Source organism: Halonotius aquaticus (assembly GCF_003605575.1).
Taxonomy (GTDB): Archaea; Halobacteriota; Halobacteria; order Halobacteriales; family Haloferacaceae; genus Halonotius; species Halonotius aquaticus.
Map to the genome: position 1 here is coordinate 1 of NZ_QKNY01000003.1, position 111,725 is coordinate 111,725.

Here is a 111,725-nt window from a genome sequence, read left to right on the forward strand (position 1 = left end):
GAGCCACCCCTCAATGAGGCTCCGAATGAGCAGCCGGTGGCGTGGCACGTCCTGAGTGTCGGTGGTCGCCTCGCCGTCGGACTCCTGGTGGCTCATTGGTGGGTGCGGTGCAACGGCCAACGGTGGCCGTCGCTGTGTTGCTATCGGATCGTTGTTGGCCGCCGACTAAAATCTCTCCCTCGGAATCGACGGCGGCGGCGGTCAGCAACCTACCAGCACCCACAACAGGCGTTGGTCGATGAAATAATATTGTTTCTGATATAATCGCGTACTCCGAGACGACAGATAGTATCATAGAGGAAAATTTGTAGTCTGAACTTCTTCAAATAGTGTATTAGGTACTAAAATTAGGTTTGATTCGATCTGAGAGTATGCTCTTATTATTATTTTTGATAATTTTAGGCCTATGTTTAATGCCTTCCTGACTACAGTTACAGATATCGCTGCCCTTGTTCCGGGTGAGCGACGTCACACTATGTCCGAGGCAGCTCGCGGTCAGGTTGGGATCGGGACGCTCATCGTGTTCATAGCGATGGTGCTGGTCGCGGCGATCGCCGCCGGCGTCCTGATCAATACCGCGGGGTTGCTACAGGCTCAAGCCCAAGCTACCGGCGAGGAGACGACCGCAGAGGTCAGCAACGTCATCCAGATCAAACACGCCATCGGCGAGGAGACCACGAACAACGGCGACATCGACGTGCTGAATATTAGTATGCGCCTGACGCCGGGCTCAGACCCAATTAATCTCAGCGACGCCTCCTACACCGTGGAGGTCAACGGCAACGCGACCGTCGTCAACGGCAACGAGGATGTGAGCGACGGTGTGTCGTACCACTCGATACAGGGATTGGCTGACAACGGCACCAGCACCTTGTCAGATCAATCTGATCTCATAACCGCCCGGTTTAATCTAACCGCGATTCAGGGGGTAACCCAACTTGATGAGCGAACCAAGGTTCGTTTCATTGCGATCGCGCCTGATGGTGGAACGACATACAAGGAGTTCAGAGCCCCGAACATGATCGTCAATGGTGAATCGTACATCCTCTGAACTACTCAACAAACGCATTTGCCGAGGCAGCACGTAGCTTCGGCAGATGAACCACGTTCCTGATTCAGTGGTGACAGCGATCGACACGTTCGGCGAACAGCTGTTACTCGGGGACGCCAGCGCCGTGAGCGGCACGCTCAGAAACGACCTGCAGATTGAGATCAGTCCGCCTGACGGATCGACTGCTGTCTGTCGATACAAGGCAGTCCATACGCAATCACCGCCAACGCTCAGGGATCGAGGGTCGTTTGTGACGACTATCGTCGATGGGGTCGATAGTCGACTCCAGCAGTGGGGTATCGACCCACCAGCGGCATACCGTTACGTCGATACCGTCAACGACACACACCATTACGAGGGCACTCTACAACTGCCGTGAGACAGCCATCTCCCAACTGAGTGGGTCACTATTGTCGACGGTAGAATCACGATAACCAGACAAATCAGATCAACCAAGCATGGACAACGAGAATTCCTCGGAACGAATTGGCGTGTCTGTTGATGTACTATGGAAAAATGATGACGCTCGGATAAGAGAGAATTCTCATAAGAATCGGAAGAAAGACATCAATAAGATTGGATACAATTCCTATTCTACTGACTTCCATACCATTCTTTTCTAAGTTCCCTCTCAGGCCCACAGATCAAAATATAATTTACGTCGTAACTGACCTGACTGCCTTCCTCATTTTTCTTTTTTATAGGCCACATTAAACCCTGATATGGATATGATTCATCCCGTTTTGCTGCACGTACAGATTGAATGATATGGCTTCTACGACCCCAATTGTCCACAGAAGTATCTCCTTCAAATTGTATCCCATTCACCATACCAGAGACTTTGATATAGCTTTCACCATCCAATTCGCTCTCAAATGGGATCGTCATCACCTCACAAGAAAATTTGTACAATTGATCTAAATTAAGCTCTTTTTTCGGTAAATTTGATATTTTTGGTATATCGTCAGCAGACATAAGACTGTTAGCTAATTTCTTTGCTTTCCGCATATCATCGTCAAAGTTGATTTTTTTAATTTCTGATTCTGTTAATTCACCAGAGAACTCACCGGAAATTGTAGCCCACAGCTTTCCCAATTTGCCTGCCGCTGTCCCTGAAAAGCTGGAGCCGGATTCAATTCGCAACTCATCCACGTCTCCATACAATTCAGAGTAAACTTGTTCAACAGCTCCTTTTGACGCATACATAACGTGCTGATACTCAACCATCGATGTTCTGAGTAATATAACGTGTCAGAACGTAATATAATTTCCCAGAATCGGGTTTACGATTGAATCCACGCAAGTATTATTTGAATCGGCGATGGGATCTACATCACCGCACGACGGCTCGTTGGTGGAAACAATAGTATTCAAGTAGATCAGAAGTCCAATTTTGTGATTTAATGACTACTGTAGAGACTCACTGTTGGACGGTGAGTTCGATTCACGAAAGAGAGAAAGTGGGGACGGAGGGATTTGAACCCCCGATCGACTGATATCTCCGGTACGCGCCTCGGAACTCCAGAGGGTCGTCATTGCGAACCGATGATCAGTCGGTCGCTCGGTATATCAGTCTGGAGTGTCGTCCCGGGCGCGTGGCCTCTGGAGTCAGTCGCCATGCCTGGCTTGGCCACGTCCCCTCGCCAGCATCTTACCCGAACCACAGTAAAGGGGTTTCGGTCGCCACCGGCGACCCGCAGCCGGGACTAGCTACTCAGCCTCGCTGTCGTGCCAGTCGCAGTCCTGACATTTGTAGCCGGTAACAAACGACGTGACGCTCGGCATATACCCGACGGTCAACACGTTGCCGCCGCAGTCCGGACACTCACGGTCGGCGTCCTCGATCTCGGTCGCTTCCATCGGCGACTCCCCTTCGATCAACTCGGCCAGCGATTCGGCGGTGACCATGCGGCCCTCAACGACGCGGTTGCTCATACCGACTCGCTAACGGAGGCGACACCAAAGACCTGTCGTGCCGGGTGTGGCAAGCGAACCGGCTCACTGATCGGCAACGAGTTCGAGCCCATCGTCGCCCTCGACGACCGCGAGCCCATGATCGTGGATGAACGTCGCTGTGCGCTCGGGGACAATCCGTTCGGCCGAGATCCGGGCGCGCAGCTCTGGTACCAGCGTCCGAAGATCCGCGCCGGTTTCGACGACCGGCGAAGTACCCAAGAATGCGGTCGACAACTCGGCGTCGGCCGCCCGATCAGCAAGCCGTTGGAGCTCGATCGCGCCAAAAACATCGGCAAAGTCGATCGCTTCGGTAAAGCCAGCGTAGTAGACCCGTCCCTCACTCGCCGGGCCGACGACCACATCGTTGGTGCGGAGCTTCATCGCCGCCCCATCGATCATCGTCCGCGACAACAGCGGTGCCGTCCCGCGGATGACGGCCGCCGACGCCGCTTCCTCCTCGCGGAGGAGATGCGTCACCGTGTTGCCCGCCCGCGCCGAAAACGTCGAGCCGACTTGCGGTTCAAACCGCACATCCGAGGGATCATCAAGCGCGTCGGCAACGATAGCGCGGAGCTCAGCGACCGGCTCGGTGTCAGTCTGATGGGCGTCCGGCAACTGCTCAGAGTCCGGGTAGTTAACGAGCAGTTCCGCCCCCGAGCGGTCGATCGCGTGGAACGTATCGGCCAACATCGCTTCGTAGAGATCGGTTGCCGCGGCGGTCGACAGCGGGCTTGTCTCCGAAAGCGCGGGCAACACAAGCCCCTCACGGGGTGGCGACGCCAGCACGGCGATTACGGTCATACCCACGGGTCAGGGCGGCGGCGTCTTGAACACGGTGATCCCAGGTGGGCTGACTGCCCACCGCCGAGCCGCGATCGTCAGCGACTCTGGCGGCCCTTCGTCTGGCGATAATCCCGCGAAAACACGTTCTCGGTTATATGCTCGATAAAGGCCTCGCTGTCGGCGTCAGTCTGCCGGTCGAGTTCCAGCATCGGGACAAGCTCGAAGCCGCGGCCGCGAACTGTTGTCGCGTGAACCTCCTCGATATCGAAGGCGTCCGGCGACCGGGTTGTGTACTCCATCGCCAGCGATTCGATCACCCGTTGACCGATGGGGACGATGATCTGGGGGTTCATCATCCGGATCTCGGCGTTGAGATACGGCTCGCAGGTGTTGATCTCGGTTTCGCTCGGCTCACGATCCGGGTGTCGACAGCGGGTCAGATAGGTACAAAAGGCGTTCTGCATGTCCGGTTCCGCGGCCTCGGGATCGGATCGCACAAAGCCGAGTTCGCCGAGGATCCACTGGAGGCGGCGACCGGCGTCGTCGCCGGTAAACGGGATTCCTGTCGTGTCGGCACCCTCGTGGGGGCGTTCAGCGATGAAGATGAACTCGCCGCCGACATCGCCGTAGCCGTGAACGACGTTGCTGCGTGCCTCACAGAGCCCCGGACAGTTGGTACACTCCTCATCCATGCCGAAGGGGTTCTCTAACTGGGGCTGGTGGGCGTCCACACCGGAGCGTGGGGATCGGTAAGTAAAATACTGCGGGTGCGGCTACAGCCGGGGATAGGTAAGGCCTCCGTCACCGCAGCCGCGATGAGCAAACCACCGACCGCACCGAGTAGCCTAATCAGAGACCGAGAAGTACCGTTGCCTGATTCGCCAGCTCTGACAGCTCCTCGCTGGTCGTAAAAACATAGACAGCGAGGAGTTGCACCGAGTTTGTGAGCCCGTGAGCCAGCGCGACGACCGTTAGATTCTCCGTCCACTCATAAAGGGCCCCGTAGATGACCGAGCCGGCGAACAACGCCGCGAAGGCCGCAAGCACCTGCACCAGGCTGGCCCCACCAGCGCTGTAGGCCGTCAGGTGGATCGGCACGAAGATGAAACTCGCCAGCACGATCGCTGTCGGCCGGCTGAAGGAGTGTGTCAGCCGCGTTTGGATGATCCCTCGGTAGAGCAGTTCCTCAAACGGGCCAACGATGAAGATCATAAACGGAATCAACACCAGATAAAATGTCGGCTCGATCCCCTCGAAGTTCAACAGGCTGTGGGAGGCTGCCTGGACGCCGAGTGAAAAGGAGATGAGATTGACGATCCCGATACTAAACAGGACGACAAACGGCGCGACCGCGATCACCAACACCTGGCCCAGCGTCGGCTTGCGGATGCGCACAAAGGAGATCTCCTTCCCAGTGGCCCACAGATACGCGGCAGCAATCCCGCCCATCGCCAAGATCTGCCCAAACACAAAATTGATCGCAAGCTCCGCCAACGGCGACAACGGCTGCTCAATCGGGAACACCAGCGTCGCCGCGAGCAGTGGCAGTACCAACGCGGCCGGCAGTAAGATCGCACCGAAGCCAAGTCCAGCGGCGAGGACGATCGCCCACAGCTTTCCCAGCAGCCGCCGGCGCGAGCCGCCGGAGTTGCCGCCGACATCGCTGGTGACGATATGGCCGTCAGCGGTCACCGAGCCGACCGGCTGTTGATCTGTCGAATCAGTATTCGGCTCAGTCATCACCACCACCCACAGCGACCGTCATCGGCAACTGACTGCCACGGTGCTGACTGCCGTGTCGAGTGAGCGACCGCGGGCAGGCGTGGCGTCGATTCATCGCGGCAACACCGCGGCCGCGGCCGACAACGAACGCGAGGGGCGGAGGCTGACATTACTGGCCAGTCGGTGCCGGACAGCGAAAAACGCTGTCGTTCAGGCAGCCGACGTGGGTTGCGGACAGCCGGCCGGCCACGTCGATGGCAACGCCCGAACGCTTTTACTGCCACCGGCTAACCGGGGAGTATGGCGGATTTCGATCTCGACCTCCGCGAGGCGGAGGCGCAACTCGATGATATGCCGAGCGACGAGGTGGTGTTGGGCGTGCTCAACGGCGAGACCGAGGATACCGAATGGGTACAGTCGATCACCCAGGGCAACGTGCTCGTCCTTGCTGTCGAGGGCGACCTCAACGAGTTGGCCGCCGGCTTTGCACGCGAGATCAAAGACATGGGCGGCGAGCTCATGCATTTTCGAGATTTCCTCATTATTACGCCACCAGAAACCGCGATCAATACTGATCGGCTGTAGGCGGGCGAGTAAGCTGAACAGTCGAGAGGCCTGCGGCGGTGTCGACGACGGCGGCACACCACCACCCAACGTCGCGACAGCGATGTTATGCGTCCGTGTTGCGAGCCGCATCGCCGAGGGCCGCAAGATCGTCGTTGATGTCGGCTCCGGAACTCTCACCGGGTAGGATGTCACCCAGCGACGCGCCGAAGGAGGCGACCGTCCAGACAACGCTGATCCGCGCGAGGGCGACGACCGGATCGGCCCAACCGTTGACTCGACCCCACAGCGTCATCAACGCCGCCGCCGTCAGAAACGAGACGATAGCGATCCCGATCAGGCGGCGGGGGATGACGCCAAAGAGCGGCCGACGGATCCGCACATCCTGTGGCCCGGCCCAGTAGACTAAGGCGAGAATCATCACCAGGACAAAGGCCGAGTTGAGCAGGAACGCCACAGGGAGGCCAGCGAATCGAACAGAGAGAAAGTAGTCAGCGATCTCGAAGACACCATCCTCGACAAGAAACGGGATCGCAAAGAAGATGCTACCGACGAAGGCCTCGGCGATATCCCGGGAGGTGTATTTCTGAATCCGGTCGCCAAAGCCATGGTCAAGGGCGGCCTGTACCGTCTCCGCGCGGATGCGGGTGACCGCCTCGCGGTGGGAAGCACCAACAGCCGATTCGAGGTCGTCGAACTCCGCCTGAATCGCGTCGACGAGCGCGCTGTCGGTCAACGCTGCCGCTGTCGTGCGATCGGCTGTCGCCGCCGCGTCGGCCTCGCTGGCGTCGTTGCTTTCGGGTGTCGGCGGCGGTGCCGAGACGGCCGGCGCGCTGTCGTTGTCTGAGAGGATATCACCCAATGCGGCCCCGATCGAGCCGACCGTCCAGATCACGGTGATACGCGCGATCGCCGCAATCGGTGAGGTCCAGCCGTTGACCCGCCCCCAGACTGTCATCAACACTGTCGCGACAACAAAGGAGACGACAAGGATCATCACCACCCGGACGGGCAAGCTCCTGAGAAACACCGTTGTCTCCTGCTGATTTCGCCCTGTCCACTCCAACAGCGCGTAGGTCAACACGACGACAAACAGCGTGTTGGCGAGCAGATAGATCGGGACGCCGGCGACCGTCGATCCAAAGAGATGCGCCGCAATGTCGAAGACGCCGTCCTCGACGAGTAACGGCGAGGCGAAGATAACGCTGCCAACAAACGCTTCGGCGGCATCTCGGGGCTGAAGCTCCCGAACGCCGGAATCGAGGAGCCCGCGCTCGTAGGCCTCGACGAGGAGCTGTTTGATATCGTGCGCCGCGGCATCGGCACGCGGCGCTGTCGTCTCGACCGTCACCGTGTTGAGATCCGCAAAGAGGCTCTCGATGGTGGTCTCGGCGGGATCGATCGCATCATGGCTGCCGTGCTCCGTCGACGATCGGGACATGGCGACTGGCAGGCGGTTTGCGCCGCGCGATCATATAGCTACGCCAGCGAGACAGCCGCCACCGCGATACCACCATCCACGCGGCGACGTGCCTGTGTTTATGCCGCCACAGCCCCAACCGCAGGTATGCCGATGAAAGGAGACGGCCCGGCCGACTTGCAGGTGATCGATCGCTTCGACGGCGGCGTCGGCTGGCTGGCCTATCCCGACGAAACGATGCAACGGGCGAGCCACGCGCTCGCAACACCGGACGGCGTCTGGGTGATCGACCCCGTCGATGCTGCCGGCGTCGACGACCTGCTCGTCGAGGTCGGTGAAGCCGGGCCGGGAGTCAGCGAGGTTGCCGGCGTCGCCGTCTGTCTCGACCGCCACAAGCGTGATGCCGCCGCAATCGCTCGCCGTCACGATGTCGACGTATACGTTCCGACGTGGATGTCCGGCGTTGCCGACGAGATCGACGCCACGGTCAGCCGGTTTAGGAGCGACCTCGGCGACTCCGGCTTCGAGTCCTTTGTGATCCGGGATTCGTCGCTGCCGCCATGGCAGGAGGCCGGCCTCTACAATCCCGAAACCGGGACGATGGTTGTCCCCGAATCGGTCGGGACAGCCGCCTACTTTCTTGCGGGCGAGGAGCGACTCGGCGTCCACCCGATGCTCCGGCTGACACCACCCGAGGGGCTCCGATCCCACGGGCGACCGGAGCGGATTCTTGTCGGCCACGGTGCGGGGATTCACGAGGACGCCGGCGGAGCACTTGAGGGTGCACTCAGGTCGTCGCGGGCGAACACCCCCTCGCTGTACGCAAAAACGCTGAAAGGGTTTCTCACCGGGTAATCCGTGGTGCTCTATGCGACAGCCGGGCTGCTCGATGTGCTCGTCGAGTTCGCGACCGACCGTGAGCCACAAGAGGCGAACGTCCCGCTGGCAGCGACACCGGCCGGTGAGTTGACCGGGACTGACGACCGGCTCGCCGATATCGGCCCGGACACATCGGTGTTGACACACTTCTATCTGCCAGATGCCGGTGGTGCGGTGAGTTCAGTTTTCGGAGTCGATCTTGGCACCCCCTCCGGCGGCGCGCAAGCCCGTTTTGTCTCACATCCAACCGGCCCGCTTGCGGTGACAAAGGAGGACGATTTGGCTGGGGCCGTCCTCGTGGCGGTTCCGCCGTGGGACGCCGAGAAAATCCGTGCCTTCGACCGTCGCGGCACGGGCGTCGAGTTGGTCGGCCTTGATGCCGAACCGCCGGTCGAATCGATCGAGTAGCTAGTCCAGATAGCCGAGATCCCGAAGCTGATCGGTGACCTCAGCGAAATCCTCCTCGGTTACTGTGCCGTCTGGCTCCTGTTGAATGACGATACTCCGCAACAGGAATCGGACGAGATCGCTCGTCGAAGTGAAGCTTGTTCCTTCGATCGTCTCCTCAACACGGTTCCCGAGCTCTTTCGGGATCGACACCGTTGTGTAATCAGCCATAGTGACTGGTGTGGGAGCGACCTGAATAAGTCCTCTGTCGCGGGAGCCGATAGCGCGCTGTCGGGTGTGAGGCGACGGAGCCACCCCGGAGAGCCACACGCCTAAGCCCATCGCGGACGGTACCCTGGGTATGAGCCGAGAGCAAGCGACGACAGCCGACGGCGACACCGTCTATATCGACCGCGAGGAAGCAGAACGCGGCTCCGTTGATGTCTTTCATCCAGTGTACTGTGGGGCCGAAGGAACGGAGCGGTGGGGCTACTACTGCAACGCCTGCGGTGGCTTCGACAATGCGATGGATACGATGGGGCGAATCGTCTGCAACGGCTGTTCGAACATTCGCAAACCCGATGAGTGGGACGCAGCCCACGAGTAAGCCGGAGGCAACCTATCAGACAGGCCGTGGGAAGCTTTATCATGGATTACGCCTAACTCCGATGTGGATGGCCACTGTTACCATACCACCGGCTGAAGAGGCCCGAGACGTCTTCAAACGGCTCGGCTACGCGATCGAGGAGCGCGGTAGCGAGTTCGTCGCCGAGCGGAAATGGCGGCGTGTCCAGGTGACGCCGCTGCGTGCCGAGGACGCCAAATCGCCCGGCGAGATCCTTGAATATGGCTCCGAGGGCGGCCCGCGGCTCCGCTGTTTCGTCACCTGGATGGACTGTACCGAACCGCTGCAGTCGTCACTTCAGTCGGCGAAGCCACCCTATGATTGGGCGATCATCGGCATCGAGCCCGACGGCGAGTTTCAGGTTGTCCACCCTGATCCGGGCAGTGCCCCGATCTGAGCCATGGCCCACGGCTCTCTCGGCCAGCGAACAGGAGCGATATCTTCTTCATCGCCCGGCGGCGAACGGTGGCAATGACGCTGATCGTCGTCCCGGTTCGGTACCCACTCAGCGAGCACTCCGCAGCGACGCTTCGGGAGGCGATCAAGATCAGCACCGACCGCGACGCCGAGCTCTCGGTGCTTCACGTTGACCTCTATCAGAACAGCAAGAACGTCACCCGAACCGATCTCAAGCGGGCGGTCGAACGGGAGTTCGGCGAACTCGACAACGTCCGGTATGTCGTTCGCCGCGGCTTTTTGCTCGAAGAGACGATCTTAGAGGAGATCGTCGGCGAGAACGCCGATCTCGTCGTCATCGGCTCCCGACAGGCCGGCCGGTGGCAACGCATGCTCCGAAAGCTGCGGGCCGACCCTGATATCGGCGAGTTCCTCAAAGGCGAACTTGACTGTACGGTGATCACAGTCAACGCCGACGGCGTGACAAGCCGCTAACCAGATTGGCCGCAGATAGCCACCGTCCTGTCGAACGGCGGTTCGTCCCACGATATCGTGTCACCACGTCGACGCATAGTGGGCGCTGTAGCCGCAATGTTGTTTTATCCGTGGGTGCTACGACAAGCAGTGCCCACCACGTATCTGCAGTTCCATCTCGTTTTGACACTGCCACTGTTGGCCCTGCTGTGGTACCTGACGCCGGCATACGATCGGATTCGGCGGCGACGCGGCGCAGTCGGGCTGGCGATCCTCGTTGCCATCGCCGTCGCCTACACGACGCCGTGGGGGTCGTATATGATCCAACGCGGCGTCTGGTGGTACGGTGAGGGGGTCGTCGCCGCCAGACTGCTGTCGATTCCGGCCGGCGAATACCTGTTTTTCGGGATCCAGACACTGACCGTCGGCTTTTATCTCTACTGGCGCGGGTTCGATCCGAGCTACGAGACGGGCGATTTCGCGTGGGGGCCCCGGATCGCCGGCGTCGGTGTCGGCGTGCTGTTGTTCGGCGGTGGGCTCTGGATGGTGTTTCAGCAGCCGTCGTGGCTGTACCTCGGCGGACTACTCGCGTGGGTTGGCCCCGTCGTTGCTCTCCAGTGGGGCGTCGGCGGCGGCTATCTCGTTCGTCGGCCGCGGGCGTGGATCGAGGCGGCGTTGGTGCCGACGATCTATCTGTGGATTATCGACCGCTGGGCGATCGGTCAGGGACTATGGGTGCTCTCCGAGCAGTATACGACCGGGATCGCCCCCTTTGGCCTGCCGATCGAGGAGATCCTGTTTTTCCTCTCGGCTGGGGTGATGACCGTTACCGGGCTCGTGCTCTTCGAGTGGGTGCTGGACTGGAACGACACGCGGACGGCCGCGGCCAAACAGTAACAGCAGGTATCGTGGCAGGCAAAGGAGCCCCTTCGAAATCCTTTTACAGCTTTCGGGTGGAGTATCACCAACTAACCATGGACGTAACTATCGTCTCCGAGGAGGAGAACCCCATGTTGCATCGCACGGATATTCGGTTCGAGACGGTTCACGACGAGGCCACGCCATCGCGGCTCTCGGTGCGTGACAGTCTCGCGGCCAAACTCGACAAGGACGCCGAAGAGGTCGTCGTCCACGAGCTCGATACCACCTTCGGCATGCGAAAAACGGTCGGCTACGCGAAGGTCTACGACAGCCCCGACCACGCCGCTGAGGTCGAACAGGAACACATGTTGGAGCGCAACAAGATCGCCGACGACGCCCCCGACGCCGAGGAAGCCTAAGGCGACATGCGCGTGCTCGGCATCGAGGGCACCGCATGGGCCGCCAGCGCGGCCTGCTACGACGACTCCGACGACACCGTTTTCATCGAGTCGGATCCCTACCAACCGGATAGCGGCGGTATTCACCCGCGTGAGGCCGCCGAACATATGGGCGAGGCGATCCCCAAAGTCATCGACCGCGTGCTCGCGGACGCCGCTGCAACTGTCGACGACGCTGCCGACACAGCCGCCAGCGACGCTGACAGTCCAAACCGCTACGGGATCGACTGTGTTGCGTTTTCGCAGGGCCCGGGACTCGGCCCGTGTCTGCGCACGGTTGGCACCGCCGCCCGGGCGGCCGCACAGGCCCTCAACGTGCCGCTGGTCGGCGTCAACCACATGGTCGCCCATCTCGAAATCGGCCGCCATCAGTCGGGGTTCGACTCGCCGGTCTGTCTGAACGCCTCGGGCGCAAACGCCCACCTGCTGGGCTACCACAACGGTCGCTACCGGGTGCTCGGCGAGACGATGGACACCGGCGTCGGCAACGCCCTCGATAAGTTTACCCGACACATCGGCTGGGAGCACCCCGGCGGCCCGAAAGTCGAGGCGGCAGCCACGGACGGCGAGCTCATCGATCTCCCCTACGTCGTCAAGGGGATGGACTTCTCGTTTTCCGGCATCATGAGCGCGGCGAAAGACGCAGCCGACGAGGGCGAGGCAATCGAGGATATCTGCTTTTCGCTGCAGGAACACATCTTCGGGATGTTGACCGAGGTCGCCGAGCGCGCACTGTCGCTGACGGGCACCGACGAACTCGTCCTCGGCGGCGGGGTGGGCCAAAACGCCCGCCTGCAGTCGATGCTGGAAACGATGTGTGAAGAACGCGGTGCGAGGTTCTATGTTCCAGACAACCGGTTTCTCCGTGACAACGCGGGGATGATCGCCGTCTTGGGGGCCAAACAGTTCGCCGCCGGGCAGACAGTCGCCATCAAGGACTCAACGGTCGATCCGAACTTTCGGCCCGACGAGGTCGCTGTCGCGTGGCGGCAGGGTGAGCAGTCAGTCGCGCGTGGCCGTGGCGTCGAGGCGGCGGCGGCAGCAGACGAGGCGACAGCGACGCAGTCCGTCGGTGATCGGCATGGTCGCCAGCGCGGGGCGGAAGCAGTCGTCGACATCGTTGCGCCGACTGACTGCGAGTACGAACTGCCCGCTCGGTGTGTTCGGAAACGCCGACTCTCGAAGACCTATCGCCATCCCGCCCTCGATACGACACTCACCGGCGAACGCACGACGGCTGAGGCGCGACTGACCAGCGAGGCCCGCGCCGCTGGTGTCCCGACACCCCTTGTCTGGGATGTCGACCGCGAAACCGCGACACTCCACCTCCAGCACGTCGGCGAGGCTGATCTTGCTGAGCGACTGACCACCGACGCGGTCACGACGGTAGGGAACCATCTCGCCGCGATCCACAATGCAGGGCTGGTGCATGGCGATCCAACCACCCGAAACGTCCGCGTCGGCGACCGTGTCTGGCTGGTCGATTTCGGCCTCGGCTTCCACTCAGGCCACATCGAGGATTACGCGATGGATCTCCATGTGCTCCGGCAGAGTCTCGCGGCGACCGCTGACGACCCAGACCCACTACTCGATGCGGTGAGTGATGGCTACACTGCTGCCGGCAACCCCGCGGTCATCGATCGGCTGGCAACGGTCGAGGATCGCGGCCGGTATCAGTAACCGGCACCGCGGCGATCCCCAACCAATCAGCGCAGAAAGGCGAATTTTCATTACACTGAAGCAACTACCACCACCCATGGGAAAGAAATCCGAGTCCGGAACGCTGTTTGGCATCCCGTATAACTTCGAACGCCCCTCCATCGGCCGGCTGCTGTCGGCCCATTGGAAACCCGACGAGGGGATGCTCGTCGAGAAACCGTTCGGCATCGGCTACACGCTGAACCTCGCCAGCTGGCGGTCGTGGGTCGCCCTGGGTGTCACCGGCGCGCTGCTCTATCAGGAGCGCAGCGGCGGCAGCGATGACGGTGAGGACATCGATCTCGACGACGACGGCGACGACGAGCCGGTCGAAGTCATCGTCGAAGACTAACACCCCGTAAATCGACGCCTCTTTTCGCGCCGCGACGAACCACCAGCCATGCTGCAGTATGTGACGACCAACCCCGGCAAGCTCCGGGAGGCCAAAAGCTATCTCGGCGACGAGACGATCGACACCTACGACTACGACTATCCGGAGATCCAAGCCCCGACGCTGGAGCCGATCGCGGCCGCAGGGGCCCGCGATGCCTACCGCGAGGTCGGCGAGCCGGTCGTCGTCGACGACGCTGGGCTCTTCATTGACGCCTTTGATGGCTTTCCGGGGCCGTACTCCTCGTTTGTCGAAACCACCATGGGCGTCGACCGCGTCTGGGAGTTAGCCGAGCCACTGAGCGATCGCAGCGCTGCGTTCCGCTGTGTGTTAGCCTACTGTGATGGTGAGGCAGTCGACGACCCCGTCGACGATGGCGACCTCCCAGTACAGTGTTTCACCGGCGTTGTCGACGGCGAGATCGTCGCCCCGCGCGGTGACGGCGGCTTCGGGTACGATCCGATCTTCGAACACGACGGAGCGACGTTTGCGGAGCGCACCGCCGCGGAGAAAAACGAGCTGTCACATCGTGGCCGCGCGCTTGCGGCCTTCGCCGAGTGGTATCAGCAGCGGTAGCTACGCCGATCGTGGCTCCCGGTTCGGGCCGGGGTAGGAATCGTCGGCGACCGTGCCGTACAGTCGGTCTGGGTCGAACAGTTGGGCGAACGCCGCTGGTGCGCGCACGCTAACCGGGAACCGCCCGCTGAGTGTCGCCCCAGCCTGCGCGCCGGTGAGTCCCTCATCAAACGACAACAGGTGCATCGCGCCACCGCGGTAGGCCGAGGCGAGTGCCGGGTGGTCGCCGGGGTGGTGGACAACAGGCTCCCGCCACGAATCAATGGCTGCCCGCCAGTCGCTCGCCAGGTCGCTGTCGGCGACCGTTTCGATGACGGCTTCGGCGTCGGCGAGTAGGTCGTCGCTGGCGAGGAGCGTCGTCCAGGAGTGTTGCCACAGGGGTTCAAGCGCGGCTCTGGCGTCGCCGTCGCCACACAGGTCGGCTACAAGCACGTCGGCATCGGCGACAACGCGGACGGGCTGTGACTCTCGTGGGTCGGTGATCGCCGCAGCGTCGGCCTCAGAGGCCGCCTCAGTTGTGCGATCGCGGTGTGACGAGAGCGCAGTTTCGATGGCCTCGCGGTCGACCGTCGGCGCGCGAGCAAACAGCTCGGGCCAGTGCATACGCGGCATTGCAGGCCCGTTTATAAGAGCGTTCCCAGTCGGTTACTCGCCGAGAAGGATCGCGGTAACCTCGTCGACAGCGTCCTGTTCGACGACGAGTGCCAGTCGATCGCCAGCCTCAACGGTTGTCGTCGGCAGCGGGATCGTCATCGGGTCGCGCTTGTGGCCGTGGGCGTAGAGCCGCGCGGTCTCCGGCAGATCGATCTCCGAAACCCGCTGGCCGACGATCGGGGCGTCGTCATCGACAGTGACCGTCGTCAACTGGAGGGCCTCAGTCAAATCGCCGATCGCGTTGAGACTACCGCCGAGGAGCGCGGTTTTCGCGCCGGCTGCGCCGAGTCGCTGCGGGTAGATGACATCATCGGCGGCCGCGGCGTACTCCTCATATTTGTCGCTGCTCACGTCCTCGCTGATCCGCAGGACGGTGCGACAGCCGTACTCCTGGCCGAGCAGACAGATCTCGTGGTTGACCGCCACGTCGCCGGTGATCCCGCCGATGGCGTCGGCGTCCTCGATGCCAGCTTCCTGTAACACCGATTCGTCGGCCCCGTCGCCGTGGATCACGGTCAGGCCCGTCTCGCGGGCGCGGTCGACTTTCTCGCGATCGTTGTCAACAACGACGACATCGTAGCCTTCCTCGTCTAACACCCGGGCCGTGCGGGCTCCAACCCGGCCGTAGCCAACGACAATGATTCGCATACGGCTTCGTATGAGAGTCGGCGTCAAAAAGGTATGTTCCCGGCGGCGACAGTGGCCGCTCAGGCCGGTGGATCGGCCACCCACTTCTGGCTAAAGTCGGTGCCACAACTACAGTGGGCGTAGGCGTGGATCACATCGCCCTCGGCGTAGAGCCCGCCAACCTCCTCGTTTTCGGCCTCGGCAAACGCGAAGCCAAACTCGATGTGGTGATCGTCGGTGGTCACCTCGGCGTCGGTGTCGCCTGCGTCGGGACAGACGCCACCGGCGAGACGGTCGTCGATCTCGCCGGTGCGATCCATCGCCTGCTTGGCAAACGCCATCGGATCAAGCCCGGTGCTGTCAGCGAAGGCTTCTCGACCAGTCTCGCCGGCCACGACAACGACGACGCCACCATCGACAGCGATACCGGCCGTTGATAGTGGGTGGTCACCATCGAAGACAGTATCAGCGACGTAGATCGCTACATCATCCAGTCGGTCGCCGGCGAGAAACGCGGTGAGATCGTCCATACCCGGCGTGGTGACGCCACGCATTTAGGAATATCCACTCGGTCGGGTACTAGCCAGCGGCTCAGTTGTCGCCATCGAGCGATTCGGCGATCGACTGCAAGGAGTCCCGGGGTTCGTGTTTGACCGTGTAGACGGCGCGATCACCCGGCGCGCGCAGCCCGTATCGCTCGCTGGCGACGATCACATCACAGATAACGCTGTCGCCGATCTCGCGGTCGAGCCCGCGGAGCCACTCACCGAGTCGGTTGGTTCCCTCGCCGGTCGACCGGGCCTGTTTGCGGGTGTCATAGGCACCATACAACAGTCGCCCGCTGTCGTCGCCCGCAACGGTCGCAAAATAGTCCGCGCCGTCGATCACGATCGTGACACGGTCGTCGACGGCAACCGTCTCGGCGACAGCCGTCGGGAGTTCAAGACAGGGCGTGCGGCTGCCACCGCGGCGGACGATCGTCGCCCGATATGAGTCGACCGCGTCGCTGTCACTCGGAAGCCGCGTCGACATGGACGGTCTCCTTACGCGTCCGCTTTCTCGTCGTCGCTGTCAGCGTCGGCCGCCTCGTCAGCATCCGCCGCATCGGCGTCTGCGTCAGCATCTTCCGCAGCGTCTTCGGTATCTGCATCCTCAGCATCGTCGGCGTCCGCCACTTCATCATCGTCCGCGTCCTCAGCATCGGCGTCTTCCGCTTCTTCGTCTTCGTCTGGTTCCGGCTCTTCGAGGCCGAGGGCGACACGAACGTTGTCGTCGCTGTCGACAATCGTCGCGTTGACCTGTGCGGTCTCCTCGGAGACCTGGCGGCCGCGAACGGTGATGCGTTTGCGCTCGCCGTCACGGGTTGGGTTGAAGCCAACGCCGCCCTCAAGTAGGCGTTCGCGGATCTGTGCGCCCGGAACATCCTCCCGCATCGGACGGCCTGTCTCGTCGGAGCCACCGGTCAGTTTGAGCGTGTACTCATCAAGGCCGACCGCACCGCCGTCGACCTCCTCGCCGAGCTCTCGCCCGAGGAATCGGTTGGCGTCCTGTCCGTCGACCTCATGTTGATACGTCTGTCCGTCGGTCGGGTCAGCGACGGCGACTTGGAATTCTGCCATACCACTGTCTGTTCGGTCGCCGATAAAAAGCACGTCGAAACCGCCCTCACAGCCACCGGCGGTTAGTAATCGTTATACACCGGACGTACGTTGCCCGAAACATGCAACGACGCGCTGTGGCCGTGTACGTCGCGTTGTTCGTCCTCATCGGCGTTGCGTCGTACACGCTGATGGTAACCGCCGAACAACCACAAGTAGCGGTCGAGAATCCGAATTTCCAGCTCTCATCGGGTGATGGATTCACCGTCGACGGACAGTCCTACACCGCAGCGACGGTCGAAGAGGTCACCGAGGAGGGCGGCCACGGGAGTACAAGCACCCACAGAGAGGCAACGCTCGAATGGACGGTGGCGAATGTCGAAAACACCGACGACTGGGCAGTCGGCGACACGATCACCGTCGACGAACGCGAGTGGAATGTCGTCAGTACCTCAGCCTCGTCGGTGACCGTCGAGGAGGCCATCGACCGCACGGCGATCCTCGAAGCCGATCCGGCTGCTGACAACACAACCTACTCCGGTGACAACGGCGAGTTCGTCCTCGTCGACGACGAGCGCGTCCCTGTCTCGGAGTACTTCGATCCCGCAACAGTGACTTTCACCGAGGGTGAAACGATACCGTACGATGGCCAGCAGGCCACGATCGATACGGTCACCAACGAGAGTATCACCGTGTCGTGGACGGCTGATGAGTCCAACAGTCAAACGCTGAAAACCGGCGATACGATCACGCTTGCCGACAACACCACTTACACCGCCTACTTCACTGGGCCAAACACCGTTGAGCTGACCGACAACGCCGAGGGCTACCAGGCAGCCGTCAGCGAGCAGGAGACGTTCTCTCAGCGCGTCACCGGGCTGCGGTGGGTCACGTTCACCGCCGGCTTCATCGCGATGCTGTTGATCGCTTTCGCGTTCCTCCCCTCGCGGTACTGAACGCACACCGTTCCAAACGGATCTTTTTACCTCGGTCGCTGTCGACGGCAGGTGTCGGTGATGGTGACCGCCATGCGGCGTCGCGGAAGCGTCGTGACGATGTGTATGCAGGAAGTATTTATTCCGGCTTCGGTAACGGGAGCACATGGAACCGGGCGAGTACGTTGTTGACACCGAGGACGACGAACCTGATCTCGCGGTCGTTGTCTTGCAGCGAGACGCACCGATCAGCGAAGTCACCGTGTCGGATCCCGATTCGGATCGAACGGTCGCCGCTGATAACCCCGACTACGAGGCCTCCGACCCCGCCGTCAGCGTTGCCTTTGTCGAATCCGGGCTCAACCGACGGTGGCCAGACTGGACTGACGCCCCACCCAGCGAACTCTATGACGGGGCAACCGAGCACAACGTGAAGCTCTACACCTTTCCCGAGGGCAGACTCCGGACGCTCACCGGCCAACAAGCGGCGATTATGCTTGCCGAGGAGACGGTTGATCTCACCGCCCTCCAAGCACGGCTCGAAGACGCCGGCTGGACGGTCGACCCCGCCGACCATCTGATCACCGTCGAGAAACGCGACGAGCAGTATCGGATCTACAAAACGGGCGACGTTGACGGAACGGGCAAACTCCGAACGCCGCTGACAAATCTCGTCGAGGAGTACAGCGAGTAGCCCCGTTGCCGCTGTCTCCAGCGACATCGCCGCCTGTGGCGTCGATAGGTTCAAGAGACTGGCCGCGTCTTTTTCAGCAACTCAATGGAGATCCCCGAGCAACTCGCTTGTTTGTACACCGCAGAGCTCACCGAAACCGAGGACAGCTACACGCTCACCGTGCCAGCAACGGAGGTCGAAGAGGGGGCTGTCACGCCGGGAGAGACGCTCCGTGTCGCCATACTGGCCGACAGCGAGGGCAGCGATCGCAACGACAGTCCCGACGACAGCACCGAGGAAACACCGTCGACAGCGCGGTCTGAGACGCCGACGGCGTCGCAGCCCGAGCCGCCGGTGAGCGAGGATGAGACGCGCGTCGTCGAGATCGAAGATGTAGGCGACCAAGGCGATGGGATCACCCGCGTCGAACGCGGCTTTGTGGTGATCGTCCCCGAGACCGAGGAGGGCGAGACCGTCGAAATCCGGATCGAAACGGTTCGACCGAACGTTGCCTTCGGAACCGTCATCGATCGACTCGACCACGCCGAGTAGCCGCCGCCTGCTGTCGTATCGTGAGATGACTCAATCACCACTGTTCAGTTGCGGCTACTGAACGCTGCTCGGTAGTGATGACTACCCGCTACGTAGATAGGAAGTCAGTGTAAGGAAAGCCTAGGCCGGAATTTGAATCCGGGGTCTCGTCCTTACCAAGGACGCGCTTTACCGCTAAGCTACCCAGGCACGCACTCAGTCGTAGTCCGGGTTTGTCTTTAGGCGTTTCGATTCGGCGGTGCCGCCCCGCGGTTTGTGGCCGGTCAGCGATCACCAACAGATGACGCGACTGGGTCGTCGCTGCCGGCGGCCAGCTCGGTCAGTCGCTGCCGAACCGGCTCGGTGACGACGCTCGCCGCCGGCGGCAACGTCTCATAGTTGCGGGCGGCGTTGGCCGCAAACTCAAGTAACGCCTCGGTGGGATCAGTGCCGACAGCGGTGACGCCGGCTCGAACTGCCAACACGAAGATATCAGCCTCAAGATTGCGATCGAGCGTGGGGGCGTCAGCGTCGGGCTCCCGGCGGCGGGTCTGATCCCGACCGAACGCCCGGATGGTTTCGACAGCAGCATCCGAGACCTCGGTTCGGGCCAATAGATAAAATCCCCGCGAGACGAGGATGTCGGCCGCCAGAATCTCTAAGTCGGCGTCGATTTCGCTCTCCTCGGCGGTTGTCCATGGCTCCTCGTGGGCCAACGATCGCGTCAGTCGGAGCCCTTCGTAGATGAGTTGGACGCCAACACTTCGGTCGATAACGGCCTCCGGGGCAAGCGAGGGCTTTCGGCCAAGCGCGCTCTCATACACTAAGACACCGGGTGCCATCGACGCCCGCTCAAGGCGATCAAGCAGGACGGCTCGCAGCCGTGGTGGCTCAATATCTTCAACTGTGTCGCGGGCCGCAGTCCGCGCCCGCACGGCAGCATCCATTACAATACTGTAGGCAAGCGACAGGCAAAGACCTTTGGAACCACCCACTCACCGACGGCACGCGGCCGAAACACAGCGGGGCGACAACAGGTCGCTGATGCTGGCCAACACGGGATATCGCCATCAACGATGACGAATGTCTGACAGAAAGCTGACAGAAACGGCGAGACTTTGGCGTATCAAGGTTTCACGCGTTCGAAATACAGTATATTTTTAACATAGTATCACGATAATTAATTTCACGACAAACGTATCGCTCATGTCACGTGATCAACTCTCGGACGACGGAACGCCTGCGGTCGACACGGATGCACTCGGCGCGTGGGTCGCCGAAACCGCGGCGAAGAAAGGCGTCTCCGAGCGGGAGCTCCTCGATGAGATCCTCTCGTCGTACTGGGTGCTCGAAGAGCTCTCAGATGTCGTCCTCAACGGCGATCCGACCGCCGAGGGCAGCGAACACACGTCGAGTCGCCAAGAGGCTCCACCGGAGCCCACCCCTCGGACGGCATCGCCCGACCGACGGGAACAGCCCACCGACCGGCAGGAGCGATCTACCGACCGCCAAGAACGACCAACTAACGGCGGCGAGCAGCCGTCGACCAAGCGAAACTCGACGGCCGATCCGGAGCCGTCAGCCGAGTCGAATCGACCGACGGCGTCGACGGCAGACGAGGACTTAGAGCTCTCGGGGATCGAACAAGAGCTTGGCAAGCTTCGAACGGTCATCAATGAACTGGCGAGCGAACAGTCGCTGCCGACACCGGAGTCGGCGACCCCGAACGCTGAGCATGCTGACCCGGACGCGTCGTCGTCAACCGACAGCGACGATGAAGCCGGCGAGTTTGAGGAATTTACGCCGGCAGACACGGAATCGTGGGCGGAGAGTCGCGGCGTTGTCGCCGAGTTAGACGATGAGCTCATCGAGATCAGAAGCCGGCTCTCCGAGCTCGAAGCCGAGCTCACCGACCGGCTCGCCGAGGAGGCCGACGAACGGGCGGAACTCGAAGCGTGGATCGAAACTGAGTTCGATAATATCGAGGACGTCCTCCAACACCTGCTGTCGACGACCGACAACCTCGAATATCGGCTTGGGTCGGCGATCGAATCACAACGCGAACAGCTTGAACCGCTGCAGGCCGCTCATGCCGAACAGGAGCAGTTGCAGACGCTGAAAAACGAGGCGATCGAAAAGGGCGTCGACGCCGCTGACTGCGACGATTGCGGCGAGACGGTTGATCTCGGTCTGCTGCCGGAGCCGTACTGTCCGAACTGCGATCAGCAGTTCACCGGTGTCACCGCAAGCAGTTGGTGGCCCTTTGATACGGCGACGCTGCGAACCGCGACCGCACGACGATCACAGACAGAGAACGCATGGGGAAGCGCCCCAGCCGAGGAGTCACACGCGGCTGACCGACGATCGAACCAGAACGACCAACCACCAGCAGCCCCACGCAACGATCAACAGGAGCGGTCGGAACTCGACGGCCAACAGCGAACCGATGGTGGGTTCAATTGGGTTGATGACTGACGATACCCCGAAATCGTCGCCGACCAACTCACGACGGAAAGATGGACTTCGGTGTCATCGATGAATAACAACAGCCCACGCCAGGAACACGAGGTGGACGCCACCGCCGAACAGGTCGTCTCGGCGGCGACAATGGCCACCACCGGCGGAGCTACAGCGGCACCCGCGCAATCGGCTAATCGGCTGTGGGATGACTTCAGTGGTGACAACGACACCGACGCAGAGGCAGCGTCGACTGCTGACGAGGCCGTCGCCACGGAGTCGACATCGACACCCCAGCAGTCTCCAGAACCGGATCAAGCGTTCGACGGCGTGTTGGATACACTGTCCTCGTTTGGGCAATCAACCTCGCCGACACAGGTGCTCGTATTGAGCCCGACGAATCACGGCGTCACCAATGATATCTTCACGCAGATCTGTGCGACCGAGGGAACGGCCACCCAGAACGTCGTCTTCGTGACCGCGACGCGGTCGACCAGCGACCGGCTCCCGATGACCCGAAAGTTCCAGGCGTGGGTTGAGGGACACACAACGCTGATCGAGGTTGGCCAGCCGCGTTCAGACCCGGAGTCGACCCGCGGCACCAATACGCTGGGACGAAAAGTTGACTCACATAAGGAAGTGCCGAATCCACAGAATCTGGCGAAACTCGGGGTCGTCATCAGCCACGAGTTCAGCCGGATCGACAATCAGTATCCGACCGTGCTGGGATTCCATACGCTGTCATCGATGGTGCAGCATCTCGGTACTGAAACGGTGGTGCCATTCCTGTATACGCTCTGTTCGAAACTCGATGAGTCAGGCGTAATGGGCTACTGTCATCTCGATCCGGGCCGGCACAGCGACGATGATGTCGAGACGATCAAGTCGGTGTTTGATGTGTCAGTGCGGATTCAGCCGGATGGTAGCGTTGACATCGAATGAAAAGAAACGTTGGTGAAATCAACTAATCAGCGAGCGGTAGCACTGTGGCAGGCTATGTACACGAACAAAAGACACTGACGCTGAGTCGATTGAAAGGGGTTGTAGATCCCTGCTGGGCAGTAAAATAAAAATTAATCGCGCCGATTAGGCGTCTCGCCCGAATCGAACTTGGTCAAGCAGATCGACGGCTGTCTGTGTTGCCGAGCCGAAATCGAGAGCACCCGAAGTAGAGGCAAGATCGGCAAGATCGTTTGCGAGCTGGTCGTTGAAGTTCAGTCTAAAGTAGACTTCATTTGTCCCTCCACCCAGCGTCGCAGTGTTAGTCGTAGTGATCGGATCGCTGCCGTCGGCCTCACTGACATCCGGTGAAATTTTCGTCACGGTGTTGCCGTTATCGGCATCCTGAATGTGGAAAGAGAACACCCGGTTAAGAAGTTCCTGATTTGAGGAATCGGTACCGACAGCACTGCCTGGGACATATTCAGCCGAGATTTCGACCTGACCACCAGGATTCACAATCTGCAGTGGGGCGATTCCTTCGCCGTCACTGGGATCGTACGGAGTTGAGGACGGATATGGTCCGCCGGCTGCCGAAGTGCCATTACGGTTGTAAGGCGCGTTTGTACCGTTTGTGGTATTGGTGGCAAGGGCCATCTCCAGATCTCCGTTCGTCCCGTTATTAATCGTCATGTTCGGGAACTTACCGTTGTCATCAGCTGCCGTAGGCGCAAAGTCAGATGCGCTATTAGTGTCATCATTTAAGAAAGTTGAGTAGTTCCCGTTGCTGCTCATCGTTGAGTCACTTAGTTCCCCGTTCTTTTCGATCTGAAGCCTATCTTCAGCGACGACTTGGAAGTTCGCCTGCGGAGTAACCTGGTTCTGAATTGATGCACCCGTTACTGAGGCAGCCCCACTGAGTGTGGCCGCCGTCCCCAGCCCGATGATGAAGTTTCGTCGATTCATTGTACCGAACGATAGTAATCTCTATATTACATCTATATAATCATTACGAAATAGAACATCTGTATCAATCACGCTGCCAGTGAGCAGTTGTGCAGAGGTCTTCACGGACTATTTACTGCTAGGACTCTATTTGTAGTCTTTCTCAAATTGGGTTCGGAATCAAGAAGGGAATTTGGCCAACTGGCGATTCATTGATCAGACTGGGTCAAACTGAAATCGGTCGATATAGGCCTTGATACGTATCTATCACCACTACCTTCTCAAATAACAAAAATATTCAAATCCCAATATAGTAAACTATGTTTCTATTAGTGTCTATTTTTATTTTAAATCTGGTGTGATCTACCGCTCAACTAGTTTTCTCGACCAATAGCAAACTACCGAAGCCGGTAGAACATAACAACAATCAATGGATCGGAAGGTACATTCACATCGGCCGAATACATACTGAATGATTGCTAATCCACATCTACGTAATCAATATACAGACCTATGGATCTCAGATCAGCTGCAGGCACGAGTATAACCGTTCTGCTCGTTCTCATCGCGATTTTGATACTGGTAACGCAGGTATTCGGGTTTCCATCGCCGATTAGCTTCGTAGCCACCGATAGTATGGAACCACAGTTGGAACCGGGAGATGGATTTATTGGAATCCCAGAGCCACTGGCCGGTGAGATAGCTCCGGGAGATGTGATCACGTTTGAGGCACAGCGCCTTGGTGGCGGTGGCCTGACAACACATCGGGTTGTCGAAAAGACCGAGCAGGGCTATCTTACTAAAGGCGATGCGAACCCGTTCCGGGATCAGGCTGCTGGAGAACCACCGGTACAGCAAAGTCAAATCCGTCTCAAAGCTGTACAAATAAATGATAAAATAATTGTCATTCCGAATGTGGGCGATGTTTCGAATGCAGCCGAGGGCGTGATTGGAAGTGTCATCACTGGAATCGGACTCGGTGACATTTCACCCGACAATCCTGGGATCACCGTTGCCATACTCGGGCTGGTGATGGTACTCGGAGCCGGTGGATATGATTTCATCTCGGATGATACGGCTCGTCTGTCGAGGCGATCGCCGTCGCGGAACGTAATTGACAGTCGACTCCTCCTTGTTGCAGTGTTACTCGTTTTATCACTGCCATTGCTGTCAATAACAGCTCTTCCAAGCGGTACCAGCGAACTGTCGATTGAGAGTAGTACCGCTTCGACTGACAATCCAGCAGTTATTGAACCCGGAAATTACACAGAAACCAATACCACCGTAGAGAACTCACAAATTCTACCGATGGTGATTATCATTGAGCCAGCAAGCGAAGGGCTTGAAGTATCTAATTCCGTGCTGTCGGCCGGAAGCGACGAGACAGTAACAACAAAGATCAAAATCTGGGCACCGGAAGAACCTGGGCGGTACGTGCGGAGCCGGGCGGTGCATTTCTACATTCACGTGCTGCCAGCGAATACCATCGGATTTCTCCACAGAATTCATCCGTTCGTTGCGCTCACAGTGACAACCAGCGTCATGCTCCTACCAGTAGCGATTCTATTCCTCTTAATCGTCGGAAACCGAAAGATCCCACTACGAGAAGTGAGCCGCTAACAGCACATCTAAAATAATTAGTATGTCAACATACATTTATATTATCCTGGTCAGTTCTCGGCCTCATCAGTTTGTATAGTAATCGCATCAAGCATCTCGACAAGGTCTGTGGTTCCTGCAAAAGACGGAGTTTTATCAATTTGCGATTCGATACCTTTCCGTGGATCTATAGGGTTAGATAGAATTCGTAGATAGTTGCCAAGGTTGATTTTAAGATCCAACTGTACTGTTTCTCCCGGCCCTAAGGAAAAGTACCTGTTGGGATCGTCCATACCATCATCACTGTCACTATCATTGTACGCTGGTGATATTTTTGTGGGGCCGGTATCAGTAAATCTATCGGGCACTATAAAGCTGTACACCCACCGTACGTCGTGACCGGTGAGGTCGGAATTATCCACGCTCCCACCGAGCGTCACCTGTTCACCGTACTGACCGTTCGGATCGTATGTCGTATCAGTCCTATCGTAGGCGATGCCGATTTTTTGAGACTCACCGCCGTAGTTTTCGACCTCCAGTATGTTCTCAAACCTGAACGTGTCGGAGTCCCGTCTGAGGTCAAACGCGACTTGTAGTTTCACATTCTCGTTGACGTATTGATCTCGGCGGTTGACTGTTGCGACTGGTAGCTCCGATTTGTCTATATTATCGAGCGTGTCGCTGGTATCGTCGAAGAAGCTTGAGTTAGAATCGTACGGTAGGTAATGACTCTGATATCTAGATTTGACGCTACCGTCGTCGTTAAACGCCTTACCAGCTCTGACTTCAACTCGTGGTCTGACAACAATACCAAGTTCGGAAGTCGTTTCAATCGAATTGACAATAGATGCCGTCGTCGAAATTGCGCCGCTCCCGGTGGCAAGTGCGCCAAGCCCAAGTAATGCATTGCGACGTTTCATTAGTTGTCCTATTGTCAGATGAAAGTAATCGGCGGTATCCCAGCCGATTTGCATACCAAGTTGTTCAGTCAAGAAAGTATCAGAACAAGCTCCATAACTTGCGAAAACTTTGTACGCTAATAAGATTCACGAAGCACATACAATACGGCTGTCGTTGTATCACATCCGGTCAGTCGGTTGTCCTGTCACCAACCGCGCTCTCACCCACTGCCTCGTGACCCACAATCCGTTCCTGCCCACCCATGTACGGTCGCAACGCTTCCGGCACCGTCACGGTGGCATCCTCGTTTTGATAATACTCTAAGATCGCAACCATCACCCGCGGCACTGCCAGCCCCGAGCCGTTGAGCGTGTGGAGATACTCCGCGGATTCGTGCTGCTCGGGACGGTACTGAATCCCCGCTCGCCGGGCCTGAAACGCCCGAAAGTTCGACACTGAGGAGACTTCCAGCCACCGACCACCCTCCTCAGGGCCGTCTTCCATGTCGTCACCAGGGGCCCAAACCTCGATGTCGTACTTTTTCGCCTGCGTGAATCCGAGATCGCCGGTACACATCTCCAAGATCCGGTACGGCAGTCCGAGTTCCTGGAGCACCGATTCGGCCTCGCTAACAAGCCCTTCGAATCGATCATCGCTGTCCTCGGGGCGAACGAAGTTCACTAACTCAACCTTGTTGAACTGGTGGACACGGACGATCCCACGGGTTTCGGTGCCGTGTTCGCCGGCCTCCTGCCGGAAGTTCGGTGAGTAGGCCTGATATTTGAGGGGGAGGTCGTCATCCAGCAGGATCTCATCGCGGTGAAGGTTGGTGACGGGCACCTCGGCGGTCGGCAGCAGCCAGAGATCATCGTCGTCGTAGGGTTCGCTGTTGTCGCCCTCGATCCGGTAGGCATCCTCGGTGAACTTGGGGAACTGACCTGTCCCACGCATCGACGCGCTGTTGACCGGCAGCGGCGGGAAGATATCGGTGTACCCCTGCTCGCGGTGGAGTTCCAGCATGAACTGGATCAGCGCATGTTCGAGGCGCGCGCCGTCACCCTTCGCGAAGTAGAACCCACCACCGGAAACCTTCGCACCGCGGTCGAAATCCAGAATCTCAAGCTCCTCGCCGAGGTCATAGTGGGGTTCGATCTCGTCGGGAAGCTCTCGGTGGTCGTCGAAGCCTTCCCGGCGACGCTCGACGTTTTCGCTTTCGTCTGCGCCGACCGGCACGGAATCGTCGGGCAACTGCGGGAGGGTCAGCAGTGCGGCTTCGAGTTCGGCTTCCAGCTCGTCGGCGCGGGCTTCGATCGCCTGCAACTCGTCTTTGAGCTCCGAGGAGCGTTCGATGGCTTCCTCGGCCTCCTCCTCCTTCCCGTCGGCTTTGAGCTGGCCGATTGTGCTTGAGACCTCGTTGCGCTCATGTCGGAGGTCATCGCCCTCACTTTTGAGTGATCGCCACTCCTCGTCGATCTCCAGAATCCGATCCAGGTCGACGTCGACACCCTTCTGTTCGAGGGCAGCACGAACGGCCGCGGGGTTCTCGCGGACAAACTGTCTACGCAGCATTGCCGGAACGTTTTGCCGTCGGTGTGAAAACGGTATCTATTACCGCTGGGTTTCGGGCACCTGATGGACGGTCTCGCGTTCCTCCTCGTCCATCTCCGCAAAGTCGGCGTCGTCGACGACTTCGAGCCCGCGGTCGTTGATCGCGTGGCCTTCGAGGTGCAGTTCCTCCATATACTGCTTGTAGAGCCGTTCGACCGTTTCTCCATCTTTCTCCTTGTCGGAGGCCCGATCACAGAGCTCGATCAGATCCTCGGGCACGTCGTTTTCGGCGACGATCCAGTGGTTGATGAGATCCGACAGCCGCCGGATCGGACTCGTGAAGTGACCATAGATATCGAAGTTCAGCGCGTGATGGCCACCGAAGGGGTCGTTCATGTATTTCGCGCGCGGCATCACCTTGAGGACGGCGCGCTGAATTTTGTTGAGCTGTCGTCCCGGTGATTCCTCCAGTGCGGCGTTGACGGCTTTTCGTGGTTCATCCCACGAGCCCCCCGGGATCGAGACGCCGTCGAGATCCTGAATCTCCTTGAGGGCCTCGTTCCACTGGTCGGGCGTCGGCTGTGGATGGACGCGATACATGGCTTCGACGCCGCGATCCCACATCAGCTCGTGGGTGACCGCCTTGTTCGCTTTCAGCATGCACTCCTCGACGATGGTATGCGCGCGATCCCGTGAGGGGTTGAGCACGAGCGAGCCATCTTCCTTGCGCTGTTCGTGGAGCTGGTCGGCCAACTCGTAGACGAGGTTGCACTCCTCGTGGAGCGGCGCGCCCGCCTCTTCGATGCGGTTTTCGGCCTCAGTATAGGTCAGTCGCTCATCGCTGTGGATGACGGATTTGTAGATGTCGACCTCCTCAAAGGAGAGCGTCTCGCGGTCGATGGTCATCTCGACAGTATGCGCTAAGCGGTCTTCCTCGGGGACAAGCGAGCAGACGGTCTCGGCCAACACCGGCGGCAACATATGAACGGTGTAGGCGGGAAGATAGACCGTGTTGCAGCGTTCGACTGCCTCGGCCCACATCTCCGAACCCGGGTGAACGTAATGGCTGACATCGGCTATATGCACCCACAGCGTGTAGGTTTCCTCGTCGGCGTCGATGCTGATCGCGTCGTCGAAGTCCTGGGCGTCGGCGGGGTCGGTCGTCCACGCCGTGAGATCGCGGAGGTCGCGTCGCTCCTCGAGTTCATCCTCGATCTCGGCGTACACGTCCTCGGTTCGCTTGCGGGCCTCGACGAGCACGTCGCTGGGAAACTCGTCGTTGATCTCGAACTCCTCGAAGAGCTCGGCCCGTTTTTCAGCGAGGCGGTCGGCGACAGCCTCGGTGATTCGAACCGGGCCTTGGCCCTCGGCGGTGCCGGCGTCGGCCTGCGCATCTGACATGGCCGATCCAACGGGTGGCCGGTAGAAAGGCGTGTCGGGCGGCCATGATACTGGTGAAGTTTTATACTCCTGTCGCTCGGAACCAATATCGATGGCTGGAACAGACGACGAAACGCTTGACGACCTCCCACCGAGCGCGAAACTAGTTTTCAAAGTCCTCGAGTACAACGGCACCCTCACCCAGAAGGGGATCGTCGAGGAATCGATGCTCTCGGCACGTACTGTCCGGTATGCCCTCGAACGGCTCGAACGGATCGGCCTCGTCGAGGAGGATGTCTACTTTGCCGACGCAAGACAGAATATCTACGAACTCACGCCACAGGCCGCCGAGGCCATCGAAAACAGCGAAGCGATCGCCGACTAGCTCACACGTTCTTCGAGAGCCGCACCGCCCGGATCGCCGTCAACACGACGACAACGCCGAGTGCCGTCGCCGACGCAAATACGATCGCCAACAGCAGAAACCAGGCTTCGGGGCCGACGATCGGATACGTTCGTTCAAACCCGACAGGGCCAAGCAGCTCAAAGATACGGACAGCGTATGCAAGCGCGGCAACGCCGATCCCGACGCCGACACCGACCAGCGTGTTTCGTTTCACCGCCAACGCCTCAAGCAGGGCCGCTGTCGGCGGGCCATCCGTCTCCGCATCAGCGTCGGGCTCGCTCATATCTGCCGCTACGGGCGCGATGATAAAAGCGGCACCGACTGCCGGTCGCCCAGTCGATTGTAACTGCCGACCCCCAATCACTGGTAGGCGGTAAACTCCTCACCGGCGACGAGAAAGTAGCCGGTGCCAACGAGGCCGATCACGGTCGCAACAGCGAACGCCAGGGTGGGCGCACCGGCGATGAGTTGGCCCGCGCCGAAGGGGTTCGGCAACCCGCCGTAAAGCGCGCCACCGAGAGCTCCACTCGGGATGACGATCAGATTCCGAAGCAGGTAGTATGCACCGGTCACCCGCCCGCCTGCATCGGCCTCAGCGGGGCCGACGATCAACGCCTTATGCGCTGGAAGGCCAGCGAACCGAAGCCCGGAGAACGCAAAGAGAACCGTGAGCACAACGGGATCAGGTGGCGCGCTGATCAACAGCACCGGAAAGATCGCATACACCGCAAACCCGGTCGCAACGACCGGTTTGAGCCCGACCCGCTCGGCGAGGGCGGCGGCCGGCGCCATCACCACCAGCGCGACGACCATCTCGACGCCGAGCAGCAGGCCGAAAAATGTCGCCGGCGCGAGATCGACGCCGCCGACCCCCGGCAGTGAGAGCGACAGCCCGACATCAAGAAACTCGGTGACGACGATGATGAAAAAGACGTAGACCATGCCGTTGGCGAACCGAACCAAGGTGTCGCCGATGAGCAGCGGTCGGAGCGTCGACGGCAACGATCGGAGATCCGAGCGAAGCTGCGACAGCCCTTCGAGTGAATCGCCGAAGCTGTCGTCGCTGGCATCGTACAGGACGTGTTGGACAACGGTGGCAACGACACCGACGACAACGGCGACAGCGAGGACATAGCGGAAGCTCACGGTGAAATCGGGGTGCAACGCGAGCAAGGCGGCAGCAAGCACCGGCCCCAACAGAAACGCACTCCGGCGAAACGTCTCGGTGCTGGCAAAGCCGCGAGCCAGTCGCTCGGGTGGGACGCTCTGTTTGACAATCGCAAACGTCGCTCCGAGGCCGAATGACTTCCAAGCCTGTGCGAGGATGAGGCCGACAAATACCCAGAGCCACGGCTGGATCGTGAGCCCGCCGATCGCAAATGTCCCGAACGACGGCGCGATCGCCCACAATAGAAAGCCGAGCGTCGACGCCGCACCGAAGAGGGTCAGGGCGTATCGGGAGCCGATCCGATCTGAGACCGCCCCACCGGGGTACGGATACAGGGCGCTGAGAAGATTTCCAACCGTCCCAAAGAGCCCGATGACAAAGCCACTGGCACCGAGGACACGGAGATACTCCGGGAGAAACCGGGTTGTCATCTGGAAACCAAGGCTAAAGGCAAACATGGCAACCGAGAGAACGAACACGTCACCGGAGAGGGTGACAAACTGGCGGTAGCCATCGAGAGGACTGGCCTCCTCGTCCATTAGCAACCCCATCAGCCCAGCACGGCAAAATGATAGCGTGAGAGTCGATACCACGATCAGTGTGCTCACGTGGGATCGAACCGCTAAAGAACGGGGCGTCCCTCCGTTCGCCAATGACGATTACGCTCGGAACCGCCGCGGCCGATCCCGGAGCGATCGACACCGGCCGGCTGGCGGTCGGTGAGACCCGCGACGGCAGCCCGGCGCGGCTCCCGGTTGCGGTCATCAACGGAGCCGACGACGGCAAGCGGCTCTATCTGCAGGCGGTCAGCGACGGCAACGAGCTCAACGGGCTTGGTGTCATTCGAGAGGTGGTGCCACAGCTTGATCCGGCTGAAATCGCCGGCGAGATCATGATCGTCGGCATCGTCAACTACCACGGCTTTCAGGTCGCCGAACACCGCAATCCGATCGACGATCGCAAGCTCAACCGGACGTTCCCCGGCGATAGCGAGGGTACCGCCAGCGAGCGCATCGCCGACGCCGTTTTCGAGGTCGCCAAAACAGCGGATCTGATCTTGGATCTCCACCAGGGCTCGACCAGTCGCATGATCAACGAGGTGCGGGTGCGGTGTGGTCGGCGACACACGATGCACAGCGAGTGTCTCCGCTTGGCGAAGGTGTTCAACTGCGGCTACGTCCTCGATCAGAAGGGCCCAGAGGGGCAACTCGCCCGCGTCGCACCGGATGAGGGGATTCCGACTGTCGACCCCGAACTCGGCGGCTCGGTCGGCTTCGACCCCGAGAGCGTGCAAGCCGGCGTGGAGGGGGTCTACAATGTCCTCCGGCATTACGAGTTTCTTGACGGCGGGCCCTCGATGGAGCGACAGACCAGAGCCAAGCGGTTCGATCAGTACGGCGCGTCGGTCGGCGGGCTGGTCGAGTACCGTGCCGATCTCGGCGAGCGTATCGACGCCGGCGACACGCTGTTTGCGGTCACCGACACCTTCGGTCAGGTCAAAGCCGAAGCCACCGCCGACAACAGCGGCATTCTCTGGCGGTCACGACGACTCCCCCAGGTCGCCAGCGGCGAGTACGTCTGTTCGGTCGGTACCAACGTCGACAGCTACTGACCCCGTCGTCGTGGTGTCGATCAGCTGTGACCATCGACTCAGTCAGCGAAAAACAACCCACAGAGACGCAAAAATAAGTAGTCGGGACACATACAATCGCCAACGGAGTCTTCGGGCGATGATACATCACCAACACACAGGGCACGACAGCGGGCCGGGAACCCCCGAGGAGCCACAGGGATGACCGCACCCAAGGTACTGCTAGTCGAGGACAGCGAGTTCATGTCAATGCGGGTTGTCGACGCGCTGGAATCGAACCACGGCATGAATCTGACGGCGGTCGAAACAGCCAGCGAGGCACGAACCTGCCTCAAAACCAATAGCTTCGATGTGATCGTTGTCAACTACGAGCTCCCGGATGAAACCGGCATCGAGTTTGCTGGCTCGCTCAACAAATCGGGCACCGAGCCGTCCGTCCCGATCATCCTCCTAACAGGCAAGGAACTCGAACCGATCGCCAGCGACGCCGTCGACAACGGTGTCACCGAGTTTGTCTACAAGGGCGACCACGCCGCCGCCGATATGGATGTATTGGCCAACCGTATCGAGACGGTCATCGCCGCCTACGGCACCACGGCTGCGTAATCGAGTCCCGCTCACCCCCTATCGTTCTGGATGTGTCGGCGCGTCGAACCCGCCGCGAACGAGCGGTTTAGCGATGTGGCGACGTGCAGACGGCGGCACCTCATACCAGCCCTGCTCCAGTGCTCGATCGATCTGTCGGGTAACCTTCCCGGGGGCCGACGTGCCGCAGTCCCGGCACCGATATCCCTGTCCGCGGCCGGCTGACTTCATCCGTCGACCACAGCCATCACAGATCGGCGTCACCCGCTCGGTACGGTGGAGTGCCCGAACTGCGAACTTTTCGAGTTTGATCGTGCCGTCGCTGTACTCGCCACAGACCGTGAGCCGGTCGCCGGTTCGAAGCGAACGCACCCGGTCGCGGAACCGTTTCGTCGGCTCAAAGGCGACACAGTCGGCGGTCGCGTCACTGCTCGTGTCGTCAGCGTCGTCACCAGCTTCCGAGCCGAGTGTGAAGAAAACATGGCCCCCCTCTCGTGTTTCCGGTGGCTCGGTAACGACGCCGTCGACACGGGAGGCCACGCCGTCTTGCAGGGAGGCAAGTGTGCCTGCCTGGAGATGCAGGTCGGTTCCCTGATTCGTCACAAAACAGCGAGTTCGTTCGACTGACTCGCTGTCGATCGCGCCGGCAACACAGGCGACAGCATCGGGCTCGTCACCACGGATCCCATAGAGGATCGGGCCGGGGGCGTTTGGCACGCAGACTGCCTGGCCCGCCTCACGATCGACGGTATCCCAGACGGTCGGATAGCCGCGGTCGGCGGCCGCAAAGACAGAGTCGAGATCAACCTCACGGGGGGAGCCACAGCGATCAAACTCGCGGTAGGTGATGTGTTCGTACGTCCACTCATCGAAGGCCGCCCACGCACCGACGGCCGCCAGCGCGCCGATCCGGCCGCGGCCCGCCACGTCGCAGCCCTCACCTGTCCAGCCGCGATGCTCATAGCCCGCCGCGTCGGCGATATCGACCGCGGTGGCGAGGCTGAGTTGGTCGCCAATGGCGCGCGCGGCGAAATCGGCGACAGTGTCGGGTACCGCCTCGGGATCGTCATCGGCGACAACGAGCCCGGGGCTCGTTCGGGCGTCGGCGTCGACAGCGAAAGACGCGATGTGATCGACAGCAAGCTCGGTCGCGTCGGTGACCGGGAGATCGGTGTGGATCGCCAACGCGGCGTTGCCCCGCGTTTTGTGCTCGACGGCCGGGTTCAGTCGAACGAGCAGCGTGCGGGTGACCTGCCCGCCAGCGTCGACGATGGCCTCGGCTACTCGGGCGGCGAGGTAGGTCGTACACATCCCCCGCGTTCGGGAATCGGTGTCGTCGAGCCCGATGACGGTCATCGACGGCTGTACCGCCGCGGGGCGAAAATCGGTTTCGGGTCGGCCGAGCCAGTTTATATATAATCGTATCGGTGCTGTGAACACAGAAATCAACTGACGTGACGCCGACGGCTGGCTGACGGTGCCGCAACGTATATATGTGATAACTTACTAGCTTCGGCTATGTCACGGACAGCACTGGTCGGCAATATCACCGCGATGCTGGAGGACGCCGACTTCCTTGTCAGCGACCGGTGTTCCGTCCGACCGAAAAGCTTCGATCTCGCGGCCCGCCGCGGGGACGATCTCGTGCTGTTGAAAGTACTCGGCAATATCGACGCGTTCAACCCCGAAACCGGTGCTGAGCTCCGCCGACTCGGCGAATATCTGTCGGCGACGCCGATGGTGATCGGCCTGCGAACGCGCAACGAGGATCTCAAACCCGGCGTCGTCTACTTCCGCCACGGCGTCCCGGTGTTCAACCCCGATACCGCCTACGACCTGTTCGTCGAAGAAGTTCCGCCACTGATCTACGCCGCTCCCGGCGGCCTCTACGTCAGCATCGACGGCGACCTCTTGGCCGACGAACGCGAGGAACGCGGCTGGAGTCTGGGCCGACTGGCGACCGAGCTCGGCGTCTCTCGGCGAACCGTCTCAAAGTACGAAGATGGGATGAACGCCTCAATCGAGGTGGCGATCCACCTGGAGGAGCTGTTTGATCAGCCGTTCTCGAATCCGGTCTCCGTGCTTGATGGCGCGGAAGACGTCCACGACGCTGATCCTGTCCCGGATGAGCCCGACGCCGACCCCGACGACGAACACGTGTTGACGGTGCTTGCAGAGGCCGGTTTCGACGTGCATCCGACGACGCGCTCGCCGTTTAAGGCCGTCAGCAAGGCGACCGACCGGCGGGCCAGCGACGTGTTGACCGGCCACTCATCGTTTACCGAAAGCGCGGAAAAACGCGCCGAGCTCATGGGTTCGATCGGTCGTGTCACGAAAACGCGGTCGGTGTACTTCACGGCCGAACAGACGAAACGCGAGTCCGTCGGCGGGACAGCGATCGTCTCGTGTGAGGAACTGGCCGGCATGTCTGATCCGGAATCGATCCGCGAACTGATCCAAGACCGAGCGGCCGAACCTGAAGCTTAGGCGTAGTGTTCGTCGAGATGGGCGACGATATCGTCGCTTTCCGGCATCCCGTCGATATCGTGTTCCTCGTCGATCAACACCGGCACACCGGTTTGGCCGCTGACTTCCTTGACCTCGGTGCGCTCGCTGTGTGAGCGCGGCACCTCTCGGGACTCATACGCAAGCCCGAGTTCGTCGAGTTTTGAGATGACTTTCGCACAGTACGGACAGCCCGGCAGTTCATAGAGGATGAGGTCTGACATCGACCATCCTACGGTCGGGAGGCAAATGAAGCCACTGGTGTTGTGTGCGAAAGCGTCCCGAACGCGAGATCGCTGCTGGTTCGGCGGCGTCGGATCCACTGCGACGGTCGCAGTCAGGCGTCAGCTTGGCTGTACAACACGAGCGCGCTGCCCGCAAGTACCGCCTCGGCGACCTTGCTGATCACAGCAATCGGGTTGAGGCTTCCGCCCATGTAGAACGCCTCGATGCTCCAGCCCTGAAACGCAAACAGCGCGAGGATCGTGATGATCGAATACGCCGCGGCGACAAGAAACAGCGAGCGCCGCCAGTAGCGGGTGAGGTAGACCCCGATCCCACCCAGAAAGCCCAGCCCGTTGAGCGCAAACAGGATCGCAAGCGTCTGGCTGAACTGGATGGCTCTGGTGACGGCCAGCAGGTGGAGGACGCCGGTGATGATCGCGGCGAGGATTGCGACATATCCCAGCGTGTTGTCAGGCCACTGAATGCCCGCTGTGCTCGACGTTGCGGCGGTATTTGACATACCTGTGGCAACGAAACAATCGCGCAAAAGCGGTCTGGTGCATTCCTGCAACGCTGTGGTACGCCTGCTGACGGCGTCAGGTCACCGTCTCAGTACGGTGTCGCAGCGAGATCCAAGAGCGGGTTCCCCCGGCTACAGGAGCATCCCGCTGGTCTGAATGTAGAAGTAGACGATCAGTACCGCCGCCAAGAGCCACTGTCCAAGCCGGATATCATCGGCTTCACCCGAGGCGGCCTTCACGAGCGGGTAGCTGATGATTCCGGCGGCCAGCCCGTCGGCGATCGAGTACGTCAGCGGCATGATCGTGATCGTCAGGGCCGCCGAGATCGACCACGCCGGATCGCGCCAGTCGATGTCGACGACACCCTCGAACATGATGATGCCGACGATCACCAGCGCGATAAACGAGGCGTAACTCGGGATCGCCGAGGCGATAGCAACAAACGGGATCATCAACAGGAAGAGCGCGGCGACGACGAGCGTGGTGAGCCCGGTACGGCCGCCGGCTTCGACACCGGTCGAGGACTCGATGTAGGTCGTCACCGTTGAGGTGCCGAGCATCGCGCCGACGGTTGTCCCAACCGCGTCGGCCATCAGCGGCTTGTCCATCTCCGGAAGTTCGCCGTTTTCATCGAGGAAGTCACCGAACTGCGCGATCCCGATCAGCGTGCCGGCGGTATCGAAGAAGTCCACGAAGAAGAAGGTCAGTACGACGAAGCCGAACGTCAGCGGTTCGACCTGTGAGAGCCCATCGATGAACGCGCCGGCCAGCGGTGTGATGTCGTACTGGATCCCCGTGATGACGCCGATGACGCCCTGCTGTTCGACCGCCGACAGCACCGACTCGTCGACGAGGACGCCGCGGTCAACGACGCCACCGAGGGTGAGTGCCCAGCCGGCGATCGCGGTCGTGAGAATCCCGATGATGATCGAGCCGGTGATCCCGCGAGCCCACAGCAGCAGCGTCAGCGCGACACCGGAAAGCCCGAGGATCGCCACCGGGTTTGAGCCAACCGAGCCGAGGGTGACGAGGGTTGCCTCGTCGTTGACGATCACCTGAAACTCTTGGAGCCCGATAAACAGCAGGAAGACACCGATCCCTGCGCCGACAGCGAATTTGACGGGTTCGGGGAAGAGGTTGATAATGTACTCCCGCGCGCCGATGGCCGTCAACACGATGAAGATGATCCCTTCAACAAAGACAGCGGCGAGGGCCGTCTGCCACGGGATGCCTAAGCCGAGAACGACGGTGAACGCGAAGAAGGCGTTCAGCCCCAATCCCGGGGCAAGGCCGAAGGGCCGATTGGCGTACAGTGCCATCACCAGCATCGCGGCCACCGAGGCAAGGATCGTTGTGATGGCGATCATCTGGAAGACCTCTGGGTCGGTGTAGCCCTCGATGCTGATCGCGTTTGACAACACCGTCGGGTTGACGACGATGATGTAAGCCATCGCGAGGAACGTTGTCGCGCCGGCGATCACCTCTGAGTTGACATCGGTGTCGTGATCGTCGAGGTCGAAAAACGAGTTGAGTCCCATTTGTGGTATGTAGCGGTTGCTTGCGACACTGACTTAAAAATTCGCATAATTGTGTGGTGAACTACTAGATCGCTGTCGAATCTCGATGAAGGATCGTGATATCCTGTGAAACGAACTATCGAGCAGGCGACCGATCGCCGACCCACAATCTACTCAACGGTCGTCAACGCCGCCACTGGCGCGTCAGTGCGCTCGCGGGCGCGGGCCAGCCCCTCGTCGCCGACAGCGATCAACGTGAAGACACCGACGACATCGGCGTCAGCCTGGGCGGCGATATCCAACAGCAACTCCTGGGTTTCCCCCGAGCGGATCAGATCGTCGACGATGAGCACCGATTCACCCGCAGCGAGTCCGGCAGCCGGCAGATAGTAGGTGAGTTCAATCCCCGAGGAGAGTCGCTGGCGGGCTTCGATAAACTCCTCGACGGCAGTCTCCTTGGATTTCTTGGCGTAAGCCAGCCGAGCATCGAAGTATGATGCCATCGCCGCTCCAAGGGTGATGCCGTCGGTCGCGGCGGTCAACACCACGTCCGGGCGCTCGAAGCCGACGCTGGTCGCCGCCACGGGCGCGACGCGGTCGAGAAACGACTGATCGAAGACGACCGCCGAGTTGTCGACGTACCCCTCGTCGTCGACGCTGACCCGAGAGCGGAGTTCCCGTGCGACGGCCTCCCGGCCGATCTCGCCGACGATCGCTTCGGCGCGGTCGACCCCGGGGAGGACGTGGCCGTTGACGTATCGGTTGAGATCGCCTTCCGGTAGTCCAGTTTCCGCAGAAAGCTCCGCGTAGGTGCGATCAGTTTTCAACATCCGCAGGACAGCAACGGCCTGTAGCTGGAGGGCTGCCTTCTCAGCACGGTTCATACCACCGTTTCGAGATTGTGTAAGTATGAATACATCGGTACGGGAACAGCGACACGTATCCAGTGAAGTGGATACCAACAGGGCATTCTGGAGCGGACGAGGGATCGAGAACACCGACTTCACGACTGTCTGTGCTGTGAGAGTTCGCTACTTTTGCAAACAATAGTTTTTGAAATCGAAAAACGTATTTCTATATCCCAAATAGTTAAGTGGGTGGCAGCCGAACAAATAGTTGCTATGAGTACCCAACAGACAGTTCGCCAGCAGTACGACGAGATCGAAGAATCGGAGGCCCTCGGTCTCGACGCCGACAAAGCCGAGCAGATCGTCGACGCGCTGAACACGGATCTCGCCAACGCCTACGTGCTGTATCACCAACTCCACAAACACCACTGGAACGTCGAGGGGGCGGAGTTCCGTGACATCCACGTGTTCCTGCAAGAAGCCTACGAGAATATGGAAGCCGGCGCGGACATGATCGCCGAACGCGCCCAAGCCATCGGCGGTGTCCCAATCGCCGGCCCGGCCAACCAAGAGGAACACGCCACCATCGAGTTCGAAGGTGAGGATGTCCACGATATCCGCACCTCTCTACAGAACGATATGGAGGCGTACGCCACCATCATCGAGGGGATGCGCGACCACATCCAGCTGGCGGCGAACCTCGGCGATCCGACGACTGAGCACATCCTCAAGGAGATCCTCGTCGACATCGAGGAAGACGCCCACCACATCGAGCACTACCTCGAAGACGACACGCTCGTCGACTCAGCGAGCAACTAACGACCGCCGCGGCCACTCGTTTTTTGCCCGAACGCACAGCAACCACAGTCACAACGAAGGCGGACGCGACACACAGTCACGACTACCCGAAAACGCTCAGTCACAACAACCATCCAGTCACGACAACTGCTTACCCGGTCACAAGCTCGCAATACGCACTGACGACAGAAACAGACAGATTATCGCGGGATAGAGACGCTGTAGTCGGTGGCGATCCAGCCGTCAGCATTGCCATCCTCGGTAAACACAGTTCGCTCAGGCGTCGCGTTACAGACCGTCACACGCGGCGTGTCAGCGGCCGCGTCAGGGTCAGTTTCCGGCCCGGTCGTGTCGGTGGTTTCCATACACCGTCTTAGGTAGGCCTAAAGGCATATACGTTTTGGTCGACCTAACATCCCGCCGGCGAACAGCGATCGACAGCAGCGCCAGCGCACGATTGATCAATCCGCTATGGTGGTGGCGATGGAGCCGGGAGTCGAATCTCGATCGTCGTTCCCTGCTGTGTTTTTGGGACACTGATTTCGCCGTCGAGGGTCGTTATGATCCAGTAGGTAAGCCACAGACCGAGCCCCTGGCCGTGAACGAGCGGGTCTTCTTTCCCATCAGCCAACACCTGCCGTTCATCCTCCGGCAGCCCCGGGCCATCATCGGTGATCGTGATCTGAAGTTGGTCGTCGGTTTCGGCGACGGCAAGGTGGATCTCCGGTTGTTCGCCACCGTGGACAGCGGCGTTTTCGAGCAGTTCCCACAGCGGTGTCTCGATCCGTGGCAACGTTGTTGCGATCGCAGACGCTGGGATCTCGGTTGTCACCGACGCCTCGGGATACCGGGTGGTGAGTTGGTCGATCGCCTGCTCTAAGATCGGTGCGAGATCAACCGTTTCCAACTCCGGAGACAGTTCACGGTTGGCCTCAATACGGCGTGCGGACTCAGTAAGATCGAGCAGTCGGTCGGCGGTCTCGACGATCTGTTCGGCCTTCGATGCGTCGTCGCCGTCCAACTCCGTCGCCAACAACTCGGCGTAGCCGTTGATCACGGTGAGCTTGTTGCGGACGTTGTGTCGCAACACGCGGTTAATGACACTGATAAGCCCCTCCCGTTGGCGACGATCACTGGCATCCCGAACCATCACCTGGGCACCGACGATATGTTCCGGCGTTCGCGATTCCGGATCGATACCAGCCTCATAGATTGGGACGGCTCGGATATCAACATACACCGTCCGACCGGAACGCGTTGCGATCGGCAGATCACGCACTTGGATTGATTCGCCGTTTGTGACCTCTGTGAAGTAGTCCTCAGCTAATTCGATCGTCTCATCATCAGTCCCGAGTATCGACATCGGCTCGCCGGTGAGCTCAGCAGGCTCGTATCCAAGAAAGTCCTCGACCGAGGGAGAGACGAATTTGAATCGACCAGCAAGATCGATCCGAAACACGAACGCAAAGCTGGCGGCGATGACCGCCCGATACAACTCGGTTCGTTCATCGAGTTCGCGCTCTCGTTCGATGAGCGTACGTCGCTGTCGTTCGAGATCCGTGACATCAGTGAGGGCTAAGACCTCAACTGTCGAATCGCCGAGAGTCATCGATCGCGGGGAAACAAGATAGTATTCTGTCCCCTCACTGCTGTCACGGGCAACGATCTGTTCGTCGTCGCTTTCGCGGGTGGCGGCGACCGCCGGAAGTACGTCGGCAAGTGATTCGCCGGTCGAATCCGCTAGTTCAGGAAAGGCGGCTTCGGCAGCCGGCGAGTAGTCCTGAATCCGGTCGCGGGTATCGAGGATGATCGCCGCCTCATCGCCTTGGGCGGTTGTCCGAACAGCCAAGAACTGCTCGCCAAAGATGAACAGCGTGCCGATCGCGAAGGCGGCAACGCCGATCGGGGCATAGATGAAGTTGATCAACTGCGGGGTCGCAATCGCAACGAGATCAAGCGTGACAGGAAGAGCGAGCAGCCCCGTCAAGACCCCCAGCGGTTTGGTGTCGTACCCTGACTCGACATACAGTTCGAAGATCATGAACAGGCCGACGGCGGCAAGCACATACGCCAGACTTGTTGAGATCCAGTGGACGATCCCGTGATCGATCGCCAGATAACGGAACGGTGTCGTCACCGGCGTCGTCGTAAAGTAGAGGCCGTGAAGCGGGTTCGTGAGCTTGATTGAGACGATCGTAAGGAAGACAGCCATACCAAGCCGGCGGAGTATCGTATTTTTGTGGAGCGACCGACCGGTGTAGGCGGACGCAAAGTACAGCCACGCCCAGACGGTCGCAAACCCTGAGATGAGGCCGACAATGTAGGTTGCCTCTCGAAGGGGCGCGGGAACAACAAAAAACGCCGTTTTGAGGATCGCCCAGATACCGGTCGTCGCAAGCAGGCCGACCAGCCCATACCGCATCTCAGCATCGTTGAAACTGCGGGCGCGCGGAATCGAGGCAAAACAGGCGAGCCCGCTGAGGAAAAACAGCCCCATGTAGGCAACGCCGGCAGAAGTCGTCCACGGTGCGGTCATTAATACACCACTAATACGTGTCCGAGAAGCATAAAAACCGGGTCAGCGCACCGCCGCGCGACAGTGGCTCGGCGTCGTTCGAACTACCCAAAACTGCTGTATGAGATGGCTATAGTCAGCGATATTCCAGCCAGTCTGCGCATTGTCAACGGCGGCCGAGCGATTCATAGCTGACCAGACAACTTTTGTGAAGCAGATTGCCCACCCCCGGGAGAGAGTGCCACAGTCTTAACAGACCTGCGACCCAACAGGACGTTATGAGTCCACCCGCAGACAGCCCATCTGATCCGCCGGAGCGCGACGAGTTGGCGGCCCAACTTGACGACCTCGAGGCGACGCTCACAGACCTCCGAGGTGAGCTTCGCGACCAAGGTCGCCGCGGGCCACCACAGCCCCCACAACTGAGCGAGTTGCTTCGGTTTACCGAGCAGTATACCATCCCGACACTGATTGCGATCCTTGAGGCGACGATCCGCTCGCTTGAGTTGCTGCGGCGGACGCTCCGGTTGGCTGATCCCGAACGCGCTGCCCGCGAGGAGGGGGCTGCCGCCCGGGGCCGACTTGACGAGGTTGGCAGCGAGGCCGGACGACAGCTTGCCGACGCGTTGACGGAACTTCGCACCGCGCTGTCCGAAGCCGACCTCCCCGAGAACGCCGAGTCTCGTGATCTCATTACTGATGCCCGGGAGCTGACCGGCGAGATCGAACGCCGGCTCAGAGACGCCGAACAAACCGTCAGCGATCACCGCGACAAGGAACGACAGGACGGTCACCGCCAGCCGACCACCGACAGCGATACCGCCGGCGGTGGTGGCGTCCTCATCGACGTGAGTGACGATGGCGCGGACGCAACACGAGAGGAAGACAAGGGCGACGACGCGGACAGCCAACAGTCCACCAGCGACGACGGCCCTGAGGTGGATGTCGACGCCGAACTCGAATCGATCAAAGACGAACTCGATGCGGCCGAACAGGCGATCGACGACGCGGAACGTGAGGAGAAGCCGGACAGCTCGACGGAAGACGATGACACCGACGCGACTTAGTTACTCGATCGGGCGGAAGCGATAGCCGTCCCACGACTGGCTGGCCGGCTCGCGGATGCCAGCCTCGGGATCGCGGAGTTCTTCGGCGTAGACGGGCTCGACCGTGTCACCGATCTCGACGCCGTCGGTCGTCAACTGGCCGATAGCGCGCACCGACTCGCCATCAACGTCGAACTCGACGATAGCGAGGTGGTTCGGCTCGCGGACACCCGGCGGCGTCGCCGTCGAGGTCGTCCACGTGATAACGGTGGCTCGGTACTTGCTAAGGTCGACCGTTCCGACCGGCTCCGCGCCGTCGGGGCCGAGCGGATGCGCCGGATACAGGATCGACCCGTCTGGGTAGCGGGCGGCCTCCATCGGCGGCTGCTCGTCGCTCTCGGCGTCGTGTGGATCCTGGTGCTCGCTCATTGTCCGGCCTCCATGATCGTCGTTATGACACAGTTGCCAAAGCCACCGACGTTGCAGGCAAGCCCAGTCTCGGCCTCGACCTGTCGCGGCCCGGCGGTGCCGGTGAGTTGTTTGTAGATCTCATATACTTGGGCGACACCGCTGGCACCGAGGGGATGGCCCTTTGATTTCAGGCCGCCGGAGGTATTGATCGGCAGTTCGCCGTCACGGTCGGTGACACCCTCCTCGACGGCTTTCCAGCCCTCGCCCTGCTCGAAGAAGCCGAGCCCCTCCGATTGGAGAAACTCAAGAATGGTGAACATGTCGTGGAGTTCGGCCACATCGATATCGTCGGGGCTGAGGCCCGCTTGCTCGTAGGCGATCGCACTTGAGTCGACGACACCATTCATTACTGTTGGATCCTCGCGCTCGTGGACAACGTGGGTGTCGGTCGCGCCGCCGATGCCGGAGATGACGGCGTAGTCGTCGGTGTACTCGCTGGCGACCGACTCGGGACACAGCAGGAGGGCAGCCGAGCCATCAGTGATGGGACAGAAATCGTATAGCCGTAGCGGATCGGCGACGATCGGCGACTCCATGACCGTATCGAGGTCGACCTCCTTTTGGAACTGGGCGTGTGGGTTGTCGACGCCGTTTTTGTGATTTTTCACGGCGACCTTGGCGAGACTTTCGCGTGGGGCGTCGTACTCGTGGAGGTATCGCCGGGCGGTCAGCCCAGCAAAGGAGGGCAGCGTGACGCCGTGTTTGTACTCCGCGGGGTGGGTCAGCGAGGCGATCACGTCGGTCGCCTCGGCGGTGCTGCGGTGGGTCATCTTCTCGCCGCCGATCAGCAGCGTCAGGTCGCTGGCACCGGACGCAACGGACTGCCACGCGCTGTAGACGCCCGCGCCGCCGGAGGAGCTTGTCTGGTCGATTCGGGCCGTGTAGGCCGGCAGCGCGTCGAGATCGTGGGCGACGGCGTTGGCGATGCCGGTCTGGCCCTCGAACTCGCCGCTGGCCATATTCGATACGTAGAGATGCTCAAGGTCGTCGCCGTCGATTTCAGCGTTGGCCAAGCAGTCCTGGCCGGCCTCCGCGAGTAGCTCGCGGATCCAGCCCTCGCGTTGGCCAAACTGGGTCATCGACGCGCCGACGATCGCAACGCGATCCATACCACGTCTCTCACGGCGGGGTAGTTACCGATTTCCCTTCCAACCCATCTCGGGCGATTTAACAGGACGGCCGGCCGAGAACCCGGTATGGAGCCGGATCGCACGCTGCCGTATCTCGGAGCTGTGGCGTCGCTCGTCTTTACCGTGGTCGCCGCCGCGCCGTATGTGCTTATCACCGGACAGACGGAGCTGTTGGGTGCCTACTATGGGGCTGGCCCGTTCGGTCTCACCGGCGGGATCTTTCTGGCCATCCTGGGAGTTGTGATCTTCCTCTCAGGTGTCCGTGGGCAGGCTGATCCGACGCTTGTCGCCGGGATCATGCTCGCGGTTGGGCTGGCTATCTTTGGGCTGACAGCCGCCTGGACGCTGCTGCTTCCGTCGGGAGTCATCTACAGCTTCCCGCCACAGTACGATTGGCTGGAATTCCATCCCTGGGCAACCCTTGTTGCCAGCGGGCTCATCGGCGGGGCTGCGGCGGGATACGCGTTCGTCGTCAACTGAGTTTGGTACTATAGCCGCCCGCTCAGGGGGTGATAACGAGTTTGCCGAGGAAGCTCTCCGCCAGCACCGCACGCTGAGCCTCGGCTGCGCCGTCAAGATCGTACTGCTGAGCGATCTCAATATCCAGGTCGCCCGACGCCAACAGTTGCGCTACATTGCGAAGCGGGTCTCGCAGATCGGGCGTGTTGAACATGCTCATCAACGTCAACTGCAGATCCTTCCCACGGACGGCTGAAGACTGGCTGAAGCCGACCGATTGCTCCTTTTCGCCGATGCCGACGACGCGACAGCCGGTAGCGGCCACGTCGGCATCGAACTGGAGGTACTCGTGCATGCGGTGATCGAGAACCACGTCGACACCGCCGTCGCTGGCGTCAAGGACTGCGTCGGCGAGATCATCGCGGTGGTAGTCGAAGACGTGATCCGCGCCAAGATCGCTAAGCTCGTCGTGATACTGCGGGCTGGCGGTCGTGATCACCTGTGCGCCCGCGGCGGCCGCGATTTGGACGGCTGCATGGCCGACGCCGCCGCTCCCACCGTGGATCAGACACCTGTCGCCGAGCTGGAGGTCAGCGTGGTCGATCAGCGCGCGCCACGCCGTGACGGCGGCGACGCCCGCCGCACCGGCAGCGACGGTGTCGACGCCTTCGGGGAGGGTGACGACTCGGTCGTCGGGGATCGCCGCGTACTCGGCGTACCCGCCGTAGTGATCCTTGCCGATGCCTGTAGCCATGACCGCGTCGCCCTCGCTGAACCCGGTCACGTCGTCGCCGACGGCAACAACCTCGCCGGCGGCGTCGATGCCGGGGATCATCGGCAGGGTGAACGGCTCGTAAGAGCCCTCTCGAAAGTAGGTGTCGACGGGGTTGACTGCTGCACCGTCGACGGCGATCAGCACCTCATCGGCCGCCGGTTCGGGGCGGTCGAGTTCGTCTACCTGGAGTACGTCGGTGCCACCGTGGCTATGGAATCTGACGGCGCGCATATCTGGGTTGAGGAGTGGGAGTCGAATAAACGCCGCGGCGGGGTCGGGTCGTCAGCAACCTGCCGGATTAGTCGAGGAAGTCGGGTTCTTCGCGTTTTTCGTCGCGCTCGTCGTTGAGGTGGTCGATGAACGTCTCGAGTTCGACATCCTGCTGTTCGCGCTCCTTGCGATCCCGGACTGAGATGGTGCCGGCCTCGGCCTCATCGCTGCCGACGACGAGCATGTACGGAACCCGGTCGTCCTGGGCTTCCCGGATCTTCCGGCCGAGCGTCCAGGAGCGATCCTCGATGTCGACGCGGAAATCGGCGGCTTCGAGGTCGTTTTTCAGGCGGTGAGCGTAGCCGAGTTCGTCGTCGCTGATCGGGAGGATCCGCACCTGTTCGGGTGCGAGCCACAGCGGGAACTTCCCGTCGTAATGCTCGATGAGCACCATGAAGAACCGCTCGAAGCTGCCGTACAGCGCGCGGTGGATCATCACCGGGCGGTGTTCTTCGTTATCCTCGCCGGTGTAGGAGAGATCGAACCGCTCGGGCATGTTGAAATCGAGTTGAACGGTCGGCCCGTCCCACTTGCGCCCGAGCGCGTCGGTAAAGGCGAAATCGATCTTCGGGCCGTAGAACGCGCCGTCGCCGGCCTCCAGTTCGTAATTCATGTTCGCACTTTCGAGGACGCTTTCGAGTTGGGACTCGGCCTTTTCCCAGATCTCGTCGCCGCCGACGGATTTCTCCGGCCGCGTGGCGAGGGCGACCTCGTAGTCGAGGTCGAACGTCTCCAGCACGTCGTTGATCATCGCCATGATATCGTTGACCTCGCTCTCGATCTGTTCGGGCCGAACGAAGAGGTGGCCATCGTCGATGGTGAACGCCCACACGCGGGAGAGCCCCGAGAGTTCGCCGCGTTGCTCCTTGCGGTAGACCTTGCCGTTTTCGGCGTAGCGGACGGGCAGATCGCGGTACGACCAGGAGTTTTGCTCGAAGATCGTCGCGTGGCCCGGGCAGTTCATCGGCTTGAGGCCATACTCCTCGTCGTTCACATCGAGGAGGAACATGTCGTCGACGTAGTTGTCGTAATGCCCCGACTGCTTCCAGAGTTCGGTGCGGAAGAGGTGTGGCGTCTCGACGTACTCGTAGCCGTACTCCTCGTTCATCGACTCGCCGTACTCCTCAAGCTCTTTGAGGATGGTTTTGCCGTTGGGGTGATACAGCGGCAGGCCGGGGCCGGTGACGGTCGGAATCGAGAATAAATCGAGTTCTTGACCGAGTTTGCGGTGGTCGCGCTCTTTGGCCTCCTCGCGCATCGTGAGGAACTCTTCGAGATCGGATTCTTTCTCGAAGGCCGTGCCGTGAACGCGAGTCAGGGTGTCGTTTTCTTCGTCGCCGCGCCAATAGGACGACGAGATGTTGAGCAGTTTGAACGCACCGATCTCGCCGGTTGACTCAACGTGCGGGCCCTGACAGAGATCTTCAAATTCGGCCTGCTCGTAGAAGGAAACCTCCGCCTCGTCGGCTTCGCGGTCGAGGATATCGAGTTTGTACTCGTTGTCGCCCTCGTACTTTGCGACGGCCTCGTCGCGGTCGTAAACGACGCGTTCGATGTCGTAGTCGGCATCGATGATCTCCTGCATCTCATCTTCGATCTCTCGGAGGTCATCCTCGTCGAGGTCGACACCGGTGATATCGTAGTAGAAGCCCTCCTCAGTCCACGGGCCGATGGTGAGTTTGGCGTCGTCGTACAGTCGCAGCAGGGCCTGTGCGAAGACGTGGGCCGCCGAGTGTCGCAACACCGAGAGGTACTCGTCGCTTTGGTCGGTGACGATCTCAACCCGGTCGCCGTCGCTGACGGGGGTTGCTTTGTCGACTAATTCGCCTTCGATCTTGCCGGCGACAGTATCGTCGCCGAGGCCGGGGCCGATCTCGTAGGCCACATCCTCCAGCGTCGCCCCTTCGGGCACGCTCAGTTCGGAGCCGTCCGGCAGGACGACAGCGAGTTCGCTCATGGATTCTGGGAGTCGACAGCCGCGGATAAGTGTTGTTGGATGCGGTCGTGGGGGCACACAAACACGGCGATGTGTTCACACCCGCTGGTAGTGTGCGTCGTCAACCGGGGAGGTCGGGTGATGAAGAACTATTGCGGTTCGACCCATAGTCTGTGCAATGCCAACAATGACCGACCTCGCTGTCATCGGTGCCGGGCCGGGCGGCTACACCGCGGCGATTCGCGGCGCACAGAAGGGCCTCGATGTCGTCCTCGTCGAGCGCGAAACCGTCGGCGGCGTCTGTCTCAACCACGGCTGTATCCCCGCGAAGGCGTTGATCCACGCCGCCGGCTTCCAGAAGGATATCGACCACTGGAACGCCCTCGGCATCGAGACCGGCCCGGTCGATGTCGACTTCGACGCCATCCAAGATTGGAAGGACAGCGTGGTCGACACACTCGACCAGCAGGTGCTCGATAGCCTCGATCACCACGGCGTCGAAGTGATCGAAGGCACCGCTCGGTTCGCGGACTCGAATACACTTCACGTCGACAATGATAGCGGCACCAGCGACGACGAGCCGCAACCGATCACCTTCGAGACGGCGATCATCGCTACCGGCTCCGATCCCATCGAGATCCCCGGCCTCGAATACGACCAGAAAGGCGTCATCTCCTCCCGAGAGATCCTGCAGGTCGATGAGGTGCCCGACGAGATCGTCGTCGTTGGCGGCGGCTACATCGGGATGGAAGCAGTGACGAAATTCTCGAAGTTCGGCGCGCGCGTCAAGATCGTTGAAGCTCTCGACCGCGTGCTCACCCAGTTCGAGCCCGAAATCGTCGATTCGATTCAGGAGACCAGCGAGATGTACGACGACGAGATCTACACCTCGACGCTGGCCCAGGGCGTTGAGTACGACGACGGCCGGCCCGTCCTCGTCGCCGAGCAGGACGACGAGGAAATCCGGCTCTCCGGCGATTACATCGTCGTCGCTGCCGGCCGGGAGCCAACCGCCGCATACGACCGGCTGAGGCTCGATACCACCGACATCGAACACACTGACAACGGCGTCATCGATGTCGACGACCAGCTTCGGACGGCCGACGACAGCATCCTTGCGATCGGCGACGCTGCCGGCCCGCCGTATCTGGCACACGTCGCCGCCCACGAGGGGAAAGTCGCCGCCGCGGTCGCCGCTGGCGAAGAGCGCGCTGTCGACACCGAGTATATGCCGACAGTGATGTACACCGACCCGGAGGTCGCCACCGTCGGCCTATCTGAGGCTGCGGCTACCGAGCAGTACGACGACGTGCTGGTCGGTCGGGTGCCGATGGCAACCTCCGGTCGCGCGCTGACGACCGACAAAACGTCAGGGTATCTCAAGGTGATCGCCGACAGCGACGAACAACTGCTTGGTGTGCGGATCGTCGGGGCACGCGCCTCGGATACGATCGCCGAGGCGACGCTGGCCCTCGAACTGGAGGCCTCGCTCGGCGATATCGTGACCACGATGCACGCCCATCCGACATTCCCGGAGACACTCGTCGAGGCTGCCGAAGCCGCCCGGGATGAAGCAATCCACGCGTACTGAACGCCATACTGTTGGGCACGTTGCCGTGGATGGAAGATGTGTTCGGAACTGACCCACCTGATTACTCACCTGGCACCGAACCGCCGAAAAACACGTCGTATGTGAGCGTCCCACACGAATACGTCGACAGTCGAAACAGGCGGCCGATACCGGCTGCAGCATCAGTCATGATTGATCACATTGAACCGGGGAGACCAGCTCAGACCCCGAAAAACAGGCGTTTGTCTCGTTTGTGTGGGTTCGACGGACGACGTAGCCTACATTTATTATTGTCGAAGCCAAGGGTAAGATATGATCGCAGAGACGGCGTCGCAGATCGCACTTCCGGGCGAACTCGAATCACCCCGAGCAAAGCTTGTGTATCTGTTCCTGTCGATGAACGGCACCGTGACAATCAACGAACTGCAGAATGGCCTCGATATGAAGAAGATCTCCTTGTACAGCGTCCTCAAATGTCTTGAGAAGCAGAACCTGATCTCGAAAAACGGCGACAGCTACGCGTTGGCATAGGTCGTCAGTCGTCGTCGAACTGTCTCGAACAATTCTCGGCAGCTGCATAGATTTTCTTACCGGTGATACACGCCGTAATACCCACACTTAGCCCTGCCAGACTCGCACGTGGTCGGCGGTTCCAGCCCCGACAGCAGCACGGCCCTCGGTGAGTGAGACACCGGTTAGATTCGTCGTCAGCGGGCCATCGAGGTCGAACGACCATGCCGGCGTAATCCCGTCGTCAGTTCGCCGGAGTGCATCGATCGTCCAACGATCGGTCGTCGGCACAAGTAGTTCGGGCTGGCCGTCGCCGTCGAGATCGCCAGCCAGGCCGCCATCGAGATTCCGTGAGCCATAGGTGTGACTCGAATACCCCTCACGCGTGGCGACGACTGAAAGTTCGTCGTCGCGGAGGCGGTAGAACTCGACGGTTCGGTCGACGTGTGGTTTTCTGACGACAGCGAGTTCGCGGGTTCCGTCCGGGGCGAACGATGCAACACAGAGCTGGTGTCGCCAGCCGGAGCCATAGATCGGCCCTGTTGCCACCTCGGATCCACCGGTATCATACACCCGAATCCGCGCACCATCGGTCGAATCAGCGACGGTTGTGACGAGCTCAGTTTCACCGTCGCCATCGAGGTCAGCCACCAGCGGTGACACCCCCTCGAAAACGGTCGGCGCGTCGAGTTCCACAGTTGTTATGACGCCCTCGGCGGCAGTATCGATAACCGCCAGACTGCCAGCCTCGGTTTGATCGCCGAGCGCGCCGTGGCGGTATCGATCCGTCTTCGCCCCGTAGACCGCCAGCCGGCTGTCGTCGACGGCGACAAGCCGGGCGTCAACCGGTGCGGCCACGGCCAGTCGCGTCGGTGACGCATCGCGCCAGAGCACAACGTCGCCGTTGGTAGCGACATAACAGAGCCCGCCATCGATGGGAACTGGATGGGTGTGGTCGGCACAGTCCGCCGGTCGGGCGATGAGTTCGGGCGGCCCAGTCGTGCGGTAGCCAACTGGTGGGAGTTGAATGGTACCGTGGTCGACCACCAGTTCGCTGTCGCCGCCACTGAGACGGTGAGTTGTGGCGACACCGTCGGACGTGACGATCGTCCAATAGCTATCGGTTTTACCGGTAGCGAGTAGCCATGCCGGGCGGCCGTCGACATCGATTTCCACCGGAGACGCGTCAGCGACGTTGCCGGTTCCGGCGAGGAGGCGGTTCCCGCTGGCCTGTAGGTGGGTGTAGGCCGCTGTCGCCGTCGCCGGGCGCGCCGGTGGCGAGCCTGACGGCCCTGATGGAGCGGCTGACTCATCGGTTCCGAGACAGCCGGCTGTGGCTGTCGCTGCCGAGCCGAGTACGCACAGTAGCCGGCGACGTGAGAGCGGCATTGCTGGCTGTTGGTGTAGTAGTCGGAAAAAGCCGTGCCGATTGCTTACCAGCAGCGCAACGACGACTCACTTCGTTCGCAGAATTGAATGGGCTCGCCCGGATTCGAACCGGGGTCACGGGCACCCAAGGCCCGAAGTATGGCCAAGCTAACCCACGAGCCCGCAACCAACGATACCGGGGACGTGGTGTAAAGCGTTTCGTTTGGCTTACCCCACAGTGCAGTCATCACCGACGCCAGGCGCGCTGGCGGCAACCCCCTCGTCACGCAGTTCAGCAGCGAATCCCTCACAGTTGTCGCCGTGGTTGACGAGCACCGTCGCCTCCTCGTAGGCATCGAGAAATGATCGCAACCCATCGCGGTCGGCGTGAGCAGAGAAATCAAAGAGTGCAGTTTGGGCAGCGACCGGCCGAACCCCGCCGTTGAGCTCACATCGGCCCGTCTCAAGCAGTTCTCGCCCGGGCGTCCCCTCGACCTGATAGCCGGTCAGCGAGATCCGGTTGGTCGGGTCGGTTCTAATCTCGGGGATATAGGTCATCGCCGGCCCGCCGGCGAGCATCCCACTGGTGGTGACGATAACGGTATTTTGAGCGGCGATCCGTTTTCGTTGGCCGTCCCGGCCGGTGACTGTGCGCGCGTGGCGGGCGGCGCGATCGAGAGCGTCGGCATCGCGCAGAAAATCAGGGTACCCCCGAAGCATGTCAAGTACCTCGACGCCCATCCCGTCGACGTAGCAGTCGATATCGTGGGCGGCACAGACCATGAGCACCTCCTGTGTGCGCCCGATCCCGAAGGCCGGGACGACGACAGTGCCACCCTCCCACAGCGTCGTCCGCGTCGTCTCCGCGAAGCGAGCTTCGACCGACTCGCGGTTCTCGTGGGACACGTCTGCGTAGGTTGATTCACAGATAACGACATCCGCCGCGGGCCGCGCTGTCGATCCCGACAACAACCTGGTGTCGTCGGTGTGAAAATCCGCAGTGTACAGCAGCCGCGTGTCGCCGTCGTCGACGAGAACGTGCGCGCTGCCGGGGATGTGGCCGGCGTCGTAGAGGGTGATCTCGTGGCCTGCCGCCTCGAAGGACTCGCGGTAGCCGTGTCGACACTCGACTTCCCCGAGGCGGGCGACGTGAGTCTGCGTAAAGGGACACTGCATGGTGCCGCCATGGAGTTTCAGCGTATCGCGGGCAAGAATCCGGGTCAGTGCCGCGGTCGGCGGCGTCCAGTGGATCTCGGGGCGGCGGTCACCCGAGAGCAGCGTCGGCACCGCACCGGCGTGATCGAGGTGGCCGTGGGAGACAACAACGGCTTCGGGCTCGATGTCACCGACAGGGTACTGCATCGGCGTTGCTGTCTGAACCCCGTAATCAAGCAGCAGGCGATCGTTGACGAGGATTGCACTGCGACCAACCTCGCCAGCCCCGCCGAGAAACTGCACGTCCATTAGCAACTGATCGTCGCTGGCGACGCTTTCATCCGTCGATCCGCGGTCGCGTTAGGTGTCGAGTGCTGGATCGCCTGCTTTCGCTTGGACGGTGAAGTGTTGGTAGCCGCCGTAGGCGAGTTCGAGCGCGCCAAGCCACCAGTTCCAGCGGTCGACGAGATCCGCACCGTCGGGGGCATCCTGTAGATTATCGACAATGTCGTCAACGCTGAGCGCGACGCCGCGGTCGGCTTCGGGTTTGCCGACGGCGGCGAGATCGGTTGCCTGGCGGACGACGACGCGGCGGTCGGCCGCTGGGCTATCGAAGGCCTCTCGCAGGGCGTCGTCGAGATGAGTCGCGTCCACAGTTGGTTAACGGGCGCAGTGCATATGAGTCCAGCGGCCGCCCCACGGCTGGTGGAACGCGACCCCTCAGGCGCGGACGTTTTCGCCGTCGACGTCGCCAAACTGCTCATCATCATCGCTGCGGTCACGTCCATCGGCCGGCGTGCGCTCATAGACGACCTGGCCGCGAACCATCGTGAGTTCCGGGAAGACGCCTTGCCGACCTGCAAACGGCGTCCACCCGCATTTGCTGTGCGTGTCGTCGCCGCGGATCGCTCGGGGGTCGTCAGGGTCGACGAGCACGAGGTCGGCGTCGTAGCCGGGGGCGATCCGCCCCTTCGATTCCAGATCGAAGATCTCGGCCGGGTTGTGAGCCACGAGATCGACGACGCGCTCGTAGGTGAACTCTCCTTGGCGAGCCGATTCCAACAGCAGCGGCAGCATCGTCTCGACGCCGGGGACGCCGCTGGGGGCCTCCCACAGGCCAGCATCCTTCTCCTCGCGTGTGTGCGGCGCGTGATCGGTTGCAACGATGTCGACGGTGCCGTCGGCGACGCGTTCAAAGACGGCCTGGCGGCGATCCTCGCTCCGGAGCGGCGGGTTCATGCGGCCGTGGGTGCCGAGCTCGTCGAGATCCGCACGGGAGAGATAGAGATGATGTGGACAGACCTCACAGGTCGCGCCGCCGTCGACGGCGGCATCGATCCCCTCCGGCGTCGACGTATGGGCGATGTGGAGATCTGCACCCGTTTCCTGGCCGACATCGGTCGCATAGTCGACAGCCGCCGCCTCAGCCTCGGCTGTGCGGTAGGTGCTCCAGAGGTCGGCGTTGGCCGCCCGGCCCGGCCCGCCGGCGTCGGCGTCGCGGGCGGCAGTGTGGAAGAGGGTTTCGTCCTCGGCGTGGACGGTGACCGTTACCCCCTCGTCGACGGCGCGGTCGACGGCGTCGGCAAAATCATCGGGAGCGACACCCATGTCGCCGGTCGAATCCGCGAGGAAGACTTCACCGAGCGCGCAGAGTGGGCGGTCGAACAGCGAGTCAGGCTCCCAGTCGCCGGTGACGCCGCCGTTGATCCCATAATCGATACAGGCCTGCTCGGCGGCTGCAGCCTTAGTGTCGAAGCTCTCGCCGGTCGTCGTCGGTGGCGACGTGTTCGGCATGTCGATGACGGTGGTCACGCCACCAGCAGCCGCACTCCGGGTGCCGGTTGTCCACGTTTCCTTGTGTGCGTATCCAGGTTCGCGGAAGTGAACGTGGGCGTCGATTGCGCCCGGCAAAAGCAGGTTGCCGGCGGCGTCGATCACCGACTCGTCGGGAGCTGGATCAAGCTCAGGCTCGACCGCAGCGATCTGTTCGCCGTCGATGCGGCAGTCGACGGTGCGACCATCGACGAGTTCGGCGTTCGTGAGGAGCATGCTGTGGGCTGTGGGTGGCAGGCTCCTAAGTGTCGCGGATGGCGCGGTCGCAATACGGCCGCAGCCGGTAGGGATTTGTGTGCGGAGCCACTCGTTTGGTATACTGTGACACGACACGACGCACGGGCGACCGGCAGGCCGCCAGCCGGGACGGCGATTCGTGGGCGAACCCCCCGGGTAGCAACACACTTATCCGCCGACCGGACTGACGAGTTGGTAATTACTGAGAGACAATCATGAACGAAGTGCAACTTGAAGTGGCGAAGGCGTACCCGAACGATTCGGGTCGCGGGATCGCCCGTCTTGACCCCGATACACTGCTGCATCTCAAGCTCTCGCCGGGTGACATCATCGAGATCGAGGGCGCGGAAACGAGCGCCGCGAAGGTCTGGCGCGCCGACCGCCAAGACTGGAACACCGACACCGTCCGCATCGACGGCTTTACGCGGCAGAACGCGGATGTCGGCATCGGTGAACGCGTCTCGATCCGCAAGGCCGAGGCCGAAAAGGCCGAAAAGCTCGTCCTCGCTCCGCCCGAGGAGGCCAGCGTCCAGTTCGGCAGCGACGCCGCTGGGATGGTTAAACGACAGATCTTGAAGCGGCCGGTTGTCGAACGCGACATCGTCCCGGTGATGTCCTCAACGAACCACCCCTTTATGCGCTCGCCAGGACAGGCGATCCCGCTGATCGCCGTCGAAACCGAGCCCGAGGGCGTCTGTCTCATCACCGAGGATACCGACGTGGAACTTCGCGAGGAACCCATCTCGGGCTTCGAGAAGACCGGCGGCGGGATCACCTACGAGGATATCGGCGGCCTCGAAAACGAGATCCAGCGCGTCCGCGAGATGGTCGAGTTGCCGATGAAACACCCCCAGATCTTCAAGAAACTCGGTATTGAGCCGCCACAGGGGGTGTTGCTGCACGGTCCGCCGGGTACCGGCAAGACACTGCTTGCAAAGGCCGTCGCCAACGAAACGTCGGCCAGTTTCTTCTCTATCGCCGGCCCGGAGATCATCTCGAAATACTACGGGGAAAGCGAGCAGCAACTCAGGGAGATCTTCGAAGACGCCAAAGACGAGTCGCCATCGATCATCTTCATCGACGAACTCGACTCCATCGCGCCGAAACGCGAGGACGTGACCGGCGAGGTCGAACGGCGTGTTGTCGCCCAACTGTTGACGATGATGGACGGCCTCGAAGCTCGCGGCCAGGTCGTCGTCATCGCCGCGACCAACCGTGTCGACAGCGTCGATCCCGCGTTGCGTCGGCCGGGGCGGTTTGATCGAGAGATCGAGATCGGCGTCCCCGACGAAGTTGGCCGCAAGGAGATCCTCCAGATCCACACCCGTGGGATGCCGCTGTCTGACGATGTGTCGCTGGGCCACCTTGCTGGCGAAACGCATGGCTTCGTCGGTGCCGACATCCAGAGTCTGACCAAGGAGGCGGCGATGAAGGCACTCCGGCGGTACCTCCCGGAGATCGATCTCGACGAGGAGGATATCCCGCCAAGTTTGATCGATCGGATGATCGTCAAACGCGAGGACTTCCGGGGCGCACTCAACGAGGTCGAACCCTCGGCGATGCGGGAGGTGCTCGTCGAGTTACCCAAGATCACCTGGGACGATGTCGGCGGGCTCGAATCACCACAACAACAGGTCAAAGAGGCCGTTGAGTGGCCGCTGACAAGCCCTGAAAAGTTCGAACGGATGGGCGTTGAGGCGCCGAAAGGCATCCTGTTGTACGGCCCACCCGGGACTGGCAAGACGTTGATGGCGAAGGCTGTCGCCAGCGAGACCAACGCCAACTTCATCTCGGTGCGGGGGCCACAGCTGCTCTCGAAGTGGGTCGGGGAATCCGAGAAGGCGATCCGCCAGACGTTCCGGAAGGCCCGGCAGGTCAACCCGACGATCATCTTCTTCGATGAGCTCGACAGCCTTGCGCCCGCACGCGGCCAAGACATGGGCAACAACGTCTCGGAACGGGTTGTCAACCAACTGTTGACCGAACTCGACGGGCTCGAAGAGATGGGCGATGTGATGGTCATCGGCGCGACCAACCGCCCGGATATGATCGACCCCGCCTTACTCCGCTCGGGGCGGTTCGATCGCTTGGTGAAGATCGGCCAACCCGACGAGGAAGGCCGCGAGCAGATCCTCAAGATCCATACCGACGACACACCACTGTCGCCCGATGTCAGCCTCCGTGAGATCGCTGAGATCACCGACGGCTACGTCGGCTCGGATCTGGAGTCGATCGCCCGCGAGAGCGCGATCGAAGCCCTTCGGGACGACGACGACGCGACGGAAGTCGAGATGCAGCACTTCCGGCAGGCGCTTGAATCGGTGCGCCCGACCGTCACCGACGAGATCGAGGCCTACTACGAGGATGTCGAAGAGCAGTTCCGCGGCGGCGGCGACCAACTCGGCGACCGTCGGGGCGGCCGCGTCGGCTTCCAGTAAAGCTGGGCGTCGACACCGCTGTCTTTTGAGCAGCTCACATCGATTTTCGAACCGGGGAGCTACCGAATCAGCAACAGCGGCTGTCGATCGAGCACGCACCGGTGGAACCGACGCCGCGGTGGTGGGCCGGTTCGTTACGCCAACAGGGCGTCGAGCACCGGCTGATAGAGGAACGGGAGTGCGTAGTAAGCGGCGTACACCAACACGAGCAGTGAGATCGCAAAGCCCGCTTTCGGGCGTTCGAACGTCATATCGTTGCGGGCTTCGACCGCTCTGGACTCGTACTCGAAGAAGTCGGTGATGAACACGCCGATCACCGGCAGCATGAGGATCATACCGCTGGTCGGTCGGTACACGGTAAACAGCAGCCCGAGGATGACAAGCCCGGTGGTGGTGAACACGTGTGGCGGATAGCGGCTGAGCCCGTCGTCGTCGCCGGTTTGCTCAACCTGTTGTTTCTGCGTGCGGTGGCTCATCAGTCGGGTGACGATGTTGCCGACCGCAAGGGTGAGGATGGCAATCGGGAGCATCGGCCCGACCGTCTCGATCCAGCCGAGGGGAACGAGAAACTGTAGTGGGTACATACCTAGTCCTGTGGCGACGACTCATTAGAGTTTTTCCAATTGCGCCCGCGCTCACCGAGCCGGCGACGGTCAACAACGGTGATCGATCCCGCAACCGAGACGGAAACCGTGAGGTCGGCACCGCCACTGGCGACCGCTCGGCCGTCGGCGAGGACGCTCACAGCGTCGTCGCGCTCAACCCGGAGCGTCAGCGGCGGGCTGACAACCCACTGATCGGCCGTCATCGCAAACGGGGCGATGGGAACGACCGCGAGGCCGGTGTCGGGTGCGAGCCGCGGCCCGCCGGCAGCCCGGCTGTAGGTGGCCGTTCCCAGCGGCGTGGCGACGACGACGCCGTCGGCGCGAAACGTCGTCAGCGTCGTCTCCTCGGTCACCGCTCGGTACTCCGAGATCCGGGCTGGATCGGTCGTCACGATCGCACAGTCCCGAACAGCACGCGTCGCCGTGTCACCAGCCTGTACTGACAGCACCCGGCGGGTGATCGTTGGCACTGTCGTCGCCGCGTGGGCCGCGAGGTGTGCAAGCAGGGTCGAGCGATCGGTTGGCGTGTCATCGCTGTCGCTCGCTGGCAGCAAGAGCAACGGTCGATCAGGCTCGTTGTCGACAGCCGCTCGGAGGGCAGCGTCGTCGACGGCGAGGAGCACGTCGGCGGCCGCCGGATCGACAAGGCTGAGTTCGTCGATCGCCGCGACCGTCTCGCGCAACTGCGTGGCCACCGCATCGGCCGGTGTCTGGGCGACGGCAACGTTCATCGAGATCGCTCCCACGCTACGTGCCGCATGCTCGGAGGCTGCGGCCGCACCGACAAAAGTCCCGCGTCGGCGAAGCCATCGCGTGCCATCAGGCGGCCACGAACTCGTAGGCGTAGACGTGGTTGAGCAACAGATAGGTGATGACGCCTAACGCCAGCGAGAGAATCCACGTCCCGGCAGCGACACGACCGACAGTGCGGTGGGGTGTCTGCGTGCGAAGCTCCTCAGGCGTATGCGTCAGTCCGAGCACGACAGCGTACAAGACGAGTGGCATCGCCAGAATCGACAGCAGGATGTGGATTGCCAGCATAAGCAGGTAGGCCGGATACACCCACTCCCACAGCGGCACCCAACTGTAGGCCGAGTCAAGCACGAACTCTTTGGTGCCGCCGCCGGCGACTTTCGGGAGGTACATACTCAAAAACAGGAGGATGAGGACGAACGCCGAAAGCATCGCGTGGGCATGTTTACTCACCTCGTCGTTGCGGATCCAGTACCAGCCGGCGGCCAGCGACGTGACCGCAAACGTGTTGACGACGGCAATCGCGTGGGCCAGCAGATTGACCTGTCCAAGGCTCAGTTCCGGAAAGAGGGCCTGTACCGAGGGCACCGCGAACACGCCGACGACTGCCGCGTAGCCGACCACGGCCAAGAGCAGTGTCGTCGCCCGCGGGTGGTCACGAGCCCAGCCGCCGACCATCGGAGTCTCCATACCCCGACTTGGGACGTGTCGGTAATGCGGGTTTCGACTCACTGCGAGCAGCGGCACAGCAGCCGCGCGGTACGAGCAGCGGCGAACAGCGATGCGGTGACGGTCTTACTCGCGGTCGATGACACCGGTCACGGTCGCCGTCTCGACGGCCGCATCGAGGTCGACACCGTTGCCGAGGATCGTGTACCGATCCCGGATTTCGTGAGCCGTCGTCAGCGCCTCCAGCACCTCATCGTCACTGACCCCGAGTTCGTCGGCTGTCGTCGGCGCGTCGATGCTGTCGAGGGCCTGTCGGATCGCCCGCCAGCGGCCGCCGTCGCCGCTATGGAGGTATTCGGTCAAAATCGAGCCGACGCCGACCTGGTGGCCATGCAAGGCTTTGTTCGGCGCGATGCGGTCGAGTTGGTGGGAAAACAGGTGTTCCGCGCCCGAAGCGGGACGGGAGGAGCCTGCGATCGACATGGCGACGCCGGAGGAGACGAGCGCCTTGACGACGATCCACGCGGACTCTTCGAGATTTGGGCGGATCGAAGCGGCATTGTCGACCAACATCTCGGCGGTCATCTCCGAGAGCGCGGCGGCGTACTCGGAGTATTCGACGTTTTTGAGTCGGTGGGCGAGCCGCCAGTCCTGGACGGCGGTGTAGTTCGAGATGATATCGGCACAGCCGGCGGTCGTCAACTCCCACGGCGCGCGGGCGATGACTTCCGTGTCGGCGACGACCGCCAACGGCGGGTCGGCGGCGATCGAGTGGCGGCTGTCGCCCTCCGGGATCGACGAGCGGCCGGAGACGATGCCGTCGTGGCTGGCGGCGGTCGGTACCGAGACGAAGCCGCGGTCGATCTCGTCTGCGGCCATCTTGGCGATGTCGATTGGTTTGCCACCCCCAAGCGCGATCAGATAGCCGGCGTCGATATCGCGGGCGATCTCGGTGACACGCTCGATAGAGTCGAAGCTAGCTGACTCGATTGTCACCGTCGTCGGGTCGTCGAGTTGGGCGCGGAGCCGGTCGCCCGCGAGCTCGTTCGGCGTTGGGCTGGTGACGACAAGCGGGTCGCCGTGGAGGTGGAGTTCGGCGACCGCTTGACCAAGCTCCTCGATGACGCCGTGGCCGACGACCACATTCCGTGGGAGCTTGATCCAGGTCGATTTGTCGAACATACTCGCCAATCGACGGCCCAGCATGAAACCATTTGGTGTCGCTACGGCCCCAGCTTATTACCTCGCCGGGAGTGAACCCTTGACAATGAGTAGCGAGCCGACCGGCACCAACATCGAGGGCGAGGCACCCGACGCCGAGCCGGTCGTCGAGACCGACGAGGCGACGATCACCGAAGACGCCGAACTCGAACGGACGCTTGGGCTCTCCGGTGGGTTGGCTATCGGCATCGGGACGATGATCGGCGCGGGCATCTTCGTCTTTCCGGGGCTGGCCGGCGCAGAAGTCGGGACGGCGGCTGCAGCCTCCTTCGGCGTCGGCGGGATCATCGCCTTACTGGTCGCGCTGCCGACCTCAGAGCTGGCAACGGCGATGCCGAAAAGCGGCGGCGGCTACTATTTCATCTCTCGTGGGCTGGGAACGCTTGCGGGGACAATCATCGGCCTCTCATTGTGGATCGGTCTCGTATTTGCGACCGCGTTCTATCTGGTCGGGCTGGGGTTTTACGCACTGGATGGGCTTGCCCTGGTCGGGATTACCGTCGGCGCGAGTCCGGGGATCATCGTCTCCACGATCGCCGTCATCGCCGGGATCGGATTTACCGTGTTGAACGTGACCGGCACCGAAAACGCGGCCAAACTCCAAAACGGGATCGTCGCACTGTTGTTGTCGATGCTGGTCGCGTTTCTCGCCTTCGGGATGGCCGACGCCCTCGGACTCGTCGATGCCGGCACGCCACCCGGCGAGGCGCGAAACGTCTGGGCGGTCGGCCCGATCATGTCGGTGGCCGCCCTCGTGTTCACCTCGTATCTCGGCTTCGCACAGGTCGCCACCGTCGCCGGCGAGATGAAATCCCCTGGGCGGAACCTCCCGCTTGCGATGCTTGGCTCGGTGCTGATCGTCACCGCGATGTATGTCATAACGATCTTCGTGGCGACGAGTGTCTTCACACAGGACGCCCTGGCCGCCGCCGGCGAGACCGCGATGGTCGAGATCGGTCGCGCGCTGCTCGGGACGCCAGGCGCGCTCGTGATCATCATCGGCGGGCTGTTGGCGACGATGTCGTCGGCCAACGCCTCGATCCTCAGCACCTCGCGAGCCATCTACGGCGTCTCGAAGGACGCCTTGCTTCCGGGGTGGGCGAGTCGAATCAACCTGAAATATGGAACCCCACACGTCGCCCTTGGACTGGCCGGCGGCCCGGTGATCGTCCTGGCGGCGACCCGGCAGGTGCAACTGCTCGCCGAGGTCGCCTCCTTCCTGCATCTGATCATGTACGGGTTGATGTGTGTCGCGCTGATCGCCATCCGCCGCGACAGGCCCGAGTGGTACGATCCCGACTTCGTCGTTCCGGGTGGGCCGGTGATCCCGGCGGTCGGCGCGGTGGCGAGTTTCGGCCTGATCGCGTTCATGGATCCGCTGTCGATCGGCGTTGGTCTTGGCGTCATCGCGGCGACCGCCGGGTGGTACTTCTATTACGCCCGCGACATACGTCTCAAGGGAGCCCTCTAATGAGCCGCGTCCTCGTCCCCGTCGAAGTCTTGGCGGGTAAGACGGTTGCACCGGGGCTGATGACCCTGCTGGGAACGGTCGATGTGACCGTCCTCGGCTATCACGTCCTGCCCGAACAGACGCCGCCGGATCAGGCGCGCCACCAGTATGAGGAACGCGCGACCGCCGCGCTGGAAGACCTCAGCGAAGAGTTCCGGGCGGCCGGTGGCGCGGCCGACCACCGGCTCGTGTTCACCCACGACCGCGAACAGACAGTCACCCGAATCGCCGATGAGATCACCGCCAACGCGTTTGCGATCTCCGGGATGACCGGCGATGTCGACACCATCCTTGTCTCGCTGTCGGGCGACGTGGCTGTCGACCGGATCACCGCGTTCGTGACGGAACTGATCGGCGACCGCGAGATCGCCGTGACGCTGTTGCTCGCAAGCGGCGCTGAGGCGGCGGTCGACGATCGCTTAGAAACTGCTGCGACCCAGCTTCGCGAGGCCGGGATCGACACAAACACGTCGACTGCAGCCGGCTCGCCGTTCGATTCGCTGATGGATGCGGCACCAACCCACGACGCGATTGTGATCGGCGAGGCAGCCCCCTCGCTGCGGTCGCTCGTTTTCGGTGATGAAGCCGAGCGCGTGGCCGCGTCCTCTGTCGGCCCGGTGTTGGTCGTCCGCCGAGAGGAAGAGAAGGCTGAAGCTACCGATTCAGAGCAGTAATGCACTTCCAGTATCGAAGTCGAGGAGACCGAGGGCAAGAACGGAGCGACGCGCCGAAATCGAGTCAGATATATTGAACCGAACGTCGTACCTGCCCACTGTGAACGTCGAATTCGAATGCATTGTCTGTGGCGAAACAGCAGTCGCATCGGTTGACGACGATGAGGTACCGGACGACGATGAGCCGATGGAGACGCTCCACGACTGTCCAAACTGTGGGATCGAAACGATCTGGGTCGAAGCCTAACGCACCACGCCACGTGTCGCCCTGCTGGTATCGCGGTGGCAACCGCTCACAGCTCAGGCTACAGCCTCATCAACCGGCTCAACCCGAATCGACCGCGCAACGGATTCAGGAAGGCTCTGTTCGTCGCCGCTGGCGGTTTCGACGGTAATCATCCCGAACGGCGCGATATCGGTGAGTTCGAGCTCCGTCCCCGGCGTGATGCCGGCCGCTTCGAGATAGGTCAACTCTTCCTCGTCGCGGTCGCTAACGCGGCTGACGACGACGTGGTCGCCGGTCTCAAACTCGGTGAGTCGGACGGCATCGTCGCCTTCGATCGGGTCGAGTTCGACACCCGGAATCGGATCGCCGTGGGGGTCGACAGTCGGGTTATCGAGGGCCTCGGCGACGCGGCGTTCAAACTCCTCAGAGATGTGGTGTTCTAAGGCGTCGGCCTCCTCGTGTACCTCGTGCCAGTCGTAATCGAGGTGTTCGGTGAGATACGTTTCCAGCAGGCGATGGTGGCGAATCACCTCTAAGGCGACAGTTTCGCCCTCCGCGGTCAACTCGACGCCCTTGTACTTCTCGTGGTCGATAAGGTCGTTTTCGGCCAGCGAACTCACCATGCTGGTGACCGTCGGCGGGGTCTTCTCAAGATACTCCGCGATTTCGGAGGTCGACACCGGCGGCCCGCCCTCGGTCTGAAGGACGTAAATCGCTTTCAGGTAGTCCTCCATGGTGTCGCTGAACATACAGGGGCTAGCGGTGTCGAGGGCAAATAGCTACCGGGAAGCAGCGACGACCGCGGGCTATCCACCGGGGCCCATCAGATGACTGCGGAGAATATCCGGCGTCTTGGTGCCGGATTCGGTGTTGAGCAACACCACCGTCTCGTCGCCATCGAAGCCGCCATCGTCGGCGTACCGCCACGCGCCAGCCGGGGCCGCGCCGCCGGCCGCGCCCATCTCGATGACCTCGTTGCTGGCGACGGCGACCGCCGATTCGAGGATCTCATCGTCGTCAACGGTGACGGCCGCCCCGTTGAGTCGCTCCAAGGCAGCGACAGCCTGCTCACCGCCGGCCGGATCAGGCACCTCCAGTTCGCCGACGATCGTATCCGGGACAGCCCACGGCTCGGGTGCGCTCGCGCCGCTGTCGACCGCGGTGGCGATCGGTGCACACCCCGTCGGCTGTACCGCCACCAAGGTTGGCGTCTCGTCAGCAACGCCAATCGTGACCAACTCCTCAAAGCCAGCGGCAACGCCAACGACCACCTCGCCGGTGCTTGCCGGGACGAAAACGACATCCGGAACCGCGCCGAGATCCGCATACAGCTCGAAGGCCAGGGTCTTCGCGCCCTCCTGTCGGTACGGCGTGGTGAACTCCTGTAGCGAGTAGTAGTCGCCAGCCAACTGCTCGTCGACAGCGTCGGCGGCATCCGAATACCGCCCACCGACGACCTGCATCTCCCCGCCGTGGACGTTGATCATCGCCTTGTTCGAAAACGCTGACCGCGAGGGAACAAACGCGTAGCTCCGGACGCCGAGGCGACCCAGATACGCCGCTGCCGACTGCCCACTGTTGCCGGTTGTCGCCAGTGCGGCCGGTTCGACAGCCTCGGGAGCTGCTCTGGCTGCGATCGCGGTCGTCGCGATACTCATGCCGCGATCATAGATCGTTCCTGTTGGATTCCGGCTCTCGTCTTTGATGTAGACGCTGTCGACGCTGAGTTCGTCGGCCAGCCGATCGGCGGCGACCAGCGGTGTCGCCCCCTCGCCGGCGGTGACGGCGTCGGCGGCGTCGAACGGCAACAAGGCGTCATACTGCCACTGTCCGCGTGCGGACTGGCCACCGGTGGCCGCGTCAGCGTCGCGGGGAGGTGCGCCGCGGTCGAACAGCGCGGCATCATCAACCGCGTCGTAGTCGTAGGCGACGGTGCAGGCAGTGCCACAGGTCGGACAGCCCTGATCGGCATCGAGCGGGTGGATCGTCTCGCAGTCCGGACACCGTAGGCCCTGAACAGCCCCCGTTGGTTCCATACACGGCGTTGGGTACCGACGCCCTAAGCCCTTCCCGTCGCTCGGGGAGCTACGAGTGACCTGATGGCAAGCTATTATGTGTGCAGCAGCGTAGCCTACAGCGATGGGTTCCCCGCTGTCCCGGCGGCAGACACTCGGGTTGACCGCAACCGCCATCGCCGGCGGTACAGCCGGCTGTCTCGGCGGCGACCCACCCGAGGGAACGATCGATTACTCAGTGCTGGACGCCATCGACTGGGCGAATGCTCCGCCAACAAAGGAGACAACCGCGGGCACCCAAAAGCCGGTGTTCCGGGAGTATCTGGCTGACGGCGATCCAGACACCGTGTTGATCCTGTATCATAACGCGACCCTCGATAGCCGGATGCTCACTCCGCTGGCCACGGCGATTGCCGAGACAGGAGTTGCCCACGTCATCACCCCCGACATTCGGGGCCACGGGCCCAACCCGATTCGCCGTGGTGACAGCGAGTATGTGGGGCAACTCAGCGACGATCTTGAAGCGGTTATCGCCACCGCAAACAGCCTCCAGCGGCCGACGCCACTCGATGAGTTCGACACGGTCATCATCGGCGGCCACGGTGCCGGCGGCGGGTTTGCGGCCCGAATCGGCGCGGATCCACTCGGCGACAGCCTCGCCGACGCCTATCTGTTTTTGGCACCGCATCTCGGGCGACTGCTCACTCCGACGAGCCGACGCGCCTTCGGCGGCTGGCAGCAGTTCAACGTCCAATCGGCCCTGGTAGCTGGGCTGTTCAACGGCCTCGGTGTTGGCCTCTACAATGACACCGAGGTCGTCAGCTACGAGATGCCGGAGAGCGCCCGCTATGGAGCTGAGACGCGCTCTTACACGTTCCGGCTGGCCACCGATCTGGTGCCGGATGAGCATACCGTCGTCACCGAGATCGAACAGCCGACGCTCACGCTTGTCGGCAGCGACGACGAGGCCGTGATCCCGTCGGCCTACGAGTCGTTGCTGGCTGACACCGAGGGGAGTCAGGTATCGATTCTCGACGGCCTCTCGCATCTCGAACTGATGGCCCACCCGAAAACGCTTGAGGCAACGATCGCGTGGATTGAGTCACTCGGTGGGTAGGCCGACACCGCTACAGTCTGATAGGAGTCCGGGTGCTTCTTTGCCCCCGCCATCCCATATAACAGTATGAGTCGTTCTGTTGTCGTTATCGGCGGCGGACTCGCGGGGTTGGTCGCCACCCGCCATCTCGCGGCTGGTGGCGCGGATGTCACGCTGTATGAGGCCGACGAGACGGTGGGGGGCCGCGTCACCACCCACACCGAACGCGGCTATACGTTGGATCGCGGCTTTCAGGTGCTGTTTACCGCCTATCCGGCGGTACAGCGGGAGCTCGATCTTGCTGCCCTCGACCTCCGGCGGTTTTCGCCGGGCGCCACGATCGCCCGGCCCGGCGGTCGGTCGGTGTTGGCCGACCCACTGGGTGATCCGAGTGCTGCCCTTGCCAGTCTGCTTACTGATGAGGTCACCACAACCGACAAACTGCGAACGCTCGCGCTCCGACAGGATCTTTCGACACGGGCCTACGACGATCTGCTCCAGCGACCCGACGCATCGATCCGCGAGTGGCTTCGTGAATGGGGCTTCTCCGAGCAGTACAGCAGTAACTTCATCGCGCCGTTCTACGGTGGGATCACGCTGGATCGATCGCTGTCGACCTCCAAGCGCGTCTTCGAGTACACGTTCAAGGCCCTCAGCGACGGCGACAGCGCGGTGCCGGCCGAGGGGATGGCCGCAATCCCGCGGCAACTCGCCGCGGCCGCCGCCGACGCCGGGGCAACAATCCAGACCGGCGAGGCTGTCACAGAACTCACACAGAAACGCCGGCATGCGGTCGTTGTCACCGACAACGATCGCCGCGCGGTCGACGCCGTCGTCGTGGCAACCGGCGCGCGACAGGCGGCGCGGCTCACCGACTGTGCTGCGATCCCGACCGATGGCGTCGGCTGTGTCACCCAACACTATCGGCTCCCAGCGGCTGACGGTCTCGACACCGGGCGGCGACTGCTGTTGAACGCCGGCGACAGCGCGCCGAATACGGTTGTGCCGATGTCGACGGTCGCCCCCGAGTACGCGCCCGACGACGGGGTGCTGCTGAATGCGACGTTCCTCGGCGACGACGTCGTCGACACCGACAGCCAGCAACTCGCTGCCAAGACCCGCGAGACGCTGTCGGCGTGGTACCCCGACCGGCAGTTCGACGGCCTCGACCCCCTTCGAACCGATCGGATTCCGTTTGCGCAGTTCGCCCAACCGCCCGGGATTCACGAGTCGCTGCCAGATGTACGTGATGGCGGACGACGCACCTATCTGGCCGGTGAGTACACCGAGTGGTCGTCGATTCAGGGCGCGATGGAAAGCGGTCGCAAAGCCGCCCGTGCGGTGTTAAAGGATCGCTGAGACGGGGTCACAACAACCGCTGTAACTGCTGGAGTGGCGGAAACCACAGCGTGTCGTCATCTTCGTCATCCCAGACCACCGGCTGTAGCGGGGCCAGCGTTGACACCAGCGGCGACGGCAGATCGGCTGCTCGTCGGTCGCTGATATCGACGCCGCCAGCGAGGGTGGTAAACGCTGGGAGCACCAGTAATTCGCCGCCGCGGTAAGCGTCTTTGCCAAACAGATAGCAGGGGCGTTTCACCCCCTCGATCGTGATCGCCGGATGGGCATGGCCGATCACGTAGCGATGCCCACGTTCCTCGGGCGGGGCGTGGCCATGGCAAACAACCGTGCCGTCATCGAGTGTGACCGCGTCAGCAACCGAGCCCGGCCAGCAGTCGGCCAGCCGGCTATCGTGGTTGCCGACAACAGCGAGCGCGTCGACATCGGCGTCGGCACAGTCGGCCCACAGCCCTTCGATGGCGTCGGCAGCAGTCCGTGGCAGCCGATCGAAGCTGTGGAGGAGATCGCCAGCAAAGACGATCGTCGCCGGCGCGAAGCGATCCAGCAGTGTGCGAACGCGCTGGCGGATCGACTCGCCAGCGTCGATCGGAGCCGCAACACGGGAGGCGTCGCCCCGGCCAACATGGAGATCAGCGAGCACCACCGCGTCGGCGGCGTCGAGGTACACCGCCCGGTCGGCGAACCTCAGCGTCTCAGCAGCCGGTGGGCGGACAGCCATACCGACGTGTTGGCGTCGACGGACAAAACCCTCCGGTCGGCGATCCCGTCGGGCTTTTTACCGTGCCACCGAAAGCAACGGGTATGAGCGATGCCCTCGCGGACAAGCGAACGGCCACGCGGTTTCGCGTGCTGGTGGAGATCGCTGACCGCCAGCCGGCGGTGAGCCAAGGCGAGATCGCCGACTCGGTTGGCGTCACCAGCCAAGCTGTCTCCGAGTACATCCGCGAGCTCGTCGACGACGGCCTCGTCCGCAAGGAGGGGCGCTCCCGGTATGCCGTCACCAAGGAGGGCGTCGACTGGCTGTTTCAGGAGGCCAGATCCCTCCAGCGGTTCGCCAACCACGTCACCGACGACGTGTTGGGCAGCGTCCAGGAGGATACAGCGATCGCCACCGACGCGATCGAAGCCGGCCAGCAGGTCACTCTCTCACTGGAAGACGGGTTGCTGCATGCGACCCCCGGCGACGAGGGGCCGGCAACCGGGGTCGCCACGACCGATGCCAACGCCGGCACCGACGTGAGCGTCACCTCATTTGAGGGGATCATCGAGATGACAACCGGCACGGTCACTGTCGCACAGGTGCCGCCGGCTCGTGATGGCGGCAGCCGCGAGGCCGATATCGACGCGTTGGCCGACCACTGTGAGACCGCCGATCAGTGTCTGGCAGCCGATGTCGAAGGCGTCGTCTCACTCCGGGAGGCGGGCTACGAGCCAGCGGTGACGGTTGCTGCCGGCGAGGTCGCTGCCGCGGCGGCCGCCGTCGGGATGGCTGTCGTCGTCGCCGCCTCAACCGACACAGTTGGTCGTGTCACCGACGCACTCCGCGATGGCGACACGGATTATGACGTCACAACGCTGTAAGCGCACGCTATCGCCGCGCCCGCTCAGGCGGTGCCCTCGGCGTGATCTTTCGCGGTCGCATAGGCTTCCTGGAGCTGTTTGAACTCCTCGCTGCTGCCGCCGCGATCGGGGTGGGTCTCTTTGGCTCGCGAGCGGTAGGCATCGCGAACCTCGGTGGCGGTGGCGTCAGGCGAAATCCCCAGCTGCTCGTAGGCACGATCCACCGGGTCGTTGCTGGTCGGTGGGGGACGGACATCATCCGGGATCTCAAAGGGCAGTCGGCGGCCGAGGTTGGCCGCGGGCATCTCAGCCTCACACAGAATGACGTGGGTTGTGGTCTCCTCAAGTCCAAAGAGGACGCGTGGATCAAAGGTAAGCCCGACATCTCGATCCGGCAGATAGAACTCCAGGCTGTGGCCGGCACGGTCGTGGCCTTCAAGATACGGTTCGTCGATCGCCGTCAGATACTCTCGGAATTCGGCACGCCGCCGCTCCGTGCCACTGGTGTACTGGGTGCGGTCGTGGTGGCCGTGATCTGTGGCAGGAAACAGTCGATCGCCAACATAGAAGAGGGCAGCGACGATCGCGGAGGCAACCAGTCCCAAGAGGAGCCCAAAGACGACCCACGCCGGCAGCGTGGCCTGCAGCACGGATAACACACCTGTCGTTTGCGCTCCAGAATAAAGAACGTCTCGCCCCTGTCGCTCAGATCACGCCTTCGTCTTTCAGGCCCGCGATCGCGTCGTCCACGAGTGACTCAACATCCTCGTAGGGAAACTCTTGGTGGCCGCTGAGCTCCGAGGCAAGTTCCATTGCGGTAAGCGTTCGTTCTCCGGCGGTGAACGTTGTCCCCGGGCCGTTGGGGAGTGCGGGAACCAGATCCATCTGGCCGGTGATCGGGTAGTCGGCCCCGGCGAAGGCCTCGGTGAACTGCTCGCGGAGTTCGGCTTCAACTGATGACATGGGCGAATGTGTCGGGATCGGCAGTAAAAGCGTTCCGAAACGGGTGACACGCGGGGAGACGCACCAGTGGGTGGGCGGCTGCGAACCAACATATTCACTACACCCGATCACGAAGGGCGAGATATGAGCGACAACGACGCGGTCTCGCGGCGGGGGCTGCTTCGAACAGCGGCCGGCGGCGTCGCCGCGGCGGGAGCCGCAACGGCCACGGCAGGTACCGCGGCTGGGCAGTCGGAGATGGCTGATTTCGGGAGCCACCTACAGGGCGTCGACGGCGGCACCGAAGATCTTCGTGGAAACGATGAAGTTACTGTCCAGGTCGGTGCCAGCGGCAACGGCGGCAATCTCGCCTTCAGCCCAGCCGGCATCTGGATCGACCCAGGAACGACCGTCATCTGGGAGTGGACCGGCGAAGGCGGCGGCCACAACGTCGAGACCGTTGAGGGGCCAGCCGAGCTTGGAAGCGAGACGGTGAGCGAGGCCGGCTTCACCTACGAGTTCACCTTCACCGAGGAACACGCCGGTATCACCAAGTATCAGTGTGTCCCCCACTCCTCGCTTGGGATGCTCGGAGCGGTCGCTGTCGGCGGCGACGTGCCGACAGTTGAGACCGGCGGCGGTGGCGGCGGTGGCGGCGCGCCACAGATCCCGGATACAGCCAAAACACTCGGGTTGGCAACGTTTGTGGCGATGGTCTCGACGCTCTCGTTTGCCTTCTTCTTCCTCAAATACGGCGGCGACTACGAGGACGCGGCCTGATCACAACAGGCCGTAGTTGTCGATCGCCTGCCGGTAACAGGTGAGATACCGCTCGACGATATTGCTGTAATCGTAGCGTTCGTACGCTGGATCGATGGTTCGGTGTTCAAGCGCGCTTGCGGCGACGATCTCATCAGCAAACTCCTGTGGCGTCGAGACGAGTTCACCGCGAGTCTCGGCAAGCCGGGATTTCTCCTCAATCAGCTCGTGGGCCGCTGAATCGGTCTGATACTCCGCGATGCCGACACAGCCACAGGCTAATCCCCACAGCAGGTTCGTCGCAAACGGCTCTTGTTCGGCGGTCTGGGCGAAAACGTGGGCCCCTTTCAACACAGCAACGCGCTGTTCGTCGCCCAACTCGCCGAGAAATGAAACCCGATCGCGGATGCGGAGGTCGCGGGCTGTCCGCTCGATATCCGACGCCGCGTCCCCGTTGCCGATGATCGCCGCCGACCAGTCACGGTCGCGGAGCTCGGCCAACGCGAGCAGAAACGTCTCGGCGTTGGCATGTGAGTCCAGCTGGCGACTGTAGACCAGATCAAACTCGTCGTTGACGGGCGCGGATTCGATCAACGAGAAGTCCAATCCCTCAGGGATGATGCTGACCGCCGACTCGGCGGCCCCGTACTCACGGACGACCGTTTCAACCGTTTGGGAGGGGGCGATGAGCCGGTCGGCGTTGCTGGCGACGCTCCGGCAGTCGCTGTCGCTGTCGTCGTCACCGATCGCCCACCAGTCGACAACCAACGGCACCCGCAGTAGTCGGCACACTGCTTTGGCGGCGCGGGCGTGTCGAGCCGGCGTGTTCGGCATGTGGACGACATCCGGGTCGACCCGTCGAATGGCCAACGGGAGTTTGGCGACAAAGCGGTTCGTCGAGAACTCGCCGTCGACCGCGCGGTAGGAAATACCGTCCTGCTCGAAGGTTGGGTGATCGCCGTCCCACCAGCGGCTACAAAGCACCACAACCTCGTGGTCAGTGTGGCTGAGCAGGCGAATCAGTCGCGTTCGTCGGCGAATCGCAGGGGTGTCGCGGGTGTGGTGGGTATGCATCGAGACGAACGCGACACGCATACCTGAAGCGTGCCACCCGTTCATTAAAAACCCACGCGAAACGTGCCCGATCGACCCCAGGCGTCGGTCGCTACCCACGTACCCGACCGGTTAGCTGTCACTCCTTGTGTGATATGTCGCGTCTGTGGTTCGTTGGTGTCAGAACCCACCTGCAGAAGTGTTCGTCGCAGGCTACGATGCCTGCCGTGGACGGTTGGAGCGGCGATTCAGTGCGTTCGGTCAGTTGATGGTACCGGCTGCATGTCCGGCCCTGAGAGCCGGCTGAGGCCAACAAGCAGCGAGAGTGTCATTACAACCAACAGTCCAGCCAAGGCGAGCGCAAACGTCGTCACACCGAGGGTGACGAGTGCAGCGGCACCGGCCAGCTCACCGCCGATGGTGGTGAGGAGGGCCGCGATGGCGAGTCCGAGGAGTCGATCTTCCAGTTTCGTGGTCATACTTCCCCTTGGGGCTGGAAGGTGATAAGCCGCGCCCGACACCTGCGGTCGTGTCTCACACCCGCATGGCCGGTAGAATCAAACCGTTCTCGCCCAAACCCACAGCTATGAGCGCGGAATCGACACAGCGGGCGATCCGGTGTCTGATCGCCAAGGTTGGCCTCGATGGCCACGACCGCGGCGCGCAGGTCATCGCTCGGGCGTTCCGGGATGCTGGCTTCGAGGTGGTGTACTCCGGACTCCACCGCGCGCCCGAGGAGATCGTCCAGGCTGCCGTCCAAGAGGACGTGGATGTTCTTGGCATCTCGATCCTCTCAGGGGCCCACAACACGCTGATCCCGAAGATCATCGACGGCCTGGAATCCTACGGCGCGCTTGATGACACCCTAATCCTCGTTGGCGGCATCATCCCCGAAGAGGATACGACGACGCTCAAAGAGATGGGCGTCGCCGAGATCTTCGGCCCCGGGACGCCGATGGAAGAGACCGTCACGTTCGTCCGCGAACACGCCGGAGCGGAGTGACAATGGGCGACGACACCCCCCAGACCGCCGACGACGATGGCGACGATGGCGACGAGACGACCGACGATGAGCCCACAGCGTCGCTCCCGGATGAGTTGCTGGCGACCCGTCCAGCGGCTCCACGCGAGCAACTATCGGCGACGAATACAGCGTTGCTGGATGACCTCTTAGATGGCGACCAGCGCGCGCTCGCACGCGTGCTCACGAAGATCGAAGATCGGACAGCGGGAGCCCGTGACCTCCTGGCCGCGCTGTACACCCACGCCGGCACGACACCGGTACTCGGGATCACCGGCAGTCCCGGCGCGGGCAAATCCACGCTGGTCGACAAACTCACCGACTACTATCGCGAGCGCGGCGAGATTGTCGGCGTGTTGGCGGTCGATCCCGCCTCGCCGTACACCGGCGGGTCAGTGTTAGGCGATCGGATCCGGATGGGGTCGACCGCCGGCGATGAGGGCGTCTTCGTCCGCTCGATGAGCGCGCGCGGCCGCCTCGGTGGGCTCTCGATGGCGACGACCGACGCCGTCACCGCCTTCGAGGCCTTCGGGATGGATCGGATCATCATCGAGACGGTCGGCGCGGGCCAAAACGAGGTCGACATCGTCGAAACCGCCGACACCGTCGCGGTCGTCGTCCAGCCGGGCTCCGGCGATGACGTCCAACTGCTGAAAGCCGGCATCCTCGAGATCGGCGACCTCTTCGTCGTCAACAAGGCCGATATGGACGAGGCCGCCCAGACAGTCGCAGATCTGGAGGCGATGGTACACGGCGCGAAGCCGACCGGTGGGGTTGCTGGTCACCACACCGCCGATATCGGCCCTGTTGGCCACGATAGCGACGACAGCGAGACCAGCACCACCGACGACAATGAAGAGCCGACGTCGTGGACACCCACAGTCATCGAGACGATCGCCACGACCGGCGAGGGAGTTGAGGAGTTCGCCGATGCTGTCGCTGCACACACAACCCACCTTGATTCGTCAGCCGGAGCGACCAGCCGCCGGCACCAACGGGCGGCAGCAACCCTGCAGCGACTCCTCCGGAGTGATCTGAGCGAGATCAGCGAACGCCTGCTGGACGCCAACGGCGGCCTCAATGTGTTGGCCGCAGCCGTCGCAGAACGCGACATTGACCCATACACGCTCGTCGACCGGCTTGTTGCGCCACTTGATTCGGCTGTCGCATCGGTACCCGTCGACACCGACGGTACAGACGAGACACCGGATGCCAACACCAACAGCGACGGCAACACCCCAACCTGAGGTCACAAGAGCCACCCGTGAGGTTCCTATAGGCTTATTGTAGTTCGATTGTAAGGGATCAATACGTCGTACCGAGCAGCAGCGGTGGGCCCACCACTGTCGCGCCGGACACCACCAGCTTTCAGAGGACGCAATGGACGACCAGCCACAGACCACACAGCCGGATTTCCTCTACACACTGGCGACCAACGGCCAGTTCGACCGGATCGCCCGCTATCTCGGGAGCAACGATTCACTGGGCGTCCGGTTGGGGGCCGCCGGCATCCTCGCCGAGTTCGGCGACGGGGTGAAACAGGCCGACAACGGCGAGATCAAACAACAACTTATCAGCGGCGTCTTAGAGGAAACCGACGAAACCGTTCGGGCCCGCATCGTCGAGACACTGCTGTACATCCACGACGAGGACATCATTGAGACGCTCGTCAGAAAGGTCGCATCCGACACCGAGCCGACACCGACCGACTCGCCACACCCACTGGTGTTAGTCGAGTGGCTCGGCAGCGACCACCCCGAACTCCGTCTGCTAGCGGTCGCTGGCCTCGGCGATGTCGGCACCCACACCGTCGTCCCAAAGCTGGCCTCCGCGTGTACGGACGACGACTACCGCGTCCGAGCCAGAGCGATCGAGGAATGCGGCCGGGTCGGCGACCACCGCTGTGTCGACGCGCTCATCGAAGCGCTTGAGAGTTACAACGAGGAAATCAAGATGAAGGCGGCCCGGTCGCTCGCCCAGATCGGCGGCGATGCTGCCATCGAGGCCCTTATCGACGCCGCGAAAACCGACAACGAGGAACTCCGGCGGACGGTCATCGAAAGCCTCGGGACGCTCGGGTCGCTTGATGTCCTCACAATTTTGCTCAACGGGATCGACGACAGTGATGACGGTGTCCAACAGGCGGCCGCCGAATCCATCGTCGAGTTGGTGTATCAGGCCCCTTTCGAGGAGAGCCATACCGTCCGCGAAACGGTCGTCGAAGAGCTACAGGCCAGCACCGACAGCGACACCGTCCCGATCTTTTTGGCGCTCTTCGAGGAGAGCGACCGGCGGGCGATCCGGCGAAATACGGCGTGGCTGCTTGGGCGCATCGCCAACCCGCATCCACGCGATGAAACCGTCGAGACCCTTATCGACGCGCTGGATGCCTACGACGATACCACCGCCCAGATCGCCGCCACCAGCCTCGTCCGGATCGGCGGCATCGATCTCGAAGAACGGCTTGAAGCCGCCATCGACAGCTACGAGACCAGCGAGGACGCCCGCCAGCGCGCGGAGTTCGTCCACACCCAGATCACCGACAGCGAGGCCGAAGAGCTGCTGAAACAGACTGTCGAGTACGTGCGGGTCACAGAGCCCGCCGACTACACGGCCAAGAAGCGCGACGACGCCTAGCTTACTCTTGGAGGAACAGCGGTCCCTCAGCTTTGATCTGCATATCGAACACGGGATCTAACACGTTCATACTGGAGGCCATCCGGTCGCGGTTGACGAAGAAATGCGACAGCGCGGTCACATCCTCCAGTCGAGCCGTCAGGAGGTGAAGGAATTTGAAGATGCGCTGAAGCTTTGCTTTCTGGATGAGTTCGGTGAGGATGTCGAACTCGAAGGCGATCTTCCGGCCGGGCTCTTGTTGCTCTTCGAGCACGCGTGAGATGGTCTCGGTGAGACTCCCCAACCCCATCTGTTTGTCGAGATGGACGATCTCGACGGGGATATCCATCAACTGGACACCGCTGAGCCCCTCCAGTGGATCTTCCTTTGTCGTCAGGACGACCGTCCATTCGGGCCACTCACTAAGTTTAGACCGCAGCAGATCGATCCGCTCTGCCGGGTTCGTGGTGACGATTACGACAACATCACCCGGCGAGAGAAAATGGACTCTGGCGTTGTCGGCACCGGTCGATTCGATCGGGGAGAGCACCGCAACTGACCCCGTTCCGTTGATGTCGTCGGCGACGTGGACACCCGACTCCAACAGCGGTTTTTTGTGTGAAAACAGGTGCTGTTTGAACGTTTCAAGCGCGACGTGCTCGTCGTGGGCGGAGTTACGGCGATCGCAGTACGGACACGACCAGCCGACCATCACCCCCTCCTGTGTGAGGCGGTTTTGGTTGCGCTTGGCGATGTAGGTTTTCACCCGCTCGACGGTCTCCTCGCGGCTGGCCGACCAGACGGTGAAATCCCCACTTCGCGCACGCCATCGGTACACCATCGACTACCTCATCGGAGTCGGGTAGCATACTTAAAACTCACCATGAACTAAGTAGTGCCGTTCAGAGCCTGAGACGCCGGTCAGTTGGTGAGTATCGATCAGGACACAGTCGTCAGTTGACAGCCCGACGCAGATACCAACGAATCAGGCTTCGACGGTGAGGCCGGCCGCACTCAGCGCGTCCTCGGCGTCGTGGTCGTCGTGGACAACCGCCGAGACAGCACGGGTGATCGCCTCGGGTGTGTCGTGTTGGAAGATCGATCGGCCCATCGAGACGCCCGCCGCGCCGGCATCCATCGCGCCACGAACCATCTCGACGGTTTCGGCATCAGTTCCCTTCGAGCCACCGGCGATAACGATCGGCAGGCTGGTCGACTCACAGACGTGTTGGAAGCTCTCGGCGTCGCCGCTGTAACCGGTTTTGACGATATCGGCACCGAGTTCCTCGGCGAGCCGAACCGCGTGGCCGAGTGCCTCAGGTTCATCGCCCTGAATCCCGGGGCCACGCGCGTAGGCCATCGCCAACACCGGGATGCCAAACCGCTCGGCCTCGCCGGTAATCTCGGCGAGTTCCTCGATCTGCTTTGGTTCGTAGTTCGAGCCGACGTTGATATGGAAGGAGACCGCATCAGCGCCGGCACGGATCGCCTCTTCGACGGTGCAGGTGAGGCGTTTGTCGTTTTCGTCCGGGCCGATCGTCGTCGAGCCGTTGACATGGACGATGTAACCGCTGCCGTTGGTGTTGCCGTGGACGCGGTCGGCGACGCCCTTCTGGGTGAGGACGGCATCGGCACCGCCGCTGGTGACGCCGTCGACGGTCGCCTCCAACTGCTTGAGGCCGGTAACCGCGCCCATTGTGATCCCGTGATCCATCGGGACGATCAGATACCGGCCCCCGGTGGAGATGCGATCGAGCCGCGCGCTGATTCCTGCGGACATAACTGTTGTGTGAACCTCTGTCAGTAGGAGGGTATGTAGCTTGCGACTCCGACCCTACTCGTCGCTGGGTGCCGGCTCAGTTTGCCCACGGGTCGCACCTTCGGCCAACTCCCGGGCTTTCGCTTCGAGCTTGTCGGCCGTTTCCGCAGTCGACCACTCGCTGTCGACGCCGTCGGCGACGATATCGACGAGAGCGGAGCCGACGATGATCCCATCGGCACCGCTGGCGACGATGCGTTCGGCCTGCTCGCCGCTGGAGATCCCGAAGCCGACGGCTTTCGGGACGTTCCACTCGCTGAGTCGCTGGAGGCTCCGGTCGGTCTGATCCGACACGTCACTTTTCGCGCCGGTCGTCCCGAGGCGAGCCTGCACATAGACGTAGCCCGAAACGCGCTCCATCATCGATTGCAGCCGCTCACCCTCGGTTGTCGGTGCGACGATGAAGACGAGATCCAAGCCGTGTTCGTCACAGGCTGCCCGCAGCGGGTCGGCCTCCTCGGCGGGGAGGTCTGGGACGACGAGCCCCGAGATGCCAGCCTCGGCGGCGCGAGCGACGAACTGTTCAGGGCCTCGCTCGTCACTGCCCGGCGGGCTATACTGGTAGATCAGGTTGTAGTAGGTCATACAGACCAGCGGGACATCGACGTCGACGTCTTCAACGAACTCGAAGAACAGTTCGGGCGTCATGCCGCCTTCCAAGGCGCGAACAATCGCGCCCTGAATCGTCGGCCCCTCGGCGATCGGCTCCGAGAACGGCAAGCCGAGTTCGATCACGTCCGCGCCGCCGCGAGCGAGGGCTTCGACATACGCCTTCGAGGCCTCATAGCTTGGGTCGCCGACCGCGAGATAGGGGATGAACGCGGGGCCGTCGTCGAAGGCCGCGGCGATTTCGCTGTTGGCGGCCGCGCCGTCGCTGCGGCGAGTCTCGGCTGCCTGTCCACTGTCAGCCATTCAGATCCCCTCCGAGAACATCGACATATCCGGCGCGTTTGGGATGTCGCGGGCCTCGGTCTCCTCGATGGCCGCCTGGAGATCCTTGTCACCGCGGCCGGAAACGTTGACGACGACCGTGCCGGAGAGCTCCTCGGCGTGTTCTTCCAGATAGCCGAAGGCGTGGGCCGTTTCGAGCGCGGGAATGATCCCCTCGGTGTTGGACAGGCGGTGGAAGCCTTCCAGTGCTGCGTCGTCGTCGATGGCGACCGGTGTGACGCGGTCTTCATCGACGAGGTGGGCGAGTTCGGGACCCACACCCGCATAGTCGAGGCCTGAGGAGATGGAGTGCGATTCCATGATCTGGCCGAAGCTATCCTGGAGGAGTTTCGTGCGCGCGCCGTGGAGCACACCCTCGTCGCCGGTCGACAGCGACGCGGAGTTTGGCGCGACGCCTTTCTCCTCGTCGACTGCCAGCGAGGAGCCGCCGGCCTCGACAGCAACGAGGTTTACGTCTTCGTCGTCGACGAAGTGGGCGAACGCGCCCATCGTGTTCGAGCCGCCGCCGGCACAGGCGACAACAGAGTCTGGGAGCCCCCCGGTTTGCTCGCGAACCTGGGTGCGCATCTCCTCGGAGATGACCGCGTGGAAATCCCGCACCATCACCGGGAACGGATGGGGGCCAACGATGCTGCCGATCACGTAGTGGGTCGTCTCGACGCTGGCCGCCCAATCGCGCATCGTCTCCGAGATCGCTTCCTTCAGCGTGCCGCGACCCGCCGTCACCGGCTTTACATCCGAGCCGTTGAGCTTCATGCGGAAGACGTTGGGTCGCTGGCGGTTGATGTCGCGTTCGCCCATATAGATCGTACAGGGCATATCGAGGTGGGCGGCGGCCATCGCCGTCGCCGTCCCGTGTTGGCCCGCGCCGGTCTCGGCGATGATGCGGTCTTTGCCCATGTATTTGGCAAGGAGCACCTGACCGAGGGCGTTGTTCAGCTTGTGGGCCCCGCCGTGGAGCAGATCCTCGCGTTTGAGGTAGACATCGCAGTCGTATCGCTCCGAGAGCCGATCGGCCCGCTGCAGCGGCGTCGGTCGGCCGCCGAAATCCGCCAGCCGCTGGCGGAACTCATCCATGAACCCATCCTCGTTGTTGACGACGTATCGCTCGTAGGCATCGGTGAGCTCCTGGATCGCCGGCATCAGCGCTTCCGGCACGTACTGGCCGCCGTAGTCGCCGAACTTGCCGTCGGCCGCCTTCGTGGGTGAGTCCTCAGCATCTGTCGCGTGGTCTGTACTCATTGTGTGTTCCTCTCGTATGGCATGGTGATGTAACCCTCGCTTCGCTGTGTCAGTGCGCTGTCTCCCATCAGTTCGCTGCTCCGGTCAACCGCTCGGTGTTTGTCTGTGGATCGCCGTCCATGATCGCACTGCCGATCAGCAGGCCGTCCGCGCCGGCCTCCCGCATTCGGCGGACATCCTCGACCGTCGCAACACCGCTTTCGGCGATCAGCGTCACGTCGTCAGGGGCGTCGGGTGCCAACTGTTCGACAGTCGAAAGGTCGACCGTTAGCTCCGCGAGATCGCGGTTGTTGATCCCGATAACCGCCGCGCCGGCGTCGATGGCGTCGGCGAGTTCCGAGGCAGTGTGTACCTCGACGAGTACCTGAAAGCCACGGTCGCGGGCAGCCGCAAGCATCGGTTCGAGATCGTCGCCGAGGAATCGGGCGATCAGCAGGATCACGTCGCTGTCGGCGGTGTCGAGTTGGGCCTCACGTAGGATGAAATCCTTGCGCAAGACTGGGACGTCAACGGCCTCGCGGACACGCCGAAGGTTCTCGATCGAGCCACCGAAATGTTCCGGCTCTGTGAGCACCGACAGCGCGGCTGCGCCGCCGTCAACCATCGCTTTCGCCAACGCAACCGGATCGGCGTCGTGTTCGCCGTCGGTCGTCGGACTCGTCGGTTTGACCTCCGCGATCACCGGCACGCGGCCGTCGCGTTCGGCCACCGCGAACGCTGCCGACAGCGACCGCGGGGTCACCGACACGCGCTCGTCGCCGCCCGACCGGGCCGCAGCCGCATCGAGAATCGACTGCACTGCCGGGGCCACCTCCCCTTGTTGTTCGTTCATCTATGTACATCAGTGTACGTATCTGTACATAAGACTTGCGTCGTAAGCCGGAACCGTTGAATGGAGTCGCCCCTTTTGATCGACTAATGACGCCCGGAATCTACGCACAGCGGTTCGACGACCTCGATACCGTCGTCCAACTCGGTGTCGCCAGCGGCCAGGTGATCGATGTGTCGTTTCCGGAGACGGTTCCCGACGACGCCGCAACCGACCACGAAGTCTTCACGCTGATCGGCGACTATCTCGACGGTGATCGGCTCGCGCTGACCGACGTCGAGATCGCCCTGACGGTGCCAACCGACCACCGGCAGGTGCTTGAGGCCCTCCAGAATGTCTCGGCTGGCAACACGGTGACCGTCTCGCGACTGGCACGGCTGGCCGGAATGGATGAGGACAGCGAGGAAGACGCCGCAACTGTCCGAGACGCACTACAGGCAAACCCGGTGCCGCTGTTGATCCCGGATCACCGCGTCCATGACGCTCAGGGAGCGACGCCGACAGATGTTGCTGCGACGCTCCGCGATCTCGAAGACGACTAACGACAAAACAGCGACGGAGGTGGACTGTGATCGGTTACTCGTCGACGTATCCGAGCAGGCGGATCGCCCCGTAGACAAATAGGGCTGCTCCCAGCGGCCCGTCAAACTCGAAGAGATTCGGCACGTCAAACCCGACGAGAACACTGCCGAGCACCATCGCCGAGACTGGGATCGCCAGTTTGGCTTCGACCGGCTCGATCCGCTGGAGTGCAAACCAGACGAATGCGACGGTGCCACCGACCAAGGATAGAATCGACAAAAAGTGGCCCTCAGCGTTGCCGACGATGACAAAGAGGCTGCCGAAGGCGATGGCGACGGTTGCGGTCACCAACGGGATGTCATCGGAGTCGATATCGACCGAGACTGCATCCATACAGAACCCTCGAAAAACAGCGTCTTGAAACTCCCGCTCCCGGCAGCCCGCTTACTGCGGGCTGGGGCTGGAGGGGCCGGCGACGCTGCCGTCTTGCAGCGCCGAGCCGGTGATGTTTTTCAGTCGAGCGACCAGCGAGTCGGTCTCGGCTTCCCCTTCGAGCGCCACGTCAAGCACCTCGCTGATGTGGCTGACGGGGATGATCTCGACCATATCCTCGTACTCGTCTTCGATCATCACGTCTTGTTCGTTGGCCTGCGGGATGATGACGCGCTTGCAGCCGGCTTTGGCGGCGGCTTCGATCTTGTGGGTCACCCCACCGACCGGAAGCACGTCGCCGCGAACCGACAGCGAGCCGGTCATCGCCAGATCCTGGCTGACGCCGACACCCTCAAGCGCAGAGATCACGGCCGTCGCAACCGTGATCGACGCCGAGTCGCCGTCGACACCCTGTTGGCCGGTCTGGACGAACTGGATGTGAATATCCTTCTCCGAGATGTTCTCGTCGGAGAATTTCTTGATGATTGCCGAGACATTCTGCACCGACTCCTCGGCCATCTCCTGGAGCTGGCCGGTGGCGATCACCTGCCCACCGCTTTGGGTGGGTGTGATCTCAGCCATCACCGGCAGCATGATCCCGGAGTCCTCGCCCATCACGGCGAGGCCGTTGACGCGGCCGACCTCGTAGCCATCGGAGACCTGGAGTTCGTAGTCCTTCCGTTTCTCGATGAACTCGTCGGCGAGCTGCTGTTCGATCGATCGAGAGCGTTCTTTGGCCTGCAGGACGTGATCGCGGGTCGTGTACTCGGTGTCCTCGGCGCGAGCGATATCACCAGCGACGCGGACGAGCCCGCCAAGATCACGGAAGTGCAGCGTGAGCTGTCCCTTCCGGCCAGCGCGTCGCCGCGCCTCAAGGACGACCTCCTCAATCGCCTCGGCTTCAAACGGCGGGAGGCGACCGTCGTTAGCGACTTCTTGAGCCACGAAGCGCACGTACTTCTGGCGCATTTCAAGCGTGTCGTCGATGGTGTCGTCCATGTAGACCTCGTAGCCGTACCCCTTGATACGGGAGCGAAGTGCGGGGTGCATGTTCTCCATGGCATCAAGGTTGCCGGCGGCGATCATGATGAAGTCCGTCGGCACCGGCTCGGTCTGAACCATCGCACCAGAGGAGCGTTCGCTCTGCCCCGTAATCGAGAACTCACCCTCCTGGATCGCAGTCATCAGCTTCTGTTGGCTGCGGATATCGAGGGTGTTGATCTCGTCGACGAACAGCACGCCCTTGTTGGCTTTATGGATCGCCCCGGCCTCAACGCGGTCGTGAGAGGGCGTCTCCATGCCGCCGGACTGGAAGGGGTCGTGTCGCACGTCGCCCAACAGCGCGCCGGCGTGGGCACCGGTGGCGTCGCGGAACGGCGCGCTCGTGGTGTCGGCGTTGTTGACCAGTAGGTTCGGGATCATCGCGTCGCCGCCACGGGAGGCATAGCGGAAGGCGAGATAGACGATCCCCGCGGCGAGAATCCCCAGCAGGATCTGGCCAGCGATGATGAGCGCGTAGCCCAACACGACGGCGATGATGATCCACATGAGGAAGGTACGCATCTGGTCGCGCTTGCGAGCCTCCTCCTTGTGGGCGTCGACGATCTGTTCACCCTTACCCGCCGGCACCGTCCGCACCTTCGGCTTGTTGCCGTCGTCGGGGTTGTGGTAGATCAGGACATCCTGCAGTTCCTCTTTCGGGAGGAGTTCCGTCATCGCCTTCGCCAGCATGGACTTGCCGGTTCCTGGCGAGCCGATCATCATGACGTGTCGCCGCTGGCGGGCAGCTTTGATGATCACATCGCGGGCGTGTTCCTGGCCGATGACCTGGTCGACGAGGCGGTCGGGGATCTCGACGTCCTCGGTGCTGTCGATCAACAGCCCGCCAAGGAGGTCATCTTCATCCGGGTCGTCGGCGACCGGCGCGCTGACCTCGACATCGCTGCCGAGTTCCTCGATCGTGCCCGCCGTCCCTTCGGTTTCGGCCGGTTCGTTGCCACGGGTGCGGTCTGTGTTAGGGTCGGAATCGAAGGCGTCCTCGTCGGCGATCGTCGGCCCGTCGTGATCCGGCCCCGTTGGTGGCCACTCATCCTCGCCGTCCTCGGAGTGGTCGCCGCCCTCGTCGGCGTCCGATCGCTCCTCGTGGTCGTCGTGCGGTCGATCGCCGGCCTCGCCGTCGGCGACCTCCTCGGAGTGCCCGGGCTCCGAGGCCGTCTCCTCGGCCTCCGTGTCGGGAGGCCCGTCGTCTGTGTCCGTGTTGTTGCTCATAGAACGGGTTCGCTACGCGAATAGACGGCTCGGCGACTGATATACTTTCTCCCCTTGTGAAAAATCGTCAGTATGCATAATTACGGTGGTAGCAGCCCGCTACCGTTCGTCTGCGATTCCGCCAGCGACTCGCCGTGCTTATAAAGGGCGACGTGATAGCGTGTGGTATGCGGGGATTCTACATCGGCCGGTTTCAACCGTACCATGCGGGTCATCACCACATGGTCGAGGAGATCGCCGAGCAGGTCGACGAACTGGTGTTAGGGATCGGCTCGGCGGGGGACTCCCACACCCCACGCAATCCGTTTACCGCCGGCGAACGCGTCATGATGGTCACCAAATCCGTCGCCGAGTTCGATATCCCAACCTACGTCGTCCCAATCGAGGATCTCGACCGCAACTCGGTGTGGGTCAGCCACGTCCAGAGCATGTCGCCGGCCTTCGATGTCGCCTTCTCGAACAATCCGCTGGTGATCCGGCTGTTTGAGGAAGCCGGCGTCGAGGTGCGACAATCCCCGATGTTCCGCCGGGAGATCCTGGAAGGCTCAGAACTCCGAGAGCGCATGATCGACGGCGAGGACTGGGACTCGTTAGTCCCTGATCCGGCGGCAGCCGTCATCAAGGAGATCGGCGGCGTCGAGCGCATCCAGCAGGTCAGCGACACCGACGGCGCGGGCGACACCTAAGGGCCGACCGATGCTTACGCTTGCCTCTGATTTTGGCAGCCCCTATCCGGCGGCGATGAAAGGCGTCATCTGCTCGCGGACAGACGCCCGCCTCGTCGATATCGCCCACGATCTCCCACGACAGGATCCCCGTGCGGCGGCCTTCTGGCTGCGGGAGACGATCCCGTGGTTTCCACCCGCTGTCCATCTCGCGGTTGTCGACCCCGGTGTCGGCACCGATCGCCGCGCGATCGCGGTTCGCGTCGGCGACCACGCGATCGTCGCCCCCGACAACGGGCTGGCCCGGCCGGTCGTGCGACGACTCCGGGAGCCGACAGCCGCGGGCGACCCAGCCGCCGCAGAGCCGACCGTCGAGGCCTTCGAGATCACCGTCGAGACGCCGGCGTCATCGACGTTCCACGGGCGAGATGTCTTCGCGCCCGCGGCCGGTGAGATTCATGCTGTCGGCGTCGACGCCATGGCCGACCTCGGGATGCTTAGCCGGATCGATCTCGATTCCTGTGTCGACATCGAGTTTCCGACCCCCACTGTCGACGGTGGAACGATCCACGGCGAGGTGCTCGTTGTCGACGACTTCGGCAACGTGATCACGAACATTCCGGGCGACGAGCTCGCCGACGTCGAGACGGTTGGAATCGACGGCACAAGCGTTCCGGTCGTCGAAACATTCGACCATGTTGACCGCGGTGAGACGCTGGTCACTGTCGGGAGTCACGGCTACGTCGAATGTGACGTGAATCACGGCCGTGGCGACGAGGCCTTCGGACTCGCTGTGGGCGATGCAGTCCGGCTCTCGCACGGCCGCTAACGACTCCTATTCGTCAACCGGCACTCGCGGCAGTGTCAACACCATCTGGGTACCGATATCGCTTCCTTCAATTCGAACTTCCCCACCAAGCAGTGAGACTGTCCAGTGGACGAGCCAGAGGCCAAGCCCGCTACCGTGTTGGAGTTGTGTCTCCTCACCCTGTTCGATCGCTCGCCACTCGTGTTCCGGAACCCCGAGGCCGTTGTCGGTGACCGTGATCTCAACCCACTCCTCGCTACGGTCGGCGGCTGGCGTGGCCGTCACGGTGATCGCTGGTATCGTCTCGTCGTTGTAACTGAGCGTGGTCGTTAACAACTCCTCAAGTGCCACCCGGAGGCGGCTATCGGCGCGCACCGCCAGTGCCCCCGAGAGCTCGGTTTTGATCGTCGCCTCAGGATGAGCTTCCTCGAACTCGGCGGTCACCGCCTCAAAGAGGTCGTCGATCGGATAGCGGGCATCGCTCGGTGGTTCCTGTTCGAACAGCGACCGCACCGTCGATGCCTTCTCGCTGAGTGCCGCAAGCTCCGTCGCGCGCTCCTCGATCGCATCAACAAACCAGCGGGCCTCCTCGTCGGCGACCTGCTCGGCCAGCAGTGTCGCGTTGCCCTCGATGACATTGATCCCGTTGCGAAGATTGTGGCGGAGAATGCGGTTGAGCACCGACAGCTGTTGCTCCCGAAGTTGGCGGTCGGTCACATCGGCCTCGATGGCGACAAAGTGGGTGATATCGCCGACGCTGTTTGTGATCGGCGAGATCTCCTGTTCGACGTGGTAGAGTTCGCCGGATTTTCGCTGGTTGACCAGCTCCGCCTCCCACGTGTCACCGTCAAGAATCGTCTCCCAGAGCTCCTCGTAGAATTCCTCTGACTGTTTCCCTGAGGCAAACAGGTTTGGATTTTTATCGACAACCTCCTCGTAACTATACCCGGTTTGGAACTCGAAGGCCGGGTTGACGTATTTGATGTCGCCGGTGCGATCGGTGATCACGACAGCACTCCCGACATTTTCGACAGCCCGGCGGAACAGCTGCAGATCCTGTTCGCGTTCCTTGCGCTCGGTGACATCTTCTTGGAACCCGATGTAGTTGACAACCTCACCGTCATCGTCGCGGACGGGGGCGATCGTCACCCGGTTCCAAAACGGCGTGCCGTCCTTCCGGTAGTTCCGGAGTTCGACGCTGACGGGCTCCTCGTTGTCGATCGCTTCCCGCATCTCGGCGACCGGCTCCTCGCGGGTGCCCGGCCCCTGGAGATACCGACAGTTTCGGCCGATCCCCTCCGACTTGCTGTACCCGGTTAGTTCCGTGTAGCCGTCGTTGACGTAGACAAGCGGATTGTCCGGCTGGGATGGATCGCTGATCGTGATGCCGATTGGCGCGCCATCGATCGCCTGTGTTTTGAGCTCTAACTCCTCCTGGTAGGCTTTCCGCTCGGTGATGTCACGGATCGACAGCAAGATCGACGGGTCGTCGCTGGTCTCAAAGGTGGTCGCCGAGATCTCGATCGCCCGCTCCTCGCCGGCTTTCGTCCGGCAGGTGAGCTCGTCTGTCCACGCATCGCCGGTGGCGATGATATCTTCGAAAAACGACGCAAGCGTGTCCGGCTGGTCGGGGGCAAACAGTTCAGACGGCTCTGTTTCGAGGATCGTCGCCCGCGAGTAGCCAAGCAGGTCGCTGGCGGCGGGGTTGCAGGCGGTAATAAACAGTGACTCCGCATCGAGAACGAATGTTGCGTCGTTGGTCGCCTCAAAGAGCCGTTCGAATCGAGTCTGAATGTCGGCGTACCGCTGGGTGAGTTCGGCGGACTGTCGGCGGCGGACAAGGAGGTTTTCGAGCCGGCGGTACAGCGTCTCCCGATCAATCGGGGCGGTGACGACCTCATCGATCAACGGCGGGCTATCGTCACCGTTGTCGGCACCCAACTGCGGTGCTGTCTCAGCAGCTTGCTCTCGCCGGAGCAACAACACCGGCTGAAAGGTTGGATCTAATTCGGCTTTCTGGGCTTCAATCGCCTCGCTGTAGGCTGGCAGGCTGCGATCATCAACGAGATAACAGTCGACGGCCCGCAGTTCGTCGTCGATGACAACATCGTATTGTTCGCTGAGCATCGACCGGATCGCTTCGCGGTCGGCCTCGTTGGCGACGATGAGTTGGAGCCGATCGACTGCGTCGGGATGGCCGTCACGCATCGTCGCGTCTCTCCGCCCGGTGGCCGGTGCCCTGCATGATCCCGTGGACGTTCTCGAAGGGGCCGGTGATCTGAAGGCCCTCGTCGCTGACGATCGCAAACCGGTGGAAACGGCTGTCGAAATCGCCGAGCCGCTTTTTCAGCACGCCGATCGCCCGCTGGAGTTCGCCGTCGACCTCGACATACGAGAGGAACACGATGTTGTCGGCGATGTAGCTGGTGTTCGTGCTTGTTGCCTCCGGAAACCCGGTCAGTGCATTGGATTCGTCGGTGATGATCGTCGCCACGTTGTGGTTTTTGAGCACCCGTGTGAGCCCGTGAAGTCGGCGGACAAGTCGCTGATCGTCGCCCTGCAAGGAGATCTTGTAGCCAGCGAGCCCATCGATGAAGACGGCAGCCGGATCGTGCGTTTCGACCTCGTTGACGACGTATTGGCCGAACTCTTCGGCCGACCGCACCAAGGGTTCGACCTCGGTAAGATGGAGCTGACCCGTCTCCAGAAGCTCAGAAACTGGGATCCCGAGGTTCTTACACCGGTAGGTGAACTGGTCGATCGACTCCTCAAAGAGATAGCCGAGAGCGGTTCTGCCGTCGGCAGCGAGCCCCGACAGCATCTGCGCACCGGTTGTCGATTTGCCGATCCCGGTTGGCCCAGAGATAAACGACACCGCGCCGCGTTCGATCCCGCCGCCGAGCAGCGAATCCAACGTCTCGTGGCCGGTCGTGATCAGTGTCGGATCGAAGGTTCGGTCGTCGTGGTCGGGGATCGTCTGTGGGTAGATCTCGATGCCGTCGTCGCGGATTTCGAGGCCGTGGGTGCCGTCGACCTGCCCGAGACCACGGTGTTTGGGGACGGCGATGCGGCGTTCGCTCTCATCCAGATAGAGGTTGACCACGCCGTCGCTGAGCGACTCGAAGTCGTCGTAGCTGCTGCCGTGGGGGACGCCGCGGCTAACCGTCCGTGTAGCAACAGTTGTCACCCGCCGATCCCGGAGAAACCGGATCAGCGATTGGAGGCGTTTGCGGTACTGGTATTCGTCGCGTTCGACGTACTGCAGTTGGGTGATCGGATCGATCAGGAGGCGTTCGGGATCGACCGACTCGATGACCTCCTTGATATCCTTGGTGAAACGTTCGGACTCAACCTCGGCGGTTTCGACGAGATCATAGGAGATGTCCTCGGCGAAAAAGTCGGTGCCCGGCCCGATGTCGAGGAACTCGGCGTCGCTGATATCGACAGACAGCTGGGCGGCGTTGAGCACGATGTCGGCCTTCGATTCCTCGCCGTGGATGTAGACGACAGTGTCGCCGTTCTCAATGCCGGTTTCGAGAAAGTGCTGGCCGAGCAACGACTTGCCGGTGCCGGAGACGCCCTGGACAAGGTAGGTACGACCCCGAATGTACCCGCCGTTCAGGAGTTTGTCGAGCTCGGCGATGCCGGTGCTGATCGGCTCGATATCGTACTCGTCGGCGGTTGCTGTCTCATCTGTCATTGTGTGGTACGCCGTGTCAGGTAGCTCGTGCTCGTGGTGATTTACCTACTGCACCGCGCTTGGTATACAATGCCGCCGTATTCACTTAAACATGTGCAAGCCAAAAAAGACGGACCCAACCGTGACCGCCATCGGGGCGGCAGCGAGCGTCGTTAGTTGTCGGAGCTGATCACGTCGTCGATGCGGAGGATCATCGTCGCGGCCTCGGTCGCCGAATCAACGGCTTCGTGTTTGACGGCTGCGGGATCGAGGATGTCCTCCTCGACTGGGTCGCCAACTTTGCCGGAGCGGCCCGTCGAAACGAGGCCGGCTCGTCCCTGCGCATCGTGGCGGGCCCGGAGATCGACGAGCGCGTCGATCGGATCCATGCCGGTGTTTTCGGCGAGCGTTCGTGGCAGCTCATCGACTGCCGTCGCGAAGGCCTCGATGGCAAGCTGTTTCCGGCCTTCGACGCTGGCAGCGTGACTCCGGACGTGGTCGGCGATCGCGATCTCAGCCGCGCCCGCGCCGCCGACGACGCCGCCAGCATCGAGGGCGGCGATGACGACATCAAGGGCGTCGTTGAGCGCGCGTTCGAGCTCGTCGACAACGTGGTCGGTGCTGCCGCGGACGAAGAGGCTGACGTGGGCGGCGTCGGCACCCTCGACGAAGGTGAACTTGTCCTCGCCGTAGGTCTCGACGCTCAGGGCGGCGGTGGTGCCGAGATCCGCATCCTCGATGTCCTCAAGGGTGCCGAGCTGTCGGGCACCGGTTGCCGCCGCGATGGCGTCGGCATCCGAGGAGCCGATATCCTCGAAGGCGACGATCTCCTCGGCAGCGAGGTGGCTGGCGACGCGGTCGTCGATATCGCCGGTGACAAACAGAAGCTCAATCCCGGCGTCGGCGATCGTCTCAGCGTAGCCTTCCAGCTCTGCTTCCTCGGCGGCGATAGCCTCGTTGAGCTGATCGACGTCAGTGATGTTGTACTCGGCGTCGGCCTCGCCGGTGTCGAACTCCAGATCGGTATCGAGGATCGCCGTCGTCGCATCCGCAAGCTGGCTCGGGGCTGCGTCGTCGAGCGGCGTTTCGTCGATGACAACGCCCTCGATCAGTTCGGTCGCACTCGTCGACGCGCCCGGATGGGTGTGGATGTGGATATCCTCGCGGTCGACACCGGCGTCGGTGGCGACCTGCTGAACCGCGCTGACGACCGGTTCCGCCAGGGCATCGACGGTCACATCGCCGGTGCCTTTGCCGGTCATACTGGAGCGGGCGACCGCTTCCAGCGTGTCGTCGTCGAGATCGACAGCAAGCGTCTGGTCGTCGACCGCCTCGTGGGCGAGTTTGGCGGCTTCGTGGTAGCCTTCGACGATGACGGTGGGGTGAAGATCCTGATCGAGCAGTTCCTCGGCCTCGGCGAGCAACTCGCCGGCAAGCACAGACGCGGTCGTCGTCCCGTCGCCGACCTCGATCTCCTGAGTCTCGGCGACCTCGACGAGCATCTGGGCGGCGGGATGTTCGATATCCATCTTGTTGAGAATCGTCGCCCCGTCGTTGGTGATCGTCACATCACCCGAGGAGCCGACGAGCATCTTGTCCATCCCTTTCGGGCCCAGCGTCGTCCGCACTGAGTTGGCGACGGCCTTGCCGGCCCGGATGTTGGAATCCTGGGCGTCCTCGCCTTGCGTTCGTTCGTTGTCCTCCGAGAGAATTACCATCGGTTGCTGTCGTTGTGCCATGTAGAATCGCCTCGTTCGATGATGGTTTGCAGTTCTATATAAATCCATCGACCTTCGACACCACAAATCGCCAGCAAGCGGCGTGTGGGCTCGTCACATACTCACGTGGATTCGCCGGGTGTATGCCGTCACAAGTGGTCGATTCGGCCCAAACAGTCTGCAACAATTATGTGGGTCGCCCGCAACCCTCAGGCAATGCTAGAGTTGGAACACGGGTTCCGCGTGGTCGACATCCACGGGCATCTCGACCACGACGAGGTGGCTGTCTCCACCCACGGGCATAATGTGGGCCCCGACCGACTCGAACGAGAATGTCACCAGGCCGGCGTCGTCCGAACAGCCGTCTCGCCGACCCGCCGCCCGAGCGACATCGGCTACGTGCGGGCTAACAACGCTGTCGCGCGGCTCAGTGTCGACCGTCCGTTTCTCGCCTTCGCCCGACTCAACGGCCCGCTGGCGGCCGCCGAAAGTCCGATCTCGACGTTTCGAAACCTCTACGCGCCCCGTGAGACCCACCACACGCGTCCGGGCGACATCGAACAGTACGCCTACGACGACCGGTTTCACGGCTTCGTGCTCGATCCGATCCACGACGGCCTCCCGAAAGAGCCGGTACGCGAGGAGTTGGCGGACGTCGATCTTCCTGTTGTCGTCTACTGTCGAGACGGGTTCCCGCCATCAGCGGCTGCCGATACGCTACTGAACGATGGGTATCCTGTCGTGCTTGCTGGCTTCGGGGGCTACCCGATGGCCGAATCGCGGATGGAGACCGCCCTCGCGTTGCTCGATGAGTACGACCATCTCTATCTCGATACCTGTGCGGTTCGCTCCCGTGACATCCTCGAGCGCGGCCTCCAAGAACATCCCGACCGGATCATCTTCGGCAGCGGCACCCCCGATGTCCATCCGAACGTTGCCGTCATGGAGATTCTCACGCTGGATTTGCCGGAAGATGCGATGACACGCGTGTTTAACCGAAACCCGAGCCGGCTCATTCCTGGCTTTGCGGCCGGTGCTGATGTCTGAGCTACTGGCTCGCGTCGTCGAGCTCGTATTTTGTCACCGCGCGGTCGGCCCGTTTTGAGAGGCCGTGTGGGTTGCGCGCCTCGCTTCGGTCGCGGGCACGAGCGACGAGCCCATCGGAGCCACCGGTCAACATTCCGGTAATGACCTGCCGGCCAGTGCCAAACCACGTTGTCGGCTCGGCGTCACCCCGGATCACATCGCGGGCCGCGGTGATCGCGTCGCTGGCGGCGTGTGACAGCGTGCGACGGGCGACCGTCGGCCGAAGGCCGTAGTTTTTCACCAGCCGGTAGGCCAATGCGCGATACGTCCATCCCCAGTCGGGGTCGGCGCGCCCACCGTCGGCTTCGAACTCGCGGCGGACGCTCATGTCGGGTCGCCACGCGACGGCGTGATCGGTGGCCGCCAGCCGATGGGCCACATCCCATGCGCCGCCAGTTTCAAGATACTCGTCGAAGCCGTCGATGGTCTCCAAAACACGTCGCTGAAACGCCACATTGTGACCGGCGATCGCGGTCACCCCGCGACCGGCGATCGTTACCTCCTCGGTCGATTCAGTGGTGACGCCGCCGCGGAGCGTTCGGTGGGTCGGGCCGGTGACGACCGGGGCCTCGGTGAGGCCGTCGACGACCGCGGGCAGCCAGTCAGATTCGAGCCGAAGATCGTCGCCGAGGAAGGCGATCACGTCGCCGCTGGCGGCGTCGATGCCGGCGTTGCGGGCGACGTTGACCGTTCGAGAGGCGACCTCGACGAGGACATCAACGTCTGCTCGCTCGGTGACCATCCCGGTGGTGCCATCGGCCGAAGGGCCGTTGACGACGACAACTTCTGCGTCGGGGGCCTGGTCGGCGACCGTATCGAGACAGGCACCCAGTTGGTCGCGCCCGTTGAGCGTGGGGACAACGACCGAGAGATCCATATCCGGTGTACTACACCGGCTGCTATATAAAAGAGGTGATCAGCCGGGACACCACATGATTGATCCTGACGATCAGGTGTTGCGGTAGTAGACCTGCTTGCGGGCGTCTTTGAAGCTGTATCGGGAGCCGATCAGCTCCGATTCCTCCAGTCGGTTGAGCGCGTATCGTACCGTTCGATCCGGCAGCAACGACTCCTCGGCAAGTTCGCCCTGTGAGAGTGGTTCGTCGCCCTCAAGGACTTTGGCGATGAGCTTTGCACTCGGCGGGAGCTCCCGGAGCCGTTCGCGGAACTCGGCGTCTGAGAGTCGAACTGGACTGTTGGCCTCGATCGGACTAGTGCTCATATCTACCTCACCGCCGAGCCCAGTGGTAAAGGTTGGCTCCATATTGCGCCGGTCAATATATATTGTATAAGGTTACAAACGTGGGATTCCGGCTGTCGGCGGTCGCTCAACGTGTCACCCACGAGAGCTCCGTTGGTGGGGCATATCCAGTACGGTTTTATCCCTCGGGTGAGCAGTTGCCGCCAGCGTGAAAGGCACCGAGTGGTACCAGGCCGACGAGATCGCCGAGGCCTACGACGACAAGCGGTTTTCCGGCGGCGGACAGTTCATTGATCGCCGCGAGAAGACCGCCGTTCGCAACGCCCTAGGGCCGGTCGCAGACAAGGAGATCCTGGAGGTTGCCTGCGGTACCGGCCGATTTACCGTCATGCTGGCACAGTTGGGCGCCGACATTGTCGGCCTCGATGTGTCGGGACCGATGTTGGCACAGGGCCGCGAAAAGGCACAGGCCGTCGGCGTCGACGACACCGTCGAGTTCATGCGCGGTGACGCGGCGCGGCTGCCGTTTCCCGACGACCATTTCGATGCCGTCTTCGCGATGCGATTTTTCCATCTCGCCGACCGGCCGGTGACGTTCCTCAAAGAACTGGCCCGTGTCTCGGCGGGGCCAGTGCTGTTTGATACGTTCAACCTCGAAAGCAGCCGCGTGCTGTATAACTGGCTGTTGCCGATGGGCTCGCGGCTCTACTCCCGGCAGGCCGTCGAGAGCCTGCTGGCCGATGCCGGTGTCGACCTCATCGACGCCACCCACGATTTCGTCCTGCCGTATGGCTTCTACCGGAGCCTGCCGACGCGAATCGCTCGCCCGTTCCGCAAACTCGATCGGGCGATCGGTTCAGCGGGCGGCGGCGACCGCGTGGCCTCGGTGTCGTACTGGGTCGTCGAGTAACTAGAAGTCTTCCTCGATGATCTCGCCGACCGCGAAGTTGGATTTGACCTCCGAGACCTCGATTTTGACGCGCTCGTCGATCTCCGCGCCGGGAACGATGATCACGTAGCCGCGTTCGACACGCGCGATACCGTCGCCCTGTTTGCCGATATCCTCGATCTCGACATAGCGGAGTTCACCCGGCTCGACGGGGGGTTGGGGCTCGCCGCTGTCGCCGCCGGTCGTCGAGGACTCGTCGATTGTCGTCGACGCTGTCGTGTCGGTGTCGTCGATCAACGCCACCCGGTAGGTCTCGCCGACCTCGATATCACCGGTTTCGACCTCGCGTTTCGGAACCTCGACAGTGTAGCCGTCGTCGGATTCGCTCACAGACGCACTGAACAGACAAAGGAGTTGTTCTGAGATTTCCATAGATGACTTCCCTCAGATATCATCGACCAATGATAATAGAAGTACCGCCACGGCGACGAGCCCATGGGCAGCGGGCGATGTGTCGAACAAGCGGTTGTGTGCGACGAAAAAACCACAGCGCGATCAGCCGCAGCGACGACAGGGCCGGTGAGCGCGGTTAGTCGTCGGCTGGCGGGGCGTCGGTGATGTCGCGGCTGTTGACATCGATCTCGCCGGTGAGTTCCGTGTAGGGGTACGGCATGCCGATCCCCTCAGCGTCAAAGCGACGCTTGACGTTTTCGACGAGTTTGTGCTTGACACCACCGGCACCGGTCTCTGCGGGGTCGATCCAGACGCGACCGTTCAGCACAACCGCCGAGTCGCCAAGGCCGGTCACTGGTGCGGCTGGTTCCGGATCCGCAAGGACGCCATCGATCTTGCTGGCTTCATCGAGTATGACCTCCCGGGCATCCGCGATGCTGGCCCCGTATTCGATCCCGAAATCAAAGGTGACGCGTCGGGTTTCGTTGGCAACCGGGTTGGTGACGACCGCGCTAGCGAGGTCGCCGTTCGGCACCGTCAGCTGTTCGTTATCGAAGCTGTCGAGTTTGGTCACACGAAGGTTGATCTCCCGGACGATACCATCGTTGCCGTCCCACTCGATGTAGTCGCCGACGGTGAACGGCTTATCCTTGAGGATGAAGATGCCGGCGACGAAGTTCTCGATGATATCGCCAGCGGCGAAGGAAAGCCCCAATGCGAGCGCGCCGGCCAGCGTCGCAAACGCCGAGAGGATCGCCGGGAAGCCGGCGACCGTTGCGGCGATCGCAACCGCACCGACGACCGCAAGCACGGCGGCAACGCTTGAGCCGAGACTGACGACCGCCGAGGAGAACTCCCGTGCGTTGAGTGCCTTCTTTGTTGCCCGGACAAGGACTGATTTGCCGATTCGGTACAGCAACAGGAACGTCACCAGGAACGTGACGACGGTGATCCCGAAGTCAACGACGACGCTCCCGTACTGTGTGAGGAGCCCATCCAAGCTGTTCGGAACTTGCAGTAGTGTGAATAGCACGGTTGTACCATTGTCTAAAACCTCTTAAAAATGGGTGTCTCGGCCGTTCCGACCGAGAGATGGATTTTTGATGACTGAACACGCCTAGCCGATATGCGCGCAGCCACCTTCCATGGCCCCGGCGACATCCGCGTTGAATCTGTCCCGCAACCCGAACTCGATTCGTCACGCGGTGCGATCGTTCGCGTCACCCACACCGCGATCTGCGGCTCCGACCTCTGGTTTTATCGCGGCGAGAGCGACCGCGATGTCCCCTCCCGAGTCGGCCACGAGCCGATGGGGGTCGTCGAAGCAGTCGGCGATGACGTGGTCTCCGTCGAACCGGGCGACCGCGTCTTGGCACCGTTTTTCATCAGCTGTGGGCGCTGTGAGTTCTGCCGAAAGGGCCTGCACACCTCCTGTGTCAACCAAGCCAGTTGGAGCGGCGACAACGGCGGCGCACAAGGCGAGTACGTGCGCTGTCCCGAAGCCGATGGCACGCTCGTTCGCGTTCCCGACCGACACGCCGACGACGAGGACACCCTGCGGTCGCTGCTCCCGCTGACGGACGTGATGGGCACGGGCCACCATGCCGCCGTCAGCGCGGGCGTCGAAGCCGGATCGACGGTTGCGGTCATCGGCGACGGCGCGGTCGGCCTCTGTGGCGTGCTGGCCACCAAGCGACTCGGCGCAGAACGGATCATTGCTATGGGCCACCACGAGGATCGCCTCGAAATCGCCGAGGAGTTCGGCGCGACCGACCTCGTCAGCGAACGCGGCGACGAGGCCATCGAACGCGTCCAGGAACTCACAAACGGCGGCGTCAACCACGTCATGGAGTGTGTCGGCGCGACCTCCTCGATGGAGACCGCCATCGGCGTCGCCCGCCCCGGCGGCACCGTCGGCTACGTCGGCGTGCCCCACGGCCTCGGCGACGGACTCGATCTGGAACCGTTCTTCCGGGCGAACGTCACGCTGAACGGCGGCGTCGCCCCTGTCCGGGCCTACGCCGAGGAGCTGATGGCCGACGTGCTGCAGGGGACGCTTGACCCGTCGCCGATCTTCACGAAAACGGTCGATCTCGATGGTGTCCCGGAGGGGTACGCCGCAATGGACGACCGCGAGGCGGTGAAAGTACTTGTCAAGCCGTAGGCCGTCGGCGAAGACGCAGCGATCGACCGTGTCGGGTTGTGGCACGGGTTTTTCTCGACAGAGAGCAGATTCAGGAGTAGGCCGTCGTCCAGAACTGAGTTGCTCACCGCCACAACGCTGGTTCATGGCCGCGCCACTGCTGTATGATGTCGGCTTCATCGCCACCGCCGGCGCGCAGTTGTCCGTAACGGTGGTTGCCACCTTCGGCCTGTACACGGGTATTGCCGGACGCACTGAGTCTGCGGTCTAACGAACGTCTTCTCGCACACTAATTGTGTCCTGCTCGGTCGCCACCAGCAAAGATCCGGAACCGTAACGTTGATAATAAAACGAACGTTCGTTCGGGACGCGGTGGAACGATCATGACAGATACAGCGAGACACAGACCGTACAGAAGCAACAAGAAGCGATCACACACGCGACCGGTGGTGACGAGGCATGGTCGTTGAACCGGTTGTGGCCCTGCAGGCCTTCGGCGGCTCACTCGCCGACGTCACAGCTGTCCTCGGTGAGGCATCCATCTGGATCGGCGCGTTCGCTGGCGGAGCGTTCGGAGCGGCGATCGGCGCGCTGCCGGCGTTTATTTTGACCGGGCTGTTGGTCGTTGCCGGCGCGGCGGCCAATATTGTTGGCGTCGCCCCCGAAGGAACCGTTGGGCTCGTCGGCATCGGCTTCGGCCACGTCTTTGGCCCCCACATTTCGTTTGCCGGCGGCGCGGCCGCCGCGGCCTACGCGGCCAAACGCGGCTACATGGAGAGTGGGTTTGACTTCCATAACGCGAAAGATATCGGCTTCGCGCTTGGCACCAAGCCCGATGTGCTGGCCGTCGGCGGGGCCTTCGGCCTGCTGGGGATCGCCGTCGAACAGCTGTCCCGCAACCTGCTGATCCCGGTCGATCCGATCCCGGTCAGCATCGTCGTCAGCGCGTTCGTCCACCGAGCAGTCTTCGGCTACGCGCTGATCGGCAAACCGCAGGGCTCGGGCCTGCTCGATATGGGGCCCTTCGAGCGCGGTGACACCCTCGCGGCGACGGCTACCGGCAGCACAAGTGTCGACGACAACGGCACCGAAAACGGCGGCGAGTCGGCCAGCGAGTGGCTGGCGACCGAGCCGTGGCTCCCACAGCAGTACAAGTGGGCCAATGTCGCCATGATCGGCCTGGCTGCCGGGCTGGCGTCGGGCTATCTCGCCTTCCGTACCGGGAGTCCGTTCCTTGGCTTCGGGCTGAGCGCGGCCTCGCTGCTGTTCCTCAACCTCGGGATCGAGCGGTTCCCGGTGACCCACCACATCACGCTGGCCGGCTCGACGATCTTCCTCGCGGTGACAGCCTCGGGTGAGGCCGCGCTGGCTGGTCTTTCGCCGACTGTCGGCCTGCTGTTTGCTGGTGGCCTTGGCATCGTTGCCGCGCTGGCCGGCGAGGTCACCCAGCGGATCTTCTACGCCCACGGCCGCACTCACATCGATCCGCCCGCGATGGCGATCATCATCTGGTCGTTCGGTGTTGGGCTCCTGTACGTCGCCGGCGTGTTGCCGACCGGCGTCTGGATCCCCGGGACGGTCTAAGCGATCACGTGGCGGTTCGGCCCTCGGCAGCCCTCGCGGGCTGCCACCACACTCCTTGTCGTGCGGCGACACACAGCCGCGATGGCTCTTGTCTCCCTGAGCGACGCACGAGCAGCATAGCGATAGTGGTGCTGATTGGCGTGCAAGATGGACGATACATATCAACCCAGACTCCTGCTCAGTCCGGCCATATACGCCGGCTACAACAGGTTCACCGGTCTACAAGCGAACGGGAGTACCGATACGTGCCACTCAAGAGCGTCGATCGCAAAGCCGAGCGCAGTGAGTCAGGAGATCCTCGGGCTGCTCTTCGGCGACCCATTTGCGGTGATGAATACAATTGGGTTGATCGCCTTCGCCCTCGTTGGTTCCTCGAAGGCTATTCGTGAGGAGTTCGACCTGCTCGGACTCATCATCGTCGGGCTTGCCATGGCGTTTGCTGGTGGCGCGACGCGTGATCTGCTTGTAACGCGAACCCCGCTGGCCCTGCAATCGCCGATCGAGATCAGTCTGGGACTTCTCGGCGTTGGCTTGGCAATCGCACTGAGCATCGTCCTTGAGGCACCGGAAACACATCCGGTGACGCTCGTCGCCGACGCGATCGGCCTCGCTGCCTTTGCGACAACCGGTGCTATCGTCGCAACTGAGGCTGGCGTGTCGGCGTTTGGGATCGTGGCGATTGCGACGATCAATGCCGTCGGTGGTGGTGCCGTCGCCGACATTCTGCTGGATCGACCCCCGTTTATCCTCTTTGAGGACTTCTATGCAAGCTGTGCCGTCCTTGGTGGAACCGCCTATTGGGTCGTTGGGCTGCTTGGTGCCCCAGCGAGTACCGCTGCGGTGGTGTGTGCGCTGGTAACCGTCGGGACGCGGTTGGTGGCGGTACTGTTCGACTGGAGCCTGCCGACAGTCCAAACGTTGGGGCTCCGAGCCGACTGAAGCCGTTGGAGGTGTAGACGCTCTCGCTTCTTTCGACCCAGCAATCGAACCGACACGGGAGCAGTAGACAGAATAATATGCACGCGAGCCCTCTACCGACGTACTTCACTGCTTCCGCTATGCCTGAAAAGAACTTCTCGTACGAGGGTAATATCATTAAGTCTGCTGAGTGGGATCGAGACTTCATCGAAGCGAGTCTCAATGCGATTCCAGATATCTTCTATGTGGTCGATACTGACGGCGATTTTCAGTGGTGGAACGACAAACTCCCACAACGTACCGGCTACACCGACGAAGAGATCGGAACGATGAACGCCCTCGAATTTTTTACAGGGGATGATCGCGAGACGATCGAATCATCGATTGAGACGGTGCTACAGACGGGCGAGGCGATCACCGAAGCTGAGATCACCACTAAAGAGCAACACACAATCTCTCATGAGTTTCGAGGGGTCAGACAAACTGACGCTGAGGGGGTACCAACGAGCATCATCGGTATTGCGAGGGATATATCGACCCGGAAGCACCGAGAGGATGAACTGAAAGCGCTGAACACACGGTTTGATCTGGCATTGTCGCAGACCGATACGGGGATCTGGGAACTTGATATCGCGTCCGGAACCGTCCGCTGGGATACAACCAGTGAACGGCTGTTCGGATACGACCCCGGTGAGTTTCCGGGGACATATGTTGGGGTCGGCAGCCGGGTCAGCGAAAGTGACGCAGAGCCCAGCGCGGAGACTGCCGACACAGCGGGTTCTGAGCCAAAGTACCGACCCGAATACGGTGATCGCATTCCAGCAGAGGATATTGATCGGGTGTCAGAACAGCTTGAACACGCGATCAAGACCGGCGAGCAGTATCAGGCTGATTTCCGGGTGCAACCGCCGGATGAGCCCCAACGGTGGATCCAAGCTCGTGGGGTCGTCGAGTACGATCATGATGGGCAGCCAGACCGAGTGCTCGGTGTCCAAACCGATATCACGGCGCAAAAAGAGCGTGAACGCGAACTCGAACGGACAAAGCAGACCCTCGAACAGAAGAATGAGCGGCTCAATCAGTTTGCCGCGACGGTTTCACACGACCTGCGGAATCCGCTTGAGATCGCACAGGGATACCTCGATGTCGCTCGGGAGACCGGTGAAGAAGATGCCTTTGACACGCTTGAGCGGTCGCTCGATCGCATGGAGTCGATGATCGATGAGTTGCTGGCATTGGCTCGAACCGAGACCATCGATCCTGAAACGGAACCGGTTCGTGTGGCCGACATTGTTACCATGGCGTGGGAAACCACCCAGACAGGAGCGGCGGAAATGGCGTGTGAGCTGCCGGCCTCGCTGACCGTCGTGGCTGAGCAATCACTCCTGAAAAACGTCTTTGAGAATCTGTTCCGCAATGCCGTCGAACACAACGAGTCGCCGGTGACCGTCACCGTCGGCGAACTAGACGGCGGCGGCTTCTATATCGAAGATACCGGGAGTGGACTGCCTGAGACTGACGACCAGTCGGTGTTTGCGCAAGGGTTTACCACCAATGACAGTGGGACTGGATTCGGGCTGGCCATCACCCGAAACCTGATCGAGGCCCACGGGTGGACGATCACCGCGACTGCGAGCGCGGCTGGCGGAGCCCGATTTGAGATCCGTACCGATGGCTCGTGACTTCGTAGCGCAGCACCCACAGTCAGGTTCGAGTGACTGTATCGCTGTGTTCGTACCGCGCGCCGATTCTGGCCGACGGTGTCACACAACCGCGGGTGCCAAGCTATTTTCCGGCCGACAGCGAACCCCCACGTATGAGCGACGAGGCACTGCTCGACGGCAACCCGGCCGACACCCACGAAGCCATCATGATGGCGACGTTTGCCGCGCTTCGCACCCACGGCTATCCCGGCATCTCGATCCAGCGGATCGCCGACGAATCTGACCTGACGAAATCGACATTTTATCACCACTTTGACGGGAAAGACGACATCCTCCTGTCGTTCGTCGAATATATGCGAGATTACTTCGAGCGTGGCTACCGGATCGAATCAACGGGCGATCCGGTCGGCGACCTCAAAGCGTTCGTGACTGTCTCGCTCGGCGAGTATCCGGCCGCCGAGGGCACGCCGGACGCCGACGCGCGGCTCTCGACGTATCTGGAGCTGCGGGCCCAAGCGATCCAAAATGAGGCGTTCCGGTCGGAGTTCACCGAGCTGTCGGCCACCCTCGTCGACAACCTCACCGAGATCATCGAAACCGGGGTCGACCAGGGCGTCTTCGCTGTCGACGATCCGGAGACAACGGCGGAGTATCTGGTCGCCACCATCGAAGGCATCAATCTCCAGCAGACAACCCGGACTGACGACCCACGCTCGATGCTCCGAAAAGAGTTGGAAACCTACATCGAGACAACGGTACTGGCCGACGACATCGCGTTCTAAGTGTGACTGGCCGCCCGCAGAGCGATCCAAAACAGCAAGACCCCCGGCGACGAGAAATGGGGTATGCGTGTCAGCGTGATCGGCGGCAGCACCGTCACCGACGAGGAGTACGCCACAGCCCAGACGCTCGGCGAGCAGCTTGCCGACCGCGGCCACGAGGTCGTCTGCGGCGGTCGAACGGGTGTGATGGAAGCCGTCTGTCAGGGAGCCCAGTCAGCCGGCGGTCACACCATCGGTATCCTTCCGGGCTCGGAGCCGGCAGCTGCTAACCCCTTCGTCGAGACGGCGATCGCCACCGGAATCAACGATGCCCGCAATGCGGTCGTGGTGTTGAACGGCGACGCCGTCATCGCTGTCGACGGCGGCCCAGGAACGCTGTCGGAACTCGGCCACGCGCTCAGCCTCGGCAAGCCGGTCGCCGGCATCGACACCCACCGCGTCGACAGCGTCGCGGGTATCGAACACGTCGACACCCCGGCGGCGGCGATCGATTACGTCGAAGCCAGCGTATAAGCGGCGATCGATTACGTCGAAGCCAGCGTATAAGCGGCGATCGATACCATGCGTCGACAGCGGCGGACAGCTTTTGCCGCTCGTGGCCCTGTCGTCTGCATGGACATTCCTCTCTACGATAGTTTAGATGGGCAGGTCGCACTGGTCACCGGTGCGACCCGCGGGATCGGCAAGCGCATCGCCGATGGGCTCGTCGACCACGGTGCGACCGTCTACGCCGGCGCGCGTGACACCGCCGACATCGACAACGACGACCGCGAGGCAATCGAACTCGACGTAACAGTCGACTCACAACGAGCGGCAGCCATCGACCGCATCAGCGACGAAGCCGGCTGTCTGGATATTCTCGTCAACAACGCTGGTGTGATGGACAGCCGCGAGTCGCTGGCCGAGATGCCGACTGAGACGATCGAGCAGACGTTGTCGACGAACCTCCATGGGCCGATCCACCTAACGAAACAGGCACTCGATCTCTTACTGCCGCAGCCCGGCCCCCGCGTCGTCAACGTCTCCTCCGGGTTGGGCGCGATCACCGAGCCACAGTCCGGTGGGATGCCGGCCTACCGGATTTCGAAAACCGGGCTCAACGGTCTCACACGATATCTTGACGGCGAATACAACAGACAAGGATTGCTCGCCAATTCGGTCTGTCCGGGCTACGTCCAGACCGACATGACCGAGGGGAGTGCGCCCAGAACGCCCGAAAAAGGAGCAGAAACACCGATCTGGCTGGCGCAGTTCAAGCCTGATGCCCCAAGTGGAGCGTTCTGGCGTGATCAATCGCCGAAGGACTGGTGACAATCGGTTCAACCGAAGCAGGCAGTGCCTGTCTGGAGCGCAGTTCGACCAGCGTGACGGATCGCAGACAGCAGGCAACGTGATACTAACCGGCTGCAGCACATACAGTAAGACATGTCTCGATCACAGCAGGCGGTCGCACCCACCGCGACACCCCGTGGCAGCAGCCACGGAAGGGGAGCGACGGCGATCGCTGTTGATCTCAGGAGTTGGCAGGGATGACACGAGGATCGTCACGAACCGGCAGGGGAGGCGTGACACGGCGTGCCGCCATCGGGATCCTCCTTGGTGGGGTGGCACTGGGTGTGAGTACCTCGGGGGCTTTCGATCAGGTCGACACCAGACGGCCCTTCGGGATCGCTGTCAGCGACACCAACGCGCTTGTCGGGCTCGTCGATCGTGGCCCGGTGAAAAAGAACGCCCGAGAGCCGATGGTGACGATCACGAACAACACGGCCGACACCGTGAGTTACACTCTCACACTGGATAGCTGTGCCGACGGGACACTCCACAGCCCAAACGGCGGCACTGGCTGTTCGATTACGTTCAGTCTCGCCGGCGGCAACAGCGGCACCGTCGATCTGACCGCCACCATAGCAGGGACGATCACCTACAGCATCAGCGCGACCAGCCCCACGCTTTCGATTCAAACGACCGGCAGCGTGACAGCTGAAACCGGCAACGTCGCCGGCGCGATCCGGATCCAGAAACCGGTTCGGGATCAGGAGTTCACCGCGGCCCCACCGCAGGGCAACCAGGGGAACGTCTTCGAGATCAAAAGCGTCGATGTGCGTGACGACGACGGCGACGATGATCTCGTCGCGGTCGCCTACGAGGTACGAGAAGGGGGCTCGGGTGGGACGATCGTCGGCGAAAAAACGGTCACGCTCCCGCCGTCGAACCGCTACAATCCGAGCGGCAACCCCGCGGAAACGATCGATCCAAATTCGGGATACACGATCCAAAGCGGGGTGTTGTACACCCTCACCGTCACCGGCACCGACGCCGACGGCAACACCGAAACCTCGACGATCGAAGATACGGCCTAAATGCCGCTGGGGGCCGCTCACAGCGGGATTTCGAGGGCCATGCCGATCAGCAGAAACAGCAGGATAACCCCCACAATCGCCAGGCCGATCTTTTGGAACGTGTTCATCGATATCTCGTATCAGCGACAGGCGTAAAAATAGTTGTGCGCAGCTCCCGATCGAATCGGGGGTGAGCGTCACCAGCAACCCCCGGAGGCGTCGACGACGGGTGCTACTTAGACGTACAACAACGGCAGCATCAACAAGACGCCGGCGACGATCCCGGTCGCCAACTCGCCGTAGCCGTGACGCGGGAGGTCGACGCCGGTGGCCAACGCCTCCGGGATGAACTCCGTGAGGACGAGATAGATCATCGCGCCGGCCGCAAAGCCGAAGCCGAACGGAAGGAACGATTCAGCCCAGGTCACAAACGCGAAGGCGATGACCGCGCCGATCGGCTGGGGCAGACTCGAAAAGACCGCCGCGCCGACCATCCGCCACTTCGAGAGCCCCATTGCCCGCATCGGGATGGCGATAGCGGTGCCCTCGGGGATATTGTGGATCGAGATCGCGATCGTCATAAACACAGCCAGCAGTGGCACGGAGATACCGAGCACGCCGACCCCGCCTTCCAAGCCGAGTTCCGCAAAGGAGACACCGACGGCGACGCCTTCCGGGAAGCTGTGAACGGTCAGAATCCCCAGAATCAACACGAGCTTTTTGAGGTCGCCCTCGGCGAAGGCTTCGACGTCAATCGGATGGTCGTGGCTGTGAGTCCCCCCATCGCCGTCAGGGAGGGCCTCGTTCTCGTCGACAGCGGCGGCTGCGTCAGCGTCGTGGTCGTCCGCATGGTCGTGCTCGTGCGCCGTATCGTGGCCACCGTCGCCACCGACATCGGCCGCATCAAGCACGCGATCAGCAACCTCAACGAGGACGACCCCCGCGACGAGGCCGCCGACCATGAGCGTCGGCAGTCCGTCGCTGGCGTAGGCCAACCCCTCGTTGACGAGGCCGAACAGCGATGCGGCGACCATGATCCCCGAGGCGATACCCCACAGGGCGACGTTCCAGCGGTCGCTGAAGTCCTCAACGAAGAAAAACGGGATCGCCCCAAGCCCGGTCGCCAACGCCGTGATTAGCCCGGCAACAAAGACAAGCGTCAAATTCACCAGGAGGCTCATACGTCGGTTTTCACACCCGATAGTAAAGAAAGTTTGTAAGTGAAAAACAAAATTTTGTCTAACCTAAAACAGCGCGGGAGAGTAGTCTCACTCCTGCTGGCAAGGACTCATATTGTGGTGAGTCGGTGTCATTTTGTCTGCGACAGCCGATATGGAGTTATGGAACGACGCAGCTATCTGTCGGCTGTAGGGGTAGTCGGTGCCGGCGCGCTTGGGGGCTGTCTGAGCGAGCCACCAGAGCAGTCAACGCAGGCAGGGATCACCGTCGAGCGAGTCGTTGAGGGGCTGACCCACCCGTGGGGGCTGGCTGCTGGCGGCCCTAATGACGCGCTGTTGGTCACCGAGCGCGATCCAGGGCGGCTTCAGCAGGTCGACCCCAACGCCGGCACAGCAACCGAGATCAGCGGGGTACCCGCGGTCGATGCCGCCGGACAGGGCGGGCTACTCGATGTGACGTGGGGGCCCGACGATTCGTGGGTGTATCTTACCTACGCGATCGCAGCCGAGGATGGCACAACAACCCGGCTTGCTCGCGGGCGACTCGACGCCGGTGGCGACCGGTTGACCAACTTCGAAACGCTGTACACCGCGGAACCGGCCGTCGATTCCTCGGGGCATTACGGCTCTCGGGTCACATTCGGGCCCGAAGGCTATCTGTATATGACGGTCGGCGATCGCCAGTTCAAGAACTTCGGCCCCGAGCACGTCGCCCAAGACCGAGGCAATGACCTTGGGACAACACTGCGACTGGGGGCGGATGGCTCGATCCCCGCGGATAACCCCTTCGTCGACGAGGAGGCCGCCCAAGATGCGATCTACAGCTACGGCCACCGAAACGCACAGGGCCTCGATGTTCATCCCGAAACGGGCGCGATCTGGGAAAGTGAGTTCGGCGAGTCCGATGGCGACGAGATCAACGTCATCGAGCGCGGCGGCAACTACGGCTGGCCAATCGCCGACGAGGGCTGTACCTACGGCACCGGCCAACCGATCGGCGTGAGCCACGCCGACCGCGAGGACGTGATCGGGCCGGTCTTCGGCTGGCCCTGCGGCGAGGACGGCCCCGCACCGAGCGGAATGACGTTCTACGACGGCGAGGCATTCCCGGCGTGGCAAGGTGACCTCTTCGTCGGCGGACTGGCCGGCCAACGCCTTGTGCATCTCGGGATTGATGGCCATGACGTGACTCTCCGTGAACCACTCGTCGCCGACCGCGGCTGGCGGGTGCGGGCGGTCGCCGTCGGCCCCGAGGGTGGGCTCTATCTCGCGATCGACGACGGATCGGCCCCGATCGTTCGGCTGCTGCCGGACACCTGAGCCCGCGGCTCACAGCGATCGGCGAGAGCCAGAGATAACGCCCAACACGCCGACGATCACACCGACCGCGATCGACGGGAGCCCGGCCTCCACCGGCATCCAGCCGGCAAGCCAGAGCAGACCGGCGGCAATGATGATCACCGCACCACCGACCGAGGGGGCGATGCGCATGGCGAGACTGCCGAGAACAACGACTAACAGGATCGACAACACCGCGCGCACCACCGCATCCCGACGTTCTTGGCGTGTTGGATTCTGGATTGACTGCTGGCCGCTGATCGTCGCATCGTTCATGTTCGTCGCCTCGTAGTCGGCGTTCCAGTTCGACTCAGTGGTGTCGTCCGGAACCGGCACATCCGCGGTCATATTCTGCGCATAGGAGTCCTCCAAGATCGTGTTCGATGCGTTGCCCGCCTCCGAGAGCGTCAGCTCAGCAGCGCGGACATTCGAGAGGTTGACCGCGAGTCGATCGCCACCCTCGGGGCGACGGTAGGCCGTCGAGATGTTGATCCCTGAGATCGATTCGGTCGTGGTGTATTCGATCGGCTCAATCGGCAGCGCAGTCGGTTCGCTCCGCCGAGGCGTGACGGTGGTGACGTGGGTTTGCTGGGCGGTCGGATCGACGATCACGACGCGATACTGCTGGTTGCGCTGGAGGGCCGTCTGAAAGCCATTGTCGCCGAGGATGTCGCCGGCGACGGTCTGATACTGGGTGCCGGCGTCTGTTGGCACCGGTCGCTGAAGGCGGAGTTCGGATCGTTCCGCATCGAACCGGCCGGTTTGATCAGCCAGCCGCAGCCGTGGGGTAACGGCTGCCACCGAGTCCTCAGCAGGCAGCAGATATGCCGGCTGTTGGTCGATCCGGGCGGGGAGCCGGACGCGGCGGTCGTAGTAGCCACCATCCGAAGCGAGTTCGGCAGCAAACCGTGTGTTGACCGGGAGGCCAGTCATGTTGATCGTGCCATCACGCGTTGTCTGGCGGGTGACCGGCTCGCCGGTATCGACGGGCGTGAGCGTTACAGTGGTCTCGCTGCCGTCGATCAGCGAGCCATCGGTGACATCCCGGATCGACAGCTCGGAGGGGAGTTCGGCCACGCGAATCGTCTGCTGGCCGCGCGGGAGATCCTGAAATGTCGCTGTCCCATCCGGGTTCGGAGCGGCGTCGGTGGCAACGACCTGGTCGTCGGCGACAGCAGCGACGCTGTTGTCGGGCGAGACGCCGCTGACCGAGACGGTGACAGGCTCACCGGCTCGATAACTAAAGTCGGGTTGCTCGTCGGTCGGGTCGATGCCGGGGGTCGTGAACTGATCGAACTGTCCGTCCAGCGTGACCTGGCCGATATCGCTTCGGTTGACGGTGACGGGGTTGCGTGTGGCGTCGACCGATTCGATGCCGACCTGTGAGGCCTCGAAGGCATCGTCGCTGACGGTAGCCGACGCCGGGCCACCGCTGCTGAGTTCGAGGGGGCCACTCGTCCAGGAGTCGTTGCCGACGACCGGTTTCGACTCGACGGCTTTGCTTTCGGTGACCGTGACCTCAAAGCCAGTCTCGGTCTCGTAGGTGAGGTCGCTGACGGTCGTGTTGGTGATGACCGAGTAAGAGATCACAGAGACCGGAATCGCCATTAGTGCGACGGCGATCACGACGACCAGCAGTTCGTTTCGATCCATCGAGAGGGTGATGGCGACCGGCATCGGGATGCCGTCACGCCATGTATGCCATAGGAGTCTGTCGGGCGGACGGTTAACCTCGTTTATTAGCCGCGGCTCGTGTGAACCAGTTGTCGGGGTAGACGTAATGGGGCTGCTCGACCATCGCGGCCGTGAATTGGAACGCCAAGGCTCAGTGTTACAGTAAAAGTAGTCCCGGGCGGATTCGAACCGCCGTCATAGGCTCCAAAGGCCCATATGATTGGCCACTACACCACGGGACTGCATTCCAAGGTCAGGCTGGCGATTACATTAGTCCTTTCTTTTCGTGACACGGCTGGTGCTGCGGCGACGCCCACCAGCGATATACGCCACCGGTGTCAGTGGCCGGTATGGGACTACAACGCGTCGGGGTGCTCTGTGTCACCCTCGGGCTTGCGGTGGTGATGCTGACGGCCGTGCTCTTCGGCCCGGCTGCCGGCAGTACCGACGTTGGCTGCCCCGACCACGAGCCACGCTACGCGCTGGAAGGGGTCGATCTCGACTCCCTTACAGTCAGCTACACCGACGGCTGCAACACGTTCGTCCTCCAGCCGCTCATCACCGGCGGCGTCGGGCTGACCGGCCTCGGGGCTCTCTTCGGCCTGCTTGGGATCGGCCGAGCGAGTGTCAACAGGTCGTAGCCGTCGGGGTCGAGGTGTCACCCAAGTCGCCGAAAATGGGCGGATTTAACCGTCAGTCCGTCCCGCGTACACACGTATGCGACTTCACGAGTATCAGGCGAAGGACATCTTCGCGGACGCCGGGATTCCGGTGCCGAACTCCCAACTTGCAGACAGCGTTGCGGGCGTCCTCGATGCGGTGTCCGCGATCGGCTATCCAGCAGCGATCAAAGCGCAGGTACACGTCGGCGGCCGCGGGAAAGCCGGCGGGATCAAGATCGCCACCAGCGAGGAGGAAGCACGCGAGGCCGCTGAGTCCATCCTCGGAATGGATCTCAAAGGCTACACCGTCGACCGCGTCCTCGTCGAGGAAGGCGTCGACTTCGTCGACGAGTACTACGTCGGCGTCACGATGGATCGCGGCGAAGGCGAACCCGTCGCCATGGTCTCAACGAAAGGCGGTGTCGATATCGAGGCCGTCGCCGAGGAGGATCCCGACGCCATCGCCCAAGAGCACATCGACCCCGCCTTCGGGCTCCACCCCTACCAGGCGCGCAAGGTCGTCTACGACGCCGGCGTCCCCGCCGAGTACGCCCGCGACGTATCCTCGATTCTCTCGACGCTCTACGAGCTCTACGAGGCCAACGACGCCAGCGACATCGAGATCAACCCCGTGATGATCACGGGCGACGGTGACGTGATCGCCGCCGACGCGGTCATGAACATCGACGAGGACGCCCTTTTCCGCCAGCCCGACCTCGCCGACATGGAGGAAGATTCCTACCAGAACGACCTCGAACGCAAGGCCGGCGAGTACGGCTTCGATTACGTTCGCCTCTCCGGCAACACGGGGATTATCGGCAACGGCGCGGGCCTCGTGATGGCGACACTCGACCTCGTCGACTACTACGGCGGCACCCCCGCGAACTTCCTCGATGTCGGCGGCGGCGCGAAAGCCGACCGCATCGGCAACGCCCTCGACATGGTTTTCTCCGACGAAAACGTCGACAGCGTCGTCTTCAACATCTTCGGCGGGATTACCCGTGGCGACGAAGTAGCGAAGGGCATCAACGAAGCCCTCGAAGACTTCGAGGAGATCCCGAAACCGGTCGTCGTCCGACTCGCCGGCACCAACGCCGAGGAAGGCATGGAAATCCTCAACACCGACCTTGTGCAGGTCGAAGCGACGCTTGAGGACGCCGTCCAACGTGCGGTCGCCAACGCCGAGGAGGTGGCTCAATGAGCGTCTTCGTTGACGATGACACCCGCGTCGTCGTGCAGGGCATCACCGGCGGCGAAGGGAAGTTCCACACCGAACAGATGCTGGAGTACGGCACCAACGTCGTCGCCGGCGCGGTGCCAGGCAAGGGCGGCCAAGAGGTCGCCGGGGTTCCGGTCTACGACACCGTCGACGAGGCTGTCGAGGCCGAGGATGCAAACGCTTCTGTCGTCTTCGTCCCGCCGGCGTTCGCCGGCGACGCCGTCTTCGAAGCTCTCGATACCAACCTCGATCTCGTCGTCGCTATCACCGAAGGCATCCCGACACAGGACATGGCGAAGGTGAACAAACGGCTATCCGAAGTCGATACGAACCTCATTGGCCCGAACTGTCCGGGCATCATCACGCCGGGCGAGGCCAAACTCGGCATCCTGCCGGGCAACATCTTCGAGGCCGGCAACGTCGGCCTTGTCTCCCGCTCGGGCACCCTGACGTATCAGGTCGTCTCGAATCTGACCGACCGCGGGATCGGCCAAACGACCGCCATCGGCATCGGTGGCGACCCGATCATCGGCACCTCCTTTATCGACGCGCTGGAGGCCTTCGAGGCCGACCCCGAAACCGACGCGATCGCCATGTGTGGCGAGATCGGCGGCGAGGACGAGGAGCAGGCCGCGAAATACATCGCCGAGTACATGGACACCCCAGTTGCGGGCTTCATCGCCGGTCGCACCGCGCCGCCGGGCAAGCGGATGGGCCACGCGGGGGCCATCGTCTCCGGCTCCGGCACCGGCACCGCCGAATCGAAGATCAACGCGCTCAACGACGCCGGCGTCCCGGTTGCCGACACGCCTGGTGAGGTCGCCGAAGCGATCGACGACTTCCTGTAGTCACCGCTGCTGCGATTTTATTTCAAGCATCTACAAGCGCCGCCCGGGAGTACCGACCGCGGGTGCGAGCATATAAATCCGGGTAGGCACCAACCCCAGATGTGACCAGCGAGTCCGACCCGGACTGGGGGCCGTATTTCGGCTTTTCGGCGCCCTACGCAAACCAAGCCGACGCCATCGAGCAGGCCATCGAGACCGTCGGCGACCGTGGCTACCTCGCCATGGAGGGCCCTTGCGGCACCGGAAAGACGATGGCCGCGTTGACCGCGGCGGCAACCCTCCTCCGTGAGACCGACAGCTTCGACAACGTCTTCGTCGCCACACCGGTCAAACAGCAACGCCAGCAGTTCATCGACGACCTGCGAACGATCAACCGCAGGATCGAGGAGCCACTCGCCGGCGTCGCCCTCGTCGGCAAAACCGATCTCTGTCCGTACGGCCGTGAAGACCTGTTTCCGGACGACGCGAGCGTCCACGATCGGTGTGAGGAGCTCCGGGATTCGACAGCCGATCTCATTCGCGCCGACGACAATGACGGCGGAGGTGAGACGACAACGCAATCGTCGATCGCCTCCCAACTCCTCGGCAGCGTTGCCGGTGGGGTTGGCGGCGACACCGCTGACGCCCCCGAGCCAGCAGCGCGGCTCACCGCCGGCCGTGAGGATACCGAACAGTGGTGGGATACTGAGCGCGCACTCGAACTCGTTCAGACGGCTCAGCAGGATCTCCGCGCAGCCCAGCAGTCCGGCGGCGATGCCGACGCCACGCCACTTGAGACGGCCGGCGCGAGCGCACCGTACGGCACTGCCCAGCCGGCAGCGCCGGCAGAACTGACCGAGGGGGAGTCGACACCGCTGTACTGTCCGTTCGAGGCCGACTGGTACGCCCGCGACAAAGGGTCGCCCGTCGGCTTCGAGCAGGGCGTCGATCATGTGCTCTCGACTGAGGAATTCCTGCCGGCGTCGGTCGAGGCCGGCACCTGTCCCCACCGGGCGATGGGTGTCCTGCTGGAACACGCGGATGTCGTCATCGGCAACTACAACCATCTCTTCGATTCCCGCACCCGCAACCTCACCGAGCCGATCCTCGATGAGCGCACGCTCGTGATCCTTGATGAGGCCCACCGGATCGAGGAGCGCGTCCGCGATCTCGTCAGCGACACGGTCGGTCGGGTGACGCTCACACAGGCCCAGCGCGATCTCGGCGAACTGCTGGATCGCGCCAGCCAACACCCCGACAACAAGGAACTGGTCGAGAAATATCTCGCCGAACACGACGTGCCCTACGAAGCCGTCGAGCAGGCCCAAACCTTCTACCGCGAGGCGGTCGCGTGGCTCGACGATCACATCGACGACGCGCTCGCCGAGCGGTTCGAGGGCTACGCGGCCGGCTACCCTGACGACCTGCCGAGCGAGCGGATCGAACTCGAACTCCGCGATCCCGAAACCGACGAACGCGATAGCTTCACAGAATGGGCCGAAACTGCGGGCTACGATGGCGCGTTCTTCCGAACGCTTGGGAAAGTCGGGGGTGCGGTCGAAGACGCACTCAGCCAACTCGGCATCGACCGCGACTGCGTCTGTACCGTCGTCGGCGCACGCTTCGGCCAGTGGTGGACGCGGGATCACACCGCCTTTTTCCGAGAGATCACGCTGGAGCCGACCGACGCCGACAGAGATCGTCTCGATCCCGAGTGGCGAACCGCCTACAACGCCTCGCTGGTGATGTACAACTGTATTCCAGCCGAGCAGGTGGGCGAAATCTTAGGCGAGTTCGGCGGCGGCGTTCTGATGAGTGCGACGCTAGAACCGTTGGACGTGTTCGAGGC

The 111,725-nt window shown here is 62.1% G+C and carries 118 protein-coding genes, 4 tRNA genes and 1 pseudogene (1 of these 123 running past the window's edge); 58 read left to right on the forward strand and 65 right to left on the reverse strand.

Translation table 11 applies throughout. The features are described 5' to 3' along the window. The first annotated feature begins 475 nt into the window (after window positions 1-475). The gene (locus DM826_RS00920) at window positions 476-1,051 is read left to right on the forward strand and encodes an archaellin/type IV pilin N-terminal domain-containing protein (protein WP_120100335.1); all 576 of its coding nucleotides are present in this window, start codon (window positions 476-478) and stop codon (window positions 1,049-1,051) included. Window positions 1,052-1,097: 46 nt separating this feature from the next. After that, window positions 1,098-1,430, forward strand: a complete 333-nt coding sequence (locus tag DM826_RS00925; protein WP_120100337.1) for a hypothetical protein — start codon at window positions 1,098-1,100, stop codon at window positions 1,428-1,430. A 215-nt stretch (window positions 1,431-1,645) separates the two neighbouring features. Here DM826_RS00925 and DM826_RS12755 read toward each other — a convergent pair whose 3' ends face one another. The 6 genes from DM826_RS12755 to DM826_RS00950 all read right to left on the reverse strand — a co-directional run bounded on the left by DM826_RS12755 (window position 1,646) and on the right by DM826_RS00950 (window position 5,530). Continuing rightward, the gene (locus DM826_RS12755) at window positions 1,646-2,278 is read right to left on the reverse strand and encodes a hypothetical protein (protein ID WP_133304614.1); all 633 of its coding nucleotides are present in this window, start codon (window positions 2,276-2,278) and stop codon (window positions 1,646-1,648) included. Between the two features lie 234 nt (window positions 2,279-2,512). Continuing rightward, a tRNA-Trp gene (locus tag DM826_RS00930) sits at window positions 2,513-2,691 on the reverse strand. 70 nt (window positions 2,692-2,761) lie between these two features. After that, window positions 2,762-2,986, reverse strand: a complete 225-nt coding sequence (locus DM826_RS00935; RefSeq protein WP_120100340.1) for a DUF5795 family protein — start codon at window positions 2,984-2,986, stop codon at window positions 2,762-2,764. Between the two features lie 63 nt (window positions 2,987-3,049). After that, window positions 3,050-3,808, reverse strand: coding sequence for a TIGR04282 family arsenosugar biosynthesis glycosyltransferase (locus tag DM826_RS00940; protein WP_120100342.1), 759 nt, complete (start codon window positions 3,806-3,808; stop codon window positions 3,050-3,052). A gap of 77 nt (window positions 3,809-3,885) precedes the next feature. Further along, window positions 3,886-4,521, reverse strand: a complete 636-nt coding sequence (locus DM826_RS00945) for a uracil-DNA glycosylase (RefSeq protein ID WP_120100345.1) — start codon at window positions 4,519-4,521, stop codon at window positions 3,886-3,888. Between the two features lie 118 nt (window positions 4,522-4,639). Next, a complete protein-coding gene (locus DM826_RS00950) occupies window positions 4,640-5,530 on the reverse strand; it encodes a CPBP family intramembrane glutamic endopeptidase (protein WP_120100347.1) in 891 nt (296 codons plus the stop codon). Window positions 5,531-5,812: 282 nt separating this feature from the next. On the opposite strand from DM826_RS00950, the gene DM826_RS00955 reads away from it, so the two are divergent. Further along, the gene (locus DM826_RS00955; RefSeq protein ID WP_120100349.1) at window positions 5,813-6,097 is read left to right on the forward strand and encodes a DUF5779 family protein; all 285 of its coding nucleotides are present in this window, start codon (window positions 5,813-5,815) and stop codon (window positions 6,095-6,097) included. A gap of 85 nt (window positions 6,098-6,182) precedes the next feature. Here the strand turns inward: DM826_RS00955 and DM826_RS00960 are convergent, their stop codons facing one another. Then, window positions 6,183-7,517: a DUF2391 family protein gene (locus DM826_RS00960; protein ID WP_120100352.1), complete on the reverse strand. Its 1,335-nt coding sequence runs from the start codon at window positions 7,515-7,517 to the stop codon at window positions 6,183-6,185. A gap of 126 nt (window positions 7,518-7,643) precedes the next feature. Here DM826_RS00960 and DM826_RS00965 point away from each other — a divergent pair, with 126 nt between their 5' ends. Next, the gene (locus DM826_RS00965; protein WP_205738777.1) at window positions 7,644-8,351 is read left to right on the forward strand and encodes a hypothetical protein; all 708 of its coding nucleotides are present in this window, start codon (window positions 7,644-7,646) and stop codon (window positions 8,349-8,351) included. A 6-nt stretch (window positions 8,352-8,357) separates the two neighbouring features. Then, window positions 8,358-8,783 (forward strand): hypothetical protein, encoded by a 426-nt coding sequence (locus tag DM826_RS00970; RefSeq protein ID WP_120100354.1) that lies wholly within the window; start codon window positions 8,358-8,360, stop codon window positions 8,781-8,783. Here the strand turns inward: DM826_RS00970 and DM826_RS00975 are convergent, their stop codons facing one another. After that, a complete protein-coding gene (locus DM826_RS00975; protein ID WP_120100357.1) occupies window positions 8,784-8,993 on the reverse strand; it encodes a ribbon-helix-helix domain-containing protein in 210 nt (69 codons plus the stop codon). 130 nt (window positions 8,994-9,123) lie between these two features. On the opposite strand from DM826_RS00975, the gene DM826_RS00980 reads away from it, so the two are divergent. The 8 genes from DM826_RS00980 (at window position 9,124) to rdgB (ending at window position 14,241) form a co-directional block, all read left to right on the forward strand. Next, window positions 9,124-9,369: a DUF5816 domain-containing protein gene (locus DM826_RS00980; protein WP_120100359.1), complete on the forward strand. Its 246-nt coding sequence runs from the start codon at window positions 9,124-9,126 to the stop codon at window positions 9,367-9,369. 67 nt (window positions 9,370-9,436) lie between these two features. Further along, window positions 9,437-9,784, forward strand: a complete 348-nt coding sequence (locus DM826_RS00985) for a DUF7116 family protein (protein WP_120100871.1) — start codon at window positions 9,437-9,439, stop codon at window positions 9,782-9,784. A 74-nt stretch (window positions 9,785-9,858) separates the two neighbouring features. Next, a complete protein-coding gene (locus DM826_RS00990) occupies window positions 9,859-10,278 on the forward strand; it encodes a universal stress protein (protein WP_120100362.1) in 420 nt (139 codons plus the stop codon). Between the two features lie 129 nt (window positions 10,279-10,407). Continuing rightward, on the forward strand, window positions 10,408-11,154 hold the full coding sequence (locus DM826_RS00995) for a lycopene cyclase domain-containing protein (RefSeq protein WP_233735638.1): 747 nt from the start codon (window positions 10,408-10,410) through the stop codon (window positions 11,152-11,154). Between the two features lie 77 nt (window positions 11,155-11,231). Continuing rightward, a complete protein-coding gene (locus tag DM826_RS01000; RefSeq protein ID WP_120100367.1) occupies window positions 11,232-11,537 on the forward strand; it encodes a 30S ribosomal protein S24e in 306 nt (101 codons plus the stop codon). A 6-nt stretch (window positions 11,538-11,543) separates the two neighbouring features. Further along, window positions 11,544-13,256, forward strand: coding sequence for a bifunctional N(6)-L-threonylcarbamoyladenine synthase/serine/threonine protein kinase (locus DM826_RS01005; protein ID WP_120100369.1), 1,713 nt, complete (start codon window positions 11,544-11,546; stop codon window positions 13,254-13,256). 76 nt (window positions 13,257-13,332) lie between these two features. After that, a complete protein-coding gene (locus DM826_RS01010; RefSeq protein WP_120082628.1) occupies window positions 13,333-13,626 on the forward strand; it encodes a DUF5808 domain-containing protein in 294 nt (97 codons plus the stop codon). A gap of 48 nt (window positions 13,627-13,674) precedes the next feature. After that, window positions 13,675-14,241: an RdgB/HAM1 family non-canonical purine NTP pyrophosphatase gene (rdgB, locus tag DM826_RS01015; RefSeq protein ID WP_120100372.1), complete on the forward strand. Its 567-nt coding sequence runs from the start codon at window positions 13,675-13,677 to the stop codon at window positions 14,239-14,241. Here rdgB and DM826_RS01020 read toward each other — a convergent pair whose 3' ends face one another. The 5 genes and pseudogenes from DM826_RS01020 to DM826_RS01040 form a co-directional block, all read right to left on the reverse strand. Further along, entirely contained in the window at window positions 14,242-14,844 is a 603-nt protein-coding gene (locus DM826_RS01020; RefSeq protein ID WP_233735640.1) for a DUF7384 family protein, read from the reverse strand. A 42-nt stretch (window positions 14,845-14,886) separates the two neighbouring features. Continuing rightward, window positions 14,887-15,543, reverse strand: coding sequence for a potassium channel family protein (locus DM826_RS01025; RefSeq protein WP_120100374.1), 657 nt, complete (start codon window positions 15,541-15,543; stop codon window positions 14,887-14,889). Window positions 15,544-15,602: 59 nt separating this feature from the next. Then, the gene (locus DM826_RS01030) at window positions 15,603-16,052 is read right to left on the reverse strand and encodes a DUF5807 family protein (protein ID WP_120100377.1); all 450 of its coding nucleotides are present in this window, start codon (window positions 16,050-16,052) and stop codon (window positions 15,603-15,605) included. Window positions 16,053-16,113: 61 nt separating this feature from the next. Beyond that, window positions 16,114-16,554, reverse strand: coding sequence for a DUF7112 family protein (locus DM826_RS01035; RefSeq protein ID WP_120100379.1), 441 nt, complete (start codon window positions 16,552-16,554; stop codon window positions 16,114-16,116). Window positions 16,555-16,736: 182 nt separating this feature from the next. Further along, window positions 16,737-17,141 (reverse strand): annotated as a pseudogene (locus DM826_RS01040) (30S ribosomal protein S6e); the annotation flags it as partial. Window positions 17,142-17,242: 101 nt separating this feature from the next. On the opposite strand from DM826_RS01040, the gene DM826_RS01045 reads away from it, so the two are divergent. The 3 genes from DM826_RS01045 (at window position 17,243) to DM826_RS01055 (ending at window position 19,280) form a co-directional block, all read left to right on the forward strand. After that, window positions 17,243-18,076 (forward strand): hypothetical protein, encoded by an 834-nt coding sequence (locus DM826_RS01045; protein ID WP_120100384.1) that lies wholly within the window; start codon window positions 17,243-17,245, stop codon window positions 18,074-18,076. A gap of 145 nt (window positions 18,077-18,221) precedes the next feature. Continuing rightward, window positions 18,222-18,749, forward strand: a complete 528-nt coding sequence (locus DM826_RS01050) for a hypothetical protein (RefSeq protein ID WP_120100387.1) — start codon at window positions 18,222-18,224, stop codon at window positions 18,747-18,749. Window positions 18,750-18,833: 84 nt separating this feature from the next. Further along, window positions 18,834-19,280 (forward strand): TRAM domain-containing protein, encoded by a 447-nt coding sequence (locus tag DM826_RS01055; RefSeq protein WP_120100389.1) that lies wholly within the window; start codon window positions 18,834-18,836, stop codon window positions 19,278-19,280. A 117-nt stretch (window positions 19,281-19,397) separates the two neighbouring features. On the opposite strand, the gene DM826_RS01060 is transcribed toward DM826_RS01055, so the two are convergent. Together DM826_RS01060 and DM826_RS01065 are read right to left on the reverse strand one after the other, a co-directional pair. Then, window positions 19,398-19,469, reverse strand: a tRNA-Thr gene (locus tag DM826_RS01060). A 74-nt stretch (window positions 19,470-19,543) separates the two neighbouring features. Further along, window positions 19,544-20,206, reverse strand: coding sequence for a DUF7114 family protein (locus DM826_RS01065; RefSeq protein ID WP_120100392.1), 663 nt, complete (start codon window positions 20,204-20,206; stop codon window positions 19,544-19,546). A 259-nt stretch (window positions 20,207-20,465) separates the two neighbouring features. On the opposite strand from DM826_RS01065, the gene DM826_RS01070 reads away from it, so the two are divergent. Beyond that, a complete protein-coding gene (locus DM826_RS01070) occupies window positions 20,466-21,734 on the forward strand; it encodes a hypothetical protein (protein WP_120100394.1) in 1,269 nt (422 codons plus the stop codon). A gap of 60 nt (window positions 21,735-21,794) precedes the next feature. Further along, window positions 21,795-22,658 (forward strand): DUF7504 family protein, encoded by an 864-nt coding sequence (locus DM826_RS01075; protein ID WP_120100397.1) that lies wholly within the window; start codon window positions 21,795-21,797, stop codon window positions 22,656-22,658. 144 nt (window positions 22,659-22,802) lie between these two features. On the opposite strand, the gene DM826_RS01080 is transcribed toward DM826_RS01075, so the two are convergent. After that, window positions 22,803-23,621: a hypothetical protein gene (locus DM826_RS01080; RefSeq protein WP_120100399.1), complete on the reverse strand. Its 819-nt coding sequence runs from the start codon at window positions 23,619-23,621 to the stop codon at window positions 22,803-22,805. 492 nt (window positions 23,622-24,113) lie between these two features. On the opposite strand from DM826_RS01080, the gene DM826_RS01085 reads away from it, so the two are divergent. Next, window positions 24,114-25,220, forward strand: coding sequence for a signal peptidase I (locus tag DM826_RS01085; protein WP_120100402.1), 1,107 nt, complete (start codon window positions 24,114-24,116; stop codon window positions 25,218-25,220). A gap of 50 nt (window positions 25,221-25,270) precedes the next feature. Here DM826_RS01085 and DM826_RS01090 read toward each other — a convergent pair whose 3' ends face one another. The 3 genes from DM826_RS01090 to DM826_RS01100 form a co-directional block, all read right to left on the reverse strand. Next, window positions 25,271-26,119 carry a hypothetical protein gene (locus tag DM826_RS01090; RefSeq protein WP_133304615.1) on the reverse strand — a complete coding sequence of 283 codons (849 nt, stop codon included), beginning with the start codon at window positions 26,117-26,119 and terminating at the stop codon, window positions 25,271-25,273. Between the two features lie 169 nt (window positions 26,120-26,288). After that, on the reverse strand, window positions 26,289-27,668 hold the full coding sequence (serS, locus tag DM826_RS01095) for a serine--tRNA ligase (RefSeq protein WP_120100410.1): 1,380 nt from the start codon (window positions 27,666-27,668) through the stop codon (window positions 26,289-26,291). A gap of 39 nt (window positions 27,669-27,707) precedes the next feature. Continuing rightward, window positions 27,708-29,048: a ribonuclease catalytic domain-containing protein gene (locus DM826_RS01100; RefSeq protein WP_120100415.1), complete on the reverse strand. Its 1,341-nt coding sequence runs from the start codon at window positions 29,046-29,048 to the stop codon at window positions 27,708-27,710. Window positions 29,049-29,139: 91 nt separating this feature from the next. Between DM826_RS01100 and DM826_RS01105 the strand changes: the two genes are divergently transcribed. Next, a complete protein-coding gene (locus DM826_RS01105) occupies window positions 29,140-29,412 on the forward strand; it encodes a MarR family transcriptional regulator (RefSeq protein ID WP_120100418.1) in 273 nt (90 codons plus the stop codon). Between the two features lies 1 nt (window position 29,413). Here DM826_RS01105 and DM826_RS01110 read toward each other — a convergent pair whose 3' ends face one another. Together DM826_RS01110 and DM826_RS01115 are read right to left on the reverse strand one after the other, a co-directional pair. After that, window positions 29,414-29,716, reverse strand: a complete 303-nt coding sequence (locus tag DM826_RS01110) for a DUF7536 family protein (RefSeq protein ID WP_120100421.1) — start codon at window positions 29,714-29,716, stop codon at window positions 29,414-29,416. A gap of 77 nt (window positions 29,717-29,793) precedes the next feature. Further along, window positions 29,794-31,140 (reverse strand): MFS transporter, encoded by a 1,347-nt coding sequence (locus tag DM826_RS01115; RefSeq protein ID WP_233735642.1) that lies wholly within the window; start codon window positions 31,138-31,140, stop codon window positions 29,794-29,796. Between the two features lie 113 nt (window positions 31,141-31,253). On the opposite strand from DM826_RS01115, the gene DM826_RS01120 reads away from it, so the two are divergent. Then, window positions 31,254-32,213 carry a succinylglutamate desuccinylase/aspartoacylase family protein gene (locus tag DM826_RS01120; protein WP_120100426.1) on the forward strand — a complete coding sequence of 320 codons (960 nt, stop codon included), beginning with the start codon at window positions 31,254-31,256 and terminating at the stop codon, window positions 32,211-32,213. 180 nt (window positions 32,214-32,393) lie between these two features. Further along, the gene (locus tag DM826_RS01125; protein WP_120100429.1) at window positions 32,394-32,798 is read left to right on the forward strand and encodes a response regulator; all 405 of its coding nucleotides are present in this window, start codon (window positions 32,394-32,396) and stop codon (window positions 32,796-32,798) included. A gap of 18 nt (window positions 32,799-32,816) precedes the next feature. Here DM826_RS01125 and DM826_RS01130 read toward each other — a convergent pair whose 3' ends face one another. Continuing rightward, entirely contained in the window at window positions 32,817-34,133 is a 1,317-nt protein-coding gene (locus tag DM826_RS01130) for a tRNA(Ile)(2)-agmatinylcytidine synthase (protein WP_120100431.1), read from the reverse strand. Between the two features lie 162 nt (window positions 34,134-34,295). Between DM826_RS01130 and DM826_RS01135 the strand changes: the two genes are divergently transcribed. Further along, window positions 34,296-35,264, forward strand: a complete 969-nt coding sequence (locus DM826_RS01135) for a transcriptional regulator (protein WP_120100436.1) — start codon at window positions 34,296-34,298, stop codon at window positions 35,262-35,264. Here DM826_RS01135 and DM826_RS01140 read toward each other — a convergent pair. The 4 genes from DM826_RS01140 to DM826_RS01155 form a co-directional block, all read right to left on the reverse strand. After that, window positions 35,261-35,506, reverse strand: a complete 246-nt coding sequence (locus DM826_RS01140; protein ID WP_120100441.1) for a glutaredoxin family protein — start codon at window positions 35,504-35,506, stop codon at window positions 35,261-35,263. The genes DM826_RS01135 and DM826_RS01140 overlap by 4 nt on opposite strands. A gap of 113 nt (window positions 35,507-35,619) precedes the next feature. Beyond that, window positions 35,620-36,027: a DUF7475 family protein gene (locus DM826_RS01145; RefSeq protein ID WP_120100445.1), complete on the reverse strand. Its 408-nt coding sequence runs from the start codon at window positions 36,025-36,027 to the stop codon at window positions 35,620-35,622. Window positions 36,028-36,159: 132 nt separating this feature from the next. Continuing rightward, window positions 36,160-37,566 carry an NCS2 family permease gene (locus tag DM826_RS01150; protein ID WP_120100448.1) on the reverse strand — a complete coding sequence of 469 codons (1,407 nt, stop codon included), beginning with the start codon at window positions 37,564-37,566 and terminating at the stop codon, window positions 36,160-36,162. A gap of 149 nt (window positions 37,567-37,715) precedes the next feature. After that, on the reverse strand, window positions 37,716-38,429 hold the full coding sequence (locus tag DM826_RS01155; RefSeq protein ID WP_120100451.1) for a phosphoribosyltransferase family protein: 714 nt from the start codon (window positions 38,427-38,429) through the stop codon (window positions 37,716-37,718). Between the two features lie 237 nt (window positions 38,430-38,666). Between DM826_RS01155 and dpsA the strand changes: the two genes are divergently transcribed. Continuing rightward, window positions 38,667-39,212 carry a DNA starvation/stationary phase protection protein DpsA gene (gene dpsA / locus DM826_RS01160; protein WP_120100453.1) on the forward strand — a complete coding sequence of 182 codons (546 nt, stop codon included), beginning with the start codon at window positions 38,667-38,669 and terminating at the stop codon, window positions 39,210-39,212. A gap of 179 nt (window positions 39,213-39,391) precedes the next feature. Here dpsA and DM826_RS12910 read toward each other — a convergent pair whose 3' ends face one another. Further along, window positions 39,392-39,556: a hypothetical protein gene (locus DM826_RS12910; RefSeq protein ID WP_165853216.1), complete on the reverse strand. Its 165-nt coding sequence runs from the start codon at window positions 39,554-39,556 to the stop codon at window positions 39,392-39,394. A 104-nt stretch (window positions 39,557-39,660) separates the two neighbouring features. After that, the gene (locus DM826_RS01165; RefSeq protein WP_120100456.1) at window positions 39,661-41,727 is read right to left on the reverse strand and encodes an ATP-binding protein; all 2,067 of its coding nucleotides are present in this window, start codon (window positions 41,725-41,727) and stop codon (window positions 39,661-39,663) included. Window positions 41,728-41,984: 257 nt separating this feature from the next. Between DM826_RS01165 and DM826_RS01170 the strand changes: the two genes are divergently transcribed. Further along, a complete protein-coding gene (locus DM826_RS01170) occupies window positions 41,985-42,773 on the forward strand; it encodes a DUF7547 family protein (RefSeq protein ID WP_120100459.1) in 789 nt (262 codons plus the stop codon). On the opposite strand, the gene DM826_RS01175 is transcribed toward DM826_RS01170, so the two are convergent. Then, window positions 42,774-43,181, reverse strand: coding sequence for an OB-fold domain-containing protein (locus DM826_RS01175; protein ID WP_120100462.1), 408 nt, complete (start codon window positions 43,179-43,181; stop codon window positions 42,774-42,776). After that, window positions 43,178-44,332: a thiolase family protein gene (locus DM826_RS01180; RefSeq protein WP_120100464.1), complete on the reverse strand. Its 1,155-nt coding sequence runs from the start codon at window positions 44,330-44,332 to the stop codon at window positions 43,178-43,180. Before DM826_RS01180 ends, DM826_RS01175 begins: the two co-directional genes overlap by 4 nt. Window positions 44,333-44,419: 87 nt before the next feature. Between DM826_RS01180 and DM826_RS01185 the strand changes: the two genes are divergently transcribed. After that, the gene (locus DM826_RS01185; RefSeq protein WP_120100466.1) at window positions 44,420-44,833 is read left to right on the forward strand and encodes a DUF7548 family protein; all 414 of its coding nucleotides are present in this window, start codon (window positions 44,420-44,422) and stop codon (window positions 44,831-44,833) included. A 22-nt stretch (window positions 44,834-44,855) separates the two neighbouring features. On the opposite strand, the gene DM826_RS01190 is transcribed toward DM826_RS01185, so the two are convergent. Both DM826_RS01190 and thrS read right to left on the reverse strand, forming a co-directional pair. Further along, a complete protein-coding gene (locus tag DM826_RS01190; RefSeq protein WP_120100469.1) occupies window positions 44,856-45,818 on the reverse strand; it encodes an NADPH:quinone reductase in 963 nt (320 codons plus the stop codon). A 67-nt stretch (window positions 45,819-45,885) separates the two neighbouring features. Then, window positions 45,886-47,814, reverse strand: coding sequence for a threonine--tRNA ligase (thrS, locus tag DM826_RS01195; protein ID WP_120100471.1), 1,929 nt, complete (start codon window positions 47,812-47,814; stop codon window positions 45,886-45,888). Between the two features lie 157 nt (window positions 47,815-47,971). Here thrS and lpdA point away from each other — a divergent pair, with 157 nt between their 5' ends. Together lpdA and DM826_RS01205 are read left to right on the forward strand one after the other, a co-directional pair. After that, window positions 47,972-49,384 (forward strand): dihydrolipoyl dehydrogenase, encoded by a 1,413-nt coding sequence (lpdA, locus tag DM826_RS01200; protein WP_120100474.1) that lies wholly within the window; start codon window positions 47,972-47,974, stop codon window positions 49,382-49,384. A 291-nt stretch (window positions 49,385-49,675) separates the two neighbouring features. Then, window positions 49,676-49,894, forward strand: coding sequence for a TrmB family transcriptional regulator (locus DM826_RS01205; RefSeq protein WP_120100475.1), 219 nt, complete (start codon window positions 49,676-49,678; stop codon window positions 49,892-49,894). Window positions 49,895-49,981: 87 nt separating this feature from the next. Here the strand turns inward: DM826_RS01205 and DM826_RS01210 are convergent, their stop codons facing one another. The 5 genes from DM826_RS01210 to DM826_RS01230 all read right to left on the reverse strand — a co-directional run bounded on the left by DM826_RS01210 (window position 49,982) and on the right by DM826_RS01230 (window position 54,445). Continuing rightward, window positions 49,982-51,262 carry a hypothetical protein gene (locus tag DM826_RS01210; RefSeq protein ID WP_120100478.1) on the reverse strand — a complete coding sequence of 427 codons (1,281 nt, stop codon included), beginning with the start codon at window positions 51,260-51,262 and terminating at the stop codon, window positions 49,982-49,984. Between the two features lie 88 nt (window positions 51,263-51,350). Continuing rightward, a tRNA-Pro gene (locus DM826_RS01215) sits at window positions 51,351-51,424 on the reverse strand. Between the two features lie 45 nt (window positions 51,425-51,469). Further along, on the reverse strand, window positions 51,470-52,705 hold the full coding sequence (locus DM826_RS01220) for an MBL fold metallo-hydrolase (RefSeq protein WP_120100480.1): 1,236 nt from the start codon (window positions 52,703-52,705) through the stop codon (window positions 51,470-51,472). A gap of 51 nt (window positions 52,706-52,756) precedes the next feature. Beyond that, window positions 52,757-53,050 (reverse strand): hypothetical protein, encoded by a 294-nt coding sequence (locus DM826_RS01225; protein ID WP_120100483.1) that lies wholly within the window; start codon window positions 53,048-53,050, stop codon window positions 52,757-52,759. Window positions 53,051-53,116: 66 nt separating this feature from the next. Continuing rightward, entirely contained in the window at window positions 53,117-54,445 is a 1,329-nt protein-coding gene (locus tag DM826_RS01230; protein ID WP_120100485.1) for a dihydroorotase, read from the reverse strand. 236 nt (window positions 54,446-54,681) lie between these two features. Here DM826_RS01230 and DM826_RS01235 point away from each other — a divergent pair, with 236 nt between their 5' ends. Beyond that, window positions 54,682-56,904, forward strand: a complete 2,223-nt coding sequence (locus DM826_RS01235; protein WP_120100487.1) for a CDC48 family AAA ATPase — start codon at window positions 54,682-54,684, stop codon at window positions 56,902-56,904. 134 nt (window positions 56,905-57,038) lie between these two features. On the opposite strand, the gene DM826_RS01240 is transcribed toward DM826_RS01235, so the two are convergent. The 4 genes from DM826_RS01240 to DM826_RS01255 all read right to left on the reverse strand — a co-directional run bounded on the left by DM826_RS01240 (window position 57,039) and on the right by DM826_RS01255 (window position 60,113). Then, on the reverse strand, window positions 57,039-57,488 hold the full coding sequence (locus DM826_RS01240) for a DUF7313 family protein (RefSeq protein ID WP_120100490.1): 450 nt from the start codon (window positions 57,486-57,488) through the stop codon (window positions 57,039-57,041). 2 nt (window positions 57,489-57,490) lie between these two features. Then, on the reverse strand, window positions 57,491-58,240 hold the full coding sequence (locus DM826_RS01245) for an NAD(+)/NADH kinase (protein ID WP_120100492.1): 750 nt from the start codon (window positions 58,238-58,240) through the stop codon (window positions 57,491-57,493). A gap of 88 nt (window positions 58,241-58,328) precedes the next feature. Next, entirely contained in the window at window positions 58,329-58,952 is a 624-nt protein-coding gene (locus DM826_RS01250) for a DUF420 domain-containing protein (RefSeq protein WP_120100495.1), read from the reverse strand. Between the two features lie 105 nt (window positions 58,953-59,057). After that, entirely contained in the window at window positions 59,058-60,113 is a 1,056-nt protein-coding gene (locus DM826_RS01255) for an NAD(P)-dependent glycerol-1-phosphate dehydrogenase (RefSeq protein ID WP_120100497.1), read from the reverse strand. An 85-nt stretch (window positions 60,114-60,198) separates the two neighbouring features. Between DM826_RS01255 and DM826_RS01260 the strand changes: the two genes are divergently transcribed. From DM826_RS01260 to DM826_RS12915, 3 genes are all read left to right on the forward strand, one after another. Continuing rightward, window positions 60,199-61,623 (forward strand): APC family permease, encoded by a 1,425-nt coding sequence (locus DM826_RS01260; protein WP_120100499.1) that lies wholly within the window; start codon window positions 60,199-60,201, stop codon window positions 61,621-61,623. Continuing rightward, a complete protein-coding gene (locus DM826_RS01265; RefSeq protein ID WP_120100501.1) occupies window positions 61,623-62,336 on the forward strand; it encodes a universal stress protein in 714 nt (237 codons plus the stop codon). The genes DM826_RS01260 and DM826_RS01265 overlap by 1 nt, the downstream gene beginning before the upstream one ends. Window positions 62,337-62,436: 100 nt before the next feature. Then, window positions 62,437-62,583, forward strand: coding sequence for a hypothetical protein (locus tag DM826_RS12915; protein ID WP_165853217.1), 147 nt, complete (start codon window positions 62,437-62,439; stop codon window positions 62,581-62,583). A 53-nt stretch (window positions 62,584-62,636) separates the two neighbouring features. Here the strand turns inward: DM826_RS12915 and DM826_RS01270 are convergent, their stop codons facing one another. Then, complete coding sequence (locus tag DM826_RS01270) at window positions 62,637-63,311, reverse strand: metal-dependent transcriptional regulator (RefSeq protein WP_120100504.1); 675 nt, start codon at window positions 63,309-63,311, stop codon at window positions 62,637-62,639. A gap of 57 nt (window positions 63,312-63,368) precedes the next feature. Then, window positions 63,369-64,598, reverse strand: coding sequence for a threonine synthase (locus DM826_RS01275; protein ID WP_120100506.1), 1,230 nt, complete (start codon window positions 64,596-64,598; stop codon window positions 63,369-63,371). Window positions 64,599-64,701: 103 nt separating this feature from the next. Here DM826_RS01275 and DM826_RS01280 point away from each other — a divergent pair, with 103 nt between their 5' ends. Then, window positions 64,702-65,694 carry an alpha/beta fold hydrolase gene (locus tag DM826_RS01280; RefSeq protein WP_120100508.1) on the forward strand — a complete coding sequence of 331 codons (993 nt, stop codon included), beginning with the start codon at window positions 64,702-64,704 and terminating at the stop codon, window positions 65,692-65,694. 66 nt (window positions 65,695-65,760) lie between these two features. Then, complete coding sequence (locus tag DM826_RS01285; protein WP_120100510.1) at window positions 65,761-67,032, forward strand: NAD(P)/FAD-dependent oxidoreductase; 1,272 nt, start codon at window positions 65,761-65,763, stop codon at window positions 67,030-67,032. 7 nt (window positions 67,033-67,039) lie between these two features. On the opposite strand, the gene DM826_RS01290 is transcribed toward DM826_RS01285, so the two are convergent. Next, the gene (locus DM826_RS01290; protein ID WP_120100512.1) at window positions 67,040-67,753 is read right to left on the reverse strand and encodes a metallophosphoesterase; all 714 of its coding nucleotides are present in this window, start codon (window positions 67,751-67,753) and stop codon (window positions 67,040-67,042) included. A gap of 83 nt (window positions 67,754-67,836) precedes the next feature. Here DM826_RS01290 and DM826_RS01295 point away from each other — a divergent pair, with 83 nt between their 5' ends. Beyond that, window positions 67,837-68,616, forward strand: a complete 780-nt coding sequence (locus DM826_RS01295; protein WP_120100515.1) for a DUF7839 domain-containing protein — start codon at window positions 67,837-67,839, stop codon at window positions 68,614-68,616. 23 nt (window positions 68,617-68,639) lie between these two features. Here DM826_RS01295 and DM826_RS01300 read toward each other — a convergent pair whose 3' ends face one another. Both DM826_RS01300 and DM826_RS01305 read right to left on the reverse strand, forming a co-directional pair. Further along, a complete protein-coding gene (locus DM826_RS01300; RefSeq protein ID WP_120100517.1) occupies window positions 68,640-69,254 on the reverse strand; it encodes a J domain-containing protein in 615 nt (204 codons plus the stop codon). Window positions 69,255-69,300: 46 nt separating this feature from the next. Then, window positions 69,301-69,558 carry an MTH865 family protein gene (locus DM826_RS01305; RefSeq protein ID WP_120100520.1) on the reverse strand — a complete coding sequence of 86 codons (258 nt, stop codon included), beginning with the start codon at window positions 69,556-69,558 and terminating at the stop codon, window positions 69,301-69,303. A 123-nt stretch (window positions 69,559-69,681) separates the two neighbouring features. Between DM826_RS01305 and DM826_RS01310 the strand changes: the two genes are divergently transcribed. After that, window positions 69,682-70,317: a halocyanin domain-containing protein gene (locus tag DM826_RS01310; RefSeq protein WP_120100523.1), complete on the forward strand. Its 636-nt coding sequence runs from the start codon at window positions 69,682-69,684 to the stop codon at window positions 70,315-70,317. Here the strand turns inward: DM826_RS01310 and DM826_RS01315 are convergent, their stop codons facing one another. Together DM826_RS01315 and DM826_RS01320 are read right to left on the reverse strand one after the other, a co-directional pair. After that, on the reverse strand, window positions 70,318-71,391 hold the full coding sequence (locus DM826_RS01315; RefSeq protein ID WP_120100526.1) for a glycosyltransferase: 1,074 nt from the start codon (window positions 71,389-71,391) through the stop codon (window positions 70,318-70,320). It abuts the gene before it with no gap. Between the two features lie 206 nt (window positions 71,392-71,597). Beyond that, complete coding sequence (locus tag DM826_RS01320; RefSeq protein WP_120100529.1) at window positions 71,598-71,828, reverse strand: hypothetical protein; 231 nt, start codon at window positions 71,826-71,828, stop codon at window positions 71,598-71,600. Window positions 71,829-71,935: 107 nt separating this feature from the next. On the opposite strand from DM826_RS01320, the gene DM826_RS01325 reads away from it, so the two are divergent. From DM826_RS01325 to DM826_RS01335, 3 genes are all read left to right on the forward strand, one after another. Beyond that, window positions 71,936-72,352 (forward strand): cobalamin B12-binding domain-containing protein, encoded by a 417-nt coding sequence (locus tag DM826_RS01325; RefSeq protein ID WP_120100531.1) that lies wholly within the window; start codon window positions 71,936-71,938, stop codon window positions 72,350-72,352. 2 nt (window positions 72,353-72,354) lie between these two features. Next, window positions 72,355-73,617: a methylmalonyl Co-A mutase-associated GTPase MeaB gene (gene meaB, locus DM826_RS01330; RefSeq protein ID WP_120100534.1), complete on the forward strand. Its 1,263-nt coding sequence runs from the start codon at window positions 72,355-72,357 to the stop codon at window positions 73,615-73,617. A 133-nt stretch (window positions 73,618-73,750) separates the two neighbouring features. Further along, on the forward strand, window positions 73,751-75,007 hold the full coding sequence (locus tag DM826_RS01335; protein ID WP_120100536.1) for a HEAT repeat domain-containing protein: 1,257 nt from the start codon (window positions 73,751-73,753) through the stop codon (window positions 75,005-75,007). Window position 75,008: 1 nt separating this feature from the next. Here DM826_RS01335 and DM826_RS01340 read toward each other — a convergent pair whose 3' ends face one another. From DM826_RS01340 to trpC, 5 genes are all read right to left on the reverse strand, one after another. Then, window positions 75,009-75,827, reverse strand: a complete 819-nt coding sequence (locus tag DM826_RS01340) for a DUF7504 family protein (protein WP_120100539.1) — start codon at window positions 75,825-75,827, stop codon at window positions 75,009-75,011. A gap of 144 nt (window positions 75,828-75,971) precedes the next feature. Continuing rightward, complete coding sequence (locus DM826_RS01345) at window positions 75,972-76,766, reverse strand: 2-amino-3,7-dideoxy-D-threo-hept-6-ulosonate synthase (protein WP_120100542.1); 795 nt, start codon at window positions 76,764-76,766, stop codon at window positions 75,972-75,974. 54 nt (window positions 76,767-76,820) lie between these two features. Further along, window positions 76,821-77,717 (reverse strand): tryptophan synthase subunit alpha, encoded by an 897-nt coding sequence (gene trpA / locus DM826_RS01350; protein ID WP_120100544.1) that lies wholly within the window; start codon window positions 77,715-77,717, stop codon window positions 76,821-76,823. After that, window positions 77,718-78,998 carry a tryptophan synthase subunit beta gene (gene trpB / locus DM826_RS01355; RefSeq protein WP_120100546.1) on the reverse strand — a complete coding sequence of 427 codons (1,281 nt, stop codon included), beginning with the start codon at window positions 78,996-78,998 and terminating at the stop codon, window positions 77,718-77,720. A 67-nt stretch (window positions 78,999-79,065) separates the two neighbouring features. Then, complete coding sequence (gene trpC / locus DM826_RS01360; RefSeq protein ID WP_120100549.1) at window positions 79,066-79,830, reverse strand: indole-3-glycerol phosphate synthase; 765 nt, start codon at window positions 79,828-79,830, stop codon at window positions 79,066-79,068. Window positions 79,831-79,916: 86 nt separating this feature from the next. On the opposite strand from trpC, the gene DM826_RS01365 reads away from it, so the two are divergent. Then, the gene (locus DM826_RS01365) at window positions 79,917-80,369 is read left to right on the forward strand and encodes an MGMT family protein (RefSeq protein ID WP_120100551.1); all 453 of its coding nucleotides are present in this window, start codon (window positions 79,917-79,919) and stop codon (window positions 80,367-80,369) included. 34 nt (window positions 80,370-80,403) lie between these two features. Here the strand turns inward: DM826_RS01365 and DM826_RS01370 are convergent, their stop codons facing one another. Both DM826_RS01370 and lonB read right to left on the reverse strand, forming a co-directional pair. Next, window positions 80,404-80,742, reverse strand: coding sequence for a hypothetical protein (locus DM826_RS01370; protein ID WP_120100554.1), 339 nt, complete (start codon window positions 80,740-80,742; stop codon window positions 80,404-80,406). A gap of 51 nt (window positions 80,743-80,793) precedes the next feature. Further along, entirely contained in the window at window positions 80,794-83,049 is a 2,256-nt protein-coding gene (gene lonB, locus DM826_RS01375) for an ATP-dependent protease LonB (RefSeq protein ID WP_120100556.1), read from the reverse strand. Between the two features lie 167 nt (window positions 83,050-83,216). Between lonB and DM826_RS01380 the strand changes: the two genes are divergently transcribed. Then, entirely contained in the window at window positions 83,217-83,735 is a 519-nt protein-coding gene (locus tag DM826_RS01380; RefSeq protein ID WP_120100559.1) for a nicotinamide-nucleotide adenylyltransferase, read from the forward strand. 10 nt (window positions 83,736-83,745) lie between these two features. Continuing rightward, complete coding sequence (locus DM826_RS01385; protein ID WP_120100561.1) at window positions 83,746-84,543, forward strand: SAM hydrolase/SAM-dependent halogenase family protein; 798 nt, start codon at window positions 83,746-83,748, stop codon at window positions 84,541-84,543. 6 nt (window positions 84,544-84,549) lie between these two features. Here the strand turns inward: DM826_RS01385 and DM826_RS01390 are convergent, their stop codons facing one another. The 3 genes from DM826_RS01390 to thsA form a co-directional block, all read right to left on the reverse strand. Further along, a complete protein-coding gene (locus DM826_RS01390; protein ID WP_120100563.1) occupies window positions 84,550-86,730 on the reverse strand; it encodes a PAS domain S-box protein in 2,181 nt (726 codons plus the stop codon). Beyond that, window positions 86,723-88,222 (reverse strand): ATPase domain-containing protein, encoded by a 1,500-nt coding sequence (locus DM826_RS01395; RefSeq protein ID WP_120100566.1) that lies wholly within the window; start codon window positions 88,220-88,222, stop codon window positions 86,723-86,725. The genes DM826_RS01390 and DM826_RS01395 overlap by 8 nt, the downstream gene beginning before the upstream one ends. A gap of 152 nt (window positions 88,223-88,374) precedes the next feature. After that, on the reverse strand, window positions 88,375-89,940 hold the full coding sequence (thsA, locus tag DM826_RS01400; protein WP_205738778.1) for a thermosome subunit alpha: 1,566 nt from the start codon (window positions 89,938-89,940) through the stop codon (window positions 88,375-88,377). A gap of 195 nt (window positions 89,941-90,135) precedes the next feature. Between thsA and DM826_RS01405 the strand changes: the two genes are divergently transcribed. Then, on the forward strand, window positions 90,136-90,966 hold the full coding sequence (locus DM826_RS01405; RefSeq protein WP_120100571.1) for an amidohydrolase family protein: 831 nt from the start codon (window positions 90,136-90,138) through the stop codon (window positions 90,964-90,966). A gap of 1 nt (window position 90,967) precedes the next feature. On the opposite strand, the gene DM826_RS01410 is transcribed toward DM826_RS01405, so the two are convergent. Both DM826_RS01410 and DM826_RS01415 read right to left on the reverse strand, forming a co-directional pair. After that, window positions 90,968-91,882, reverse strand: a complete 915-nt coding sequence (locus DM826_RS01410; RefSeq protein WP_120100573.1) for a glycosyltransferase family 2 protein — start codon at window positions 91,880-91,882, stop codon at window positions 90,968-90,970. 72 nt (window positions 91,883-91,954) lie between these two features. Next, the gene (locus DM826_RS01415) at window positions 91,955-92,227 is read right to left on the reverse strand and encodes a MarR family transcriptional regulator (RefSeq protein ID WP_120082806.1); all 273 of its coding nucleotides are present in this window, start codon (window positions 92,225-92,227) and stop codon (window positions 91,955-91,957) included. Between the two features lie 187 nt (window positions 92,228-92,414). Here DM826_RS01415 and DM826_RS01420 point away from each other — a divergent pair, with 187 nt between their 5' ends. After that, window positions 92,415-93,116: a class I SAM-dependent methyltransferase gene (locus DM826_RS01420; protein WP_120100575.1), complete on the forward strand. Its 702-nt coding sequence runs from the start codon at window positions 92,415-92,417 to the stop codon at window positions 93,114-93,116. On the opposite strand, the gene DM826_RS01425 is transcribed toward DM826_RS01420, so the two are convergent. Both DM826_RS01425 and DM826_RS01430 read right to left on the reverse strand, forming a co-directional pair. Further along, a complete protein-coding gene (locus tag DM826_RS01425) occupies window positions 93,117-93,527 on the reverse strand; it encodes a TRAM domain-containing protein (protein WP_120100578.1) in 411 nt (136 codons plus the stop codon). It abuts the gene before it with no gap. Between the two features lie 157 nt (window positions 93,528-93,684). Continuing rightward, window positions 93,685-94,581, reverse strand: coding sequence for a mechanosensitive ion channel family protein (locus DM826_RS01430; protein ID WP_233735643.1), 897 nt, complete (start codon window positions 94,579-94,581; stop codon window positions 93,685-93,687). 93 nt (window positions 94,582-94,674) lie between these two features. On the opposite strand from DM826_RS01430, the gene DM826_RS01435 reads away from it, so the two are divergent. The 9 genes from DM826_RS01435 to DM826_RS01475 all read left to right on the forward strand — a co-directional run bounded on the left by DM826_RS01435 (window position 94,675) and on the right by DM826_RS01475 (window position 102,999). Further along, complete coding sequence (locus DM826_RS01435) at window positions 94,675-95,712, forward strand: zinc-dependent alcohol dehydrogenase family protein (RefSeq protein ID WP_120100580.1); 1,038 nt, start codon at window positions 94,675-94,677, stop codon at window positions 95,710-95,712. A 124-nt stretch (window positions 95,713-95,836) separates the two neighbouring features. Then, a complete protein-coding gene (locus DM826_RS13260) occupies window positions 95,837-95,962 on the forward strand; it encodes a hypothetical protein (RefSeq protein ID WP_267899952.1) in 126 nt (41 codons plus the stop codon). A gap of 188 nt (window positions 95,963-96,150) precedes the next feature. After that, window positions 96,151-97,275: a hypothetical protein gene (locus tag DM826_RS01445; protein WP_233735644.1), complete on the forward strand. Its 1,125-nt coding sequence runs from the start codon at window positions 96,151-96,153 to the stop codon at window positions 97,273-97,275. 330 nt (window positions 97,276-97,605) lie between these two features. Beyond that, window positions 97,606-98,214 (forward strand): trimeric intracellular cation channel family protein, encoded by a 609-nt coding sequence (locus DM826_RS01450; RefSeq protein WP_394338534.1) that lies wholly within the window; start codon window positions 97,606-97,608, stop codon window positions 98,212-98,214. A 119-nt stretch (window positions 98,215-98,333) separates the two neighbouring features. Then, the gene (locus DM826_RS01455; protein ID WP_165853218.1) at window positions 98,334-99,875 is read left to right on the forward strand and encodes a sensor histidine kinase; all 1,542 of its coding nucleotides are present in this window, start codon (window positions 98,334-98,336) and stop codon (window positions 99,873-99,875) included. A gap of 134 nt (window positions 99,876-100,009) precedes the next feature. Then, window positions 100,010-100,639, forward strand: coding sequence for a TetR/AcrR family transcriptional regulator (locus DM826_RS01460; protein ID WP_120100591.1), 630 nt, complete (start codon window positions 100,010-100,012; stop codon window positions 100,637-100,639). Between the two features lie 63 nt (window positions 100,640-100,702). Continuing rightward, entirely contained in the window at window positions 100,703-101,152 is a 450-nt protein-coding gene (locus DM826_RS01465) for a TIGR00725 family protein (RefSeq protein ID WP_120100593.1), read from the forward strand. Window positions 101,153-101,251: 99 nt separating this feature from the next. Continuing rightward, window positions 101,252-101,950, forward strand: a complete 699-nt coding sequence (locus DM826_RS01470) for an SDR family NAD(P)-dependent oxidoreductase (RefSeq protein ID WP_120100596.1) — start codon at window positions 101,252-101,254, stop codon at window positions 101,948-101,950. Between the two features lie 254 nt (window positions 101,951-102,204). Further along, entirely contained in the window at window positions 102,205-102,999 is a 795-nt protein-coding gene (locus DM826_RS01475) for a hypothetical protein (RefSeq protein WP_120100598.1), read from the forward strand. A gap of 215 nt (window positions 103,000-103,214) precedes the next feature. On the opposite strand, the gene DM826_RS01480 is transcribed toward DM826_RS01475, so the two are convergent. Further along, window positions 103,215-104,159 (reverse strand): ZIP family metal transporter, encoded by a 945-nt coding sequence (locus DM826_RS01480; RefSeq protein WP_120100600.1) that lies wholly within the window; start codon window positions 104,157-104,159, stop codon window positions 103,215-103,217. A gap of 159 nt (window positions 104,160-104,318) precedes the next feature. Between DM826_RS01480 and DM826_RS01485 the strand changes: the two genes are divergently transcribed. Further along, window positions 104,319-105,476, forward strand: coding sequence for a PQQ-dependent sugar dehydrogenase (locus DM826_RS01485; RefSeq protein WP_120100603.1), 1,158 nt, complete (start codon window positions 104,319-104,321; stop codon window positions 105,474-105,476). 9 nt (window positions 105,477-105,485) lie between these two features. Here the strand turns inward: DM826_RS01485 and DM826_RS01490 are convergent, their stop codons facing one another. Continuing rightward, complete coding sequence (locus DM826_RS01490) at window positions 105,486-107,171, reverse strand: hypothetical protein (RefSeq protein ID WP_120100605.1); 1,686 nt, start codon at window positions 107,169-107,171, stop codon at window positions 105,486-105,488. Window positions 107,172-107,337: 166 nt separating this feature from the next. Then, a tRNA-Gln gene (locus tag DM826_RS01495) sits at window positions 107,338-107,410 on the reverse strand. Between the two features lie 108 nt (window positions 107,411-107,518). On the opposite strand from DM826_RS01495, the gene DM826_RS01500 reads away from it, so the two are divergent. From DM826_RS01500 to DM826_RS01515, 4 genes are all read left to right on the forward strand, one after another. Continuing rightward, window positions 107,519-107,809 (forward strand): hypothetical protein, encoded by a 291-nt coding sequence (locus tag DM826_RS01500; protein WP_120100608.1) that lies wholly within the window; start codon window positions 107,519-107,521, stop codon window positions 107,807-107,809. Window positions 107,810-107,885: 76 nt separating this feature from the next. Next, window positions 107,886-109,031: an ADP-forming succinate--CoA ligase subunit beta gene (gene sucC / locus DM826_RS01505; RefSeq protein ID WP_120100611.1), complete on the forward strand. Its 1,146-nt coding sequence runs from the start codon at window positions 107,886-107,888 to the stop codon at window positions 109,029-109,031. Continuing rightward, on the forward strand, window positions 109,028-109,897 hold the full coding sequence (sucD, locus tag DM826_RS01510; RefSeq protein ID WP_120100613.1) for a succinate--CoA ligase subunit alpha: 870 nt from the start codon (window positions 109,028-109,030) through the stop codon (window positions 109,895-109,897). Before sucC ends, sucD begins: the two co-directional genes overlap by 4 nt. A gap of 101 nt (window positions 109,898-109,998) precedes the next feature. After that, window positions 109,999-111,725: the 5' portion of an ATP-dependent DNA helicase gene (locus tag DM826_RS01515; RefSeq protein WP_205738779.1), read on the forward strand. It continues 799 nt past the right edge of the window; 1,727 of the gene's 2,526 nt are visible here — the first part of the coding sequence; it begins with the start codon at window positions 109,999-110,001; its stop codon lies beyond the right edge, outside the window.

Coding starts and splice junctions, on each gene's coding strand:
- lpdA (WP_120100474.1), top strand. CDS start 47,972: ATGCCAACAATGACCGACCTCGCTGTCATCGGTGCCGGGCCGGGCGGC.
- DM826_RS01345 (WP_120100542.1), bottom strand. CDS start 76,766: ATGTCCGCAGGAATCAGCGCGCGGCTCGATCGCATCTCCACCGGGGGC.
- DM826_RS12755 (WP_133304614.1), bottom strand. CDS start 2,278: ATGGTTGAGTATCAGCACGTTATGTATGCGTCAAAAGGAGCTGTTGAA.
- DM826_RS01435 (WP_120100580.1), top strand. CDS start 94,675: ATGCGCGCAGCCACCTTCCATGGCCCCGGCGACATCCGCGTTGAATCT.
- DM826_RS01445 (WP_233735644.1), top strand. CDS start 96,151: ATGGTCGTTGAACCGGTTGTGGCCCTGCAGGCCTTCGGCGGCTCACTC.
- DM826_RS01305 (WP_120100520.1), bottom strand. CDS start 69,558: ATGTCATCAGTTGAAGCCGAACTCCGCGAGCAGTTCACCGAGGCCTTC.
- DM826_RS01000 (WP_120100367.1), top strand. CDS start 11,232: ATGGACGTAACTATCGTCTCCGAGGAGGAGAACCCCATGTTGCATCGC.
- DM826_RS01395 (WP_120100566.1), bottom strand. CDS start 88,222: ATGACAGATGAGACAGCAACCGCCGACGAGTACGATATCGAGCCGATC.
- DM826_RS01290 (WP_120100512.1), bottom strand. CDS start 67,753: ATGGCTGTCCGCCCACCGGCTGCTGAGACGCTGAGGTTCGCCGACCGG.
- serS (WP_120100410.1), bottom strand. CDS start 27,668: ATGCTGCGTAGACAGTTTGTCCGCGAGAACCCCGCGGCCGTTCGTGCT.
- DM826_RS01260 (WP_120100499.1), top strand. CDS start 60,199: ATGAGTAGCGAGCCGACCGGCACCAACATCGAGGGCGAGGCACCCGAC.
- DM826_RS01070 (WP_120100394.1), top strand. CDS start 20,466: ATGTCACGTGATCAACTCTCGGACGACGGAACGCCTGCGGTCGACACG.
- DM826_RS01415 (WP_120082806.1), bottom strand. CDS start 92,227: ATGAGCACTAGTCCGATCGAGGCCAACAGTCCAGTTCGACTCTCAGAC.
- DM826_RS01500 (WP_120100608.1), top strand. CDS start 107,519: ATGGGACTACAACGCGTCGGGGTGCTCTGTGTCACCCTCGGGCTTGCG.
- DM826_RS01190 (WP_120100469.1), bottom strand. CDS start 45,818: ATGCGCGCCGTCAGATTCCATAGCCACGGTGGCACCGACGTACTCCAG.
- DM826_RS01480 (WP_120100600.1), bottom strand. CDS start 104,159: ATGAGCCTCCTGGTGAATTTGACGCTTGTCTTTGTTGCCGGGCTAATC.
- DM826_RS01490 (WP_120100605.1), bottom strand. CDS start 107,171: ATGCCGGTCGCCATCACCCTCTCGATGGATCGAAACGAACTGCTGGTC.
- DM826_RS01050 (WP_120100387.1), top strand. CDS start 18,222: ATGGAACCGGGCGAGTACGTTGTTGACACCGAGGACGACGAACCTGAT.
- DM826_RS01135 (WP_120100436.1), top strand. CDS start 34,296: ATGTCACGGACAGCACTGGTCGGCAATATCACCGCGATGCTGGAGGAC.
- DM826_RS00975 (WP_120100357.1), bottom strand. CDS start 8,993: ATGGCTGATTACACAACGGTGTCGATCCCGAAAGAGCTCGGGAACCGT.
- DM826_RS00955 (WP_120100349.1), top strand. CDS start 5,813: ATGGCGGATTTCGATCTCGACCTCCGCGAGGCGGAGGCGCAACTCGAT.
- DM826_RS01230 (WP_120100485.1), bottom strand. CDS start 54,445: ATGCTCCTCACGAACGCCGAACTCGTCGATGGTCGCACCGTCGACTGC.
- DM826_RS01320 (WP_120100529.1), bottom strand. CDS start 71,828: ATGACCACGAAACTGGAAGATCGACTCCTCGGACTCGCCATCGCGGCC.
- DM826_RS01075 (WP_120100397.1), top strand. CDS start 21,795: ATGAATAACAACAGCCCACGCCAGGAACACGAGGTGGACGCCACCGCC.
- DM826_RS01340 (WP_120100539.1), bottom strand. CDS start 75,827: ATGGTGTACCGATGGCGTGCGCGAAGTGGGGATTTCACCGTCTGGTCG.
- DM826_RS01275 (WP_120100506.1), bottom strand. CDS start 64,598: ATGGAACCAACGGGGGCTGTTCAGGGCCTACGGTGTCCGGACTGCGAG.
- DM826_RS01315 (WP_120100526.1), bottom strand. CDS start 71,391: ATGCGTGTCGCGTTCGTCTCGATGCATACCCACCACACCCGCGACACC.
- DM826_RS01105 (WP_120100418.1), top strand. CDS start 29,140: ATGGCTGGAACAGACGACGAAACGCTTGACGACCTCCCACCGAGCGCG.
- DM826_RS01460 (WP_120100591.1), top strand. CDS start 100,010: ATGAGCGACGAGGCACTGCTCGACGGCAACCCGGCCGACACCCACGAA.
- DM826_RS01465 (WP_120100593.1), top strand. CDS start 100,703: ATGCGTGTCAGCGTGATCGGCGGCAGCACCGTCACCGACGAGGAGTAC.
- DM826_RS00960 (WP_120100352.1), bottom strand. CDS start 7,517: ATGTCCCGATCGTCGACGGAGCACGGCAGCCATGATGCGATCGATCCC.
- DM826_RS01065 (WP_120100392.1), bottom strand. CDS start 20,206: ATGGATGCTGCCGTGCGGGCGCGGACTGCGGCCCGCGACACAGTTGAA.
- DM826_RS01380 (WP_120100559.1), top strand. CDS start 83,217: ATGCGGGGATTCTACATCGGCCGGTTTCAACCGTACCATGCGGGTCAT.
- DM826_RS01390 (WP_120100563.1), bottom strand. CDS start 86,730: ATGCGTGACGGCCATCCCGACGCAGTCGATCGGCTCCAACTCATCGTC.
- rdgB (WP_120100372.1), top strand. CDS start 13,675: ATGCTGCAGTATGTGACGACCAACCCCGGCAAGCTCCGGGAGGCCAAA.
- DM826_RS01140 (WP_120100441.1), bottom strand. CDS start 35,506: ATGTCAGACCTCATCCTCTATGAACTGCCGGGCTGTCCGTACTGTGCG.
- DM826_RS01255 (WP_120100497.1), bottom strand. CDS start 60,113: ATGTTCGACAAATCGACCTGGATCAAGCTCCCACGGAATGTGGTCGTC.
- DM826_RS00920 (WP_120100335.1), top strand. CDS start 476: ATGTCCGAGGCAGCTCGCGGTCAGGTTGGGATCGGGACGCTCATCGTG.
- DM826_RS01055 (WP_120100389.1), top strand. CDS start 18,834: ATGGAGATCCCCGAGCAACTCGCTTGTTTGTACACCGCAGAGCTCACC.
- DM826_RS01155 (WP_120100451.1), bottom strand. CDS start 38,429: ATGAACCGTGCTGAGAAGGCAGCCCTCCAGCTACAGGCCGTTGCTGTC.
- DM826_RS01310 (WP_120100523.1), top strand. CDS start 69,682: ATGAGCGACAACGACGCGGTCTCGCGGCGGGGGCTGCTTCGAACAGCG.
- DM826_RS01100 (WP_120100415.1), bottom strand. CDS start 29,048: ATGTCAGATGCGCAGGCCGACGCCGGCACCGCCGAGGGCCAAGGCCCG.
- DM826_RS01005 (WP_120100369.1), top strand. CDS start 11,544: ATGCGCGTGCTCGGCATCGAGGGCACCGCATGGGCCGCCAGCGCGGCC.
- dpsA (WP_120100453.1), top strand. CDS start 38,667: ATGAGTACCCAACAGACAGTTCGCCAGCAGTACGACGAGATCGAAGAA.
- DM826_RS01270 (WP_120100504.1), bottom strand. CDS start 63,311: ATGTTCAGCGACACCATGGAGGACTACCTGAAAGCGATTTACGTCCTT.
- DM826_RS00925 (WP_120100337.1), top strand. CDS start 1,098: ATGAACCACGTTCCTGATTCAGTGGTGACAGCGATCGACACGTTCGGC.
- DM826_RS01175 (WP_120100462.1), bottom strand. CDS start 43,181: ATGAGCGAGCACCAGGATCCACACGACGCCGAGAGCGACGAGCAGCCG.
- DM826_RS00950 (WP_120100347.1), bottom strand. CDS start 5,530: ATGACTGAGCCGAATACTGATTCGACAGATCAACAGCCGGTCGGCTCG.
- DM826_RS01335 (WP_120100536.1), top strand. CDS start 73,751: ATGGACGACCAGCCACAGACCACACAGCCGGATTTCCTCTACACACTG.
- DM826_RS01280 (WP_120100508.1), top strand. CDS start 64,702: ATGGGTTCCCCGCTGTCCCGGCGGCAGACACTCGGGTTGACCGCAACC.
- DM826_RS01295 (WP_120100515.1), top strand. CDS start 67,837: ATGAGCGATGCCCTCGCGGACAAGCGAACGGCCACGCGGTTTCGCGTG.
- DM826_RS01450 (WP_394338534.1), top strand. CDS start 97,606: ATGAATACAATTGGGTTGATCGCCTTCGCCCTCGTTGGTTCCTCGAAG.
- DM826_RS01110 (WP_120100421.1), bottom strand. CDS start 29,716: ATGAGCGAGCCCGACGCTGATGCGGAGACGGATGGCCCGCCGACAGCG.
- DM826_RS01080 (WP_120100399.1), bottom strand. CDS start 23,621: ATGAATCGACGAAACTTCATCATCGGGCTGGGGACGGCGGCCACACTC.
- trpA (WP_120100544.1), bottom strand. CDS start 77,717: ATGGCTGACAGTGGACAGGCAGCCGAGACTCGCCGCAGCGACGGCGCG.
- DM826_RS01170 (WP_120100459.1), top strand. CDS start 41,985: ATGAGTCCACCCGCAGACAGCCCATCTGATCCGCCGGAGCGCGACGAG.
- sucC (WP_120100611.1), top strand. CDS start 107,886: ATGCGACTTCACGAGTATCAGGCGAAGGACATCTTCGCGGACGCCGGG.
- DM826_RS13260 (WP_267899952.1), top strand. CDS start 95,837: ATGGCCGCGCCACTGCTGTATGATGTCGGCTTCATCGCCACCGCCGGC.
- DM826_RS01120 (WP_120100426.1), top strand. CDS start 31,254: ATGACGATTACGCTCGGAACCGCCGCGGCCGATCCCGGAGCGATCGAC.
- DM826_RS01240 (WP_120100490.1), bottom strand. CDS start 57,488: ATGTACCCACTACAGTTTCTCGTTCCCCTCGGCTGGATCGAGACGGTC.
- DM826_RS01085 (WP_120100402.1), top strand. CDS start 24,114: ATGGATCTCAGATCAGCTGCAGGCACGAGTATAACCGTTCTGCTCGTT.
- sucD (WP_120100613.1), top strand. CDS start 109,028: ATGAGCGTCTTCGTTGACGATGACACCCGCGTCGTCGTGCAGGGCATC.
- DM826_RS01030 (WP_120100377.1), bottom strand. CDS start 16,052: ATGGACGATCTCACCGCGTTTCTCGCCGGCGACCGACTGGATGATGTA.
- DM826_RS01185 (WP_120100466.1), top strand. CDS start 44,420: ATGGAGCCGGATCGCACGCTGCCGTATCTCGGAGCTGTGGCGTCGCTC.
- DM826_RS01485 (WP_120100603.1), top strand. CDS start 104,319: ATGGAACGACGCAGCTATCTGTCGGCTGTAGGGGTAGTCGGTGCCGGC.
- DM826_RS01405 (WP_120100571.1), top strand. CDS start 90,136: ATGCTAGAGTTGGAACACGGGTTCCGCGTGGTCGACATCCACGGGCAT.
- DM826_RS01035 (WP_120100379.1), bottom strand. CDS start 16,554: ATGTCGACGCGGCTTCCGAGTGACAGCGACGCGGTCGACTCATATCGG.
- DM826_RS01010 (WP_120082628.1), top strand. CDS start 13,333: ATGGGAAAGAAATCCGAGTCCGGAACGCTGTTTGGCATCCCGTATAAC.
- DM826_RS01265 (WP_120100501.1), top strand. CDS start 61,623: ATGAGCCGCGTCCTCGTCCCCGTCGAAGTCTTGGCGGGTAAGACGGTT.
- DM826_RS01385 (WP_120100561.1), top strand. CDS start 83,746: ATGCTTACGCTTGCCTCTGATTTTGGCAGCCCCTATCCGGCGGCGATG.
- DM826_RS01425 (WP_120100578.1), bottom strand. CDS start 93,527: ATGGAAATCTCAGAACAACTCCTTTGTCTGTTCAGTGCGTCTGTGAGC.
- meaB (WP_120100534.1), top strand. CDS start 72,355: ATGGGCGACGACACCCCCCAGACCGCCGACGACGATGGCGACGATGGC.
- DM826_RS00980 (WP_120100359.1), top strand. CDS start 9,124: ATGAGCCGAGAGCAAGCGACGACAGCCGACGGCGACACCGTCTATATC.
- DM826_RS00940 (WP_120100342.1), bottom strand. CDS start 3,808: ATGACCGTAATCGCCGTGCTGGCGTCGCCACCCCGTGAGGGGCTTGTG.
- DM826_RS01235 (WP_120100487.1), top strand. CDS start 54,682: ATGAACGAAGTGCAACTTGAAGTGGCGAAGGCGTACCCGAACGATTCG.
- DM826_RS01250 (WP_120100495.1), bottom strand. CDS start 58,952: ATGGAGACTCCGATGGTCGGCGGCTGGGCTCGTGACCACCCGCGGGCG.
- DM826_RS01220 (WP_120100480.1), bottom strand. CDS start 52,705: ATGGACGTGCAGTTTCTCGGCGGGGCTGGCGAGGTTGGTCGCAGTGCA.
- DM826_RS01210 (WP_120100478.1), bottom strand. CDS start 51,262: ATGCCGCTCTCACGTCGCCGGCTACTGTGCGTACTCGGCTCGGCAGCG.
- DM826_RS01455 (WP_165853218.1), top strand. CDS start 98,334: ATGCCTGAAAAGAACTTCTCGTACGAGGGTAATATCATTAAGTCTGCT.
- DM826_RS01165 (WP_120100456.1), bottom strand. CDS start 41,727: ATGACCGCACCGTGGACGACTTCTGCCGGCGTTGCCTACATGGGGCTG.
- DM826_RS01285 (WP_120100510.1), top strand. CDS start 65,761: ATGAGTCGTTCTGTTGTCGTTATCGGCGGCGGACTCGCGGGGTTGGTC.
- DM826_RS01045 (WP_120100384.1), top strand. CDS start 17,243: ATGCAACGACGCGCTGTGGCCGTGTACGTCGCGTTGTTCGTCCTCATC.
- DM826_RS01325 (WP_120100531.1), top strand. CDS start 71,936: ATGAGCGCGGAATCGACACAGCGGGCGATCCGGTGTCTGATCGCCAAG.
- thrS (WP_120100471.1), bottom strand. CDS start 47,814: ATGAGCGAACTCGCTGTCGTCCTGCCGGACGGCTCCGAACTGAGCGTG.
- DM826_RS01090 (WP_133304615.1), bottom strand. CDS start 26,119: ATGAAACGTCGCAATGCATTACTTGGGCTTGGCGCACTTGCCACCGGG.
- DM826_RS01365 (WP_120100551.1), top strand. CDS start 79,917: ATGACGCCCGGAATCTACGCACAGCGGTTCGACGACCTCGATACCGTC.
- DM826_RS01150 (WP_120100448.1), bottom strand. CDS start 37,566: ATGGGACTCAACTCGTTTTTCGACCTCGACGATCACGACACCGATGTC.
- DM826_RS00965 (WP_205738777.1), top strand. CDS start 7,644: ATGCCGATGAAAGGAGACGGCCCGGCCGACTTGCAGGTGATCGATCGC.
- DM826_RS01020 (WP_233735640.1), bottom strand. CDS start 14,844: ATGCACTGGCCCGAGCTGTTTGCTCGCGCGCCGACGGTCGACCGCGAG.
- DM826_RS00990 (WP_120100362.1), top strand. CDS start 9,859: ATGACGCTGATCGTCGTCCCGGTTCGGTACCCACTCAGCGAGCACTCC.
- DM826_RS01180 (WP_120100464.1), bottom strand. CDS start 44,332: ATGGATCGCGTTGCGATCGTCGGCGCGTCGATGACCCAGTTTGGCCAA.
- DM826_RS00935 (WP_120100340.1), bottom strand. CDS start 2,986: ATGAGCAACCGCGTCGTTGAGGGCCGCATGGTCACCGCCGAATCGCTG.
- DM826_RS01130 (WP_120100431.1), bottom strand. CDS start 34,133: ATGACCGTCATCGGGCTCGACGACACCGATTCCCGAACGCGGGGGATG.
- DM826_RS01125 (WP_120100429.1), top strand. CDS start 32,394: ATGACCGCACCCAAGGTACTGCTAGTCGAGGACAGCGAGTTCATGTCA.
- lonB (WP_120100556.1), bottom strand. CDS start 83,049: ATGAGCAACAACACGGACACAGACGACGGGCCTCCCGACACGGAGGCC.
- DM826_RS01115 (WP_233735642.1), bottom strand. CDS start 31,140: ATGGACGAGGAGGCCAGTCCTCTCGATGGCTACCGCCAGTTTGTCACC.
- DM826_RS01245 (WP_120100492.1), bottom strand. CDS start 58,240: ATGAACGTTGCCGTCGCCCAGACACCGGCCGATGCGGTGGCCACGCAG.
- DM826_RS00985 (WP_120100871.1), top strand. CDS start 9,437: ATGGCCACTGTTACCATACCACCGGCTGAAGAGGCCCGAGACGTCTTC.
- DM826_RS01025 (WP_120100374.1), bottom strand. CDS start 15,543: ATGCGAATCATTGTCGTTGGCTACGGCCGGGTTGGAGCCCGCACGGCC.
- DM826_RS12910 (WP_165853216.1), bottom strand. CDS start 39,556: ATGGAAACCACCGACACGACCGGGCCGGAAACTGACCCTGACGCGGCC.
- DM826_RS01145 (WP_120100445.1), bottom strand. CDS start 36,027: ATGTCAAATACCGCCGCAACGTCGAGCACAGCGGGCATTCAGTGGCCT.
- thsA (WP_205738778.1), bottom strand. CDS start 89,940: ATGGCACAACGACAGCAACCGATGGTAATTCTCTCGGAGGACAACGAA.
- trpC (WP_120100549.1), bottom strand. CDS start 79,830: ATGAACGAACAACAAGGGGAGGTGGCCCCGGCAGTGCAGTCGATTCTC.
- trpB (WP_120100546.1), bottom strand. CDS start 78,998: ATGAGTACAGACCACGCGACAGATGCTGAGGACTCACCCACGAAGGCG.
- DM826_RS01370 (WP_120100554.1), bottom strand. CDS start 80,742: ATGGATGCAGTCTCGGTCGATATCGACTCCGATGACATCCCGTTGGTG.
- DM826_RS01205 (WP_120100475.1), top strand. CDS start 49,676: ATGATCGCAGAGACGGCGTCGCAGATCGCACTTCCGGGCGAACTCGAA.
- DM826_RS01470 (WP_120100596.1), top strand. CDS start 101,252: ATGGACATTCCTCTCTACGATAGTTTAGATGGGCAGGTCGCACTGGTC.
- DM826_RS01410 (WP_120100573.1), bottom strand. CDS start 91,882: ATGGATCTCTCGGTCGTTGTCCCCACGCTCAACGGGCGCGACCAACTG.